We start from the raw sequence: 115,343 nt of genomic DNA on the forward strand, positions 1-115,343 counted from the left end.
GGGCCAATCATTAATGAGCCTATAATTCCTGCCACCACACTACCATAACCTATCATCGCAATGTTACCCTCACCAAGATAACCTGCCATGGTTCGGTCTATAAACTGGTTGATAATAGCTATACTACCTCCAATGTATAGGGGTAGTGTACCTACAAAGATATCCTTGACAAGTGCTTTACGTGAAGGTGCCCCCTTATGCGTGAAATGTCTTTTCATATAAGAAAATGCTTTGTAGGTAAGGTATAGAACCAATATGAAGTATGCCAATGCACCAAATATACGTCCCCAGACAATATATAGAGCCTCGGGTGAAACAGCGACTATTGTGGTCCACAGCGTATTTATTAGCGGATCTTTGATGCCTAGATGTGTATATATGTGTATGGCAACCAGTATCTGCTCGAATATTGTAATAAGTACATATAGAGCCGACATGAGACCAATAAGCACAAACATAGCGGAAGCAACAGATAGCTTAGCGGGATCATGATATACGTATGGTAAAAACCAGTGTATGATCTGCTTTGGAAATAGCATAAGTAAACCGGCTAATACAAGCCCAATGCTACCAGCTAGCAGCAATATCACCTGAGTATTGTGCTTGATGTGCCCGAAGTCTTCTTCTTCATAAGCTTGAGTGATATTAGGTGAAGAGTATCGGAGTATAGGGGTAATTACAGCCCCACGAAGTAATCCAAATATTGCTATACCAAGCTTAAACACATCAATAACATACGATGTGCCAAAGTATACAGCAAATAGTCTTTCTCTAAATACCCCTATGATCTTGCTGAGTATACGCCCAATTGTGATGTATGTTGCTCCTCTTATTGTGCTTTGTCTTTTCATGATTTATATTATAAGGTAAAATAAAAAAAACACATAAGGGTGATGTCTGTGGATGTTAGTGTAATAACACTTACTTGGAATAGTGAAAAATATGTAGAGAAATTTCTTGAGACATTGTTTGAGGATTTAAAGGCTAGCAGGTTATCTTATGAACTATTTGTTATAGACAATGGTTCAGTAGATTCAACATTAGATATACTTAGATCATGGCGAAAAGAAGAGAATGGTCTATATATTATTCCCCTTACGAAAAATACAGGAACAACATTTTCAAGAAATATAGGTTTGAGAGCATCTCAAGGACGGTATATTGCTATTTTAGATAGTGATATGGAAATACCAAGAGTTACTTTTGCTAAATGGATAAAGGCATTCGATAATATTCCATCTGATAGAGTTGGTATTGTTGCTCCTAAACTCGTGTATCCCGATGGTACCTTGCAAATATCTGCAAGAAGATTTCCCACAATGGCTTCTAAAATTGCACGTTTGTTTGATATAAAATTGTTACAGAAAAAGGTAGATATATGGCCAGGAGTTGCTGAAGGGAAAATTGTTCCTGTACCATATGCTATATCCGCTGCATGGTTGATAAAGAGGGAAGCTTTCGAGGAAGTAGGTTATCTCGATGAGAATATATTTTACGCACCTGAAGATGCAGAATATTGTACACGCATGTGGTCTAAAGGTTGGGAAGTGTGGTATTATCCTGATCCTTACATTATTCATCATACCCAGCGTATTACCAAGAAAAAACCCTTTAGTAAAATGGGATGGAGGCATATTGAGGGGCTTTTATACTATTGGTTAAAATATGGATATTGTTGTATTAGGGGTGGTGTCGATGTTTAATAAGATTAAAAGATTAACGCTTGATATTGCTAACTTATATATTTCGCCCTTATGGTTACTATTGAGAGAGAGAAACTATATAGTTTATTACTTGCACGGTGGGGGATTTACTGATAATACAAAATATATACTTGCATATCATATTAAGCACTATGGCAAAACTCTACCATTTAGGGTGGTATCTCCTACATGTTCAAAAGATATTTTGAAGTTTAAGCAAATGGTATCTGATCTTAATGGAAAGGTTTTTTGTTTGAAAGAAATGGGATACTGGAAGTCTTTTTTAAAATCCGCAGTGATTGTAACAGATCATGCAGAATGGGTTCATAATGGTACATATTGGGTATCTCTTGGTAGTGAGATTTTTCAACTTTGGCATGGGGTAGGATTTAAGAAAGTTGGATTTTTGTCTTTTAGAGATGTAAGAGGTAAGACTTATAGGCGACTTATTACTAAGATATTTAGAATATTAGAACAAAGATATACAGTAACTTGGCTATTGTCTACATCAGAGTTTTATAAAAAATCTTTATTCTCTACTTCGTTTTTTACTGTTAGGGGAATTTTGAATATAGGTAATTATCCGAGAAACGATATTTTGTTTTTAAATGAGCATATGATAGAGGATTATTTTGATAATAGAATATTGGCATTAGGTGTTGATACTTTTACATTGAGTGAGCTAGAGAAAAGAAGAGAGGGAGGAAGAAAGATAGTCTTGTTAGCTTTTACATATAGAAATGATAGGTATAGTATTTATGAGAATGGCACTTTAGACCTGCAGCAGTTGGATAAAATTGCTGATGATTTGCAAGTAGTTTTTGTTGTTAAACTTCACCCATTAGAGGAATTTTATTTTCGCAAACACGTTGTTGGAGATAGAAAATTTAGAAATATATATGTTTATTCAACTGGCTCATCATCTGATCCACAACCTCTTTTGAAGTTATCGGATGCCTTGGTTACTGATTATTCTTCTATTTATTCAGATTTTTCTCTGATGCCTCATAAGCCGATTGTGTTTTTCCCATATGATTATGATAAATACCTGTCTTCTGATTTAGGTTTTCAATTCCCTTATGATGTGATGACTCCAGGACCCAAGGTTTATTCTCAACAGGATTTGATACAGATGTTGAATATGATGATGAATGGGAATGATGAATACTATGAGAGTAGACGTAAATTCTCTAAAATGGCTTTTTCTAAACATAGTCCCGTTTCAGAAAGTATTTTTGACTTTATCAAGGCTCGTTGGGAGGCGTTAGCGATATGAAAACCTACGGTATCATTCTTGCTGGTGGGATAGGCTCTCGCCTAGGTTACGATATTCCTAAGCAGTTTATAAAAATAGCTGGTAAGACAGTACTTGAACACACCTTGGATGTCTTTGAAAATTATCCCTATATAGACGAGGTTATTATTGTGTCTAATCCTGTATATAGGGATAAGGTAGAAGACATTGTTATTAGCGATAAGTATGAGAAGATTGTAAAGATACTAAATGGTGGAAAAACGAGGCAAGAGAGTTCATACATCGGTTTGTCAGCTATAGATGAAGAAGATGCTTTTGTAGTAATTCATGATGCGGTAAGACCGTTTTTGTCTTATAGGATATTGGATGATTGTATAGAAGCGCTAAAAAGGTATAACGCAGTAGATGTGGCTATTCCTTCTGCTGATACAATTATTGCTATCACCGATGACAGAACTATAGACTATATTCCTCCAAGAAAGTATATGTGGAGAGGACAGACCCCCCAATGTTTTAGATTATCTGTTATAAAGAAAGCCCATGAAATGGCAATAAAAGATGGTTTTGTGGGGACGGATGATTGTGGACTTGTTGTGAGATATAGGTTGGGAGATGTTTATGTTGTGCAAGGAGATAGGAGGAATATAAAGATTACCTATCCAGAAGATGTGTTCTTGGCAGATAAAATGTTTATTATTAAAGGTGACGATACTTCGCACAATATACTTCTATCTATGGAAGAACTTTCTGAAAAATTAAGTGGAAAGGTTCTTGTTGTATTTGGAGCAAGTAAAGGAATAGGTAAATCTGTAGTAGAGATGGCGAAGGAGATAGGTATAAAGGTATATGGATATTCTCGAAGTTTGACAGGAACAGATGTAACGAAAGAGGATAGTGTAGAAGAAGCACTAAGGGATGTGTGGAAAAAAGAAAACAAGGTAGATTATGTAGTTGATACGGCAGGTATTCTTCGCATGGGTCTTATCGAGAAAATGGACTATGAACAAATACTCAAACAGATAGAAATAAACTATTTGGGTGTAGTTAACGTGGTAAGAAGGGCCATCCCTTATCTCCGAAAAAGTGGTGGAGGAGGAATTATCACATTTGCCAGTAGTTCGTATACAAGGGGTAGACCGCTATATTCTATCTACTCATCTACAAAGGCTGCGGTTGTTAATCTGGTGCAGGCTGTATCTGAAGAAGTGATAGGTGATAATATACGCATCAATGTTATAAGTCCTGAAAGGACTAAGACACCAATGCGTATAGAAAACTTTGGCTATGAGCCCGAAGATACACTGTTGAAGCCAGAGCAGGTAGCACATTATACTTTAGGGGTTCTCACAACGAACTATACTGGGCTTGTGTTTGAGGTTAGAAGAGATATGTTTAATCGTTAAAACCTTGCCGTCTTCTCCCACTGTATAGCCTCTTTGCCCTGTCGCAGAGAGGCTTTTATTTTGATCTGGGCGTTTATGAGTATAAGTAGCCATAGCTGGGCATAGGTAAAGTACATGAGCATGGCGGCAAGTACATTAGAGGCAGATACCTCTTTTTCTAAAAATGCCCCGGCTATAAGCTGAGTGACATATATCCAAAATGACTCATACCACAAGGTGATAAGTGGTACTCCGGCACCTACTGAAAAGATACTCAGGAGCCCTAATACAAACCATATATCTGATAGCACAACAAGTGCGATAAAGGCATAGTAAATGGACAGTAACTGTATGGCATTGATAAGGTTTTTACCTGTGCGATAGTGTTTATTCTGTAGTGTTTTATCAATGAGGTAGAGGTTGCCCATCATCCACCGCGTGCGTTGTTTCCACCATACCTTTAGTGTTTCTGGTTCTTGTTCCCATGTGGTGCTGCGTGGTTCTACAGGTATAAGATAGCCCTTTGCTGTGATATTTAGTGTTATCTCCGCGTCTTCGGCAAGGGCGTGGTCATCCCAACCTCCTATTTCCTCAAGCACAGAGCGTCTGATAAGCATATTAGTGCCTGTAAAAGAGCCTAGTTTAAAGAGCTTCCACCGGCCCAGTTGCATTATGAGTTGGAAGAGCAGTATTTCAAGTCCTATCATGCGGGTGAGCAGGTTTTTGTGCATGTTTATAGACCTGTAGTAGCCTACGGCACCGGCATGTTTGTCGTTTTCAAGCGTTTTCATGACAAGGTATTTCACGGCATCTTTGTCAGGCATGTTGTCGGCATCGTATACGACAACCATGTCACCAGAGGATATAGATAGGCCGTAGTTGAGCACACGGGCTTTACCTTTGGGTTTCCCTTCTGGGACATGTATATGGTGAATGTATGGAAAGAGCCTTGCATAGTAGTCTGCTATTTCACCAGTTTTATCTGTGCTGTTGTCATTGAGTACGTATATGTTGATATTGCCAGGATATTCCATGGTTGCCATGGCATTTAGTGTTTGAAATAGTACTTTTTCTTCATTGTAGGCGGGTATGAATATATCTACAGAAGGCCATCTTTCAGGTTCTCTGGGCTTTTTTATTAAGGTATCTATTCTGTAGAGAATACCGGCAATGGCAAGTATTGAGTAATAAAGTAGAAATGCCCAGAATAGTATTACGATAATGAGAAATATGGTGTTTGCTATGTTCATATGTTTTCACTCTGTTTAAGGAGTAGGTTTTTATTGGTTTCAAAGTCATGTGTTAGTGGTATGGTTTCAAATGTTATTTGCTCTAAAAGCTCTTTGCCGTTAATGTGTTTTTCCGTTTGAATTCTTTCTTTTATTCTCTCTATGACGAGGTTTGCCCTCTTGGTATCTGTTCCTTGGAGTACGATAAAGAAGGTATTACCCTCTCTGCCTACAAGATCGTACCCTACTCTGATAGACTCTAAGAGTATGTTACCTATATGCTTGAGAACCTTTTGAGGCACATTACCACTATACCCTTTAATTGTCAATTTTATCAGGGTTGCTGGTTCTCCTCGCCTTGATAGTGTGCGTGTAATATAAAAAAGTTCATCTATTAGTTCACTGATAGTAAGCACGCCGGAAACGGGATCTATTTTTTCCAAAGACTCAAGCAGTGTTTGGAACTTTTCTTTTTCCCTATGTTCTCTGTAGGTATACACTATAAGTAGCCACCAGGAAAGCACCATGGCCATGCCCAGTGTCTGTTCTGTGAGTATGTGCATCTGATATGCCGATGAAGGATTTGTAAAAGCCATATACATTCTGATAAATGCCGAGGCAAATATCACGGTGATAAGGGTGAAGAAGCTGTATAGTTCTCCCCATTTTACAAGCACAAGCGATGTTATGGCTATTATGCCTATGTAGATGCTGAATTCTATAGTAGAGAAGTTTATGGCATATAAATATGTCAGCACTATAGATAGTAAGAATAATGCTGGAAATCTTATATTTGTTTGTCTCACTTAACTCTCCCCTTTCTTGATATCTCTATTATACACTCACAAGGTGATAAAACTTGATAAAATGGTGTGGGAGGGATTGCTATGAGAAAAAGAGAGATGGCACCATGGTTTGAATATGCTGGATATGCAGTGCTTGCGTATGCACTGCTTTGGGGTATATGGGCATTTATCAATCCCGATGATTTTGAGGTGTTTAGAGGGGTTGCCCGTCAGATGGCTGGAGGGGGAAGCATGTTCTTTCGAAATCCCACAATGGCTATGTACCCCCTTGGGTATTTGATTGTATTGTATATTTTTGGGTTTTTCCTTGTTGGATGGGTTACTGTGTATATGGGGCATATGCTTCGTAAAAGAGAAAATCCTGGCAGCCTTGTGGGTATGATGCTTATTGTCTCTGTGGTATTTGTATGGAAGTTCTTGTCTGTAATGTCTGATACCCCGTTTCTTGCTGCTATGGGTGTTGTAGCCTTTGGATTTGAAACGGTAGTGCTTATTATGTACTATTTTGCCAAAGAGTAATATGTGAATTGTGTTTATACCCCACTTTTTCTGTGCCTGACCTTTCCCTGTAGGGGTAGAATACCTATAGGGGAGGTGACTTTTTATGATTAGAGAGGGTTATCTTTCAGAAGATGTTATTCCACAGCTTGTAGATGTTTTGTCTCCATATGCTGGTAAACGTGATCCCTATTGGGTTTCACAAAAACTGGCTCTTGTGGTGATGAATCCCATAAATTTCTTCTACGATAAAGCTATGCAGGGATATGTACCTTCTACGACATATCTTGTAGATGTTCTTCCCATGCTTATTCAGAAGGCAAATGAAGCTGGTATGCCTGTTTTCTATGTTAGACATGGTGTAGAGCGTGGTAGAGAAGGAAGCATAGGCAGATGGTGGAGATATCCTGTATATGAGGATTCTAAAGATAGCATGCTTTATCCCCTGTTTGCCGAGTTGCCAGGGGTTGAATTTATAAAGCATAGATACAGTGCCTTTTCTTCCGAGGCATTTTCTTCAGCCCTCAAGATGTACGATGTTGGGGGACTTATCCTTACCGGTGTTCTGCTTGATTTATCTGTTCTATCCACAGCACTTGATGCCTTTGATAGGGACTACAGTGTTGTTGTACCCATTGATGGCGTGGCAACACTAACGTATGATCTCCATGTTTCTACCATGAAGATTATAGCTCATGGCGTTGGTTTTATTCCCACTGTGGAAGAGGTGATTTCTGCTATTTAATATCTGTATACGAGGGAGGGGATATATATGTATGTGGTACAGATGGAAGATATACATGCAGGTTATGGCAAAAAAGAGGTCTTGAAAGGGGCAACACTAGAGGTTCCAGAAGGCCAGATAATAGTACTTATGGGACCTAATGGAGCAGGAAAGACTACACTCACAAAGGTTATGCTGGGTTTTCTAAAACCATGGAGTGGTACTGTAAAGTTATTTGAAAAGCCACTGGGAAAAGATGTGTTTAAGCATATTGGTGTGGTATTTGAAGAACCTGCTATATATGAAGAGCTATCTGCTATAGATAATGTCAAGATGTTTTCTGATTCTTATGGGGGAGACCCGAGGTGGGCATTAAAGGTTGTGGGTCTTCCCGAACATGTATGGAAAAAACCCGTATCTACTTTCTCCCGTGGTATGAAGAGAAAAGTAGAGCTTGCCAGGGCGCTTGTGCACAAGCCAGGATTGATGGTTCTCGATGAGGCAACCAATGGCCTTGATCCCGCATCTCGTAATGAGATACATAAGGTTCTTTTATCTATGAAGGAGGAGGGCACATCTATCTTTTTCACCTCTCACTATCTTGAGGAGGCTGGCAAGCTTGCCGATAAGGTATATTTTCTCAAGAATGGTAGGCTCATAACAGGAGAAGAACTCGATATCAGTTATCACGAGCTGTTTTTCAGAGTTTTACATCGCAGTGGAGATGTAGAGCGTCTTCCTGCTACTACAGAAAACTTTGAAAGAATTATGTCAGGACTTAAGGATGGTGAAATTCTCTCAGCCTCTTTAGAAGGTGCCTCTCTTGAAGATGTGTTTGATGTGTTGAGAGGTGAAATGCAGTGAAGAAGGTGCTCCTGTTTAATCTCAAGCTTATGAGAAAAAACTACCTTGTAATATTGGTGACGGTTGTTTCATTCGCCATGGTACTTGGTATGCTTTTTGCTGTGAAAACCACAGATACACATCCTCCTGATATTATTCAGGGTACTATAGGTCTGTATACAGGTTTTCCTATCCCTATTAGCTTTGGAGGAATAAAGGTTTATACATCCACTGCTAAGATGGTTGAAGATATAAAAAATATGATTCTTCCTCTCGGGGTAGATGTGAAACATAAGGTGCTTTATACATCTCCTATATATGCGTCTATATCTACAGAAGCCCTTTCTTATATGGCTTCAGCTGCTGAAAGGCTGCTAAAGGGTGAGGGCTTGTATCCCTACCATGATGATGTGTGGTGGGATCCATATACTCTTAGTGTTGGTAAGTTTGCCCGTGCTTTTCTTTTGTTTTTCCTATTTCTTATGGATTTCCTCATTATGTATCTATCCCTTGCGGTAAAGGTCAGGTTGTATCGCACGGAAAAGCTTTGGCATTTGCTGGGAATTTCTAAGGTAACTCTGCATTTATCCTTTGTGTTTATAGCATTTATGTCTGCCTTTGTTATCACTTTGCCTGTGTTTTTCTTCCAGCCAGATGTGTATAAGGTATACTTGGCAATTGTGTATATAACCCTTGTGAGTGCGGGTATATCTGCCTATTTCCTCAGGTATGCCAGCAATATGCTTATGGCATACTTGGCTATACTGCCCCCTATTGCCCTGCTCTTTGGAGCGGGAACCTATGTTCTTTTGCCCGATAAGTTAGGACTCTTTAAGTATGTGCCATGGACATACACATTTATAGATATATTGAAATATGCCGGTGCAGAGGGTATGATAGGTGGTATTACCCCGGCTCTTAAATGGGGTGTGTTGGTTGTTTGGGGGGCTATTGCCATATTGGGCTGGTATAAAGGGGTGATTGAAAATGCGTAATTATATTGCATATCTCAAGATGCAGGCAAAGTTCTTTGTAAGAGCTGGCCTTTACATACTTGTTTTGTTTATTCTCTTCCTTATTTCTCTTGATTTGTACGGACATCAGATGATATATGTTGAAAGGCTTGATGTTTATGCCCCACAGCAGTATCAAAGAGATATCCCCCTTGTGCACTGGGTTTCTGATAAAGATAAGGCAGATGCCTATGTTGATAGTAGTGGAGTGCTTCACATTACCACCTACAACCAGTTAAAGCGGAATCTTCTTATATATCTCTTTTCAGGAGAGAAATCTGATTGGAAAGTGGTGATTGTAAAGAACTTGCTTAGCATGGATATGATCCGGTTTTATGACACCCTTTATGGCATCATCTATCTTGTTATTGTCATATCGTTCACTACAGGCTACAACTTTATGATGCATAAGGTTCGAAGAACGGGGGCTATGTGGAAAATAGCAGGTCTTTCCAAGTGGGAGATTGTAGCATTGGAAATATTGTTTGCATTTATGATTTCGCTTGTGGCTCTTATTTTTAAAGTTCCGTGGTATGTGTTTATTACAACTTTTATGTTTCTTGTTGGTTTTGGAATTATGGTTGGTTCCCTTTCTAAAGATATTGAATCTTATACAGTGCTTCTCAAGATACTCTCCATTCTCTTTATCTTACCCATACTTTACTTTTTTATAGGAGATAAGGTGCCAAAGATTTTCTGGTACATCATTCCAACCTTTCATCCGGTTATGGTGATAGCCTCTCCTATTGTCAAAACACCATTGTCTGTTAGCACGCATGTGTGGCTAACCATTATTTTTTCTTTGATGATGATAGTTATTCCCGTATACTTTACCGATTTTGAATAGAAAAAGGGGAGGCATTGCCTCCCCTACCACTCTTTTCCTTCCATTGTGGGTTTGATAGGTGGTTTTGCTGTGGCGCGATATTTCTTTATGTATCTGCACCTATCAAGACATGGTTTACTAGTATCTATTATTTTAACTTTGTAGAAATCTGTCTTCAGGTATGCCCTATGTGGATAGTCTCTATACATGCGTTTAAGCATAGCAGATAGTACACGGGTATTGATGAATATATTGTCTCTGTGTAGTCTTTCGTAGTTTCTCATCATCAGTGTGATACCCAGAGGAGAGGAGATGCCCAGTTCCTTTATCAGTAATAAATACTGGTCTTTGTCTTTTAGCTTTGTAGCCCATCTGTAAAGTTCTTTAGCACGATTTATAAGTGTTTCTGAGTCTTTGTTTATGCATTCTCTCAACATGTCTCTTGTTGCAAAGACTACAACAATAGGAACATATCGGTGTTGCTGTGCCAGCTGGCATAGTCTGTGTCTTCCTCTATAGGTGAGATTCGTTGTATCTGATACTAAGGGCACACCTCTTTTCATATTCCACTCTAAGGCATGCCACCATAGTTTTTCTATCTCGTCTTCCATATGCTCATCTACTATTGTTTCATAAAATTTACCTATGCCAAGTGAAACTGGGCGTGATATGGCTTTTCTAATATCATCTCTGCTAACAGAAGCAATAGTTTTAGGCAGTGCTTTTTTTATCCATGTGGTTTTACCCATAAGAGGGGTTCCAACAGGAATAAATAATGTTCTGGGTGGGGTATACAAAACTTTATATCTCTGACGCATGTTTTACCAGCACCTCTATAGTATGTGGAAGTATCTGTCTGAAGAAATTAACAGTGTGATAGGCATCTGGGTAAATATCATATACGACATTGTCTCCCAACGATTGTTTTATGGTATTTGCATCAGATTGAGAGCGCACGACAAGATATGTAAATCGGGAATAGATGACATTGATTTCATGCTTTCCGGGTGTCCACAGTGGAAGAATGGCGCCAGCCATATCAAATAAACCGGCATATCTACTCATATATATGGCTACCTGACCACCTGCAGAAAAACCGATGTTTATATATGGTCTTTTGACTTTGTATTGTTTTTCAACTATTGGTAGAACAGTACCAGATAAAAATGTTTGGCAAGTGTGATGGTCCCAAGGATTGAGCTCGTTTAGCCTATCTGCAGTAGATTCAATTCCTACGATGGTAATGGGTGGAAGTTTTCCCTGCTTGATAGCCATATCTGCATATAGATTAATGCCTAATGGATGCTTGGTGGGATACAGGTCAAATACAAATTGTCCATCATAAATGACAACCAGTAAAGATGCATCTTCTACATCTGGTGTGTATACATATATATCCCTAGCATCACCATTTGGAAATGGTAAATCTTTTATAATCTCCATATGTCCCATAGTAATATTGTAATAGGAAAATGGTATATGTTTTCATGGGTGATGTATTATGGCCAGTGAAATAGAAAAGTATATATCCATTGTTGATAATTGGCGCAAGAAAAAGATAGAAAAAATTACCTTGGAAGATTTAGAACAGATACGCTCTTTGCTGTTCTGGGCTATTGATTTGGGAACAGGAGGGAAAGATGCGAAATATCTATTTGTTACGCGTAAGCTTTTGACCTTTGTTAGTGTTTACCTGAAGGCTGCTATATATGGGTTTGTATATCGTATGGTGCATTTGTACAAGCTTCTTGCTCGGGATATGCTATCGTGGGATGAATTTCTCTCAAGTGCATCGAAATATACACCATATAGACATGTGTTTGAAGATATATACAGTGCTATTCATGTGCTTGCCGATGTGGTTCAGTATCAGATACCACCTGACTTGACAGATTATATGAATGTATTTATTTCTGTGTACACGGCCGTGGTTCATGCTTCGGGTAAAGAGGAGTTTTTGTCTATGTTCCGTTACGCTATCGAGAATACAGAGTTTCAATCACTTATTGATGTGGATGATTTGCCATATCAGGCTGTGAAAAAACCGGAGCAGCAGAAGAAGACTGATTCGTCTGGTGACATCTATACGCTTCCGTTTCCTTATGTTGTAGATATGAGGTTTGTGCTTTATATGCCTATTGTTTATATTGGTTATAAGTTGTTAGATATACATGCCTTTATATATTTCATACAAGGAGTATTGGTTGAATCTATTCCTGCAGTTGCTGTTAGTGGCATTCATCTATTCCTTCTGCGGTTGTCGAGGGTTATTTTTCGTGAAAAAAGACAGTGGTGGATTATTACCTCTTTGGCTTTGATATCTACACTTTTGCTTGGTTTGTGGAATGTTCTATATCTGTACATGATTGCCGGTTATCTTGCTTTTTGGCTTGGTGAGCTTCTTTACTATAAATTATGCGGCTCTTTGCCATGGCATGACGTGTATAAAAGGCTTGTTGTATCCTTGTCTTTGTTGGCGGTTGTCGTTATCATTTTCCACCTTCCAGAGATATATCGTGTTCTGAAGAATATTGTTTTTATTGTGTTTGGTCTACAATAAAAGTAGGGGGTGGGAAGTATGAAGTGGACAACCCGTGGTCTAAGATTGTTTCTTGATGTTGTGAACCGTATGCAGGAGGACGATGTTATTCATGTTCTTCCTGTTCTCATGCAATCTCTTGAGTGTTCTGGTTTTGTGAAAAAACTGCAATCTGCAGTACCTGAGGAGGCTCTTTTTTTGCTTTCTCGTATTGAAGGGCTTTTTCCTGAACACCGTGCTTATGTGCTAACAGATGCCAGAGGTGGGGAGTATCTTGCTATCAGGCGTTATGGAGGATATGATTTTTATGAAATTGATTTGGAAGAGGAGGGATAGAAATGAAAAAGCTTACTGTGGGAGTGGTTCTATTGATGGCGATAGTATTTGCAGCTAGTATTTTACCAACTGTTGTTGCATCAACTGTTTGTTCTCATCCTATATATCCTGATGTACAGGTAAAAAAAGAAGGACATTGGGTATATCTTGACTTTTATGCAAAGACGAGAAGTCTACAAATACCCAAGCTTTATACAAAATTTGTTTATCTTGAAGTTGATAAGAAAGATCTTGATAAAGTCGGTTTGAGATATCATGAAGGCAAACCACAGAAAAATAATTATTTTATGTATACATTGTATCAAGTACCAGACGATGGGAAGTTATATCTTGAAGATAGAAAGTTGTGGTTACCCGATGGTAATTTTCATCTAAAAATATCTTACTATACTTGCGGTATTCAAATCTTTAATGCCATCTTGTCAATAGATGGGACCACAGCTACTGTATCTATTGAGAATACCAAGTAAAGTATGGTATAATTTCTCGGCGCACAATAAAGTTAAGGGAGGTGAACATTGTGGCTGTAGATTACGATGTTCTTATCGTTGGAGCAGGTCCAGGAGGTTTGACAGCTGGATTATATGCTGCAAGATATGGATTAAAGACAGCTATTGTTGATAAGGGTATGCCAGGTGGTGCCCTTTTAGAGCTTGATGAGATAGAAAACTATCCCGGTTTTGAATCTATAAAAGGTCCAGAGTTGGCAGAGCGTATGAAGTCTCAGGTGGAGAAGGCCGGTGTAGAAATTTTATGGGATGAGGTATCCAGTGTTGTGCCTCATAATGATGAAGGATATGTAGAGGTGCAGGCTGGGTATTCTTATACCGCTCATGTGCTGATATGGGCAACTGGTGCAGAGCATAGACATCTTGGTGTACCCGGTGAAAAGGAATTTGCCGGTCGCGGTGTATCTTACTGTGCCACATGTGATGGTCCTTTCTTTAGAGGAAAGACCATTGCCGTTGTTGGTGGTGGTAACTCTGCATTTGCCGAGGCTTTGGTGCTTGCTGGTCTTGCAGATAAGCTATATCTCATTCATCGTAGGCAGGGCTTTAGGGCAGAAAAGGCTCTTGTTGATAAACTAAAAGCCCATGACAATGTTGAGTTTATACTGGATACAGTAGTTGAGGAGGTCAAGGGTGACCAGAAAGTAAATGCCCTGAAAATCAAAAATGTTGTAGATGGTAAGACAGAAGAATTGCCTGTAGATGCAGTATTTATTGCTATAGGTCTTGTGCCTAGAAGCGATATCCTTAAGGGTATTGTTGAGGTGGATCATAGTGGTGCTATTATTACCGATGAGCGTATGAGAACCTCTAATCCTCTTATACTTGCTGTTGGTGATGTGAGAAATACACCTCTGAGACAGATTATTACTGCTGCTGCCGATGGTGCTATTGCCGCCGAGACAGCGCATGAAATTGTTGGTAATATCAAGAAGTAATATTGCAAATATAACTATATATGCTTAGGGGATGACATGTGTCATCCCCTATGTTATTTTTGCTCCCTCCAGTAATTTAGATATTTTGTTTAATATGTTTGTTACACCGATTATTGTATATTTATGTGAATTATGTATATAAGAATGCATATCATATGTTAAAATTTTGGTAGGAGGTGATTGTTTATGAAAAAATTGATGACAGTGTTAGCTCTCATTCTGGCGGTGAGTATGGTATTTGTTGCATGTGGTGGTCAGGCACAGCAAACTTACAACTTCTCTATGGCAACCGGTGGTACAACTGGTACTTATTATCCTCTGGGAACAGCTATCGCACAGGTTATATCCGATTATGTTGACAATGTAAAGGTAGAGGCTCGTTCTACTGGTGCATCTGTTGCCAATATTAACTTGCTGAAAGATGGTCAGGCTGATATGGCTTTTGTTCAGAATGATATTGCCTATTATGCCTACAATGGTGTTGTCCTTGATGCTTTCAAAGATAAGAAGGTAGATAATATTGCCGGAATGATGGCTCTCTATCCAGAGCATATTCAAATTATTACTCTGGCAGATTCCGGTATTAACTCCGTTGCTGATCTAAAAGGGAAAAAAGTGGCTGTGGGTAATGCTGGTTCTGGTGTAGAAGCCAATGCAAAGCAGATTCTTGAGGCCTATGGTCTTTCCTTTGATGACCTTGCTCTTGCTGATAGAGTATCTTTTAAGGATGCTGTCCAGAAGCTTAAGAACAATCAGCTTGATGCAGCATTCCTAACGGCAGGTTATCCAACAGCTGCTGTTAATGAACTTGCAGCTTCCAAGGCAATTAAACTTATTCCTATCGATGATGAGCATGCCAAAGCTCTCAAGGAGAAATATCCGTTCTATGTACAGGATATTATTCCGGCAGGCACTTATAAGGGTGTAGACGAGGATGTAAAGACTGTAGCCGTTAAGGCTATTCTTATCGTTAGAAAGGATATTCCTGAAGACATCGTATACAAGATGCTCGATGCAATATTTGCTCATACTGATGAGATTGCCAAAGCTCATGCCAAAGGTGCAATGATTAATCTCGACAATGCTGTTAAGGGAATGTCTATTCCTTGGCATCCCGGTGCAAAGAAATTCTTTGAGGAGAAAGGCAAACTTTCTAAGTAACTATGCGGAAAAGTATTATCTTCCTTATAGTGGTGGCGGTGGTTGCCGCCACCACATTTTACATATCATGTCTTGGTAGTCGCCATCTTGTCTTTCATGTAACACTTAATGAGCCTGATGGAAGCGTGAAAACATATACGGTTGATGTTCCGGTAGGTAAGACAGCTACACTAACGGTGGTATACAAGCATTCGGTTATTAGGCTGGATGTCAAGGATATTATTCGTGTTGATGATAGAGATTTTCATGCCCTGTGGTCGGAGCTGCCAGATTTTGGGGCAGGTCTGCCAGCCGAGGGTGCTGTAGAGGTGGCTACTATATCTGATACGGCCTCTGACTATAGGGTAACGGTGACCGGTGAGAGGGATTTTAAGCATCTTACATATCTTATGATTCCTCTTAATCGGTATAGGTTTTATGTTGATGGGAAGCTTGTGCTTATGCCCGAAGTGAAGAAAACGGGTAGAGTTGATATAGAGTGGAAAAGGGGGTGCCTGCTGTGGCAGAGGTAAAAGAAATCATTGAAGAAATCGATGAATCTGCAGATAATGGAGCTGTAGATGTACAGAAGATCTTAGAAGAGTATGAAGGTGGTGCCGCCACACGAAGTACAGGTAGTGCGTTTTGGGATCGCATTATCAATGCTATAGCTATTGGTATGTCGTTGTTTCATTTGTATACAGCTTTCTTTGGGGAGTTAGCTACCCTTATTCAGAGAGCTATCCATTTGGGTTTTGCTATGTTTCTTCTGTATATCTTTGTAGCACCTAAAAAAGGCATGGAGAAAATTGGCTGGTATGATTATGTGTTTGCTATACTTGGTGCCGCATCGTCATTTTATATAGTACTGTTTTATGAAGATTTTATAGCAAGAGCGGGCAGCCCTAATATGTGGGATATCATTATGGGCGTAATTCTCATTGCCCTTGTTCTTGAGGGTGCCCGTCGTGTTGGTGGTATATGGTTTTTCCTTATCATTGCATTTTTCCTTGCCTATACATTCATACCCGGTATGCCTGGCATTTTAGGGCACAGGGCCTATCAGTTTAAGACAGTTATTTCCCATATGTATAGTGTTGAAGGTGTCCTAACAACTCCTATTGGTGTTTCGGCAACATTTGTCTTCATGTTTATTCTGTTTGGTGCTTTTCTTGAGTTTACCGGTGTTGGCAACCTCTTTATTGAGCTTGCATTGGCCCTTGCAGGATGGTCTGTAGGTGGTCCTGCAAAGGTTGCCGTTATTGCTTCAGGTCTTATGGGAACAATATCTGGTTCTTCGGTGGCTAATGTTGTAGGTACAGGCTCATTTACCATTCCTCTTATGAAATCTATTGGTTATCCTCCATACTTTGCCGGTGCTGTCGAGGCTGCGGCATCGACAGGTGGTCAGATTATGCCACCTGTAATGGGTGCGGCAGCATTTATTATGGCTGAATTCCTTGAGTTACCTTATAGAGATATTATGATTGCCGCTATTTTGCCGGCTGTCTTGTATTATCTCGCTGTTGGTATTATGGTTCACTATGAGGCAAAGAGGTTGGGGCTTAAGGGTATATCCCGTGAAAATTTGCCATCTGCTGTGAAGATACTTAAAGAAAAGTGGATACTATTCTTGCCTATTATTGGTATAGTCTACATGCTTTTGAAAAACTATACACCAACATTTACGGCCGCATGGGGTATTGTTATAGGTGTTGTGGCTATATACCTTGTGAAAGAGGAAAGAAAGTATATGAAGGCTATATTTGGGATTCTTATGGTGCTTGTTCTTGCCTCAATTTATATTTATGGTTTTCCTCAAGTTGAGGGTAAGGTGCACCTCTTTGGTATGGTGATACAGCGTACGACTTTAACAAAGTGGCTCAATATCTTTGGTTTCTTTACCATATTTATTGCCCCTCTGCTATCGTCTGCACCTACTAAAGAATTTAAGAGACTTCTTGATACGCTGGCTGGTGGTGCCAAGAGTGCTGTTGGTGTTGCCATGGCATGTGCCGGTGCAGGTATTGTTATAGGTTCTGTTACACTAACAGGTCTTGGTGGTAAGCTGACGACTTCTCTTATAAATATTGCATCTTCTTGGGCTGCAGGTCTTCATAGTATAATGCCATTTATTTCGCAGGATGGTATGAAACTATTCCTAACGATGTTCTTCACCATGATTGCATCTATTATTCTTGGTATGGGACTACCTACTACAGCTAAATATGTTGTGCTTGCAACAATGGCTGTGCCCGCTATGGTTAATCTGGGTGTTTTTCCATTGGCAGCTCATCTCTTTGTTCTGTACTTTGGCGTTATTGCAGACCTTACCCCACCTGTGGCACTTGCCGCATATGCCGGTGCAGGTATAGCAGGAGCTGATCCAAACAAGACAGGGTGGACGGCTGTGAAGCTGGCTCTTGCCGGTTTTATCTTGCCATTTATGTTTGCATATAATCCGTATCTGCTCTTTATTGACCCTGACAAGACGACTATGAGTGTAGGTGGCAAGCTTATTCCATATTCTCAGTATCTCCAGCAACTGCGAGGAGGGACTAAGTTCTTTGCTGTGAAGATAGGAGAGATTACATTCCTTGCCGATCCTATTAAGATACTCCAAGTGTTTATCACAGGTCTTCTTGGTGCTTATGCACTGGGTCTTGCTGCTGAGGGATACGAGTCTGACTATCTGAAATGGTGGGAAAGAACACTGTTTGTTATTGCGGCATTTCTTATGATAGATCCAACATTTATTACTGATATTGTTGGTATTACACTCCTTGCCGTGACCCTGTTTATACACAAAGCACGTGTTAAGAGGTTGAAAGCAGCATAAAATGATAAAGGGGGCTTACTAAGCCCCCTTTGCTTATATGGAAATGATAAACGCTGTTTACAAGGGGGAGATGAATATGGTTATTAAGGACCTTATGAGGCAAAAGGATTTTCGCACTAAGATGCTTTTCTGGTTCGGATTGTGGGGTAGTGTGCCTATGCTGGCTTCTTCCATAGAAAGTGCAATTAAAGAAGAGAGAAGACCCTCTGTTTTTATGAGACTAATTGGCCTAAAGCTCATGTTTTTAGGAGTTTTACTCAATGCCATTAGTGGTAAGACACTAAAAAAGTATGGACATTTTGATGTTTCTGAGGGAATCAGTGCTCCGGATAGAGTGGTAGATAAAGGTATATATTCGTGTATGAGACATCCAGCCCAGTTTGGTTCAGGATTGATGGGATTGGGTATTGGTATGCTTACAGGAAAGCTTGCGGGGCTAATTTCAGGTATGCTTGCCTTTATGATGTCTCTAATCTTTATGCTTAATGTTGAAGAGCCTGAGACGATGAAAAGATTTCCAGACTATTGTGAGAAAATGGCAGGCAAGCCAGCCTTTACACTGAGACCTAGCTGTTTACTCAAAGGCATCATTGCATTGTTTGGTAAAAATCACTAGATAAGGGGCGGGGTGCACCGCCCCTTAGCGATTAGGATATATCTGCTCCGGCAAGTACTGCCCATATCCACACGATAAAGAATGGAACTCTGAGAAAGTCCCAGAAAAACCAACCGATAAAGAATATATATGCTATGAGGGTTAGTGCTATATGGAGATATGGTGGTTTTCCTCCCTCTGTGTATCTCATCCACCCGGTTGGTAGTGGAAGCCAGTCGAAAAAGGCGCCAATCAATGCAATCCATGGATTATTAAGGTAAAAGCCTATGACAAACAAAGTTCCTGCCACAGCCACACATAGCAGCGTCAATCTTTTCTTTGTTATATTCATACTCAATCCCTCCTTTGTAAACATTGTTTACAATATAATGATAGCACACAAGGTATGGATAGGATGACTTATAAGTCTGATAGTTTCTCAATGAGAGTATCAGTTTCTACAGGCATTAGCGGATTATAGTTTCCTGTGCGAGAATCTATGTAATCTGACACAAACAATATTTGTTCCAGTATACTTTCAGGTTCTCTTTTGGCTCCCCAAGACTTTAGGCCATGGTGTGTTTCTATGAATCCTTTTAAGGTTTGAATAATGACATCGAGCTTATCTGAGTCTTGGTATTGAGAAGATAAGAAATCGTGTATTTTATCCATGATATCTAAGCCTATGTCGATATGCTCCTTTATTTTTATTGTTGTTGGTCTTATTGTCAATATATGACCTTTTTTGATGGGAGTGAAGGCCATAAGCTTGCCTATATCGTGGATTAAGCCACCAGCAACGAGCATTTCTAATGGAAGTCCGGAGATACCTTTATGTTTGCCAAGGGTGTGTGCGGTAGATGCTACTCCTATGCTATGTATAAAATTGCCTCCAATATAGGCATGGTGGTATGTGCGAGCCGATGGCACTGTATGGTAGCGGACTCTTAAGTGTCTTGCCTCATCCCATACAGGACAGTCTATGGAAATTTCTTTATACAGCACCTGTTTCAGTATGCACAGTAATGTATCATCAGTTATAAGGCCAAGTATGTTGTCTATAGAAGAATGATGTTGGCGAAAGGCACTAAGCGTTGTTTTCATATCTGTAATGAGGGAAAAATCTTTGCTTGTAATAAATGTCTTACCTGCCATCTCTTCGATGCCATCGATATGTTGTAATGAGACAGATATATAGTCATCAACCTGAATTTCGGGGATATGACCTATGAGTTTTGCCGATAGGTTCCACTTAATGACGATAGTGTATATATTCTTTTCTATAGAGAGGACCCTACCTGATATCAGGTAGGGTCCGTCATGTTTTATATCTTCTATAGACTGGATAATTCTCATGGTATAAAGAATATGCCTATTCCTCTGGTTCGTGGGTCCCAAGTAACTTTGGCACCAAGTATTTCAGAGAGAAATCTTACAGGTACGAATGTGCGGCTATCAACAATAACAGGTTCTCCCATATCTTGACCGTTATAGTTATGAAGGTTGATAAGCTTGGTTTCACCATTTTCTGTTATAGACACCGTTGCAGAACCGATATACAATGTTTTCTTTTTACCCTCTACATCTACGGTGACCTTATCCCTGACTTTCATGTTCATGACTATTTGTAGGTTGTCCTTTGTTAATATGACATCTCTTGTGTCAGGATTCCAGCCTATTTTATAACCCAGCGCGTTGCCTACGAATCGGATAGGAACAATGGTACGGTTAAAGCGTGGATCAATAAATGGAGAAACATCCATATTGCTCATTTTGCCATTGGCAAAATATAGTGTTTTTCCTACCCATAGTTTTACTATTGCACCTCTACGCACAATAAGTGTTTCAGATTTGGGTGAACAGGATACACCGTCGCACAGCCTTGCATAGATTTCATATTTCTTTATCTCGTCTGTGAAGAACATATATGTGTATCTGCCCGGTTTAGGAGCAGGTTGTTTCTTGGTAAGAAGGCCGTCTTGATACCAGTATATCGTGCCCGTTGCACTGACTTCTACAGTAACTTGTATAGAATCCTGGAATATCTTAATGTCTGTATGTGGGTCTGGAGATACTATGTGAGGAGCTGGTATTTTACCGGGTACTATGAAAGTTATTGTTGAGGTTAGACCCGATGCGTCGTGTGCTTCTATTGTTAGAGTAGATCCAATGGTAATGTATGACTGTGGTATATCGACGGTAAACACCTGAGTAATATCTTCCATGTGTATAGGATAGTAGAGACCTATAGGATAGATCGTTAACATATCGGTGTCTTTGTCATAGTCGGTAACTTCAATATCTAGTGCTAATTTTCCATCGTGCCAGTATGCATCCTTTATATTAAGAATTGGTGCCCATACAAACGTTACAGTAGCTGTTTTCCATACGCTGAAGTTGTTACCACCAATGGCATTGACAGCAATGGTGTATGTGCCATCTTGACTTGGTGTGAAGGTTTGCGGTGCTGTACCAAGAAATTTATTTCCCACATATATATATACGACAGATGCAGTATCTACACTTGGGGCTATATCTATACTAGGATCTTCGGTCTTTGTAGGGGTACCTATGTCATATATGTGTGGCATTGCTCCAGTGGCTGTAAATGTGGCGGAGTATGTATCTCCACTGGGAATTTTTATGGATATAGTATGTATGATTTTATCTGTTATAAGCTGTGTTTGTATAGAAAGTACTGTACTTCCTTTGGGTAAAGGCGCTATGTCTTGTATATGTATATTGTCTGTTAGTAATGTGGCCGATGGGATCTCCATGTTACTTGTAATCGTTAATGTTGCTCGACCGCTAGTTATGAGTTTGGGGAATACAAGTGATATTTGCGGTTTTTCTGCCACATAAACGGTAATGCTATCGCTGGCTGTATAACTTCCGGTTGTGGCGAGAAGAGATATCGTATGATAGCCGGTGGCTGTGAAGGATGTTGTGGCAGATATAGTGCCTCCGGTAGTTGTTCCTGTTTTTATGAGCTTATTATCAACCATTAATACGTATGATGCAACTGATGAGGTGAAGATTTCAGCTTGTATGGGTACTGTGCCAAGGGTCAGGGTTTGCCCATCTTGGGGATATGTAATGTGTGCTATAACAAGTTTTCTGTAGATAACTATAGATGTGGATGTTTCACTATATCCATCAGATACATATGCTGAAATAAGATTTTTACCTACATATAAGGGTATAGGGATATTTGCAACATTAGTAGTATTGATGGTGCCACTATATGCAATATTTCCGTTGTTGGTGATTTTTAGTGAAAGGGTTGAAGTATCTTTATCACTAGCTGTTAAGGATAAAGTAATAGCTGTGGCTGTTGTGGCTGTATTGTTTGCAGGATATAGTATTTTGACAACAGGTGGATTGTTCACTATGTTTACCGTGATTTGTGCTACATCGTAATTGCTGTCTTCGTCAAGCACAGTAAGGGCAATAATGTGGGAACCGGGGGTATTAATTTTTATGTATTTGGTAAAAGTGCCTGTGCTTGTTTTTCCAGACTCCAAAAGCTTTTTATCTATTGATAAAAAGTATGTAAGAGTGCTACTGTCTGCATCAGTAATATTTGCTGTAAGGGTTATTGTACTGTTTATGGCAAACGTTTCCCCTTCCTGTGGAGATGTGATTTCTATATGAGGTTTAGATGAAGCGTATATTGGGGCCAGAATGATTGATGAAAGCAACATAGCAATAACAACTATGGCATACAGCCATCTATAATTTTTCATTTTTACCCCTCCTATTTAAGCGGTATAATCATAAATTTGCTGAGTTGTATATCTCTTATACCACCGAGTTTTATGGCAAAATCGCGTATTTCCTTAGCTTTACCCCTGAGGACAATGATTTCGACACATTGCGTCTCCGTTGCATGTATGTGTGTGGAGAATAGAGTAAGACATGTTTTTTCGTGCCCTATCTTGTTGAGTCTTTCTACAACAAGATCATTATCGTGATCGTAGGCTATAGTTAGAACTCCTATAGCGTCTTCACTGTCACCTACCTCAAGCTCAGCCTTTTTCTCTCTGGCAAGGTCTCTAATAAGCTCAGAGCGAGATGCGTAGCCGTACTCTTTTACAAGGCTGTCTATGAATGCTCCAATTTCATCGTCTACAGATACTGTAAATCTCACCATACCTCTATTCTACACCTACCTTTTTATAGCCTCCTTCTTCTGGTGGCCTAAAGGCATATTCTATATTTGTTATAACACGAGCAGTTGTATCAAGTAAAAATGCCACAGTGAAAAGCTTGATTATTAAGCCTGTTGTTATAAGGAAAAATGGACTGACAGATACCATGATACTGGTAGCCTTTGGATCGTATACGGATATTATCAGAAGTACAAACAGCATTACAATACTGCTGTGATCTACATAAACATTGAACATGATGACACTGGTATATCTTCTGACAAAATATTCGTATATAGGACCGACTTGGGCTAGGATGCTAATACCTGTTAGGATGCCAATAATGGCAAGGAATGTATTGCCTGTGATATGCTTTACGACAAGGGATATGATAAGTATGGCAATAGAGAGGATGGTGGATATTCCCAGTGCTTTATGAACTTTTAGTAGGTCTATACCCATCCATACCCAAGTTAGCAGGTATAGAATGCTAAGGACAATGTATCCATAAAACTTTATCTGTATTAGTATGGGATGGTGTGTAAATGATGCCACACCGTCTATAAGAATCACAGCAATAAAGCTCCACAATATAAGCTTTTGGATATTCAGGATATTAAGTAGACGACCTAAAAACCATATAGCGCCTTCTTCTGTCATCTGTTCCTCTATACCTATAAGCATTGCATATGCCAGCTCTGAGGCTCCTTGAACGGCAAGATAGACTCCCTCAAATGCTATGGCGAGAAAAATGGTAAATAGCCAAACGGTGATATCGTCTGTGAAAAGCACTCCTGCCAATGAAAGGGGCATAAATATCTGGATGTGGCCCAGTAGGCGACCGACATCTTTATTTCTTGCCACTATCCACCATATAAATAGTATGAGATATATGCCCAATACGATTTTTTTATAGCTATGCATAGAGGGATAGAGATAATATACACCAGATAAGATCCATATAAGGCCGGCAGGTAGATAGTCTTGACTCTTTTCTAAGAACCATAGGGCAATAAGGATAATGCCAAACACTATAAGTGCAATGCTGCTTTGTTTTAATAGATGGGGACATTGTAGACAATCAATACCGGATAAGTTGTCTCCCATGCCTTGTCTGTAATAATAGCCTAATGTTGAAAATATCTTGCTGGCCCAGTAGGCCATTACCAGACCTATTAGATATCTTGTTATAGCTAGTATTGTGAAGAGAGTTTTGCCTCTTTTGCTGATAGTCTTTTCATCAACATCATACATAACTTTCGCCCCTTTCTATGGTTTGGCTTTCCATGAATTTTTCTCACATATTGTAATCTATTTTCCCCTCGTGTTTGAATCGGTATTGGATGTTTTCGATGAATTTAGAAGCACTTTGAACCAGTATGGCTATCACTAACATCTTTACAAGTAGGGGAATGGCGACAAAGAACATGTGTTCAAAGGTAAAGAGATAGGAAAAGATCAGTTGCCATGGGAGAATGCCACCGATGACAATATATAGAAGTATAAAACTCATGGTGGTATCGAAATATTTGTCAAATTCCATTACGCCAATATAACTGCGGAATATGTTTTCTACAATAGCCGAGATGTACGATACAAGACCAAATGTTGTTATGGCTCCTATGAGGCCGATATATGACTCGTGGTAAATACCTGCTACTACAAGGAAAGTTGTTGTTATGAGAGTGGCAATGATAAGCATATGTCCGCTGCTGCGATGAATGTGTCTTAGTACTATACCCATTGCTATCCATGTAATACCGTATATGATAAACAGCATGATGCGTAGGCTATTCCATATATGGGATAATTGTGGTAGGAAGGGTTCTGCCAGTGTGATAAAGAGGTATCCCCATAGCATATATATTTGTAGACCAACGATCCTCTTCATGGTTGGGAGCACATTCAATACATCTTGTTCTGATGGTGACGTTTTATCATTGCCTGTAACTAACCATGCTATTTCTGATGTGCCCTGAATCATGAGGAATACACCTTCTAAGAAGATGGCGAAGAATATAGAAAATAGCCATACAAGTTTGTTATCTGTTAGCGCAGGGCCGAAAAGGGCAACAGGCATAAATATCTGTAGTGTACCCAGTTGCCTGCCTACTTGTCTTTGGCGTTCTACTACCCACCATACAAATAACACTATAAATACAAAGGCTAACTTACCCCTTGATAGATGTATATGTCCTCCCATTTGTAGACCCGCAGTGGCCCATATGATACCAGCAGGGATATAATCACTTGTCTTATCTATGAGATATAGAAGTATTAATAAAACTCCCATGATAGCCAGCGCTGTGCTACTGTAAAATAACACTTTATGACACCATAGGCAGTTTTCCCAGATAAATTCGATATCTCCTTTAATACTTATGAGATAACTCATTGTTTTAAAGAGGACACTTGCCATAATAATCATTGATAATCCTAAGAGATATTTCAGGGACGATGTAATTAAGAATAGTATCGGTTTGTTTTTATTGTCCATTGCTTATTCCCCCTTAATTTTCATTATCAGAATATTATAAACTATGAACCATTTCCATACTTCATACTTCATACGATGATCCCTTGACAAACCAACTGGTTGGTAGTATGATATGTATTAGGTATAAATACCAACTGGTCGGTAAGGAGGTGTAAAGAATGGATGCATTTGCCGATTGGGTGTATAAGCGAAGGTACTGGATAGTAATCACAGTTTTAGTTTTGGCTGCAATATCTGGCTATATTGTCTCTACCCATCTTAAGCTTAGCTACGATATTATGAAAACTATTCCTAAAGACGAACCGGCTGTAAAGGCCATGAATATTCTCAAGCAAGATAAAGATATGGCAGATATTCTTACGGCAATTACTCCTAGTGTTTCTGATCCTGTAGATGTCAAAGGCTATATTGAGCGTACGAAGGCATTGCCTGATGTTAAAGATGTCAACTGGATAGGTGACTTTTATGATGTATATCAGCCAACAGAGGTGTGGTCTGGAGACGAAAAAGATATGTTTTGGAAAGATAGTTACCTTCAAACCCAAATTACGCTCTCTGCCAGTGTGCCATATGGTGATACTGTAAAGATGTCTAAGATTATAGATAAGATCAAGAAGTCTATGCCCCCCGGGACGGGGTTCAGTTCTACCTATGTTATGGCCATAGAGATGCAGGAGCGATATCAGGGAGATATTATTAAGTATGTCCTATGGGGAGTGTTGTTTGTTCTGGTATTTCTACTCGTAACTTTCCCGTCTATGCTTATACCATTTGTCATAATACTGTCGATGCTTCTTGGGGTGCTTATAAATGTCTCTCTGTTGTCTCTCATTAAAGATCAAGTTTACTATTTAACGGTAACAATTATTGTTGTATTGCAAATAGCAGTAACCCTTGACTATAGTTTGTTCCTATACGGTGTTTATAGGGAACAGAGATTGAAAAAGGGTAAAGACATAGAGCACTCTGTTATTACAGCTATTAAAAATTCATTTCAATCTATTCTTGTTAGCATGCTTACGACATTCTTTGGTTTCTTTGCGCTGACATTTGGAACCCTCACTATGTTTAAAGATATGGGTTGGTTCCTTATGAGTGGTGTTATGATTTCTTTCATTTTGACCCTGACATTTCTACCTGCAACACTGGCTATTCTTGATAGACTTATTCTCTTCCTAAGACATCCGGCTATTGAAATAGATCCTCCTATGGGATTGGGACGCTGGCTTGTTAAGAGTGCTACCGTGCTGGTTCTTGTGTTTGTCATTATTGCCGGTAGTGCTTTTTACTTCTACCATGAAACAAAGATGAATTTTGATGTTGCCACATTCATGCCCAATGATTTACCATCTGTGCAGGCTCAGAGGCTAGCAGATGATGTGTTTGGTATTTCCTCTAAGGGTATTCTGCTACTACCTAAAGATAAGGCAACGAGAGAGGTATTTAAAGAATTTGAGGAGATACCCGGTGTAAAGAAGGTAGATCACTACCTAACGGCGTTGCCTGAGGGGACACCTAAAGAACTGGTTCCAGATAAGCTAAAGAAGCAGTTTGACGGTAAAAAGTATACGGTAGCGTATGTAGAATTTCAAGAAGACCTCTTGAAAAACTCTGCACCGGTGTATGCCGTAATGGATAAGGCCAAGCAGTATGGGGGCTACCTAACGGGTGAGCAGGTGCTTAATGTGGTGCTTATGGAAAAGGCACTGTCGGACTATAAGAAGATTAGCCTTATAGCTATGGGACTGATATTCCTTACTGTAGTGTTTGGATTTAGAAGTTTACTTATTGGTGCAGCGCTTGTTATTCTCATAGAATCTGCTATATGGTTGAATATAGCCCTGTTTGGTGGAAAGGTGGCATTTTCAACTCCTATTATTCTCGGTGCAGTACAGCTTGGTGCGACTATTGACTATGCTGCTTATATTACTTCAAGGTATCTGCACTACCTGAGAGAGACTGGAGATCATGAGGAGGCCGGTGCCAACACATTACATTATGGCTTCCACTCTATCTTTACATCTGCAGGTACCATGTTTCTTATGAACTTGCCTCTTGCCATTATGTCTGATGTGCCTATTACCAAGGAGACGGCATATGCCCTGTCTCAGGGTGCTATTGTCTCCATGATTATGGTTGGCCTGTTTGCCATACCACTACTGAAATTTATTACCAAGGTTAAGAAGGGAGGGGTATATCATGAGGCGTAAGGTGTATATAGCCTTTGCGGTTGTTGTTTCTCTGTTTATAGGTAGCATTGCGGGTCTTGTATGGGCCCAAAGTAATACGGTATCTACTACAAGTATCCATGAAAGGTGGCAGACGGTATATGTTATAGGCAACAAAAGAGGTGAGGCCGATAAAGTCATCGTCGTCGATATGTTGAAAACAAAGGGGAATGGAGGACTTCAGCTATCTATACCTGTAAATGTACCCATTGATAGGGTCAAGCCATATACAGATGATATTAATGTGTCGTATAACGATGGGAAAATTCTACTCACAGCTGATAGTGCCACAGGTACCATTTATTATCGTGCCGATGTACCCTATACCACCGGTGTATTACCATTTGACTATTCGTTGAAGTGGTACTTTGATGGCAAAGAGGTAGATCCCAATACCATTATTGGTAAGACAGGAACAGTAAAGCTTGTTGTGTCAATGAAGAGCAACTATAAGATAGATGATACATATGTGCCTTTTCTTGGTATGGTTAATGTCCAAATAGATACATCTCATGCCAGCAATGTAGAGACAGATAGCATGCCTCCGATGGTTGTTGGTTCTTACTATCAAGTTAGTGGTATAGTTATGGCCCTAGATGAGGAAAAATCTACATATGTCCAGTGGCATGCTACAGATTTTCAATATCCCGATATAAAGATTGTTGTGATGCCTCACTTTATGGAAGTATCTCTTCCTGATATGGCTGGACCATTACAGGAGCTTGTAGATAACATAGATAAATTGGCAAAACTGCCAGATGCACATGAGAAGATAGTTAAGGAGCTTTACAGTGGCATAGATCCGGAAAAGGTTGGAGAGCTTGCATCCGGACTCAAACAAATGGACGAGGGGCTTGCCCAGATTGTGGCAAAACTAGACGCCTCTCTATCTCAGCCTGAAAGTATGGATACATCGAAATTGCAGCAAATGGAAGATAATCTTCGTCTAATGGCTAAAGCCCTTGATGGCTATTATCAGGTGCTGTCTGGTCTTGCTGATGGTCACCAGAAGCTCATGGCTGGAGCTTCTCAGCTTGAAGGAGGGTTGTCTCAGCTTCAGACCGGTGTTGAAAAGACCCACGATGGACTGGGACAACTTTATCAGGCATCTCAACAGCTGGTAGAGGGTTCACATCAGCTAAAGGGTAGCCTTAGTCAGGTATCCGGTGGTGTCGATAAGCTGGCTGAAGGGTTAGTTCCCATTGTGGGAGGTCTTGAGAAGGAAACAGAGGGTCTGAAGTTTATGGCTACCGGCACTCAGGGAGTACCTTCTCTTTCCCAGCTTGCGCAGAAAGTTGCACCATCTGATCCCCAGATGGCACAAGTACTTATGGCATATCAGAGGGTAGCATCAGATACACTGAAAGGACATATTCAGCTGGTGCAGGGTATGAAGACATGGCAGACATCATTTACCTCCATGGTGGGTGGTATTAAGCAGATTTCTGACGGTATGGATAAACTTGATACCAGTATAGTGCAGTTGTCCGCCGGTCTGGGTCAGGTATATATGGGAACAGCTTCATTGTCTCAAGGTGTTGCTGCTCTGCACGGAGGTGCCTCCCAGCTAAATCAGGGACTTCAGCAAGAGTATAAGGTTATCGTCGCGCTACGTGATGGGGGAGAGATTAAACCCGGTGTGTCTTTACCGTCTTTGAAGAAACTTGCAAGCGGACTTAATCAAATGGCTGATGGTGTACATATGCTGAGACAGGCACTGCAGGAGAAATCTGTAGAGGCCCAGCAAATGGTAGAAAATATGAAGAAACTTAGAGATGGACTTGCTCAGATACAGGTAGGGCTTGATAAGGCTTATAAGGGTACGCTGCAACTGCAGAAGGGTATGGAGCAGATGAAAGATGTCTTAAAGGTACTTGCATATGGTGGTACATTGCAGGGTAAAGATGTACCATCGATTGCCAAGACAAGTGAGTATCTACGGGAAATGGCATCGAAGTTACAGGAGAAGGTTAACGATATAAAGAAGAGTCAGGAAGAGATAGATAAGTATAAAGAGGTGGCAAAGAAATATACATCGTTTATGGGGCGAATGGAAAATGTTCCATCTCATGTAGTGTTTGTCATAGTTCCTAAGTGATAGCCAACGAATACTCCCATACTCCACACCCAAGGGCCGGCTCATGCCGGCCCTTCTTTAATTGCTGTCTTCTTCTTTATCCTCTGTTATGACCTTATATACTTCATCGGCTATTTCTAAAAACATACTACCTATATATTTGTCAAACTGGGTGCCGAGGTTTCGCTCTATCTCTTCTTTAGCCTCTTCAAGTGTTAGTGCTTTTCTATATACCCTTCGGTTTACCATTGCGTCAAAAGCATCTGCTACCGCTATGATTTTAGAAAGCATAGGGATTTCGTCACATGTTAGCCCATTGGGATATCCTTTACCATCGCATCGTTCATGATGGTAAAGGATAATTTCGGCGATTTCTTCCATACCCTCAATAGGTTTGAGAAGCTTGTAGCCCATGACAGGATGAGTTTTTATAATTTCATATTCTTCTTTGGTCAGTCGGCCGGGTTTGGTTAGTATATTGTCGGGAATAGATATTTTCCCTATATCGTGAAGAATAGATGCCATATACAGTTTAGACAGTGTGTTTTCATCGAGTTCTAATTTCTTTCCAAGCATTTGTGCTGCTTTAGCCACATGCAAAGAGTGTCCTTTAGTATATGGATCCTTTAGGTCCAATGCTCCAACAAGGGCCATCAGTATATGGGTGTGCATTTTTTCTGTTTTTTCACGGAGCATTTCCATATGCATGAAGGTTTCAAGTAGTGAGGCAAAAGCATCCATGACATCGGTAATCGTTTCTGCGTACTGTGTTTTTTTGCTGAGTGATATACCGAATACTTGTCCTGTAGAAAGTTTGGTAACGATGAAGGTTCCTTCTGGTGTTTCTACTATCGAGGAGCGTTTATCTTCAGGTACTTTTCTTAGTACTTCTTTGACATTGACAGCCACTTCGCTCTGAATAAGAGAGCCTGATTTATCGTATATGAAATATCCTTGTATTTCTTCAGAGCTACCTTGTAGCATTTCTCCGATATCCATAAGGAATCTTATAGGGTTGCCTGTGGTGTGACCTTCAACAATACTTTTTATAAGAAGCATGAGCAACTCATGTTCTTTCTGTAGGTATGAATAAGCCTCTTTAAGGCTATTTTCCATGGCAAGTATTTCAGATGTTTTAGCTTCAATCTCTTCCCATAGAAGTACATTGATACGTCTGGATGACAGGTAGAAAATGAGAAGTACAGTAATAAAAATTAATATAAGTGGATAATACCCGAAGAGTGTTGTACGAATGAAGTTAGAGGTAATAAATGAGGCAATATGTTGGTCGTATACAATACCCACAACTGTTAGCTGTGATAGAACACTGTTTAGAGGTCTAACGATTGTACTGACATTTTCATCTGGAATAGATTGGCCTATAATGAGGTTCCCTTTAACATCATATAGAGAGAAATCATAAAATTGTAGATTGGTTTGCAAGAAAGGTGCCAGTTTCTGTGCTGGAACTGTGGCAGTATTCTTTGTACCTTTGATGATGATCAGCCCTGTTTGTGGGTTATACGATATTTTTTTCAGTTGCTGGTTTCCTAGTATCATGGATACTATAGATCCCATCTGTTTGTCTATATTGCTTTCTTTCAGTACTGTATGAAATGTATTATCGTCGATGGCAGATGAGATATCGTATATGTTTTTCCAGTATAAAAAGCCGGGGATGACAGAAATTACCACAATAATAAGCATAGCTGTCCCGATGCCTATTCGCAAAGAGGTTATCTTAAACAATGTTTCGTCAGAGTTTCTTCTCTTTTCTGAAATAATCATTCCCATTAGTACCAACAAAGAAGATATGGTGACTATAATATATGCCGGTGTAAGCTTTGTTGTATAAGTAGTGTAGAACGATAGTGGCATAAGAGACATTGTGAATGTGGCAAACAAGAATGCGAAGTTATGTTTGCTTATAGATAGAGATAATATTAACGGTATGGCAAGCAGTGTGAACATATATGTGTATATGCGTGATGGTATGTACAAACCGGTAAAGTCGTTTGCCAGATAAAGGTAATACCCTACAACAATGCTTTCTATTGTTAAAGGGACAATGCTCCATATAACCATTTTGTTGAGTTTTAAGAGTAGGTATGATGTGTATCCGATGATGACAGATAAGATGATAAGGCCTAAGGAGTAAACGAGGGGATATCTTTGAGTGACCAAGAGTATAGATATTGCTACCGGTATAGATGCCCATATAACAGTTGTGCAGTATTCCTGATAGGCGTCTATAAGTATGAGATAACTACTATATGCAAGCAGCAGCAGTAAAAGTGATACAGATGCTATGAGTATGATATGAGGTTTATAGAAAATAGCCTCAGTATTGGCAATATGATATGCAATTTTGTTGTTGATGGTGTTTACAATTGTGTGGAGCGGTTTATTGTCAAGGTCATGTAGCCCGTTCTCTATAGTGAATCTCACTTTGTACATTGCCGGTGAAACGGCTCCCTTACTTGCGATAGTTCTACCGCTGCCTGCAAATACTTCAAGTATGGTCTTGGTATCCTTGTCGGCGTCTTTGTATATATCTTTCCATGCTTCGCTGTTAGCTGGTAGATATCCTGTGTATGTTGCTATAGCTTTTTGAGCTTTGTACGATGTGAGATATTTTAGAAATTCTCTTATAGCATTGATCTTTTCTTGAGAATAGGATTTTTTGACTATATAGAGTGCAGCTCCACCAATAATGGATGTATTGCTATTGTAGTTTATGCCTATCATAGGGTGAACAGATACTTGATAACCTCTAGCTTGCATTTGCTCTTCTATATATTTTTTATCTGAAGAAGATGTGATAAGCATAATAGCTTTGCCATCAAAGAAGTTTTGATTGGCCTCTTCCCATGATTTAGGGCTTGTTAGGAGTAAGCATTGTTTGGCTTTTAGTGAAGATAAGTATGAAAATGTCTCGGTGAGGGCTGTAAATGCTTCTTTACTGAGTTTGGTGCCCGGTTTGGTGCGACCGTTATCGTGATTGAGAAGGGGAATTCCCTCTACGGCGATAAGTTGCTCTATAATCCATGAGTGTAGTGGAAATGTCAGCACTGCTCTATTTGTTACCTGATTTGATGTGCATATATTGCTGATCTCTTTCAGTGTTTTAGGAACTTTATCGATGCCGTACTCCTTAGCGAGGGTTTCATTGATGTATAGAACAGGAATGGATGTGTTAAACGGTAGTCCGTATGTGATACCCCAAACAGTGTAATAATCAATGGCAGATGGTACGAAATTACTTTTATTGATAGTCATGAATTTGGATGCTGGGATGATGTCATTGTTCATTATCATACCGCCGAGTCCTATATCGTATATAAGTACAACATCAGGCCATCTATCTTTGGGTATCTTTCTGAGGTTCATTGTCTTGATGTATGTTGAATCATAACCACCTGTATTAATGAGATTAATATGGATATGGGGATTTTCCTTTTCAAAGTCTTTGATAATATCATTGATGGGACCTGAAACATAGGGATATGCGAGACTTTGCCAAAATGTGATGATAATATCATCTGTTTTGGTGGGGGGAGTCGCTCCATATGTGGGAGTGGCAAAAGCAACAGACAGCAATATAATAAACACTATAATTAGGTTTATATATCGACCTGTCTTTTGCTTACTCATACTAATATTTTACTTGTTACATTGCCTATTTATACTCTTCAGGGCGTGGTAGAGGGGCGAGCAGGAGTAAACCGTTAACAATGGCAGATACTAAAAATAGCATATAAGGATTATAGTCGTATAACATACCGCCAAGTGAAAGTCCTATGCTACTTCCGATAGATAGCAGTGCACCAGTGCTTCCCAATGCTTTTCCCATGTCTTCTGGTTTAATACGGGCACTCATTACCGTTTGACTGATAGTTAGTAATATGAATCCTCCACCTCTCAGTATGTAATATAGAGCTGCTGAGATAGGGGATGTAATAAACAGAATAATACTTGAGAGGGAAAAACCTGCTATAGCTGTTTTGAATACATAGGGTGGAGGAGCATGTAACCTTGTAACTGCCATGGAGAGTAAAAGGGAAGCCACGGGGGTTAAACTACTAAGTGTACCTATGGTACGTTCCTTCATGCCTATGCCATCTTTAAACCATAATGGTGCATTAGCCCGAAGAAGTGAGGAAAATAGCCCGGCTAAAAAGATAATGGTAAGTAGGTATCGATACTTTATAAATACTCTCCACATAGATACAAAGGGATTTTCTTTAACATCATCGGGTAGTGGATCAACTTCCGGTAATGTTATCTGAAGCATGATGGCACCGAGGAGTATAAGCCCAGAGAAAGTTAGGAATACTGATTTCCAACCTAGATACTCTACCATGTATCCTCCAATAGGTGGACCTAAGATAAAGCCGATACTGAATGAGGCACTAATGGTGTACATAGCATTGTTGAATTCTCTTAGGTTAGGGGCAAGTGATAGGAGCATAGAAGATCGGGCAGTAGGCGAAAGGTTGGATAGTCCCATCAAAATGGCGGCTGTTGCCACACCTATTGTCGTAGGAATGAATGCATAAGCGAGGCCAGCGGCAATGGCAAATAGCCAGCCAATAAGGAAAAGTTTCTTTCTTGGCATTTTATGGGTAAGGTAGCCTGCAAGTAGTGTAACAAATGCCCTAGTAATACTATTGAGACTGAATACTGTTCCTACAACAGTGGCATCAGCTCCAATGCTTTTTATATATAGGGGCAATATATTCATGTAAAGCCCCATACCAAGTGTAAACATAAATGATGCTATAGATATCCATAGCTTTATGCTGTAGAACTTCTTTGCCTCCACTGTTACCCCTCCCTCCTTAATGTAGTTTATATCCTATGTGTAATTTTTGATACCTCCGTTCTTTATAAATACTTAATATGCATTTCTTCGCTTCCCTATTTAAATGCTTAGGTTCTTTAGTGTTGTGTGAGTTGCTTATTTATTACATAAGATATTGAGATTAGATAAATATATATAATTAGGATTTTAACGATTGTTGGAGGTTTTGGGAAAGTATAAATCGATTATTTGTAAATATTTGATATCTGATAATTGCCAATATGTGGTCTGTTATTCGAGAAAAAACTCTTTTTTCTTGAAGTTGTAGATACATGGAAAAACACCTGTCAAATAAATACAAAAATACAGTGTCAGCTGTGATGGAGTTTGAATATCGTGAAAAATACATGGTTACTTTTTATTTTGTGATTTTTTGGTTTTATTTGAGGCTATACTCATGATGTAAGTAAAAGCAAGGGGGGATAGAAATGAAAAAACACTTGGTGGATTTTAGAAGGCTTATTGACGACTATGTGTATCAAAAGGACTGGAGAGTTAGAGAGAATGCCAATACCTCTTACTCTCTTCAGGGACTTAATCATCACCTCGCTTCATCGCTAGTTGCCCGCTATTGGCTTGAGGTAATATATCCTCCCTATATTGGAGATGCACATAAAAGGGGACTTATGCATATTCACGACCTTGGTATGCTCTCTGCTTATTGTGCCGGATGGGACCTCGAAGATCTCCTGAGGGTAGGTTTTACCGGTGTACCATCTAAAACTCAAAGTAGACCACCAAAGCATTTTTCTACCGCTTTGGGGCAGATGGTGAACTTTTTATATACTCTTCAGGGGGAAGTAGCTGGTGCTGTAGCGTTTTCCAATGTAGACACATTTCTTGCACCGTTTATTGCCCATGACGGTTTAACCTATAAAGAGGTGAAACAGGCGCTTCAGGAGCATATATATAACCTAAACATACCTACAAGGGTAGGTTTTCAAACACCATTTGTCAATTATTCTATGGACTTAACTCCTCCACCATCACTGAGGGACAAGCATATCATTATCGGTGGAGAGGAGATGCCTGAGACATATGGACAGTTTCAGCGTGAGATGGATATGTTCAACAAGGCATTTGCAGAAGTGATGATGGAGGGTGATGCCTCAGGTAGACCGTTTACATTCCCTATTCCTACATATTCTATTACCAGAGACTTTGACTGGGATAACCCCGATTATGAACCTATTTGGCTCATGACCGGCAAATACGGTATTCCATACTTTGCCCTGTATATCAATTCTGATATGGACCCTGATGATGTCAGGAGTATGTGCTGCCGTCTTCGTCTTGATAATGAGGAAATTAGAAAGAGGGCAGAGCAGGCACTTATGTTTGCCGTAGAGACTGGTAAGAAAAGTGAAAAAGAACTGGAAGAGCTGAAGAGAAGGGGAGGAGGTCTGTTTGGTGCCAATCCTTTGACAGGCTCTATTGGTGTTGTGACTATTAATTTGCCAAGAATAGGATATGAGGCAAATGGTAATGTGGAAAAATTCTTTGAAATACTTGCAAAGCGTATGGATATAGCTAAGGAGTCTCTTGAGATAAAAAGAAAAGTGATAGAAGAGTTTACACAGATAGGTATGTATCCATATGCTAAGTTCTACCTCAGAAGCGTATATGATCTGTACGGTCAGTATTGGGCTAACCACTTTAACACCATAGGCATTATCGGTATGCACGAGGCTATTCTCAATATGACAGGTGGCAAGTATGGTATAGAGCATCCCAATGGCAGGGAGTTTGCCGTAAAGGTTATGAAGTGGATGCGTGAGCGTCTTGTAGAATATCAGAAGGAAACAGGAAATATCTATAATCTTGAGGCATCACCGGCAGAGGGAGCCTCATATAGACTTGCCCGCATAGATAAGAAAGAATATCCTGATATTATCACCAGCGGAGAATCTGAACCTTACTACACCAACTCTACATTCCTACCAGTAGATTACACAGAGGATATGTTTGAGGCTCTTGATCATCAAGATGAGCTTCAGAGCCTGTACACAGGGGGTACGGTGTTTCACGGTTTTCTTGGAGAGAATATTACCGACCCCGGTGTTGTGAAAGAGCTTGTTAGGGTGATAGCAGAAAATTATACCTTGCCATATATAACCATTACACCTACATATTCCATATGTCCCGACCATGGTTATATACCGGGAGAGCATGAAAGATGTCCCATATGTGGTAAGGAAACAGAGGTATATTCCCGTGTCGTGGGATATCTTAGGCCTATCAAGTCTTGGAATGATGGAAAGCAGGAAGAGTTTAAACAGAGGCTAGAATTTAGTGTGAAAGTGCCTTCATCTAAGGAGGCAAGACAGCTTAAGAACCGGTAATGCTCCCAACCCGCTCACCTTTGTATAAAGGGCCCCGTATGGGGCCCTATTTTTATTCTCTTAATCTACCATCAGGCAGTATAAGTAGTTTTCCCGTCTTTAATATGTCGCCGTATGGTGTGTATATGGTATAGTTCAGTGTTGTATCGCCATCATCTGTATAGACAATAGCCTGTACATCTGTGTTGTTGTATACAACCTTATCCCATAGTACTCTTCCACCGTCTACTGCTGCGATATGGGCCTTGTTATCTTTGCCGGCATATGCAAATATCAATGTGTTTTTCACAACAGTATATGGTGTACCACCACCGCTGTATATTAGAACCTTGGATAGGTTTGAAAGCTGTGTTTCTGTCCATATATCCTGTAAAGTGTTTCTGTCTATTATCCGGTAATGTAAACTACCTGTGTTGTAGGCAGATATAAAATATTTGCCTGTGTCTGTAAGCATTTCTATATTGGAGAGTTTTACTGTTTTATCTATCTTACCTGTCTTATTGACATTGGCTAGTATGTAGCCATCGGGGGCTTTCCATATAACGATGGCATGGTTATTATTGATGATAGATTTCAGCCCATCACTTCTTTCATTGGCAAGTTGATAGCTATAGACATCAGATGCCTTCCATATGGGATTGAATGTTTGAGAGAATAGTATGATATCTTCATCTCCTATAGATGCGAAAAATGGACCTTTGATAATATGAGAAGTTGATATGTCGTATACGCCGTCTCCTCTATTGAGGAGGACCGTTGCTGTCCTTTCTTCTGTGGTGGTATTGATAGTCATCAAATATGTCTTTTCAAAGTTTGTGTCCTCATAGAATATTCCTAATAAGTGGGCAGATGGACTGTATAGATCATAGTTGATGTATCCTTTCCCCAGCTTTATTATTGCTCTTTCCGGTAAGTAAGCATACATGTTGTTTCTTTTATCTGTATATGCAGCGGCTACAAGCTGTGAGGATTTAGGATCTATGTTATTGCCAATGGCTATTGTTCCCAATGCTATTTCACTACCTGTAGAACCTACAAAGAGCTTCCAACTGACTTCTGATTGACTGCTGGTTAGGATAACATGTGTTTCCTGCGGCTTTACCGATGGATTGATGTCAATAAGTTTATTATGCCAAATCTCTTTACCAGAGCTATTAACAATAATGCCATGAGGGTTGCCTTTGCCGTCTACGTATATGGCAAATATCTTGTCATTAATACCAATGAAGTTAGAAGATACTTTACATGTATCTGCTACAGTACTACCGGGTATATAGGTGTTTTCTCCAATATCCTTTGATGTCCACAATGTCTGTCCTTGTGTGTTTATGTACGCTATCTGCTTGTCTGTTTTATATATGAGAATACCTTCTGGGACTTTTTTCATATCTGTGAATGTAATGCTGACCTTTGCCATACCATTGCCATCTGGGGATATATACGCGAGCGTATCGGCCGTGTTGTTATCTCCTAATGCTATCCATGCATTGTTTTCGTTAACAGAGATGCCACTACCGACACAAGTGAGATTGATGACATGTTTGCTGGGCCATGTCTTTCTACTATCAAATGCTATGTTGCCATGTTTGTCAATAAAAATAACAAAATACTCGTTGCCTGTATCTACTGTACTCCATATACCTTTTTCTACTGGATGAAATGTTACTGTTCCCCTGAAAACACCACCTTCAGCTTCCAATAGTGTTGATGTTTGGGCTACTGTGGCGTCAGATATATCTATTTGAGTATCGTAAATATATGTATGGCTGATGTGACTAACCCCATACACAACATGGGCTATGTTACCGTCTTTTATTACTGCAACATCTGATATGTTATCTCTTACAGGTGGCACAATAGTAATGTAATGAGTTTTGTCTGGGTTTTCTATGCTGACAATAAGGAAGTTTCTATCTGAAATAATGATGGGGCTGATATTGGTATTATCTGATGCTTTATGGGGCACAATAAACCATATACCTATAATGGCAACGGCCAGTGCCAAGAAACCTATAATGATATTTTTCTTCATGATGCTCCCCTCCCCCTAAATATATTCATGTGTTTATGCACACAAGCCTATTATATGAAAAAAGTCGTGCATACAAGAGGTCTATAAAAAAAGCGGAGGAATTTCCTCCGCTTTCTATCTTTTACTTTTCTACTGGTCTGGGCGGTATGCCGTGCACTTTGCGTGCTATATATGTTCCCAAGTAGACAAATGGGGTATCAAAGACTGCTACAACGAATTTGAAGATATAAGTTGTCCAAAATATCTGCCACCAAATATTCATGGGAAACTCGCCCAAGAAGGCAATAGTACAGAAAATAGTAGTATCTATAAGCTGGGAAACCATTGTTGATAGGTTGTTTCTTAGCCAAAGATGTTTTCCACCTGTTATTCTGCGCCAGAAACCAAATGCCCATACATCGTGATGCTGAGCTACGAGGTATGCTGTTAAACTACCTAGTGCTATACGAGGCATGATTGAAAATATGGCTTCAAGGTGAGGCTGGGCAAAGTCATCAGGAGATGGCTTGAACTGCAACGCAATTTGCATGAGAATGGTCATAGTGATAAGTGAAGCGAAGCCAAACCATACGGCCTTACGAGCCTCTTTCTTTCCGTATAGTTCCTCAAGCAGGTCTGTTGATAGGAAGATAGAACCATAGACTACATTTCCTAGTGTTGCTGTAAATCCAAACAAGATAATGGTTTTGACGACCTGTAAGTTGGCAATTATAGTGCCAATAATAACATTGAGAAATAGTCCCTCTTTTTCCCATATGTAGAAGAAGAGAATTTGAAGTGACAGTCCAACAAAAAGGAGAATAAGCCACCAAATTTCATTGGAAAGTCCCAGGCCAGCCGTTGCCATTGCTGTAGCTGTGTCCACCCTTTACACCTCCCTCTGTATTATTCGGGGCATATTTTACCAAACTAAAAGGAATCTTTCCAGTAAAATAAAGATACAGGATGTGTAGGAGGTGATACTCGTGAGCCAGATATTGGTTAGTTTATTGGAAGGCGTGGCCATGAGGTTAGAGGAAAAGCCATCCCTTGCATTATTTATAGATCATATGGAAAAGTGCGAAGATGTTTTACTTTCGTCTATGGTGGATACACTTGTTTATAGATTTGGGGTATCTATAGATGATATTAGCCTGAAAGATGGTGTAGCCACCGTGTCCATAGAAGGTAAAACTTATCTTGTAGATACCAAGACGGTACCTGTGAAAAGCGGTAAGGGGCATATTGCTGCCCGCAGCATACAGGGTGTTCTGAAGAAGCATGAAGAGGAAAACTATGTGTTGTTATCGTTTGTATATCCTCTACCATATGGTGAGTCCGCGAGTGATGAAGATAGTATATTGGAAAGCCTGAAGAAAAAAGGGGCTGTGTATAGAAGACCGGTATTTATCATGGGAAGAAGGGGCGTACTGTACACCATAGTGCCTTCTGAGAAGAGACAGGTCATGACTGTTAAGGAGACAGATGCTTATATACCAGAAGAGATTGTAGAAACAGAAAAAACTGAGGAAGAGATTCCTCTGGCATCAACTCCTGGTCTCTTATATTTCCGTAAAAGCAATGCTACTCCCGATGAGCTTATGGATGCTCTTCAACATGAGGGGGCTATTCTGTCGGACCTTATAAAGAAGAGGACAGAGGCGGTAAGAATTCTTGGTGAAAGGGGACTATCTGTTGTATCTAGTTCTGATATAGCCACACATAGATTGTACATAGCGGACCTCAGCGGTGGTTTTGGTGACTTTATAGCAGAGGTTGCCCGTTTGAAGAGTGAAGGGATATGGGATAACTCTGTCAAGGAGGTTGTAAAAGCTTTTATAAAGGAGTATGAGAGATTGGGAGTTAGTTCTGATACCATAAAGGATGCACTGCAAAAACACAAGATAGATATAGCCGTATGAAAGAGGTGAACATATGGTTGTCTTAGGTATAGAAACTTCATGCGATGAAACAGCCATGGCTTTAATCAAAGATGAAGAGATTCTGGCTCACAGGGTATCATCTCAAATAGACCTTCACAAGATATTTGGTGGTGTTCTTCCAGAGGCATCGTCTCGTAGGCACCTTGAGGTGCTCTACACAATGTACAGAGACATTGTGGGAGAAACCGACGGGATTAAACCTGATGTTGTTGCCATTACGATGTCCCCCGGTCTCCAACCGGCTTTGTTGATGGGGGCATCGTTTGGAAGAGCTCTTGGTACCGCTCTTGGTGTACCCGCTGTAGGGGTAGACCATGTCATAGCCCATGGATATGTGGCAAGACTTGCCTATCCAGAACTGGCCTTTCCATATAGAGCTCTAATAGTGTCAGGAGGTCATACGGTTGTTGTGGAATATCATGATGTTGATCGGGTATCTCTTGTTGCCGATACACGCGATGATGCCATGGGAGAGGTTCTTGACAAAGTTGGTAGGGTAATGGGAATAGATTATCCTGCAGGACCACACATAGATAAGATGGCACTGGAGTATCAAGGGCAGTATCCCCGATTTACTATACCCCGTTTCAAAGATAAGACATATGACTTTTCATTTAGTGGTATGAAAACGGCAGCACGCCTTGCATACGAAAAAGATGGAGTGTCTCCTGAGGCAGTGGCCCGTGGCCTGATGGAGGCTGCGGTGAAGCAGATTGTCGTGAGGTTAAAAGATATAGAAAATGATAGGGGATATATGCCACTAGTGGTCGGTGGAGGAGTGGCTGCCAGTAAATTTCTCAGGAAAAAGCTATCAGAGCAATTTAAGGATGTCTACTTTGTGCCACGGGAGTGGTGCACAGATAACGGCGTTATGATTGCATATACAGGTATGCACCTATATGAGAAAGGTTATACATTATCCGTGGATGCAGAGGTTGACCCTGTGGGAGTGTTGTGGCATGAATAGAATCTTGATATTTACATCAGTTTCTCCTTCTCTTGTTGCCATCTGGGAGGATAAAACAATATATGAGATTTCTGTATCAGGTGGTAAAGGTTCTAAGTTTTTATCGCGGATACTGTCTGCTTATCCTCTGAAATACGATGAGGTGTGGGTTGGAATTGGGCCCGGTGCGTTTACCGGAACCCGTGTTGGGGTGGCGTATGCACTAGGTCTTGTAGCCGGATTGAATCTTGAAAGAGTGCATGTGTTTGATACATTCGACTTTCTATATGCCCCATTTTATGGAAAAGATTTGCAGATTGTCATACCGGCCCGTAGAGGTGAGGTGTACTCTGCTATTTTTAGGAATAGTAATAAAGTAGAAGAGGGAGTTTATAAAATAGATGAAATAAATCCCGATGTACCTGTGCTTTCATATACAAAATATGTTTCTGGTAGTGTAGATATGATAAAGCCGTCTATGCTTCATGTAGATGCGATGATGAAACATAACTTGTATACTTCTGTTGCCCCAGAGGATGTAAAGGTGAGGTATCTTAAACCATTGACGGAGGAGTATAGGGTCTATGGTAAAGATTAGAGAGGCTACTCTTGCAGATTTGCCTGTACTCATGGAGCTTGATAGGCATCTTGGCGGTGCTGTATGGGGTGAAGATGAGTGGAAGAATATCTTGTCTTCACAGTTTTACAAGACATTTATTGCCGAGTATGATGGCGAGATAGCCGGTTTTATGACAGTATATGTTGGGGTAGCGGAAACTCACCTCATGAAGATATTTGTAAGGAGGCTGTTCCGAGGTAGAGGTATAGGACATAGATTTATGGATAAGCTTCTCGAGGTGGCTAAAGATTCTGGAAAATTTATGGTATTCTTAGAAGTTGCTACTTCTAATAAAGAAGCTGTAGATATATATAAAGAGTATGGTTTTAGAATACTTAAGGTGCTTTCTGATTTCTATGGAGAGGGAAGAGATGCATACCTTATGTTAAAGGAACTGAGGAGGGATGATGAAATGGACACTATAAGAGTTGCCTTGGGTAGTGAAGATGGTAAGGAAATGGTGAATGACCATCTTGGTGAGGCACCTTATTTTTACATCTATGATCTCACAAAAGATGGTTACACCTTTGTTGAAAAGAGAGTTAACGATGCTCCAGAGGAGAAAACCCATGGTGATCCGAGAAAGAGACAGCGTGTGCAGGAGATCCTGAAGGATTGCGATGTTATGCTTGCTCCACAAGTAAGTACATCGTTTGTGAAGATGAAAGACCAGGGGAAGTGGCAGCCTGTTGTTACTAAAGATTTAACAGATATTGATGCTGCGATGAAACTTCTCCAGAACCACTTTGATGTTATTTTAGATCTTGTGAAAATGAGAAGAGAAGGAAAGCCTACTGGCAAAATAGTCTTCTTTAAAGACGGCCAGTTGAGCTTTATCTAATACAAAGGAGGGGGATGTATTATGCCATTTGTAGGAATTGTTATCGATGATAAGGTGACGAGTCATCAGGCCAATGAACTCAGAGATAAACTTGTGGGGCTTCTTGCAGAGCTGACAGGTAAATCTTCTAAGTGGTTTATGACATCTACTATCCTTGCTGATGTTAAACTTGATGGTGAGCCTGCAGCTTTTGTGGACTTTCGCTATCTTGGTGAGATCTCCAAGGAGACAAGGGAGAAGATTGCGGAGATGGTTGCATCTTTGTTTGAGGAAGAGGTCGATATTCCATCTGGTCAGGTCTACATGACATTCTGTGAAACGGATAGAGATAAGTGGGCCTGGAATGGCTCATTGTTTGGATAATGCCATGTTTATAGAATACGACAAAGGCAAAGAACATCCAACAAAGCAAGGCTGGGTGCTACTGGGGGCATATAGTGTGCCTGAAATTCATATTGTAGCAGGACTGCTTGAGGCAAACGGTATAGAGCATTTTATTGAAGGAGAAGCGATGGGTGATGCACTGGGACTGACTGTCGGACCAATGGGGGAAAAACTGCTATTTGTAAAAGCAGGAGATTACGATGATGCCATAAGATTGGTGGAGGGTGATGAAGGTGATAACAGTTAAGATAAACGGAGAAGAAAGACAGATGCCGGCAAAGGGAACTATCCGCACACTGGCAGTGGATTTGGGACTAAACCCAGAGACAGTACTCTTTGTCGTTAATGGTATGCTTCAGACTGAGGACTATAGACTTCAAGATGGTGATGAGGTAGAGGTTGTATCGGTGGTGTCGGGCGGATGAAGTGTCGCATATGTGGTAAGCCTGCCGTTATCAAACTCAGGGCACACAATATAGCCCTATGCCCTGAACATTTTGTAGAGTTTGTGCAGAAGCAGACGGCTAAAGCTATAAAGCACTATAAGATGTTTGAAAAAGAAGACCATATAGCCGTTGCCGTTTCTGGTGGTAAAGACTCTTTAGCACTTCTTGATATTCTTACAGAGCTTGGTTATAAGGTCTCTGCATTTTATATTGACCTTGGCATTAAGCACATGGACTACTCTAAGACATCGAAGGAAAAGGCACAGGCCTTCTGTGAAAAGAAAGGTGTCAAATGTCTTGTATACTCCCTACCCGAGATGTTTGGTATGGGTATAGACGAGGCGGCTCGGAAGAGTAGACGGACACCATGTTCCCTGTGTGGTATGACAAAGCGTTATCTCATGAATGTTGCAGCCAGAGACTTAGAGGCCGATGTGATTGCCACAGGTCATAACCTTGATGACCAAGCAGCAGCTTTATTTGCCAATCTTATGAGATGGGATGTTTCGTACTTGGCTAAAGGTTATCCTGTACTTCCAGCAGAGCATGGTTTTCCTAAGAAGGTAAAGCCCCTTGTGTTTCTTACAGAGAGGGAAATTGCCGCCTATGCCATTGTCAGAGGCATAGACTATGTTAGATACGAATGTCCCCACTCTGAAGGTGCACGATTTCTTGTATACAAGGAGCATCTTAACGCTATAGAGAATATGTCTCCGGGAACCAAGAGGCGATTTTATCAGGGGTATACAGAAAATATTTGGAGATTTCAGATAGAATCTCCAGACCAGTGTGAGAAGAAAGACGAAGAAGAGTCTCCCATGAAACCGTGTAAGATATGCGGTATGCCCACAGCGGCTGAAGATGGTATATGTTCCTTCTGTAGGTTCTGGCGACCTGACGAGGTAAAGAAGATAAAGGGGCAGGAATGATTCCTGTCCCTTTTTATTTAGTGGCAGTATAAGCCTCTTTAATAATTTTTTCTATAAACTCATCTGATGTGTAGCCCACAGCCCATAGGGCTATACCTCTAAGGTGATATTTACGGGCAAGTGCTATTTTCTCAGATATGGTTTTTATGTCATTCCATGTTATGGTGCCTGTTTCTCCTCTGGTTTTGGCTTCTCCTTCTTTTGAATAGCTGACGGTGGCATCTTCGATATTTTTTATCTGTACAGCTTGGGTTCCCTTGTCTGTTTTTAGATATCCGTATAGCGGAATACCCAAAAGAAGTTTGTCAGAAAGTGATTCATAAAACCTAATACTACTTTCTACCTTAGATATTGGGGCTAGCACCCCGCTTTTGAAGTCATAATCATATGCCATGAGTATGAATCTATCGGCGAGATGATAAATATTGGCTGTAGTTGGAAGGCCCCATGATGGCAGTGTGATCATGATAAGCTTGCCGGGGTATCGCCTATGAAATGCTATGGCAATATCATCGAGTCTCAGATATTTCGTCCAATCTTCGAGGTTGATAACAATTCCATCGGCTTGGTTCATATAAACAGCTAACTTTTCTATCATATCTGCTATGCCCTCTGGAGTGTCCATCCACGTTGTATGGTCACCACCATGAATTTTCAGTGTCCATAGCACCTTGGTGCCTTCTGGAATACGGGGCATTGTTTGGAATTGATTGTGCCATCCATCGTCGGTTGGTTCCAGAGCAAAGAGTGCTATGTAGTCAATAGGCGGAGCATTTTTAGGTACTGCCCAATAGGGAATAAAACCCAGGATTTCTAATGCGTTGGAGCTCTTCGTTATAGCGGAATATTGGTTTGGATTACTGTTGTGGAGATGTAATGTTTTGCCAGAGTAGAGATAAATACCTATTCCTACAATTGCTCCAATTAATAGTGCAGAGACCCACCGTTTTATCTTCATAAATAATATTTTATCTGGTTGTGCGATATCTCTCCAAATATTCTAACTTCTGTCTCAGATGGTTAACATATATACTGAATGATACGGGTTTTGTTGATTGTTTGTAGAGCGTCCTGTATGTCTTTAGCATGCCGGGCATGTAAGCATGTATGGTTTTGAGAAAGTGCTTTTTCACAGAATGCTCCAGTTTCAGGGCATCTATAAAGAAATATGAAGCACCATGGTATCTGGCAGTGTTCCATATGTGTCTCAATGTCTTGATGTTGTCATTGATACCGGGCATAATAGGGGCTATAGATACACCCACGGTAATGCCAGCTTCAGATAGCATCTTCATGGCCTTAAGTCTTAGCCACGGGTTGGGGGCATGTGGTTCTATGTTTATGTAATGCTTTTTATCTAGTGTGGTAATGGTAAATGTTACTCTAACAGATGACATGGTCGATAATTCACGGAGTATGTCTATGTCTCTAATAATGAGTGTTCCCTTTGTCAGTATATGTATCTCACGGGGTGGCAGATATAAGAGACTTTCAAGTACAGATCTGGTAATTTTCCTAATGCCCTCACATGGCTGGTAAGGGTCTGTTATGGTACCTATATGTATGCTATGTGGCCTTTTTGACATGAGTTCTTTCCGTAGAATCGTGGCGATATTTGTTTTTACAAGTATATTGCCGAAATGGTCAGATGTTGTACTAAAGTATTCTGGCATATGGGATCGCCAAAATGTACCCGATGCATAACAATATGCGCATCCATGACTACAGCCTCTGTATGGATTTAGGCTATATCCAGTGTCTGTAAATACGTTAAGAACCGATTTAACCGTGATATCGGTGCATTTCATATTCATGATTTTATTATAGCATACAAAATTATATGCCAATAAAAGGGTGGATAAATAACCATACTTTTGGTATTTTGTTGATATAGAAAAGTTGTATACATACATTGGCGGAGGTGGCATGTGTGAAGATCATAGGACATAGGGGCAGTATGCTTTACGGCTATGAAAACACACTGAAGGCTTTTAAACAGGCTAAAGAATTGGGTGCTGAATGGGTAGAGATAGATATAGAAATTACCAAAGATGGTGTGCCAGTGCTCATGCACGATGAGACAATCGATAGAACAACAACGGGCACTGGTAAGGTTGTAGATATGACCTTTAAGCAACTGAGGCGCTACACTGTTGATGGAGAAGAGAAGATTCCATCGCTGGCAGAAGTCCTTGATTTTCTCTATGAGGAGGGGATGGGGGTTGATATAGAGGTCAAGTCTAAAATGGCATTTGCCCCAGTATTTGATGTGCTAAAGAAGATGGGTGATAGACTACCCGAGGTTATTATATCTTCCTTTTGGAATAACTATATTAAAGAGGCAAAAAAAGAGCATCCAGAGTATTTGATGGGATACCTATACGATTCCAGACCGGCTGATTTGGAGTCTATGCTGAAAGAGGTTGATTTCCTTATGCCATTTTACACATATGTTGATGAAGAGTATGAAAAGTATGCCGATCGCATTATTCCATGGCCTGTTGATGATCCCCGTGCTATTGCCCGTTTTGTGAAGATGGGGGTTTTTGCCATTATCACAGATATTCCCGATGTGGCAGCAGATGTTAGGGCAGGTAATATTCCCGATATGTCTAAGGCTATCATGAGGGCTATTCACCTTATTATTGACCTTTCCAGCGTTAAGAGAAAGGAAAAGGATGGTAAGGATACAGTATCTTTTTATATGCATAATCGACTTATACCATTCCTTATCCGTTCTGCCTGCGGTCAGGATGTAGTTGTGAAGACAAAACCTAAACTGCCCACAAAACTTCGTTATGGTGATCGTATGAAGGTGTCTCTTGAAATCGTGGGGCCCAATCCTGCTATATACCTTGATACAACATCGCTGGGGCTTATAAAACTTGATGTGAATGAAATTCTAAAGCGTGCAGAAGAGAGAAAGAAGAGAAGGAAAAAAGTATAAGGGTATAAAAGGGGAGCGCGTGCTCCCCTTTGTTCTTAATCTTTCCAGTCAAGTAGTCGTTTTTCGCCTTCCAGTTTCTTAATGTCTGTAATATCCTGGACAACCTCTACAGTGCCAAGGTACTCTCCATTTTCACCTCTGACAGGGAAATATCTTATGTGAATAAATCTACCGGCAAAGGGTATCCAAAACTCGGCAACATCTTTTTTGCCCTCTTTGAAGGCCTTTAGTATCTTCTTTACTATATGCACGCTCTTGGGAGGGTGACATAGTTCCACTTTTCTACCCAAGATGGTCTTGTTTCTTGCAAATATACGGTGCCCACCAGAGAAGAATCTCACTCTGTCATCGGCATCGATAAATGTGATATCAAATGGTAGTGTCCTGAATAGTGCGTCAATTTCTTTGGGAAGCATATATCCTTCATGAAGCTCTATATCACCATCACGTTTGATTTCACTTGTGTCAGGTGTAAGGTCACCTGTTGCCAGTCCTTTAACTGTTTGAAGTATGTGCTGTGGGAGATTCATGATATCGTCAAGGGAGATACCTTTTTTTACCTCATGGGGATAAATGGGTTTGACCCCTTCTGGTTTCCAGTCTTTGGGTTTGACTTTGTAATGACCTATAGAATCTTCTTCCAGCTTAATGGCGTACCATTCACCGGGTTCAAGAAGTACCTTTACAGTGGGGTAGAGTATGTTTTCTTCTCTAAAGACAATATCTATGACATCGGATGCTGTTTTCTGGGCATGCTTAACGACTTTATCTATGTTTTCATCTGTTAGCTCTCTTTCTGCTTCTGAAACAAATCCGGCAAGGGCTCTAATTTCAAATCTCACATCATCATGTTTGGTCCACAAGACTGTGGGAACAGCGGTGAGTCCTCTTCTTTCAAGATATGGAAACAGTAACATTTCTTCCTTGTTGTAATGGGTATATCCAATCATACGCATGCCATTGACAAGATTTTTGATGACCTCAAGTACCCTTCTTTTACCCTCTTCAGATTCTGTGTCTTTGAGACTGCGGGCGTATAGGTTTAGCATCTCTGCATCTTTGACAATCTCTTTGTTTTCCAAATAGTATGTGTGAAGTGGATGTCCTTCTGGTATGTCGTCTATATCCAAACTACCTGCCACCGATTCTCTAAATAAATCTACATGTATATCGCACATACGTGCTATGTCGTGAGGAGATATTCCTTCCTTAACGAGTTCTTGTTCTATCACAGGAATTTCAAGGGGTGAAGTGCTTCTTAGCACATCTAAAAATTCCTGTTTCAGCTTTTCCATGTCTTCGCCTTCATGAATTCTCTTTAATAGTTCTTTTAGTATCCTCTTCTTTTCTTCTCTACTTTCTTTGCTTCCAATAAGCTCACTCATGGAGCAACCCTCCTTTGAAAGTTTTTTATGCTTAACTTACAAGTACAGTATAACATAAATAGTGAATATAGGTAAACATTGCGATATGTGCGATATTTGATACCATTTTATTGGTATAGGGGGTGACGAAGTTGAAAAACAAAGAAGTTGTAGAGATGCTAAGGGAGATAGCTGAGTACTTGACGATAAAAGGCGAAAGTCGCTTTAAGATATCCGCCTATGAAAAAGCAGCCCATGTCATAGAAAATCTTACACAGCCTATTGAGGAGCTTGATGCTTTAGGCAAATTGACACAGCTACCTGGTGTAGGTAAATCTATTGCCGAGAAGATACACGAATATTTGACCACAGGTAAGTCCTCTTATCTTGAAGAACTGAAGCGTGAAATCCCCCGCGAGGTTTTTGAGCTTATGGAGGTGCCGGGTATTGGTCCCAAGCTTGCTATGAGGCTATACACAGAGCTGGGTATCCGCTCTATTGATGAGCTTGAAGAGGCCGCTAAGCAGGGGCGCATTAGAAAGATGAAGCGTATGGGGGTAAAGGCTGAGCAGAAGATACTGAAGGGTATACAGATATACCGTATGGATGCCGGTAGGGTACCCCTATTTACCATTAGACCTCTTGTTATGGAGATGGTGAGTTATCTCAAAGATAAAACAGGCATAGAGAGAATATCACCTGCGGGTAGTTTTAGACGTTGGAGAGAAGATGTGGGAGATGTAGATATCCTTGTTGCCACAGATAGTGAGGGGCAAAAAGTCATAGAACTGTTTGCCTCTGCAGAGTGGACTAAGGAGGTCTTGTGGCGGGGTGATACCAAATGTAGTATTGTAACCCCGACAGGTGTACAGGTAGATCTTAGGGTTGTGCCAGAGGACAGCTGGGGAGCTGCTCTGCAGTATTTTACCGGTTCAAAGGCACACAATATTAGACTCAGAGAGATAGCCATATCTAAGGGGCTAAAGCTCAATGAATATGGGCTTTATCGTGAGGACACAGGGCAGAAGATAGCGGGACTTACAGAAGAGGAGATATATGAAGCACTTGGCATGCCGTGGATACCACCGGAGCTAAGAGAGGATATGGGTGAGGTGCAGGCAGCATTGCAAGGTAAACTGCCCAATCTCATTACAGAGGATGATATTAGAGGCGATATACACATGCATACTAACTACAGCGATGGTGCTGATTCTATAAAAGCCATGGCACTCAAGGCTAAGGAACTAGGTTATGAGTGGATTGTTATTACCGACCATGCTATTGGATTAGGTGTCGTAGGTGGTATAGACTACGATACATGGAAAAAAGAGTATGAAGAGGCTAAGCAGGTGGAAAAAGAGGTTGGTATACGCATATTTGTAGGTATAGAGGCAAATATTATGGTAGATGGTGAGGTTATGATATCGTCACCAGATATGGACTTTGTCATAGGTAGTATCCACTCAGGACTTGATGGTAGCAGAGAGAAGATTATGGCACGATATAAAAAGGCCATATATTCCGGTCTCATTGATAGTATAGGGCACCCTACAGGAAGGTTGCTGGGAGGTATTAGACCACCTATGGACGTGGATATAGACCAGCTTCTTAGTATGGCAAAAGACAAAGGATTGTTTATGGAAATTAATGCATATCCTAATAGACTTGATCTTAATGGCCCCAATGTCTTTAAGGCAAAGAATATGGGTATAAAACTCTATATAGGTACAGATTCTCATGCCACTATGCAAATGGAAAATATGATTTATGGTGTTCACACGGCACGGAGAGGTTGGGCAGAGAAAAAAGATATCCTCAACACCCTCAGTTCCGATGAGATGGAAGAGCTGACAGAAAAGCTAAAGGCGAGAAGGAGATAGGAATTAGTCATTGCTTTTAACGATTATAAATAAAATTGGTATTCCTTCTTTGCCTTCTGCTTCTATAAATATTTTATCGTAATTGTCGAAGTCATTAAAGTAATTGATGAATTCTTGTAAATAAGAGCCTCTTTTTCCTTTACTACCAAAGGTTGATTTGCCAGTTTCTGATATTAAATCAAGTATTATTCGTGACCACCCAGAAGTTGTAGCTGCTTTATTTTGGTGATTGAATGACAGACCATAGATACCCATAAGAGTATTAAACATTAGGTTTTCATATGTACAAAGTAGTTTGGATGACTTGCATTTACATTTGTAATAATTGCAGCAGTTGTTATAATAGATGTAATTTCTATTATAAGGAATGAAATGAAAGGTTACATAATTCTGTAATAATACTAAGTAATTTAATCCAAGTATTCTTGTTGGGTATGAGGGAATATATCTTTTTTGCCCCCGTAAATTTTTAAATCTGTAGTAAAAGAAATAGCGTGCTTTATCGTACAGTAGAGTTTGACACGGGTTTTTTCTGATATCGTTTACGGTCTTTTTAGCTTGGGATATAAAAGCTCTGTTGAATAAGATTTGCTTTTTTTTATCTAATACAATATATAATGTAAGAAGATCTCCTAATTCGCATCTATAGTTTCCATAGAACTCGACAATGGGTTTTTGATGTGTGAAAACTCCTGCGAATTTAGCAGTAAAATTTGCTTTATTGAGGATTCCTTGGGCGATGTCTTTGTTTAGGAGTGAGATTCCATTTTTTAGGAAGTTAAATATAATATTGGGTTCGCTATTATTCATGTTTATTTGGTTCCATGCATTATGGAAGGATGTTAATATTTTGTCGTAATGTTTAATTAATATGTTTTGAAGGGCTTTCATTGATATGTTTCACCTCTTTATATCTATATATTTAAAGCATTGGCTTAAAGTTAGAATATTGTTTTATTGTATTATAACATATAAAACAAAAATTACTTTTCTTCCTTTGGAGGTAATACCGGATCTGTAATGCACTTTTTTCCCGGTCCACAGTCATCTTTTGGAACAGAATCTCCTTTGATTCTTTCTTTTACAGTTTCACTGGCTGTTGTTGCTGTTGTAGAGGTAGATGCTGTGGAAGGTGTAATGAGCGTTCGAACAGTATTGGATTTGACACCGTTTTCATCTGCCCCATATGTTTCTGTTTTTTCCATGTTTATCCCACCTTTTTGTAGGGTTGCATGGTTTCCACTTGGAAACCATAAAAATAGTGCAAGGGTCATAATGATAATGATAGATATAGTAGCATATGCCAATTTATATACAGGTTTTGACTGTCTTCTTCTTACAGGTTCTTTATCACCTTTAAGCATACGGGCTATGGGATCTACTTCTTCTACAACATCGGGAAATAGCCATTTTATCCATAGCGGTATCTTTTTTCCTTGTAGTCGTTTTTCGATAATAATATCTGCAATCTTATCTTTTATCTTCATTATCTATCATCTCCCTGAGCCTTCTAATGGCACGGTACTGTAGACTCTTGATGCCTGCTACAGACCTATTCATAGCATTTGCCACTTCTTTTATGCTCATTCCCTCTTTGAACCTCAGTGTGATTACTGTTTTTTCGTCTTCTGGTAACTTATCTACATACTTCCAGATGTCAAATATTTCTTCTTCATCTACTGACTCTTCTGACGCCAGTGTGAGCTTGTCTATTGGTACTTTAGGATATTTGTTTTTTCTCATAAAGTCGATAATCTTGTTGCGAAGTGTTCTATATATTAGACCTCTTAGTGTTGATAATGTTGTTATCTTGTCTGTATACTCCCATATTTTGAAAAGAGTATCTTGTACAAGGTCTTCGGCATCTGCTCGTATGCCAACATATTTCATAGCAAATCCAATAAGCTCATCATAAAGACCGCCAATTATCTGTTCAACCTTGGCCTTTTCTACCATGCCTCACTCCTGTATACGAAAGATGCTGTGAAAGGTATCACTTTTTCATACATGCTAGCCTCAGATATGGAACATTCAGTGGATACCATTCTTTGTATTTAGTGAAACCTATCTCTCTTGCCATTTCTTTCAGGTCAAGTTTGATGAAGTTGTATGCATGTGGACACTCTACTGCTCTAAATATCTTTTCTACTACTGGATGAGCTGTTTCGAGGTCAAATGTGCCGTAGTCAAAGATACAGAAACGGCCATTATCTTTGACGTGGTTGTATGCATTTTCCATAATGATCCTTTGCTTATCGTGGGGAAAGCCGTGGAAGGCAAAAGAGATAAATACAATATCAAATTTCTCATGTAAATCAAATGGTTCTGTGATGGAAGTCTCAACGAATCTAACATTATCACGATCACCGCATCGTTTCATAAAGCGTTTTTTCATACCCTGGCTGATATCTATGCCAACATATGGTGATTTACCTATAAGCCTGAGAAACCTGCGGCAGTTGGCACCAGGTCCTGTGGCAAACTCCAAGACTGAGGTACCGTGATGTGCTCCACTGTGAGCTATGGCTGTCATAAGTATCTCGCCATATCCTCCTAGAGTAGCCGTGTTTAGCAATTCTTCATAGAAGTATGCAAATATGCCATCTATAAATGGTCCATTCTCCATTGGCATAACTCTCTCCCCCTTTCCTTTAATAATACCATGTAGTTTATAATAAAATCAGACCTACAGTTTAGGGAGGTGGTGCGTGTGATTGTAAAAGTTGGTGACAAACAGCCCAGTATTCATGAGACAGCTTATGTCTCTGAGATGGCGTTTCTATCTGGAGATGTCAGGGTAGATGCCGGTGCTTCCGTGTTTCCGTTTGTATCTGCCCGTGGAGACCTTAATTACATTCACATAGGTGAGGGTTCTAATGTACAGGATGGCAGTGTTCTCCATGTGACAGATGAATATCCTGTAGAGATTGGTAAGAATGTCACGGTGGGCCACGGGGCTATTCTTCATGGTTGCACGGTGAAAGATGGAGCCCTTATAGGTATGGGGGCTATTGTCCTTGATGGTGCCATTGTGGAAGAGGGTGCCATTGTAGCTGCCGGTGCATTAGTGCCTCCGGGTAAGGTTGTACCTGCCGGCGCATTGGCCATAGGGTCTCCGTTTAAGGTTGTTAGAGACCTCAGTGATGAGGAAAAGGAGGCCATACTGAAAAATGCAGAGGAATATCAGAGACTAAGAGATATTTATAAGGAGGCCGAAAAGGGTGAGTAAAGGGGTAAATCCCTTTGATTCTGAAGAGGTTGCTGCCTCTTATGACAATTGGTTTGAGACACCTGTTGGTAGGCAAGTAGCTAAGGAAGAGCTCGAAGTGTTTTGGCAGAAAATGGCTCCACTAGGCGATGGAGTGCCACTAAAGACTGTTGGTGGGGGCTGTGGAAGTGGTGTATCTGGAAGTCGCTTTAAAAATGCTCCTCCTTTAAATGTGTTAGAGGTTGGTAGTGGTACTGGTTGGCTACTTGATAAGATGTACCGCAGTCCTTTCAACATTCGCGGGGTTGTTGGCGTTGAGCCATCAGAGCATATGAGAAAGTATGCGGCGAAAAAGTTCGATAAGGTTGTCTCTGATGTCGATGAGATTGCGAGGCTTATCCGCCTAAATCAACGTTTTGTTGGAATTGTGCCTGGTGATGCCATGGCCTTACCGTTTGGTGAAGAGTTATTTGATAGGGTTGTATTTTTCACATCACTTGAATTTGTGCCCGATCCAGATAAGGCTATATGGGAAGCCCTCAGAGTGTTAAAGCCTGGTGGAAGAGTTGTTATTGTTGTACTTAATGGAGAAAGTCCGTGGATGAAGAAGAGAATAGGTAAAGGAGTATTTGCGTCGGGACATTTTCCTACGGTTTCAGAGTTTAAAGAATTTCTTGCCCGTTATGGTGGAAACTATGTATCGGGTGCGGTATATTGGATGCCATCTGAAGAGGATAGGCTTCCTTCATTACTTCCTTTGAGAGCGTGGTGGAATAAGTTATGGGGACTGAAGAACGCGACAGCATTAGTGGGGTACATACCGAAAACATAAAAGAAGTTTCTGCTGGAGGTATAGTCTTTAGAAAAGACGGCTCTACATGGCAGGTGCTTATGGTGAAGAACCGTCGTGGATCTTGGACATTCCCTAAGGGTCGTGTCGAAGATGGAGAGACCCTAGAGCAGACGGCGATTAGGGAAGTTGAAGAGGAAACAGGTATTAAGGCTAAGATTGTTCGCTATGCAGGTTCCGTCTCATATGTTTATCACAAAGATGATGGCATGACAGTTGACAAAAAAGTTCACTTTTTCATCATGAAATACATTTCTGGAATTCCTACACCTGATGGTGTAGAAAATATTGCTGTACGATGGGTAGATCTTCATCGCGTAAAGGATTATATGGCATATGAAAATCTCTGGAAAGTCTATTTAGATGCCATGTTTTCTGTTGTTGGTGGGGATGATGATTTATAAATAAAACTTTGGTATATGCAGTGCATATAAGCCTACATATCCAACTTTTGTTATAATCACAATGTTGAAATATGTGCGGTCAGTGTCTTGTTCAGTGGTCGTACATCATATATGAAAAGAGGTGATGGCCTTGAAGCTACTCAAAGCACTTGGACTGGGTGTTGTGTTTTGGGGAATCTATCTTGTCCTTGTTGGAACGACAAATTCCCAAGAACTACTAGTTGGTGCCATTGTAGCCTTTCTTATTGCCTATGGAACTGTTGAGATGGTGACCTCGTGGGAGGGAGGTCGTACGACGATTGGAGGTATTCTTCTCTTTATCTTTATTTATCTTCCATACTTTATATATGCAATGATTAAGGCAAACCTTGATGTTGCTTACAGAGTACTTCATCCTTCTATGCCAATTAATCCGGCAGTTGTATCGTTTAAGACCAATCTCAAATCTGATCTTGGTAAGCTTATTCTTGCCAATTCTATTACGCTGACACCAGGTACGATTACACTGGAGGTCAAAGATGATGAGTTCTTTATTCACTGGATAGATGCTCCAACATCTGATCCAGAAGAAGCCAAAGAGGCCATTTGTGGCACCTTTGAGAGACTTCTAATGAAGATTACGGGGTGATGCGACATGGGTGTATGGTCTAACATATTGTTTGCCATTTTGCTGTCGGCTATTATACTGGGACTTTATAGACTCATAAAGGGTCCAACTAATGCCGATAGAATGGTGGCGCTGGATATTCTCACCACTTCTACAGTGGTGCTTATTGCATTTTTGGCATGGTATTTCGGAAGGATTATCTATCTCGATATCGCCCTGGTATACGCCGCCTTATCATTTATCGCCGTAATTGTTCTTGGTAGGTATCTGGAAGGGGGTGTATGATATGTGCGATAGAAGAGAAATTTTCTGGGGACTTGTTGTTACTCTGCTTATTATCTTCTTTGCCGCTTCTCCATTTTTGCCTAAGCCATACAACATCTTTTCTAAAAATGTTGTAGGATGGACTTTTATGAGTATAGGTGTATTCTTTGTTTTCCTTGGTTCTCTAGGTCTTGTCAGAATGCCTGACCTGTATTGCAGAATGCAAACTGCAACCAAAGTTACTACACTTGGTGCTCTTTCTATGCTTCTTGGAGTTTCCATTCTTGATAGTAGTGGTGTGTTTGTGCTTAAGGCTATCGTGATTGGTGTATTTCTTCTGCTTACTGCTCCTATTTCTGCCTCTGTTCTTATCAGAGCAGCACACGATGAAGGTGTACCACTGACCGAGGAAACGCAGTTTGATAGGTACGAAGAGTCTAAGGCAGGTGAAGAGGTATGACAGTAGTTAATTTTCTTATATATGTATTGATGGGGCTTATGGTTGTCATGGCTATCATTGCTGCCGAGACAAAGAATCTGCTGTCCGCAGCGATATTCTCAGGATTCATTAGCCTGGTTGTGTCTATGCTTTTTGTGTATTTGCAGGCCCCTGATGTTGCCATGGCTGAGGCGGCTATTGGTGCAGCCCTCTCCCTGGCCATTATCCTGTTTGCTATTAAGCGTACGGGGGAGGTGGAAGAGAAATGAGGCTAAAACATATTCTTGCATGGGTCTTTGTCATACTCTTTGTTGGAGTAGTGGCTTATTCTTTACAGACAGAAGTTCCGTTTGGTCATGACCTTACAAAACTTGCCAAATATTATGTAGATAATACCGCTAAAGAAACTGGTATTCCCAACTTTGTTACAGCTATTGTTGTCTCTTACAGAGGCTTTGATACACTCGGTGAGGTAACTGTTCTTTTGCTTGCCACACTGGGTGTTATTGGTATCTTGCCATGGGAAAAACACGAAAAGGTGAAAAAGGCCCATCCCGTGCTTTTATGGGGTATAAGAATAGTATTTCCTATAATTCTCTTGGTTGGTGTGTATATTGTCATCCACGGACACCTGACACCGGGTGGAGGTTTCCAGGCTGGTGCAGTTATAGCCTCTGCTTTCATGCTATATATGGTGTCCCTGTCTACTCATCTTGACCTTGAGGCATTTGCCTTTACAGAGTCTATTGCGGGAACAGGTTTTGCCCTTATTGGTGTTGCCGGTATCTTCGCCGGTGGAGCATTCCTTTATAACTTCTTGCCTAAGGGTAATCTCTTTGACCTGTTCTCTGGTGGTATTATCCCCATTGTCTACATTCTTATAGGCCTCAAAGTTAGTAGTGAGCTTACCGAGGTAGTCTCCCATATGATGAAGGGAGGGGCTGAGCAATGATGTTTTATATAGCAGCTTTATCACTGATTGGTATAGGTCTATATGTTGTTCTAACAAAGAAAAACCTTGTTAAAGTCCTCATAGGCATTTCCATTGCCGACAGTGGTGTTAACCTACTGCTTATATCTGTTGGATATCTCAAAGGTGGAACTGCGCCAATATTGGAAAAGGGACTAAATAAGCCTATGGTTGACCCTGTGCCTCAGGCACTGGTGCTTACAGCCATTGTCATTGGTGTTGCAACACTTGCTCTTGCTATGGCAGTAGTTATTGATGTGAAAAGACACTTTGGCACTGTTGAGCTGGATAAGGTCATCAAGATGATGCGTGGAGGTGATGGCAGTGACGCTTAAACTATTTGATCCAATGCTAATGATAGGTATATCTCTTGCCATAGTCTTCTTGATGCCCATTTGGAAGGCACTGGGTGGTAAGAAGTTGGCATGGGCTGTTTCTGTGCTTTTGTATGCCTTTAATACTCTTTTTATGATAGGAGTTGCCTATAGGGCTACTTTGTATCCAGAGGGCCTTATCATTAAGATAGGTGGTTTTAAGCCTCCATTTGGCATTGTGCTACATGTAACATTTTGGGGTGCTGTACTTAGCACATTTGTGTGGTTTGTGGCATTCCTGTCTATTATGTATGCATCTACACGTTACGATGCCGAACCAGCAGATGTGTATTATGCCCTTTTGACTCTTTTAGCACTGGGTTCTTCTGGAATGTTCCTAACAGGTGATATCTTTAACCTGTTTGTATTTACCGAAATTACAGCTTTGGCGGCATTTGGCTTGTCAGCCTTTATGAAGAAGAAGGGGACAGCTTATGCCACTATTAAATACATTATTATGGCAGAAGTTGCCTCTGCGTTCCTTCTCGTTGCCATAGCACTTCTTTACGGTAAGCTGGGGACTCTCAATATGCTTGATGCCCAGCAGACATTAAAGACTGTTGGCATGACAGGGGCTATGGTGCTTAGTGTTCTATTCTTCCTTGTAGGTTATGGGGTTGAGGCAGAGATTTTCCCTCTGAACCTCTGGGCACCAGATGTATATAAATATGTGCCTGAAGAGGTTATAGCCCTGTTTATATCTGGTTCTTCTAAGGCAGCAGCCTTTGCATGGTTGAGAATGTGGGTTATGGTGTTTGGTGTTCCTCAGAAGATGCTTCAGACTATGCTGTGGATTGGTATTGTCACCTTTGCCTTTGCAGAAGTCATGGCATATTCTCAGAAGAGTTTCCGTAGGACTTTAGGTTATGCTTCTTTGGGACAGGCAGGTCTTGTGTTTGTGGCTATAAGCTTGGGTTGTGAACTGGCTCTTAAGGCTGCATTCCTTCTTATGATTAATCATATTCTGTCTGAGGCTATTCTCTTCTACATTGCCGGTAATATTGGTGAAGATGGTGCTCCTGCCAATGTGAGAATTCCATTGGTATTTGGTTTTCTTGGAGCTGTATCTATGCCACCATTTATCGGTTTCTGGGGAAAGATATTCCTCTTTATGGCACTGGCTAAGGCAGGGTATTGGGTAATGTTTGTGCTCATTGCCCTTTTCTCCATAGTGGAAATAGCCTATATGTATAAGTGGTTTATCTCCCTTTATAAGGGTACAGGCAAGATGGATCTTGTTCGCAGCTTCTCTCCTATCATGTTGACCCTTGTGTCTTTTGCCATGTGGTTCATGCCATTTGTGCCCAAGATTATGGACCTTCTTGACCTTGCCATTAAACCCTTCCTTCAGAAAGGGGTGATGTAGTGTGGGTATGCTAACGCACTGGTCTGTGCTTACTGTGCCAATGGTGCTTGTGCTGGGATCAATACTGGCGGCGCTATTTGGCCTTATAAAGAATGAGAAAGCAAAACGCGTTCTTCAAATGATATCTACAACTGCTGCAGCAGCCTTTGCACTGTATGTCAATATTGCCCTTGTGGCAGGATGGAAAGGTGTGCCTAAGATGGCTGATCTCAAGCCATTTACTGTAAAACTTACAGAAACACTAACCTTGAGCTGGCAGTATTACTGGATAACAGGCACATTTGCCATTTTGGTGATGGGTGTACTTATGTTTGTTCTTGCATATGCCCTTGAGACATTCAAAGATGATGAGAATACAACACCGTTTTATGTTCTGACACCACTTCTTACTGCTGCTATCTATATGACTTTGGCTTCTGTAAATCTTATTGCCCTTTTCTTCTCTTGGGAGCTTATGTCTTTCGTGGCATTCTTGATGCTCCTTTACTACGATCGCACTAAAGAGGGTGGCCCATGGCTATATGCCTTCTGGTCTGGTGTGGGTGCTATGTCTATGATTGCCGGCATCTTTCTGTTCTATCTGGCATCTGATGGTAAGACAGGTTTTGGTCTGTTTGAGCTCATGCAAACTGTTCCTGTGCTTACCATTAAACACCCATATATGACTCTGGCAGCTGTATTGCTTTTAGGTGTTCCATTTATGATTAAGGCTTCTATTCCACCTTTCCATACATGGGCACCACGCACATATGGAAGCACTCATCCTTCCGTTGCGGCATTCTTCTCTGCCGCATATTCCAAGGTTGGTATCTTTGCCATGCTCATGTGGGTATATATGTTTGTAGGTACTGTTATGAGTGGTAAGTGGGTGACAACACTTGGTGCCAACTTTAGAAACATGCCCACTGCATTCTTCATATTGGCAATACTTCTGGCATTTGGAGCTGTATTTACTTCACTCCTTGCCTTTGCCCAGAAAGATGCCATGTATCTTCTTGCCTATTCTTCTATGGGTCAACTCATGTATATGGTTATGGCCCTTGTGCTTGGTATAGGTATTACAGTAGGGTATCAGAAGGACATGAATGTTACTATGACCGTGTATACATTGGGTTTCTTTGGTGCCATTTATCATGCTTATGCTCATGGTGTATTTGAAATGGCGGCATATATGGCATTGGGTGCTGCATATAAGCGTTCTGGTGGTGAGACTGAGTTTAATAAGCTTGGCGCTTATGCTCACCGTATGCCTGTGACATTCTTTATGGGCTTCCTTGCCATGCTCTCCACTGTTTCCATCCCACTTATGTGGGGATTTGCATCTAAGTATCTCATCTATCAGGCAGCGTTGTATGGTAGGTTCTTCGTTTTGTCTGCTATGGCTCTAATTGCCGGTACCGCTTCTTTCTTGTATGCGTTCCGCTACATTCACGGTATTTGGTGGGGACAGCCTACAAAGGGATATGACTTCATGCACTCTGTAAAAGAGGTATCTGCATGGGGCATAATTATAGCATTGGTGGTAATGGGCCTTACTGTGCTTGGTGGTGCTATTCCCGGTCAGGTACTCAACTTTATTACTGGTAATGCTGTCAATCAGATGGTTATGCAAAGTGCTATGGCTGGTGGTCCTCTTCTGATAGATAAGGCCGTTTACATGGTTAATGGTTTCTCTATACTCCACTTTGGGTACTTGGCTATTCTCTTTACTGTAGGTATTCTTGTTGCCCTCTTGGTTTACACAACATCTGGTGGTTCTCGCAAGGTCAATCTTGATGATTTCTATAACTCTGCAGAACCATATAGACCTGAGTGGCAGGTTCAGCTTATCGGTGCTTTCTACGGTCCTATTGAGAGGGTTATTGAGCCATACTTCAAGGTATCTATTGAGAGGGTATACAACTGGCTTGGCGGTATATTTGGTTGGTTTGCCTCATATATTGAAAGTTGGAATACTGGAGATACCCGTGACTATACATGGGCACTGGCAGGGCTTATTGTCCTGCTTATGGTGCTCTGGGTATTTTAAGGGGGTGTGAGATGTGAATACAGCAACTGTAGTAGGGACTGCTTCTATGGGTGCTAAGTTTTTAGGTGCCCTAGTGCTGACACTAAAAGTGCTAATATATCTGTTCCTAATGGTCATGATAGGTCTATTCCTAATGGGTATCTACAGGAAATTTACAGCCCGAGTTCAGTACAGAGTTGGTCCGCCTATATGGCAGCCATATATTGATGTTATAAAGCTCTTGTCTAAAAAAGATGCCGCAACGAAAAATTGGGTCTTTGACCTTGGTGTGATAATGGGACTGGGTGGCCCACTGGCACTGCTTCTATTCTTGCCGTTGGACACTATTGTTGGTTTGAACTTCCATACCAAAGGTGACCTTATACTGATTCTTTATCTTGCCGTTGTCGGTCCTCTGGGCTTTGCACTAGCTGCATCAGTAGGTGCTTCTCCATGGGGTGCCATAGGTGTTGGTCGTGCCCTGTCTATGATGCTTGGCTATGAGTTGCCATTTATTCTTGGTTTGCTTGCTGTTGTGGCCAAGGATGGTACACTATTGCTTCAGAAAGTTTCTGCAGCCCAGAGCATGTGGAATCCTACGGGGTGGCATTATTTCCAGTGGCCACTGATACTTGCCGCCATTGGTGCACATATAGCCTTACAGGGTGTTATGTCTGAGAAGCCATTTGACCAGGCTATTGCACCGCATGAAATAGCTTCTGGTATTATGGTTGAGTTTGGTGGTAAATATCTTGGTATGATGCTCCTCATGAAGGCTGCATCTTTGATGGCAGAGCTTGGTTTATTTGCCGTGTTCTTCTTAGGTGGTACAACAGCATGGGATACTATAGTGAAGATATTTGCGCTATTTATCATAGCAATATCCTTTGATGCCGTACTTGGTAGATTTCGTCCTGATCAGGCATTTACCGTTCTTTGGAAGTGGCCAACCATCATTGCTTTGCTTGGCCTACTTCTAACAGTCTTTGCGTGAGGTGATGTGAGATGGTAGAGTGGTTGAAACTTGTTGATAAAGCAAGATCACGCAGTATATGGATGCTTATGTATTGTACAGGTTGTGGTGCTATGGAGCTTCCTCCAGCTATGACCTCAAGGTTTGATATGGAGCGTTTTGGTATCATGCCTATGGCAACACCAAGACAGGCAGATGTTATACTCGTAACAGGTTATGTGACCAAGAAAACACTGAAGAGAATTATCTATGCCTATGAGCAGATGCCAGCTCCTAAGTGGGTTGTTTCCCATGGTTCTTGTCCTATCAATGGTGGTGTTTACTGGGATAGTCATGCTACGGTTAATAGGTTAGATCTATTCCTTCCTGTTGATCTGTATGTTGCCGGTTGCATGCCAAGAGCCGAGGCTAACATGAAGATGTTTACCGAACTAATGGATATGATTGCCAAGGGCGAGGCCCGTGGTTGGGAAGAGTATGTGAAAAACAGAGATTATTATAAGGAGAATCAGCGTAAGCTCTTTGGATATGACCTTGTCTTTACAGATGGGAGGTCTGCCCTATGAGAGTGGAAGAGGTTATCAAGGCAATACAAGATAAATTTGGACTAGAGGTAGAAAGCCCATATCCTAGAAGACTCAGGGTAAGGATTCCTGCCGAAGGTAAATCGGAAGAAGAGAGAAGGCAGATGCTCAGAGACTTGCTTCAGTATGCGAAAGAGATAGGGTTTCAGCATATGTCTTTCATTACATGTGTTGACTTTATCAAAGATGGTAGGTTTGAGCTGAACTATGGGCTATGGTCATATACGATACCTACCATGCTTGTGGTAAAGTATGATCTCGACAGGGAAAACCCCAAGCATATAACAGTGGTAGATATTTGGAAACCTGCCAAAACTTGGGAGCAGGAAGTCCACGAGATGTTTGGTGTTGAATTTGATGGTAATCCCAGGTCTTTTGAGCCTTATGTGCTTGAAGATTGGGATAGCATTCCACCACTGAGAAAAGATTTTGATCCCGTTCAGTACCTTAAGGAACATCCAATGCAGGGAGCAGGATATGATCCGCTACCTTATGTAAACTTGGTAGAAAAGAATCTTGAGCAGCCAACAGTAGAGGAGACAGGGGGTGACGAGGGTGCCGATTCGTGAGCTTGTTGTTACATATGATTTTCCAACAGATTTACACTTGGGTCCGCAGCACCCCGGTATTCATGGAAACTTTGCCTATATATTAAAAGTCGACGGTGAAAAGATTATCGAAGCAAAGATTGTCCCAGGTTATCTACATCGTGCCTTTGAGAAGCTTATGGAACGTAGAACATGGATAAATAATATTGCCCTTATACCCCGTGTATGTGTTCCTGAGCCTGATGTTAATGAATATGCCTTTAACGCAGCCATAGAGCGTATAGCCGGTTGGGAGATTCCACCAAGGGCTAAATATATAAGAACCGTTGTGTTGGAAATGGCTCGTATTTCCGCTTATCTTATGTATCTTGCATCTATGGGTGGTGGTGTTGGTGTCTACCCACTAACACAATGGGCATTTGGTGATAGAGATTACATTCTTGATCTCTTTGAAGCACTTACAGGTGCCCGTGTCTATCATATCTATATGATTGCAGGTGGTGTTAGAAGAGATATACCGGAAGGTTGGCTTGATAAATTAGAGGAAACATTGAAATATCTTGAGGGTAGGCTAAAGGAATACGACAAACTTGTTATGAATAGTGCTGTTGTTCAGCGAAGACTTGTTGGTTTGGCACCCATCACCCCTGAGTATGCTATGGAACATGGTGTTACAGGTCCGAACCTCAGGGCTACAGGTGTACCATATGACCTGAGAAAGCTTGACCCATATGCAGCCTATGATGAGCTTGACTTTGAGGTTGTCACGGAAAAAGATGGTGATGCTTGGGCAAGATTCATGGTAAGAAGAAGAGAAATAGACCAGTCTATTGACCTTCTCAGGCAACTTATTGACAAGCTGAGGAAGGACGATACACCACATATTCACCAGCCATATAGCGGTTTGGCATTTAAGGTGCCTCAGGGTGAGGCTTATGTGCATATAGAATCCACCAAGGGTGAGTTTGGTTATTATGTGTGGTCTGATGGTGGATTTAATCCATACAGGGTATTTGTTAGAGGACCAACAACCTCTCATGCCGGTGTGCTGATGGAAGATATCGTAGTGGGACAGGAACTTGCAGACTTTTCTCTAATCGATGGTTCCTTTGATATATGCCCACCGGACTTGGATAAGTGAGGTGATGAAGGGTGATAGGATATTTAGCACCACTAAGAGCTCTAAAGTTTCTGTTTATAAAACCACATACCGTAAGGGTGCCAGATAAAGTATGGCCCCGTTGGCCAGACTTTGCCGACCCAAGAGAGGGTAAATCTGTTTATCGTGGTACCCATGATAACGACTGGACAAAGTGTATTGGCTGTGGTAACTGCTCCCGTATTTGTCCTGCCATGGCCATTGAAATGAAGGAAGTTCCTAAAGAGGTCCTCGATGAGATAGGTGCCAAAGGTGTCAATAAGCGTCCACAGATTGACTATGGTAGATGTACATTCTGTGCCCTGTGTGTAGATGTGTGCCCCAGTGGTTCTCTGACAATGACAGATAACTATACATGGGTTACTACCGATGCCAGAGATCATAGGTACTTTTTCCCAGGCGCTGAGAAGTGGAAATATGCATCTGGTGATGTTCACACGTGGCATAAAAATCCACAGTCTGACCTACTCAGACCTAAACCATGGGTGAAGAAACCACCTCAGCCTGCCGGTGAAGGTAAATAATCAAATATGATGTAAAGCGGTAGAGGGGCCATATAGGCCCCTCTTTTTTATTGATAATGTTAGTATAGAGATAGGAAGGAGATGATTATTATGAAAAAGTTGCTTTCTATACTTACCCTGCTTTCTGTTCTTATACTATTTTCTGCATGTTCTGTAAGCGTTGGATATTCTTCCAATCTTGATGCACTAAAAAAGTGGACGGATAAGTATATTTCTACCTACTATGACCTCTTTAAACAATATGAGGGCAAGACTAATGCCGACCTTATGAAAGATGAAGCCGGTTATAAGGCCATGGTGGAAACTCAAAAGAAACTGGCCTCAGAGTCTTATCCGTATGATTCTTCTAAGAAAATGGCCGATGTGGCATATGTAAAATCACATGTTAGTGGTGATACTGCATATTTCTTTGTGTATACCCCCATTCCCGATGATGATAAGGATATAGCTGAGACAATGGCAGAGATTAAGGGAGACCATTATTATGTCATAGGAGTTGTCGTTATAAAAGCTGGCTCTGATATACAGAATACCCCAGATGACAAACTTGTTATTAAGAGCGTAGAGAAAAAGGTGTATGTGTCATCTAAACTACCCGTAGAGGATTAATTTTAGAAAAAACTATATTTCTTGCTCCTTTTGGGATGTCATTAGCATGAATTGACGTTAACTATAATTGGGTTGTTTTTATAAAGTTGAGGGTATAGTTTTTACCCTTACCATATTGCTCTATAACTCTGAATCCATGTTTTTCAGCAAGTTTTTTTACTCTTGGCATAGGCAAGAAATCGGGATCTCCCGGTTGTTCGGTAATGGACAGTATACCATGAGGTTTCAATACCCTATGTATTTCAGAAATACACAAAGAAGGTTTGGGTATTTCTCCCAATACCGCCACTAAAAACACTACATCGAATGTGCTATCGTTGTAGGGTAAATTGGTGGCATCTCCTTGCGTAAAGGTAACATTGGTTAGCCCTAATTTGACTATTTTTCTTTTAGCCTTTTCAAGCATTTCTTTCTGTATATCTAGTAAGTCTAAGTGTCCTTGACTGAGTCTTTTGGCAACCTCAACACTGAAATAACCAGGTCCAGGACCTATTTCCAGTACATGGTAATCTTTCTTAAGATGAAGTCTGTTAGCTAGTTGCTTTGGAGAAAGAATAAGTTTTCGAAATGGCAATTCTAAGAAAAAAGATGTGTAGTGTGGAAAAACTCCCTTGCCGAAGAAGTCTTTTATAATATTTCCCCAACTTCTAAAGAGCATTTTATTACCCCCTGCTGTTAGTGTTTGTTAATAGTATAGCTATGGATGAATAAATAGTTCTCTGTATGTCTGAACTTTATATGCGCTTGGTGTTATGAGGCAACATAATAGGCTAATGGCAGGAGGTGGCATTAATCTATATAATAGTATCCTTTCTCTATTCCCCTATGGGTAGGCTAAAAACAAATAACATAAGGAGGTGTATGCCATATGGCAACTTAGTTTCCACCCCCTATGGGTAGGCTAAAAACCGGGTAAACCTGCCCGTATGCCTACCATACACAAGCGTTTCCACCCCCTATGGGTAGGCTAAAAACTCACTCAAAGGGCGGTGGATATACCCGCTAAACCGAGTTTCCACCCCCTATGGGTAGGCTAAAAACGAGCATACTGCGCAGAGAGTCAATGGCTGTTTCTTCGGTTTCCACCCCCTATGGGTAGGCTAAAAACCGTAAAATTAGGCTCTGTAACTTATTTTATCATTTTTATTTTTTCACGAGGTGGGGTATATGCACGTTGACATACGAAATAATTTATACTGTAATGTTTCCTATCTAATATTCGAGGTGTACTTAACCCATTTTAAATAATGTAGAAAGTCGGAGACGATAGATAAAAGTGTATTATCGGCTATTGTTAACGATATAGTTTCGATATAACAAAAGTTAGTTATAATAAATGCGTCAATGTTTTAGTCTTAAATTGGAGGTGATTGTGTTGGTAGCCGCTACAATAGCAATATCTATGGTGTGTTTCATCGTTGTTGCTTATCTACTTTATAAAAATGGAAAAGCCAACAGAATCGATGCGATTTTACCGTTTATCTTGGTATTGCCGGGAGTGTATTTGCATCCTGAACTTTCCATTTATATAGCCATTATGGTCGTTTTTTATACTGTTCTTATTGTTCTTGTTTTTACTGTTTATAAAGATGCTCAAAAAGGTTTCTTGGATAAGTGAAGGTTTCTAAATATATCTATTTAATAGATAACTTTCTGTTTGTCTGTTATATGTTTCATTTATAAACATTGTTAATATTGTATACTTAAATTAGTAAATATTTCGAAAGGGGGAATTTTTATGGCGGATGTTGTGCAGACGCAAGAGTTTCCATGCAAAAAATCCAGATTTGTTGTTTTTCTTTTATGGTTTTTCTTTGGTGGCTTTGGTGGACATGATTTTTATGTTGGTAGAACCTGGGCAGGTGTTCTTAAGATTATTTTGGCAATTATTGGTATTATTACCAGTGGTATCTTAATTGGTTTTATTTTTATAGCTATTGATATTATTTGGGTTCTGATTGATTTATTTGTAGTTGTTTTGGCCGGAGACTTATGTAAGTGGCAAAAGGAGAAACAAACGGTTATTGTGGTTCAGCAAAACCAGAATGATAGTTCTAACAGTCAGTAACTAACTTAATAAGTATTGGGGAAAAAGGCAAAGAGGGCTATGTTAGCCCTCTTTGTTTTTAGTTTCTAATACCTTTTTAGATGAGATATTTTCCCTATCCAAGTTAAATAGTTTGTCTGCAGAGTGCCTTATATCCTTAATCAATGGATGAACATCTTTGATAGGAATGGTGACAATTATGTCTTTATGTTCTTGCCACAGCTTTTCTACTACTTTTGCAAACTCTATATTCAACAGTTCCATCTTGCCTATTTCATCTATAACTACTGTGGTATTTGGGGAGACATTGAGTAGTTTTTCTATTACAGGTTTGAGGTTCTCAGGAAATACGACGTACTTACCTACTTTAAAAGGGGAGTGGCTACCTACTCGTGCTAGAGGTAGCCTTTCTCCCCATGTTGTTACGATGTCAAAGCCATATCGTCTGCCTGCCCGTCTAATTTCCTCTGTGTAAAAGCCTACGGCATCTATGTGCTTGAGTATTCCTTTTACCAGTGTCGTTTTTCCGCTTCTGGGTGATCCTGTTATGGCTATTTTCAAGGTTTAATCCCTCCAAAATTTACGAGGTATCGGAAAAGATCACTATCAGGAGATATGACGATAATGGTATCTTTTAGGTATGTACTATAAAAGTCCATGGTCTGTAGGAATGTATAAAATACTGGATCAAGTTTGGCAACTTCTGAGATGATGCGTTGTGCTTCGGCATCTCCTTCGCCTTTCAATATTTCTGCTTTCTTATAGGCATCTGCCAGTATCTCTTTGGCTGTTCTGTCTGCTTCTGAGCGAATGCGTATTGCCTCACTTTGACCTTCTGCCCTGAGTTTAGCAGCCTCTCTCTGCCTTTCGGCTATCATAGATTGGTATATAGCTTTTTCATTTTCTGCTGGTATGAAGACTCTTTTAAACCTTATGACCTCTACACTCACGCCATATCCCTTCGTGGTGAGACGGGCGTTATCTATAATCTCTTTTTGAATGACATCTCTCTTTCTGTAAAGGATATCGTCATAGTTGTTTTTCCCTATAACGACCCTAACGGCAGAGTATATGGCATCGTCAAGTCTTTCTTGAACACCGGGTATAGTTCTTACCCTCTGGTAAAAGGTTAGAGGGTCGGTGATACGAAACAGGGCTATAGTATCTATGACAATATTTTTCTTGTCTTGGGTGACTACAGTAACAGGTTCGGCATCGTATTCAAGAAGTTTCTTTGTATATATATGTACTGTGTCCATGAAAGGAACGCGAACATACAGACCCGGAGACTGTATGACCTTGATAACTTTTCCAAATCTCAAAACGACAGCTTGTTGGTCTGTACGGACAATAAAGAGAGCTGATGTGCTGATAAGTAGTATGACGATAACAATAATGATACCTATGGCTTTCCAGATTTTCCCTTTCATTTGCTATCACCACCCTGTGAAGAAGACTGCTTGTTTAAGGATTGGAGAAGATTGTCAAGATTGATAATCTTCACTCCGTCTCCTACGACAATAAATTTCACGCCATTTTCCGACATCTTTTTCAGTGCCTCATAGAAAAGTTCTGTTTCCACAACTTTAGGGGCTTCTGAATGCCTTTGTATAAGGAGTCTTAATCTACCGGCACGCCCCTCAGCCTCCTTAATACGCTGGTATTTATATGCTTCAGCTTCATTGATGGTTTTCGAGGCAGTACCTTTTACTTCCGCAAGCACTTTATTGGCATAGCTTTGAGCTTCTAGTATGGTCTTTTCCTTTTCAGCTCTTGCTGAGATAACATCGTTAAATGCCCCTTGTACCTCGTCGGGAGGCATGACATCTTGTATCTGTACGGCTGTGATATTAAGACCATATCCTAAGTCTCTCATGATTTCCTGTATGCGCTGCTTTGTCTCTGTTTGTACAAGCTCTTTGCCTGTTGTCAGTATTTCGTCGAATGAATGTGATGCTACAACCTGTCTGAATACACTTTCTGCAGTGTCTCTAATGATTTTTTCCAGTTTTTTCTTATCTGATGGTAGATTGATGACATACTTGGCTGGATCGGATACCTTGTATTGCATGGCCCAATATACATGGACAATTTTATTGTCTGATGTTAGCATTTTGCTTTCACCTGGAACATCTTTGTACTTTGCCGGTGGTCCGGGGTCTATGGTACGGTATCCAAATTCGTATCTTCTTATCTCCTCTACAGAGACAACCTGGACGCTGTCGATGAACGGTATTTTGAAGTGGATGCCGGCATCTTTTATGTCCATGAGTTTACCAAATCTAAACACAACTGCTTGCGAGCCTGTGGGTACGATGTAGAAAGAGCTGTATACAAGGTAGACGAGGAATAGTGCTATAAGAATACCCCATATGGATATTTTGCGGTTTCTTATATGGATATGCTCTCTGGTGGGAATTTTAAACTCTGATTGCATAGACTTCACCTCCATCGCCATTGTATCATGGGGTTTAGTGATGGTATAGGAGGATGTTTTTTTGTATGTATATAGCTATAGTGTGCTAATTGGAGTATTGTGGTAAAGTCTATATAGCGGAGGTGATAATGTTGAGTGCATTATACGATAAAAAATTTGTTCAAATATCAGGTGGTCTTCATGGTTTTGCTATAGAAATGCCTACAAATGATTGGAAAAAGACATATGCTTTGTCTTCTCAAAATATCAGGGTGCTTTCTGCTCCTGGGGTTTTTCGGGCTGTTGTTATTGGAGAAACAGAAGGGGAAGTAGAAGATTTATTTCGTATGATTAGAGATAAACTGAACAATGTAAGTGACGATACCGCACCAGCAGAAGACATTTCTCTTATTCACAATATTCTTTATGAGTATCTTGATGAGAAGGTTGTTGGTGATATTGCACCTTATATTGTGTCCTCGGTTACTACTCTGGGGTTTGATGATGTTGAATCTAATCTGGTGGTTATTCCCACGCCAGAAACAATATATGAGACTACTGTATCGGGCATTCCAGGTGTGCTAATAATGAAGGTATGGTTTGTTCCTATTGGTAAAACGGAGGATATTCTCTATTTGATGGGGGTATTACCGGCATTTAATCCTGCTACCATAGTGGACAGCATGGAAATACCTGGTTCTATAAAAATGCCAACGATTATTTCCTCTGGGGTTTCTTCAGATCGTTTAGGCAATACGTTTATCATTGCACCGTGGATTCTTGTTCCCGTCGATGAGGAGAAAAAGGGTAGAACATTTATAGATAGTATCTTTTCTATTACTTCCATGGACTTTTTGCCACAGGAACTTGTTAAGAGAAATACTTTAGATGCATTTAGAGGAAGATTGAAGACTTCGCTTTCTATATTGTTTAATCGTCCTTCTGCTAGATTGCTTACTATCATGGATATTACATCTCCTCTGCGTTCGAGACTTTTACCAGAAGATATTGTGTCTCTGGTGCCGCGTATGGATCTCATTGGTTTTAAGAGAATCTTTAGAGTTATTAGAACATCTCCAGTGAAAGATATTGTTGCTTACCCGGAGGTGAAAGTATGAATATTATTGTAGATAGAAAATACTCCGTCTTAAATAGTGATCCCTCCTTAAGCTTCTTTTCATTGTCTGTTTCTGCTAAAGATGTGCACACAAGGGCTCTGGCAGTTTACTTTAGTGCAATGATGGGTTCTTTGCTAGATATAGATATTCCACTAAAGGAAGATGGCTTATATGCGGTATCTAATGGTATTTATGTGTTTGGTAAACAGATGACAGGTGAGTATCTATTATATCTTGTAGGTGATTACGAGGGGATAGACAAGGTAATGGGAGATATCTTTAACTTTATATCGGGAAAGAATGGAAATTTAGAGGGTATGGGAAAGGTATTTGATAAAATGTCTGCACTTGTTCCACATATTGCTGCGTATCCTGCTCCTGTAGCTGCATTGTATAAGTTTGTGTGGGAGAAAATGCTTCACATCGAACCTGTTGATGATGTCGATGTTATGTATCTCAATAAGATTAGTCTTATACTGAAAAGGCCAGATACGGCTCTTGCCTTTACCAGTCTTGAAAAGTACAACACAGATGTCAAAGATAGACCGGTTCTTGTTATAGGGGATTTGCCTGCTGAGTATGAATATATCGATAAGCTGGTTAGTGGGGTTAGCTATAAAGGAAAGCTATACTTGCATCCGTTACGTAGTGTAAAAGATGTTTTTTATGGTTATCTGGTAAAGTGGTGGTATCAAGATAAAGGGTATGGTGTAATTTTCGAGAGAATTAGAGATTACCTGCTACTTTATGTTTATGGTAAAAAGAACATACCCGATTTACCAAGTATAGAGTATGTTGAACATTATAGCCTCCTGTGGAAAGAGGCTGTTGCTGACCCTATAGAGCGTGTTCTTGCTCTCGGTATTGTTGGCCATATTTTTACAGAAGGTGATTTAGAGGTTCCGGTTTGTGAAGCTTGGGATGATGTGATGGTTACGAATTTCCGTGTGAGGGGGAGAGCATAGTGGACGAAGCTTCTAAACTACCTATACCGGTTGCTGTTAGAATCAAATATATTTCATGGGATGTATGGGTGTTTTTTGTGTTATTTATATGGATAGGAGTGTTTCACGTTCTTTTCTCTCCTATGGCTGTGAAAAAGCAACTTTTACTTGACTGGTTACCTGAGATGGTAAAACACTCATCACAAACTATTGCTATAGGTAAAGACATGGAATCTGCTATAAACATGGCATCTACATTAACTTTTACCTTGCTGGATATATCTCTTAGAAGTATGGCATGGTGGGTGTCAACATATGCTGTACTCAGATATGCTGTATCTGGAAAAGGGGTCAAGGCTTTTCTTGTGCCTATTGGGAAGAAATATATGCTTGTTGCGGATAAATTAAAGACTTATAGGGCTATGATATTGATTGCTACTATGTTGGCTGCCGGTCTTTATGCTGTTAAAGATTATGTGCTTTATGTTCTACTTATATCTAAGGGTATAGATCCTGTATCTGCTGGTTGGTTGTTTATTGTCAATCTTGGAGGCATTATTTCCATGATTGTTGTTACCATTATATGGGTACTTTTGCCGGACAAATGGCTTGCCAAGATGTGGCTTGTTAGAGCGGCATTGAATGAGGAAAAAGATACTATCTTATCTATTGATATAGCTCCCCGTAATTTTATAGGTTATTTTGTTGCCTTTTCTATGGTGTCTGCCGTGGTAGTGCTTATTACATATCCCAGTGTAGCCTATCTTTTACCACTTGTTTTTGTCCCGCTCTTGATAGAATGGTGGATGGGAGGCGTTGTTGTCTCTTTGTTTACAAAAATGTTGACTGGCATGGTTAAGCCAGCTGTGCATATAGAAAGTGAGGGTGTATGGGTATAAGACAGCTTTATGTTGTAATGCCAAAATGGGAAAGATGTGCTGGTAGGGAGTGGCTTTATTTTCTCATTTCTGAGTTTATACGAAGAAAATATCGTGTTACTGTTATTGCCCCTGTTTCTTTGTATCCACCCGATATTGATGCTGATGTGTTTTATATTCCCAAAGAGGTGCTTACACCATATACCTCGGCCCCATTTAGTATGCCTTCACATATTAAAGAATTAGTTTTGTCAGGTGAGAAGGTGCTTATCTCTTTGCCATATAATTCACTGGCACTGTCTCTGTCTTCTATACTCAAAGATATAAAAGGTCAGTACTATGTTATATGGCACCATATGTGCAAACCTACCTTTCTTGGGGTTGAAAAGAAATCCCATGCCAGGTTGCTGAAATATGCTAAAAAGGTGTTTGTTCCTTATCCAGGTCTTCCTCTTCCTACAGAAGATGTTAATGTGGTGAGGGCTCCTCTTCCCCGTATAGATGTGCCGTTTACTACATATTATCTCAGGGTGTTTTTGCCTGAGCTAAAACTATATGAGCCGTTTCCTTATAGGGCCATGCTTAGGGTAAAAGCGGGAGCTACACCCGCCTCTTTGCCGGGAGAGTGGAGAGATATTTGGAGAGAGGTGCTGGATAACCAGCTTCCTACACTAAGAGAAACATTTGTATGGTATAGCCATGAAATATGGGAAGGGATTTAGAACTTCCTTTTTTACAGTAATACTTGTTATCGGTTTAGGCTTTGTGTTTTCTTTGCTTTCTCGTAGTCCTTCTCCATCTTCTGATGCTTCTTTGCCACCGTATTCTGCAAAGCAAATATCAATATTACAGAGGTACCTTGATTGTGTTCCTTATATAGGCTATGAGCGATTATATGATGCGTGGCGAATGGAGGCGAAAACGGCCCTTGATATGGATATTGTAATTGCACCTGTTTATAGGGCTAAAAACTTGGCTTCTTCTTTGGCTCCCGGCTTGGGATTAGGTCCTGAAGATAGGGAGCTAATAAACTTTGCCATGATACTTGTAATGCGGGAGGATCTTATAAAGTGGTATAAAGAGCACTTAGATAAGGAGAGTTTTTTTTCGTTTCAGAAAACCCATGTGGGATATCTGCACTGGAATGAGAATGGTAGCTGTATAGACTACTCGTTTATTCCTATTTCTGCACTTCCATATCGTTTAAGAGATATAGATATAAAGGCTACATGGGATACTGCACGCCTTATGGGAATAGATGTTGCTGGTTATGTTGATGGTGTTTATATAGAGAAAGTTTTGTATAAACGGTGATTGTTAAGAGCATTAAGAACTTATAGGTTACTACACGGAGAATAAGTTTTATAATTTTTATGCCCAGAAAAAAAAGGAGGAAACTATGACACCAGATGATGCACTGATGAATGAAATTATGGCAGAAATGGGATTCGACCCATATAAGGGAAAATATGGTGAAGGATGGTTTCGCTATATTCGGGCTATAAAAGGTGGGCTTTTGGGAGAGGTTGGATCATATTATCTTCATGATTATATCCTTGTAAAGTATCCTTCTAAAGAGGATATTATATCTATGCTTGCTCCAGTAGATGGTGTTATGACACAGAGAATTGCCCTTGTTTCAGACCACTGGGATAAAAAGCATTTTTCTAAGAGTTTCTGGTTAGGATTTAAGGGATTTGCGGAAGTTGCTTACATCTCACCTCATGAAGAGGGGAAATACGCTCCGAGAAAGTTTCGTGACCTTAGTTATATCTGGTATGTGGCAAAAACCGCCTATGCTAAGCATAGGGGTTTAGACAATATATAACTAGGAGGTGAGATTCATGCTTTTGACACTGCTGTTTATTATTGCAGCGGCTTGGTTTATCTTTGGTTACTATTGGTATGGTGGTTATCTTGCCAATGTGTTTGAGCTTGATGACAACAATCCAACACCTGCTCATTCTAAATTTGATGGTGTAGACTATGTTCCTGCCCATCCAATGGTCCTTCTTGGTCACCACTTTGCATCTATTGCCGGTGCAGGACCAATTGTCGGTCCTATCAAGGCTGCTGCCCTTTGGGGTTGGCTTCCTGCATTTTTATGGGTTACCATAGGTTCTGTGTTCTTTGGCGGTGTGCACGACATGGGTGCTGTAGTCGCATCTATGCGTCATGGTGGCCTTTCTATGGGTGAGGTTATCAAGCAGTGGGTTGGCCCCCGTGCTAAGAAATTATTCCTCATATTCACATGGCTTGCCCTTGTTCTCGTTATTGCTGTCTTCCTTGAGCTGGCAGCTGCCACCCTTGCAGCTAATGCCGCTGTAGCATTTGCAGCCACCATGTACATCTTGTTTGCTCTTATATTTGGTTACATGGTTTACAGATGGAATATTTCTCTCGGTATTGCCACACTAATTATGGTTCCTCTTGTGTTCCTTGCCGTTATTGTTGGTGTATATATGCCCAGTGTGGCAAATCTTTTCCAGTTTAATGTAATGACTTGGAAATGGATTCTTATTGCTTACATTTTCCTCGCATCTGTACTGCCAGTATGGATTCTGCTGCAGCCAAGAGACTATCTATCTTCTTGGCTTCTCTATGTTTCCGTCTTTATAGGCGGTGTGGGTATGATATTTGGTCCTAAATTTATGGCAGATGTTAAGGAGACATTACCTGCATTCAAAGGTTTTACACCTGCAGATGGTAAATATCTGTGGCCACTTCTGTTTATTACCATTGCCTGTGGTGCTATATCTGGTTTCCACTCACTCGTTGGTTCTGGTACTACATCTAAGCAGATCGACAAAGAGAGCCATGCCCGTATGATTGGTTATGGTGGTATGCTCCTTGAGGGTATTGTTGCAACCATTGCTATAGGTACTGTTATTATGACTGGTGGTAAGTTTACAAACCCACTGGCGACATTTGGTGATGGTATAGGTAAATTTGCAACACTCTTTGGTATTCCTCATAGTGTAGGTATGGCAATAGGTCTGCTTGCTCTGAACTCCTTTATCTTGACTTCTCTTGATACTGCTACCAGACTTGCCAGATATCAGTTCCAGGAGTTCTTTGACGGCAAGGTAGATAGATACACTGCATCCATCATTGGTATTGTATTTGCCACCATCCTGGTCTTCTCCAAGGCTACTGATGCAGCTGGTAATCCTATTCCTATGTGGAAGGTTATTTGGCCAGTGTTTGGTTCTGCTAACCAGCTTGTTGCCGGTCTTGCACTTCTTGGTCTTGGTGTTTGGGTTATTCGTGGCCTTAAGAAAAATGCTGCATTCGCCATGTATCCTATGGTATTCATGATGATTACAACTATTACAGCACTTGGTATTCTTGTTGTTGATACTTGGAAGACTTCCAAAGTTCTCTCTATCACTGCTACATTACTGATTATTTTGGCATTGTGGCTTGCGTATGAGGCATATCTGGTGCTTCATGGAAAGGAAGCTGCCTAAAAAGTATGATTGTAGAGGGGGAGCCTTGCTCCCCCTTTATTTATTAGGGGTGATACAGATGTTTGGAAAGAAGAAAGATAAAGAGAAGAAAATTGTTGTAAAACTGTATATGGAAAAGGCTCAGGTATATTCTGGGTGTTTTGATATTGACTACGGTGAAACCGAGGACTTTAATACCTTTCATCTGAAAACGGAGACGGAAACGGTTAAAGAGTATATGCCTAGGCTCAGAGAAGAATTTGGTACAGAGTATGTCGATTATCAGAGCCTTGATCCCCGCAACATTCTTCTTCTACCCGATGTTTTTAAGTATAAAATCAAAGGAAAAGAACCGTTATGGGTAATACAAAGGCCTAATGGAGAAGTATATAAAATATTTCGTGGTATGCCTCCTTATGAGGAGTTAAGGGATGCGATAAGACAACTCCTTATTGAAGAAGGTTTTTTGAATGAAGAACAGGATTCGGACAAAAGATAGCGTGTTACTTCGCGTATTTGTAGAAAAGCCTATTGTATATAGCGGTTGTGGTAGAGTTCCCTATAGAAAGACAGATGATTACCAATTCTTTCCTTCAAAGCAAGCCCTTGAGACTCTGAAAACTTACCTTCCAGCTCTTAAAGAAGAGTTCGGAGATCGCCTTCGCATAGAGGTTGTTGACCCGAGAAATATATTGTTTTTCTTTGATGTGCTCAAGTACGGAGTGAAAGGTACAAATTCTTTGTGGGTTATAAAAGATAAAGATGGTAAGGTTGTGGAGGTGTATAAGGATACTCCACCTATACGAGACATTAAGAATATACTAGTAAGGCTTTTAGAAGAAAATAATGGGCATGCCGGATTATCTGCCCACCAGCATGCCCACAATATTTGAGGCACTAATGTTGGCCTGAGATAAAAAGGCCAGCGCGGTATTCTGAAGTATATCATCACGTGTTTTTATCATATATTCCTTAGCCATGTCCGCATCTCTGATACGACTAAGTGAGGCTGTCACATTGACCTTAGATATTATAATAGCCTCTTCTTTCGTCTGAAGTCGTGAGATCATGCTTCCCACATGTGTTATCCACTCGGAAGTTGCTGTTAGCAGGGCATCAACCTTTTGTATAAGCTCGTTAACCGATGCGTTAATGTTATGAGTATCACTTGCGCCAGAAATACCAACTTTTTCTGCTATTCCTAACGATTCGTATACTTCTTTGACATTGAGTTCTGCAGAGGCATTGGTGTATCCTGTTCTTGAGTCGTATACCCTTTCTGTAATTGCAACAGATGGGTTTTCTACATTGCCTAACCTTACCGTTAGTATATTGGCATTATCTTTCCAATTGGACCATAAATCGTCATTTTGTATATTTGCCGTATCAAATAGATAGCTTCTTTGAAATGTCACATCATCTCCGGGACCACTACCTGTATGAAAGTGGAATGTTCTACTGGCTGATGATGTGGCTTCTGGTGGAGGGCTGCTATCTAAGAGTCCCAAGTCGTTCCACCGAGTTTCATGGGCTATTCTTACGATTTCATGCATAAAAGAGCGTATTTCTGCGGCGATGGATAATCCCTCTTCCAGCCCCATAGATTCATTAGCTGCTTGTGTAAGTTTATCTCTAATCTCAAGAAGCACATCTTTGATTTTCGTGAGACCACCTTCTGCGACGGTTAGCATGTTCTTAGCATCCCATATGTTGTCAATAGCTACCCCCAATCCTCGCTTGCGTGCTTCCATATTAATAGAAATACGGGTTCCTGCAGGGTCTTCTGCTGCATTTACAAGACGTAAGCCAAAGGCTAGTTTTTTGCCCCGTATGGCGAGATCGTTGTTAACGAGTTTTAAGTGATACAGTGCTGATAATGCAGCGGAACTACTTCGTATATGTGTGATGTCAGACGCCACCCTTTGCACCTCCTTTTTTAGGTCTGCCACAATATTTATCGGAACATTGAAATAAAACTCCAATAAATAAATGTAAAGTGATAGAATATCCCCAGTTTCTACAGTCATGGGAGGTGGTTATTATGCATCGTGTGGTTAGTGTTAGTATAGGCTCCTCAAAGAGGAATCACAAGGCAAGAGCCACATTTTTAGGTAAGGAATTTGAACTTGAGCGTATTGGTACAGATGGAGATATAAAAAAGGCTGCCCAGATGATGCGTGAGCTTGATGGAAGGGTTGATGCCATTGGTGTTGGTGGTACAGATTTGTATCTATGGCTCGGGAAAAAGCGCTACACTATACGCGATAGCAAGGTCTTTTTAAAGGCTGTAAAAAAGAGTTTTCTTACCGATGGTAGCGGGCTTAAACACACACTGGAGAGAAAGGCTGTAGAGTATCTTGTGAAAGAAGGTGTTTTTAAACCTTATTATAAATATCTTGTAGTTAGCGCTGTAGATAGATGGGGTATGGCCGAATCTATATATCGTATAGGTGGAGAGGTTATATATGGTGATGTCATTTTCGCTCTGGGTATAAACTTCCCTGTAAGAACATTAAGGGCACTCTTTACTATAGGTTCTCTTGCTTTACCTATTGCTGTTCAGCTACCATTCTCCATGCTTTATCCTATAGGTAAAAAGCAAGAGGAGTATGGTAGTGGGGCAAATAATATGACAAAGAGATATTTTGATTGGGCTGATGTTATTGCGGGAGATTTCCTGTATATCAAAAAATATATGCCTGAGCGTTTAGATGGTAAAATAATCTTCACCAATACGACGACACCTGAAGATGCACAGGAGGTTGCAAGGCGAGGGGCAAAAATGCTTATTACTACAACACCTGTGCTTGAAGGTCGCTCATTTGGCACCAATGTTATGGAAGGGGTATTTGCTACACTACTTGGTTATAAACCTGAAGGACCGGATTTTTCACCCTATGAGGAGTTGATAGATAAAATGGGTATAAAGCCAACAGTAAGAATACTCAATGAGTAGGTGATGGGAGTGCACGGCAAGTTTGTTTTTCTGCTTCACCCTCTTGACATGGAGCATGTTTATAGAGAGAAACCTTGGGCCAAGTGGTTGCCCAGGCGTGTTGTTGAGTTTTATATGACAAAGAAGAAACCATTTATTGCGTCTCACATTACCGGCATTAAATCAAAAACTGGTGATACCGCAGAGGGATGGTTTATTATTATTCCTATGACACCTGACCTCATGTTGAAACATGATGACATAGCCACCCAGCGTATTATAGAGGCTGGCCATATTGGTGAAAAGCTTGGGGCTACCATTATGGGACTAGGGGCCTTTACTGCTATTGTAGGAGGAGCTGGGGTTAAGGCTGCAGAGGCTCTTGATGGTATAGGAGTAACTACAGGTAACTCCTACACGGCTTATACGGCCCATGAGGCCCTTCTTATGGGGGCAAGGGAGATTGGCCTTAATCCGGAAGATCCCAATCTTACACTAGCTGTTGTAGGAGGAACAGGTTCTATAGGCAGAATTGTTGCTAAACTACTTGCTCCCAAAGTGAATGGAAAGATGGTTATTGTTGGTAGAAATAAAGAAAAGGCAGAGAAGGTGGCGTCAGAGCTTAGGCCACTAACAAACGCAGAGGTCTTGTCATCTGACGATGTAAAGGGTATAATGCGACAAGCGGATATGGCGGTGACAGTATCATCGGCTGTAGATGCTATAATAGGGGCTGATGATGTGAAAAGTGGTGCGGTTATAGTGGATGTGTCCCGTCCAAGAGATGTGGCAGAGGCTGTGAAAGACAGGGATGATGTCCTTGTTATTGATGGTGGTGTAGTTAAAATACCGGGAGATGTGGAATTTAACTTTGATTTTGGCTTTCCACCCGGTACAGCCTTTGCATGTATGGCAGAAACAATGATGTTAGCCCTAGAGGGCTGGTCAGGTGACTTTTCTCTGACAAAGGAGCTTAAGGAGGATCAGGTTCTTCAGACAGGTCAGTGGGCAAAAAAGCATGGGTTTGAGCTTATATGGATGCGTTCGTTTGATTTGCCGGTAAGTGAGGAAAAGATAAAACATATGAGAGAAATTATCTCAAGGAGGGTGAACAGTTATGGTTAACGACAAGGTTCTTCTAACCGAAGAAGGTTACAAAAAACTGGTGGAGGAACTGAAATATCTTAAAGAGGTCAAGAAAAAGGAAGTTGCAGAGCGTATTGCAGAGGCAAGGAGTATGGGCGACCTTAGTGAAAATTCCGAATATCATGCAGCTAAAGAAGAAATGGCACATGTGGAGGATCGTATTCGTACTCTTGAGAATTTACTTGACAATGCAGAAATTATAGATACAAGCAGCCTTGACCTTGATAAGGTCGTTGTAGGTGTTACGGTTACATTAAAGGATCTTAACAGGGGTAAGGTAAAGAAATACACTCTTGTTGGCAATCACGAAGAGGTAGATATATATTCTGGTAAAATTTCTACAGATAGCTCATTGGGTAAGGCTATTCTAGGTAAATCTGTGGGTGATATTGTTGAGTTTGTGTCTCCTTCAGGTAAACTCATGAGGTATGAGATTATGGAAATATCTCTTGGGTAGAGGGTGAGAGATGTGAAGGAAAGAGATGTCAGATATGAAAAGCTTGAAAGACTTGAAAGAGATAGAGGAATAGATGTTTTTGGTCACAGGCTTGATAAGGTTGTGCCTATCGCCGAGATAAGGGAGCTGGAGGATGGCACAGAGGTTGAAGCTGTAGGTAGACTTCACGCCAAGCGCGCCCATGGAAAGCTGACTTTTGGTGATATTAGAGATTGGTCTGGCCGTATACAGATAGCACTTGAGAAGCCTGTGCTTGGTAGCGAATCTTATAATCTGTTTAGAAAGTATGCTGATATTGGTGATACCATTTGGGTGAAAGGTGAGCTGTTCCATACACAGAGGGGAGAGCTCACTATTGCTGTTAAAGAGTGGAAATGGATGACAAAGAGCCTTCGTCCTCTACCAGAAAAGTGGCATGGTCTGAGAGATGTTGAGCTGCGTAGTCGCCACAGGTATCTTGACCTGATTATGAATCCAGATTCTATGAAAACTTTTATGCTTCGCTCTAAGATTATTACGGCTATTCGCAAGTTCCTTTATGATAGAGGATTCATTGAGGTTGAAACACCTGTGCTTCAGCCCATTTATGGTGGTGCATCGGCGAGACCATTTATTACCCATCACAATGCCCTTGATATTGATCTGTATCTGAGGATTGCTCCAGAGCTATACCTCAAGAGGCTTATTGTTGGAGGTTTTCCCAAGGTATTTGAGATGGGTAAAAACTTCCGCAACGAGGGTATTGATTCTATGCACAATCCAGAGTTTTCTATGATGGAGCTGTATCAAGCATATGCCGATTATACGGATATTATGAACTTGGTGGAGGATTTATTTGTGTATCTTGTGGAAACCCTCAATATTCCCCAGCCCATAAACTGGCTTGGCAAAGAGGTATATGTGAAGAAACCATTCCCACGGATACCATATAAGGAGGCTTTTGCCCACTTTACCGATGGCAAAATTACATGGGATATGATTGATACAGAGGAGAAGGCAAAGAAGGTGTTTGAAGACCTTGGTCTTGAGATGAAGAAACCACCTGTCTGGATTAACTATGTCCAGGAAATATTCGATTCTGTTGTGCAACCCAAGATAGTTAATCCGACGTTTATCATAGATTATCCCCTTGAGATAAGTCCTCTTGCCAAGAAGAAAAAAGATGATCCAAACTTTGTTGAGCGTTTTGAACTTTTTGTTGCTGGAGTTGAGCTTGCCAATGCCTTTTCTGAGCTGCAGGATCCAAGGGATCAGCTTGAGAGGTTTAAGAAACAGGTGGAGGCCAGGAGACAAGGTGACGATGAGGCCATGGCAGAGATTGACGAAGACTATATTATTGCGCTTGAGTATGGACTACCACCTACAGGTGGGTTGGGTATAGGTATTGACAGGCTTGTTATGTTCCTAACAGGCAAAGATTCTATCAGAGATGTTATTCTTTTCCCACTGCTGAGACCTAAGAAGATATCTGATACTGATTTGGGAGAAGAAGAGGAAGGGTAGAATACATTTAATATTATTCGTGGTGATAAGTTGAGGGGCTCATTGGCCCCTCTTTTTTATTTGTATTTATAATCTGGTATTATTAACTTGTAGCCCCAAATACAGTGTAGGAGGTGGTTTCATTGAAAGATGGCAAAAAGGTTGTTATTACCTATGGAACATTTGACCTTTTCCATATTGGTCACCTTAGACTTCTTCAGAGGGCTAAGCAATATGGTGATTTTCTTATAGTAGCCGTATCTACAGATGAATTTAATGCCATTAAAGGTAAGCATGCCATTATTCCATTTGAGCATCGTGCTGAGATTGTGAAAAATATTAAAGGCGTTGACATGGTTATTCCCGAAACCTCTTGGGACCAAAAAGTAGAAGATGTGAAAAAGTATGGGGTAGATGTGCTTGTCATGGGAGAAGATTGGAAGGGTAAGTTTGACTATCTCAAAGAATATGGTGTGGAGGTTGTATATTTGCCTCGTACGAAAGGCATATCTACAACAAAGATTAAGAAGGTGCTTGGAGCTGCATCGTCTATACCTCTGAAGAAACTTGATGAGGCATTGGCTGTACTTTCTGAAATAGACTTTGAGACTCTGAAAAAGGCATTTGATATTTTGGCTGAGCTGAAGAAAGAATTTGGAGAGTGATGCCTATGTCTTATAAGGTATCACTGATATATCACAATGTCAGTGGTTCTAATACTGTTGCATTATATAAGCAGATGCCTGCTGAGTTTCGTGATATTTTTGATGTTTTTATACGCTTTTTTCCTCTAAAATACGGTTGGGGACATAGAAGGTGGGATTTTTGGCTACTTAAAGAAGGTCCTGATGATATATTCCGTATATATGAGTCCGATTTTTTACTCGGTACACATGGTACATGGCGTGCTAGAGAAGGACAAGTTTCCATCGAAATGTGGCATGGTTTTCCTCTAAAGGGTATGGTTGCCATGGATTATGGTGAAAAGAAGGAAGATAGAAAACTTCTTCTATCACGGTGGGCAGACGAGGTTGATATTCTGCTTTCCTATTCTCGTACCTATTCTTCTCTTATGGCCGCGTGTATGCATAAAGAAGCCGAAAGCTTTATTATTACGGGAATGCCCCGGAATGATTTTCTATTTGATGATGCCTCTCTCTCCAAACTTCAACTTATATTTCCTGAGATTCCTGTAGAAAAACCTATACTCTTCTATATGCCAACATTTAGACTCGGACGAGAAGATAAGATAGAGGGTGATGTTGATAGGGGACTGGACTTTGATAGGCTGGAAGACTTCCTTGAAAGAAATGATCTGATACTTGTTGTTAAGTTTCACCCGTTTGAGGAGGAAATTGTCTCTAAAATGTACGACTTCTCATCTTATGAGCATATCTTTGTGCTGAGAGATGAACATCTTATAGGTAGTGATATGGACTTTTACGGGATTTTAGGTGCTGCATCCCTACTTATTACCGACTATTCTTCTGTCTATTTTGACTACCTTCTTCTTGATAGACCTATTGTTTTTTATCCTCCTGATATTAATATTTACATGAAACGTAGAGGATTTTTGCTTGATCCTTATGATGTGTGGGCACCTGGTCCTAAGGCTTATACCCAAGACGAGTTGGAGAGCACTATTGTAAGAATCCTTGAAGATCCTAACTGGTATCGCAGGGAGAGGCAGTTTATCAGAGATATTGTTCATCACTATAAGGATGGAATGTCATCACAAAGAGTATGGAAACTTCTTCAGCTTATAGGAGAAAAAGGCTTTCATTATGTAATAGAAAAGGCTGTGCAACATGCTTCAGTATTATTTGATGAGGAAGGTAGACTTCTGATATAATCCCTCTTGAGTGGTGCACCTGTAGCTCAACAGGTTAGAGCGCAGGCCTCCGGAGCCTGAGGTTGGGGGTTCGACTCCCCCCAGGTGCACCAAATGTTAAATTCTATAAGCGTAAATATGCAGTGTTTTTTGCATAAAATGATGCATGTCTCCCTTTTACTGTCTCCCTATTTTAACCTCTGGACTTATATTAAATAGTGGGAGGTTATTAATCCTCCAATAAATCCCTTAGGGAGGTGTGCGGGTTATGAAGAAGTTCACTGTGATGGTGCTGGTTCTTTCATTGGTCATGTCGGTATTGGTATTCGTATCAGCACCGTCGAGTACTTATGCAGCAGACAAAAAGATGATCGAACTGTTTATTGGTAAGAAAAATGTTCTTATCAATGGAAAGTCTGGTACACAGATGGATGTGGCTCCAGTTATTACCAACAATAGAACGTTTGTTCCTTTGAGATTTGTATCGGAAGTTCTTGGTGCCAAGGTTGACTGGGATGCCAAGGAGCAGAAAGTCATTATTACAATGCCCGGTAAAACAATAGAACTATGGCCTGTTACTGCCAAGAGCAAAGGAAAAAATACTATTCGTATTAATGGTAAAGACAAAAAGATGGATGTCAAACCATATGTCGATAAGAAGGCCGGTAGAACACTTGTGCCTGTAAGGTTTGTATCGGAGGCATTGGGATTTGCTGTCAGATGGGATCCTCAGGCTTATCGTGTTATCATCGCAAATTTTGACTTGTCTATAAAGGCTAATACAGATGTATCAGGTGAAATTGTTATATGGCATGGATGGGGTACTGATTCTACCGAAGCTGAAATTCTTGACGAGATTATAGATAGGTTCCAAGAGATGTATCCATATGTTACTGTTGATCAGGTGTCTGTTCCATTCAATGATTTAAAGAATAAACTGACTATGGCTATTCCTCAGGGGCAAGGTCCAGATCTATTTATTGGACCTCATGACTGGGTTGGTGAACTGGCCGATTACTACAAGGTTATTGAGCCTATTGATAAGTATATAGATCCTTTGAAGCTCAGGGCTTATTTTGTTCCTGTTACTTTGCAGGCAGATACATATAAAGGGCATCTTTGGGCTCTTCCTGAATCTTTCGAATCTGTAGCACTTATCGTTAATAAAGACCTTATAAACAAGGTGCCTACAACAAGAGAGGAACTGCTGAATGCTAAGTCTCTTGTCAAGGATGGGGTGCAACCACTGGTATTTCCTGTAACAACATTCTACTTCTATGCTCCTTTCCACTTCGGATTTGGTGGCGGTATATTTGCGTATAAAAATGGAAAGCTAACTGTTGATCCTATTAAAAATGAAGGAGCTATTCAGGCTATGAATTATTTACTACAGCTGAAGAAAAATGGAGTATTACCGCAGGATCCACCAGATTATAGTATGATGATGGATAGCTTTACCAAGGGTAAGGCTGCTATGATTATCAATGGACCATGGGCATGGGGTGATATCAAGAAGAAGGTGCCGTCTGCTTCTATTGAGCTGATTCCCGGTGGAAAGCCGTTTGTAGGTGTAAAGAATATTTATATGTCTTCAGAGAGTCAGAACAAAGAGGCCGCTCTTGAGTTTATGAAATTCTTTACAGGTCTTGTGACAGATGAAGATGGCTATAATGCTCCATACCGCCTTGCCAAAGAGGTAGGACATATTCCCGCTCTGGTTGATCTTTATATGAAATCTGATATTAGAAATGATGAGGTTATCAAAGGTTTCTCTGCACAAGCAGCGCTCGGTATACCAATGCCCAATATTCCGGAGATGGGTTCTGTATGGGGTGAGATGGATAGTGCACTTCAACTGGTGTATACGGGACAGCAGACACCTAAGCAAGCTCTTGAATCTGCCTATGAGAAGATTATGGCAAAGATTAATAAGTAAGGCAGAAAGGGGTGGCATGTGCCACCCCTTTATTTTTGAGGGGGAATAGTGATGGCGAAAAAAGATTATAAAACAGCGTACTTTTTCGTGTCACCAGGAATGCTTCTTATATTCTTTTTGAGTTTCCTTCCGCTGGTCTTTTCTCTTGTCATAGCTTTTACCAATCTTGAAAAACAGGTAATAGGTGATTTCGTTAGAGAAGGTTTTAAGGTGATAAGGTTTGTTGGTTTTGACAATTTTCGTTGGATTATAAAGAACGACGGAGTTATTCTCTTTAAAACTCTTCAGTGGAATATCGTGTGGACTTTTATCAATGTTTTTTTCCATGTTTCATTGGGTATTACTCTCGCTATTATGCTTAATAACAAATGGATGTCGACGGTAGAAAAAACCATATGGCGGTTTATTCTCATTTTGCCGTGGGCTATTCCCGCATTTGTTACTATCTTGGTATGGAGAGCTATGTTTTATGAAAATGGCTTCATTAATGCCATGCTTACCTACATTGGTATTCATCCTATCCCGTGGATGACTAGTCCCTTCTGGGCTCGTATTGCCGTTCTTATTATTAATATATGGCTTGGTGTACCTTTTATGATGATTATTGCACTTGGGGCTCTGCAATCTATTCCTGCAGAACTTTACGAAGCTGCCTCCGTTGATGGTGCTACTCCATGGCAAAAGATAAGGTATATTACCGTTCCCCTTGTGCTTAGGGTTATGATGCCTTCTATTTTATTAGGTATCATATGGACTTTTAATAAGTTTGATGTCATATGGCTCTTTAACAAGGGAGGACCTGTTGTAAGTGTAACTGTTGGAGGTAAAGTATACAGTTATGGTGCTACCAACTTGCTTATCACATACATGTACAACTACTTCTACAACCAACATGCATGGAATATCGCAGCAGCTTTGGGATATGTTGTATTCTTTGTGCTTCTGGCACTATCCCTTATTAATATGAAGCTTCAGAAATGGGCAGAGGAGTGATAGCTATGGAAAAAACAAGCTTTATGAAAAGACTTATTACTAGACTTGTTTTACTACTCTTCGTCTTGGCTATACTGCTGCCTGTTTCATGGGTAGTGCTGATGTCTTTTCAGCCCACCAATGATGTAGTGGTTCCTTCACTGAAGAATCTTACGCTGAAAAACTATGATGAGATTATATTGGGTAAACCTTTGAAGAGACCTCGTGAGATAAAAAAGACAGTTACTATAACCCTGTCAGATGGAACGGTAACAACAACAAGAAAGGTTGTTAAAGTCATTACCCGAAAACCCAGTACATTTATGAGGGCTTTTTGGACATCTGTGAAAATAGCCACACTAACGGTTATTATTACACTTTTTGTGGCGTCTATGACAGCATATGGCTTTTCGCGATATGAGTTTCCCGGTAAATTTCTTTTTTACTTCTACTATATGGTCTCTCAGATGTTTCCCGCTATGGTGGGCATGATAGCCCTGTATGTGGTATTTGTAAAATTAGGACTGACATCAGCCAAGCCTTTCCTTGGTATGCCTAAGGTTCATTGGGCTCTTGTTATAGCTTATACAGGTTTTAACCTGCCATTTGCTGTCTGGAATCTTAGGGCATTCATGGATGCTATTCCTAGGGAACTTGATGAGGCCGCTATGGTAGATGGTGCCAGTCCATGGACCATTTACTGGAAAATCATTGTTCCCCTGTCATTACCGGGTCTTGCCGTTACAGGACTGTTTGCGTTTATGGGGGCATGGCTTGAATATGTTATGGCTCTTATTCTTATATCCAGTAACACACTGGCTACATTGCCACTGTGGATGTATAACCTTCTGTATGTAGGGTCTTACGGACTTAACATTACGAAGTTTGCAGCGGCCTCTGTGCTTGTAGCAGTTCCTGTAACGGTAGTGTTTCTTGCATTCCAGAAGTATTTACTTTCGGGTCTCCTGAAGGGATCCGTTAAAGGATAAAAGGAGGTGTACCCCTTTATGAGGAAATTTACCGTATGGGTGGTATCTCTGGCACTGATTTTTAGTGCGTTGATTTTACCCCCACTAACATTTGCTGCCTCTGATGCACTGGTTGTTGGTGATAAAGCATATCCAGTGTATCAAAGAGGTGTGTACTATTCTGCATGGGCAGAGGTAGAAGGTTCTGTGCATGTAAAGATATCTGCCGGTGGTGTTTCTGAAGAAAAAGACATTACGGCAGATGGAAAGAAACTCCTTGTTGTTTATCGTAAGGTAGATGAGGGAAATTGGCAGTATAAACTCTTGCCTGCCGGTCCTGATAAGAATATTCCAAGAGATACGACATTTATCGTCAAAAGGGATCCTGCTGGGGCAATTGTGCCTGGCACAAAGGTAACTTTTTATGTATATACAACAAGACGAGAGATTGCCACACTTCAGATGAAGATGGTGAAGTATGGCTGGAAAGCTGAAGACGCTCCAGCTTCTCCATCTGAAAAAGAAGAAAAAACCTATACGCTTAATAAAGTTGGGCAAACAGATGATGGCCTTCTTGATGTGTGGACACTACAGATACCATTTGCTGATGTAGGTCTTTATGAATATTACTTCTACGGATACGATGGCACTTTCAAACGCATGTTTAAAGGTGATTACAGGGTTACTGTTTATAAACCTGATTTTTCTGTTCCACAGTGGATTAAGGGAGCTGTTGTGTATCAGATATTCCCAGATAGATTTAGAAATGGCGATACATCTAACGATCCTGCTGAGGGTAAAACATTTACTTTCCACGACTATTATTTGAATGTTGATGAAAAGGAGCCGGGTGATTTCTTGGGCGTTCCTAAGTATACGGTACCTTGGGATGCCCCTGTTATGGCTTGGGATACTATTGGGGGACAGTGTCGCTATGTGGATACAACAAGATATTATGGTGGTGACCTTAAGGGTATTATAGAGAGTCTTGATTATCTGAAGTCTCTTGGTGTAGATGTGCTTTATATTAACCCTATCTTCCCTGCACCATCTACCCATAGATATGACCCAACATCCTATCATGCTGTAGATCCTATACTTGGTGATTTGGATACATTCAAGACTTTAGTTTCAGAAGCCAAGAAGAGGGGTATGAAGATTATCCTTGATGTGACACCAGATCATTCTTCTGACAGGTCTCTTTACTTTGATTCTCAGGGTGAGTTTTCTACTGTTGGTGCCCATGAATCTCAGGATTCTCCATACTACAGTTGGTATAAGTTTATAGAGTGGCCCGATAAGTATCAGGGATGGGCAGGGCTTGGCTGGATGCCCACAATCAATGTGCTTGATAAAGGTTTCCAGAAATTCTTCCTTACAGATGATAATTCTGTTGTAAAGTTCTGGAACGGTGCTGGAGCAATGGGATGGCGTGTTGATGTGGCTATGATTATACCCACAGGTTTCTTGAAGGAGTATAGAGAGGCTATAAAAGCTATTAATCCTGATGCCGTTTTGGTTGCAGAGGTGTGGAACAAGCCTAAGGAGGTTATTCCTATGCTTCTTGGCGATCAGATGGATACGGTTATGAATTACCGTTTTGCCGCAGCCACTGTTGTGGACTGGGACAACGACCATGAGGGTACAAAGCCATCGGCCCAGGGCTTTTTCCTTAATAAGAATATGTCTTCTACAGAGTTTTGGCAGAAGATAGATGCCATTTACAATGATTATCCATCTGCAGTACATGATGCACTGTGGAATCTTGTTGATAGCCATGATATGGCAAGACCTCTGTACTTCCTTAAAGATAAAAACGCACTTAAAGCACTGTCTGCGCTTCAGATTATGTTTAAGGGAGCTCCGACGATCTTTTATGGTGATGAGGCAGGAGCTACCAACGCCGGTGAGAAAGGTTGTAAGGATGATAGGCCTCTTGCCAATGATCCATTTATGAGAGTGCCTTATCCATGGGGACATGAGGATAAAGATCTTATCGCATGGTATAGCTCTCTGAATGCGCTTAGACATCAGTATGATGCCGTCAAAGAGGGTAAGATGGTGCACTTTAGCGCAAATAATGACCGTATTCTTGCCTTTGCAAGAATAGGCGATGGCAAAGAGGTGTTTGTGTTTATCAATCCAGATGGTGAAGAGAGAGCAGATGTTGTTGCTGATGCCTTAGGCTATGTAAAAGATGGCACATATGCTCCAGCTATTGGATCAGGTGACATGACAGTAGAAAATGGCAAGATATCTCTTGGCACAATGAAGCCTTATGAGGTTCGTGTATACACCATGGACTATGCACCATCTTATAATGATGTTTCATACAATGTATCATTTGCAGATGGTAAGATTGCTATCACACCAGATGACACGCCTATTGTCAAGGTTACCGACAATACCATAGGTCAGACATATACACTGGTAACTGATAAGACATTCTATCCTCGCGGTGGTCATACATACACGGTAACTGTTTACAAGCAGGATAAAGGTCTCATTACCGGTAAGTATCAGGTGACATTGCAAGGTGAGGGAGAAGATGCTGTGGATCCTATATACAAGAGTAAAACGGGATCTACATCTGAAGGACCTGTTCTTAACATGTCCATATCTGATCCAGAAGGAGACGACTATGGGCCAGGAACGTACACCTATCCGACGAATGCGGTATTCAAGCCCGGAGACTTCGACTTACTGAAGTTTGAGGCAAGAAGTGAAGGAGACACATACATATTCAGATGGCAGCTAAGGAATGTAGACAATCCATGGAATGGAGCATGGGGAATAAGCAAGCAAACACTAATGGTATTCATAGACAACAAAGATGGAGGAACAGATGAAGGACTGGAAGGCATGAATGCGATGTTCACAAATGACTTCAAATGGGATAAAGGAATAAGATTAGAAGGCTGGGAAAGCAAGCTATACACAGTAGATGGAGGAGAGATAGCAGGGACAGACCTGAAAGAGGTAGGAGCGACGAGCACAGTAACATATGGAGAAGATGGGTGGGTAGAGCTGAGGATACCGAAGGAAGCGATAGGAGAGATAGGGAAAGGGTCGAAGATAGTAGCGATGGTACTTGGACAAGATGGATACGGGCCGGGACGGATAAGGCAGGTCAAGGCGAAGGCAGAGGAATGGGCCTTTGGAGGCGGCAGTGATGGAAATGAAGATCCGAACATAATAGACCTGATAGTACCGGAAGGATACAAGCAGGAAGAGGTGCTAGACTGGACGAAGCAAAGTCCTGTGAGGGTACCTGGAATACTGGTTGATCCATATATCCAGATGCCACAGAAAGAGACCATTAATATGGTTATCAATGATCCAGAAGGAGACGACTATGGACCAGGCACATACACATATCCACTTGCATCTGTTTTCAAGCCGGGTGATTTTGATCTTCTTCAGTTTGCACTGACAAGCACAACCGATGGTTACGAAATGAAGTGGGTACTGAAGAATCTTGACAACTGTTGGGGTTCTCCTAATGGTCTTAGCAAGCAAACCCTCATTGTGTTTATTGACAACCAGGAAGGTGGCACGGATGAGGGGCTTGAAGGTCTGAACGCCATGACAGCCGGTGACTTTAAGTGGGATTATGCCCTTCAGATAGAAGGTTGGGTTTCTAAGCTCTATAAAGTTGATGGAGGAGAGATTGTTGGCGAAGATATAAATGACTATGGCATAACTGTAAAAGCTATAGAAGGTGCCCCTGGTACTGTGTATGTTTATGTCCCTGAAGAGGCTATTGGTAAACTTGGTAAGGATTCCAAGATTATTGCCATGGTTGTTGGACAAGATGGATATGGACCAGGTCGTATAAGACAGGTTAATGCCAAAGCAGAGGAATGGCGTTTCGGAGGCGGTAGCGACGGCAATGAAGATCCTAATATCATAGATATGATAGTGCCAGAAGGTTATAAGCAAGAGGAAGTACTCGACTGGCATAAGCAGAGCCCCGTGAGACTACCCGGTATACTCCTTGATCCGTATATCCAGATACCTGCTCAGGCAGTTCTTAACATGTCCATATCTGATCCAGAAGGAGACGACTATGGGCCAGGAACGTACACCTATCCGACGAATGCGGTATTCAAGCCCGGAGACTTCGACTTACTGAAGTTTGAGGCAAGAAGTGAAGGAGACACATACATATTCAGATGGCAGCTAAGGAATGTAGACAATCCATGGAATGGAGCATGGGGAATAAGCAAGCAAACACTAATGGTATTCATAGACAACAAAGATGGAGGAACAGATGAAGGACTGGAAGGCATGAATGCGATGTTCACAAATGACTTCAAATGGGATAAAGGAATAAGATTAGAAGGCTGGGAAAGCAAGCTATACACAGTAGATGGAGGAGAGATAGCAGGGACAGATCTGAAAGAGGTAGGAGCGACGAGCACAGTAACATATGGAGAAGATGGGTGGGTAGAGCTGAGGATACCGAAGGAAGCGATAGGAGAGATAGGGAAAGGGTCGAAGATAGTAGCGATGGTACTTGGACAAGATGGATACGGGCCGGGACGGATAAGGCAGGTCAAGGCGAAGGCAGAGGAATGGGCCTTTGGAGGCGGCAGTGATGGAAATGAAGATCCGAACATAATAGACCTGATAGTACCGGAAGGATACAAGCAGGAAGAGGTGCTAGACTGGACGAAGCAAAGTCCTGTGAGGGTACCTGGAATACTGGTTGATCCGTATATCCAGATACCTGCTCAGGCAGTTCTTAACGTGTCCATATCTGATCCAGAAGGAGACGACTATGGGCCAGGAACGTACACCTATCCGACGAATGCGGTATTCAAGCCCGGAGACTTCGACTTACTGAAGTTTGAGGCAAGAAGTGAAGGAGACACATACATATTCAGATGGCAGCTAAGGAATGTAGACAATCCATGGAATGGAGCATGGGGAATAAGCAAGCAAACACTAATGGTATTCATAGACAACAAAGATGGAGGAACAGATGAAGGACTGGAAGGCATGAATGCGATGTTCACAAATGACTTCAAATGGGATAAAGGAATAAGATTAGAAGGCTGGGAAAGCAAGCTATACACAGTAGATGGAGGAGAGATAGCAGGGACAGATCTGAAAGAGGTAGGAGCGACGAGCACAGTAACATATGGAGAAGATGGGTGGGTAGAGCTGAGGATACCGAAGGAAGCGATAGGAGAGATAGGGAAAGGGTCGAAGATAGTAGCGATGGTACTTGGACAAGATGGATACGGGCCGGGACGGATAAGGCAGGTCAAGGCGAAGGCAGAGGAATGGGCCTTTGGAGGCGGCAGTGATGGAAATGAAGATCCGAACATAATAGACCTGATAGTACCGGAAGGATACAAGCAGGAAGAGGTGCTAGACTGGACGAAGCAAAGTCCTGTGAGGGTACCTGGAATACTGGTTGATCCATATATCCAGGGTGGTACAGAAGAGATTTCTATGACGATCGTAAAACCATCCGATGGTGCTGTTATTGGTAGTAAACAGATAGATCTTGTAGCTATGGTTAAGGGGACAGACAAAGCTTATGTTTACCTCGGTGGTGAACAGATAGCTACTGTAGATGTTACTGATGGAAAGATTGAATACCAGATTACCGTCCCAGGTGAGGGTACTTATGAAATAGGTGTGGGAACAAAGGATAAAATACTATCTTCTGTAAAGGTTACTATTGATCTGCATGTTTCTGGTCTTGAAATTACATCTCCAACATCCAAGATTGTTCCCAGTAGAAAGGTTTATATTGAAGGTATTACGGAACCTGACTCTGTTGTGATTATTAAGCAGATGAAAGGCATTAAAGAGGGAACAACCTCTCAGGTTAAGGCTGATAAAGATGGGCACTTTAAGTCTGCTCTCTTTAGGATGTTCCACGGTGTGAATGTGTTTAAGATACAGGTTATCGACCCTGCAGGTAACAAACTTGTAAAGCACTATGTATATGTGTATCCAAGTGCACTAAAGATTGTCATGAAGATAGATGATCCTGTTGCCATTGTAGGTAGAGTGAAAGTAAAGCTTGATGTACCTCCTACTATCATCAATGATAGGACAATGGTTCCTGTTAGGTTTATTGCAGAATCACTTTCTGCTATTGTAGATTATGATGAAGCAACACAGCATATTACCATTCAGCTGGGCGATGATACCATTCAGATGTTTGTTGGACAGAAGACATATTATGTCAATGGCAAAGTTTATGAGATGGATGTTGCACCTGTTATCAGAAATGAACGTACTCTTGTTCCTATAAGATTTGTTTCTGAGGCTTTAGGAGCCACTGTTGCTTGGGATGGTACTACTCGCACTGTAACGGTTGTGTATCCCGGAGAGTAGAAGTTGCAAAGTTAATATTAGTACCGGTAAGGGGGAAGCTATGCTTCCCCCTTTTTCTTTTGCAAAATTATTTGGTATAACAAAATAGGAGGTGATGATATGAATAGCTTCAACCTCTATAATAACCAGCAGATGATGGCACAGCAGGTGGTTCTTCAGGTAAAAGTCTATTTGCATAGTCTTGGTAATGTGTTGCAAAATTATGTGTCAGAGGAGAGTGGAGCTAAGATACTTGCTGATATCATCAGTTACGGAGATGAACATGGCTGGTTTGATGTTAGAAAAATAGCGAAAAAGATGCTTGAAATGCATTTTGAAGAGAGTGTTGTCAATGAGATTCTGAAGGAAACCGAAAAGGAGTTTAAAAAGGCATGGGCTCCTATGAGAAAAGGTGCACTTATAGGTCTTCTCTTTATATTTGGTGGTCTTTTTCTGGGCGGTTTCTTTATTCTCACCGATACATTGGGAGGCTTAGGTGTTTGGGTGATACTAATAGGTATGATATTGGGCATGTATTTTATTGTGAAGGGTCGTGCAGAGATTCGTGAGAAGTTTGGTGATTTATAATAATATTAGGTAGCATTTGCTATCTATATAAGGAGGTGATCCCTATGGGATTTTGGGACAAAGTTAAGCAGGTTGTAGAGAAAGGTGGAGAAGCGGCATCTATTGCTGCTAAAAAGGCATCTATCCTTGCAGAGATCAAGAAGATAGAGTTTGATATCGGTAGCCTTAAGAAGGAGATTGCTAAACTTGAAAAAGAGAAAGAAAATGCCATTAAACTAATTCAGAAAGCCATTAGAGATCTTAAGGCAGAACTCGGTGAGAAGATATACGATCTATATCTTGAGGGGAAAACAGAATTTACAGAGATTTTAGAGGAGTATAAGGCGAAAATCGAGGAGAAAGAGCAAGAGATTGTTAAAACAGAAGAGGAATACAAGCAAAAGGTTGCTGAGGTTGAAGAGAAGATAGCACAGAAGCAGAAGGAAATAGAATTGAAAAAAGAGGAAATAGCTGCACTTGATGCTGGCAAAGAGGGAGAAATCTCGACATCTACTGAACCTGTTCAGGAAGTTACAGAAATTTCTTCTGAAGCTGTGTCTGATATACAAGAACAGCCATCTGTAGCAGAGGAACCTATGGTAGAGGAAGTAAAAGAGTCTGCAGAAAAAACAGAAGCTGAAGAAAAGAAAGAAGAAGGTAGTGATTTGTTCTAATAAATCATTTTTGGGAGGGGAAAGAACCCTCCCACTTTCCACCAACTACTTTATCTTTTTCCTTCTTGGCGATATACATAAGAGCGTCTGCCAGCTTGATAATTTTTTCTAGCTTGGCTTTCACTCCCCTGCGTTTAAATACTGCTCCTATGCTTGCGGAGATAAGATTGTTTCTAACAGATAGTCTTATACGTTCGGCCACCCGCAGACCATTTTCCATTGTTGTATCAGATGCTATGACAACAAATTCGTCTCCTCCATATCTGATGAGAATATCATTGCCTCTGAGACTGTTTTGTATTTTCTGGACGGTGTTTTTGAGAATTTCGTCTCCTTTTTCGTGGCCCATTGAGTCGTTGACCTTTTTAAACCCATCAAGATCTATCATTAATAAGGTATATTGTGAGTTTTCATCTTCTATGTAGTCTCTTATAAGTTCCAAAAATTGTCTGTTGTATGCTCCCGTTAATGGATCTGTTATTGAACCTTTTAAATCTTCCCATTTTTTCAATGCAAGACTAAAAAGTTCGAGTATGTCTTCTATCTCATGGCTATATACATAGCCTGGAATATATCCTATATGAACATAAAATATGTTGTCTCTACCTGGAATTTCCAATTTTATTTGGGGTGGAGAGGTATCTCCTTTTCTTATTAGAGGAGCAGGAGAGAGAGCCTGTTTTCCCCGAATAAGTATTGAGAATCCTTTAACCCCTTGAAAGTGTCTGTGTAAAAATTCTTCGAGTATATGAATAATATCTTCAGGTGTTGTAGTGTTGCCTAGTTCTTTGACAAATTCTTTGAATATACTGTGCCTTTTTTCATAGAGTTGTTTTGATTGGGCTACATGTTTGAGAACATCAAGTTCGTTATTTAATATGGATATCTGCGATCTCATGCTATCGATTGTGGCATTTTTTTCATCTATTAAGGTAAGCAAATATTCTATCGATTTATAAAGTAGTGTGAGTATGGCCATAATAGGTAGGTATACAAAAATGATGCTAAGAATAGCAGAGCCTGTTTGGTATGCTACAAATGCTATAGGGATAACAGCAAGTAGAGCTGATAAAATAGCGGCTTTAGCAACTTGGGATGGTAATTCTTTTAGAGAATGCTTACTATTGATTTTCACTGTTCAACTCCTCTTGTATCTGTTCTAAAAAATATTCTACAACCTTTAACCTTTCTATTGCCAGTTTGTAACCCGCTTCTGTATACATCAAGTGGGGTAGTTTGACGATTTTTTCATAAAAGTGTTTAATGTCATCTTCTATGGCTCTGCCACAGTCATGTTTAAATACCCTTGCGATACCTATAGCACCAAGGGCGTCTAGTTTATCGGCATCGCTGAGAATTTTTCCCTCGATAGTTTGGGGAGTTCTGCCTTTAGAGAATCTATGATTGTATATAGCATCATAGACTATTTTTATAATCTTGTCTGGAATATTCCATAGGTAGAGCAGCCTCTTTGCTATATTGGCAGATACCTCAGCATGATCTTGTTCTGTGATTTCTTCTATCGGACGTCCTATATCGTGTAGGATTGCTGATAGTTTAATGGCAAAGAGATTGCCACCTTCTTTTGTCCATATCAATGTGGCGTTGCGAAGCACTCTTTTAACATGACCTATATCGTGATTTCCACTATCTAAGAAGGCATGAGCTACTTTCCATGCCTCGTTTATTATTTCTTCTTCTGTCACAACCCATCACTCCCGTGCGTATATGTATGTGAAAAATTATAACAAGGAGGTAGGAATTATGAAGAAGCGATTCAACATGCGTGCATTCACAACATTCATGATGGCCTGGTCGTTTGTATTTCTATTTATATCAGGTATTGTTCTATTTATTGCACCTTCAGGTAGGGTAGCCAATTGGTCACAGTGGACATTTTTAGGACTTGATAAAGATGCTTGGGAAGCTGTTCATGTTATATGGGCTATTGTATTTACAATTGCTACTGTGTTTCACTTAAAGTATAACTGGGCTATTTTTAAGTCGTATTTTGTGAACTGGGCTAGAGAAGTAAGGGGGGTAAGGTTACGCGAGGTTGGTGTAGCTACTATTCTATCCGTTGCCATATTTATCGGAGCTGCTGTGTCATTTGCCCCGTTTGCCTATATTATGAATACCTCTGAATATTTTAAGGATGTATGGGAGGAAAAGAGCCCTATTCTCCAACTGGAACCTGATAAAATGACCCTTTCTGAGCTTGCAGAGCATTTTGGTGTGTCGGAAACTGCTATCAATAATTACTTGAAGGGACAGCTGGGACTTGAGCCGATGAATGCAACAGAAACACTTGAGGATTATAAGCACAGAATGGAAGAAGAAGGTTATATTACAGATGAGGAAAAGATGGGAACATGGGATATTTACTATGCGTTAAGAGACCACTTTCAGAGTGTGGAGTCGGAAGGTAGTGAAGGAACATCGGTCATAAAAGGACAAGGATATGGTAGGTATACAGTATCAGAGCTTGCTGAAAAAGAGGGTATTGATGTGGATAAGGCTGTAGAGAACCTTCAAAATTATGTTGGTGGCACTATAGACATAGATAAGGATACACGTATAAGGGATATTATGGATGCTACTGGGCTTGATGCAGAGTCTATTATATCCATCATGAAGACAGGTAAGACAGAGTAGAAGTGATAAGTTCTTAATGGAAAAGGCCGACCTGTGGGGGCAGGTCGGCCTTTGTTTTATTCAGGTATCTGGCTTTCATTAGCGAAAAAGTGCCAATACACTCTGTGGGGCTGTATTGGCCTGTGCGAGCATGGCAGTTGCTGTCTGCTGTAGTATTTGGTCTCTTGTAGCATACAGCTGCTCTTTGGCCATATCAGCGTTGTAGATTCTGTTCCAAGATGCCTCAACATTGACCTGGGCAATCATGAGAGTTTCTTCCTTGGCCTGAAGTCTGGAGCTAAGTGCACCGATACCAGCTAGCCACTCGGATGTGTTTCTGATAGCAGCATCGACTCTCTGCAGTAGCTCATTGGCAGATGCATTAACGTTAGTAGAGTTGGCATAGCTTGTTGTAACTCCTGCTGCATCTTTCACGCCAAGGTAGGCATATACCATTCCTACGGTAATGGCAGAAGAGGCATTGATAAGGCCACTGTCTGAGCTATATACGCTTGCAGTTGCAGCCTTGCTGGTGTCATCGGCTTTGGTGAATACAACACCTAAGTTATCGGCTTTTGTGGTCCAATTTGCCCAGTTTTCTTCTGTATTGTTGATGGCTACACTGGTTCCGCCGCCAATGTCAACTGTGTTAGTGTCTGTGTTGAATAAAACCTTGTAGCTTCTCTGCCATGTTGTTGTTTCACCAGAGTCAGCTCCACTCTGGAAGTGGAAAGTAGTAGATGCTAAATTGTCTGCTGCTGGAGGAGTAGAGTTGTCAAGAAGTCCTAAATCGTTCCAACGGGTTTCATGAGCGATACGCACAATCTCATGGAGATACTCTTTTACCTGCTGTGCAATAGCAAGACGTTCCTCAGTTCCCATGGTGTCATTTGCTGCCTGTGAAATTTTGTCACGAATGTCAAGTAATAGATCTTTAATCTTGGTAATACCACCTTCTGCAACGGAGAGCATGTTCTTAGCATCGGCGATGTTGTCAAGTGCTACACCAAGTCCTCTACTGCGGGCCTTGAGCTTGATGGCAATACGATAACCTGCGGGATCATCTGCTGCCTTAGTGATACGCACACCAGTTGCCAAACGCAACTGTCTCAATGCTAGGTCATTATTGACCAGCTTTAGGCTGTTGAGGGCATTCATTGCCCCAATGTTGGTTCTGATCCTTGTCAGATCAGCCAGTGCCATGCGCGACACCTCCTTCCATGGTTTTCGTTTTCGAGGGGCATCCATTCCCCTCAATCGTTATATCGGAAGAAGTCACGAAAAATTTACCCCTTTTCTAAATGACTTAGATATATATGCCGATGATAATATATGAATAGGATGTTAGGAGGTGCGTGTGGGTGGGATGGTTTGAATATATTTATGAAATTGATTGGCAAGAAGACGGGGTTCCATATATTGCCCCTTTTGATATAGATACATTAAAGGCATATGGTATAGAAGCTGATTTAGATAAACAGGCATGGAAAGAATGGTTGTCCAAATGGAGGAGCCATGCAGCACAGAGTAGAAAAGATATTTTTACCAAGCGTAATCAGCGATTTTTATATTTTATAGATGGGCGAAAGAAGATTTATAGCAAAGTGCTTTTAAAAGGCGGTGTTGTGGGAGTTTTTGTAGAGGTATTGGCTGGTACTGTGGAATGGTCCTTACAAAGAGGGATACAGGTGATGTTTGATACTGGGTCTCCGCCACGTGGTCGCAGATACTTTATTGTTGTTGATGATATAAAAGAAAATGTAGATGAGGAACTTCCAGATAAGATAGTATTACTTCCCGGTGAAATGGAGTTTCAGGTTGTTTATATTGATGGTGAGGAGCATATAGATGATACGATATTGCAGCTTATGGTTGAATTAGAGAAGGAAGAAATAAAAGATATAGCAAATAAGGTAGCAGGTGATGATGTGGCGATTATTTGGGATGGTAGTCTTATGGCCCTTGGTGAAGAATATATATATAGCAATGTGCCCCTTGTAGGATTTAACCGGTATATGGCCATGAGATATATGCCCAGAGATGTAGAGAGTATCTATGATATTCTTTATGATTTAGATGTTGCCGAAAGAACTCCCTTGTTTGGTATAACGGGCTTTCACGAACACCTATCCCTGGTTTCTTCTTATATTCGTTTGATAAAACCTGAAGAAGAGCAACCTGCTACCATTAGAGGCATCGCACTATTTGAAACTCTTCACAATAGTGACAACATTCCCGCTACGCTAACGGAGCTCTATGATTTCTTAGCTCTTATGCTTCCCCGCCTTTCGACATCAGCCCCGTTTGGTCAGGGAACGGAAACCCTGTTTCCTCTACTTGCAGCACAGGGTAATCTGGTTCACTATTTTATACCGCGTGAATATGTGGCGTATCTTATTACCAAGGAAGTTATGAATACCCGACAGAAAAAAGATTAGTTATAATATCATCCTATAAACAAATGGCAAAAAGGTGGTGAGGACATTGGCTATCCTCAAGGTTGTTGATGTAGATAAATGTATTGGATGTATGTCGTGTATGCAGGCGTGTGCTCGTTTTCGGTATCAAAGCTTTTCGCTCTATAGGGCTGCCCTTCAGGTAAAGACAAGGGGAGGTATTTCCAGTGGTTTTCAGGTAAACACATGCCTTGGATGTACTGAACCTATGTGTGCTGAGGCATGTCCTACAGAGGCACTGATTCCCCGTAAAGGAGGAGGAGTGGTATTTAGACAGAATCTCTGTATCGGATGTGGGGAATGTGAAAAGGCATGTCCTGTTGATGCTATTCGCATGGATCCACAGTGGCATATTCCTATAGTATGTGTACAGTGTGGTATATGTACACAGTATTGTCCTCATGAAGTGATACAAATGGTAGAAGAGGTGGTCCCACATGTGGATAAATGATGTACGAGTACTTCATATAGATTTGACAAATCGTAAGGTAAGACTGGAACATAGACCAGATCTCAAGGATTGGATTGGAGGCACTGGTGCTGCCAGCAAGTTATTTGAAGAATTGCAAGGACATGAAATACCTGCAGGGGATGATAAGTCTCCTATTATATTTGCAACAGGTCCACTTAATGGGGTACTTCCACTTATGACAAAGGTAGTATCTATTTATCGTTCACCATATACAGGTGACTGGGGAGAATCTCATGCTGGTGGTCGCCTTGGCATGGTAATGGCGTATGCGGGTATAGACCTTTTGGTTATAACTGGTAAATCAGAAAGACCGGTATATCTTGTGATAGGTCCGCACTCTGTTGAATTTAAAGATGCAAGACATTTATGGGGGCTTGATGTATTCACAACAGGAAGACTTATTAGACTTCATGAAAAACGTGCTAGTGGAAGAAGAAGTATTCTTAGGATAGGACCTGCTGCCGAAAGAGGTGTGAAATTTGCCGGTGTTAATGTTGATACCTTTAGACACTTTGGTAGATTAGGCCTTGGCACCCTTATGGGTATGAAAAATCTTAAGGCCATTGTCGTTGTTGGCGATGATTCTACCCATTTTGGTGTTAATCCTGAGTATACAAAGTTTTATAAGGAAATATATGATCTTGTAGTAGGTTCTGACCTACTGCACAAATATCATGATCTGGGGACTCCCCAGAATGTGTTGCCACTAAATAGTATTAAGTCTCTACCCACCAAGAATATGCAGAAAACCCAGTTTGAGTACGCTGAAAATATTAGTGGAGAATACTTTGCCGATAATCTTCTTGTGAGAAAGATTGCATGTTCTGGTTGTCAGGTTGGTTGTATACATGTGGGACTTTTAAGGGAACAATTTGGTCCTGAGCATGAATATAAGTACACTCAAGTTTCTTATGATCACGAACTTATATTTGCACTTGGTAGTATGCTTGAAACAAAGACGGCGGAAGAGGTTTTGAAACTCATTGACCAAGTGGAGAGATTGGGCCTTGATGCTATATCCTCTGGTGTAGCCCTTGCATGGACAACAGAGGCCCTTGAGAGGGGTATTATTTCCGAAAAGGATACAGGTATAAAACTTCAGTGGGGTGATACCGAGCGCTATCTGGAGGCCCTTCAGATGCTTGCCTATAGGGTTAATGACTTCTGGCATCTTCTTGGCGAGGGAACAATGGCAGCTGCTCGTGAGTATGGTGGAGAGGACTTTGCAGCGGTACTGGGTCAAGAGATGGCTGGTTATGCTACAGGTCCTGTTTATTATGTATCTCAGGCTATGGGGGTAAGGCATTCCCATCTTGATACAGCAGGCTATTCGTTTGATCAAAAGGCTACCGAGTATACACCAGAAGCTGCACTGGAATATATCATTAGCGAAGATAGAAGAAGAGTGGTGCTAACTTCCCTTGTATCTTGTCTCTTTGCCAGAGGGCTTTACACATGGGATAGGGTGAAAAAGGGACTTTCTATTATTGGTTATGAAAAGCAAGCTGAAGAGGCAGAGGAGATTGGTGATGAAATAAGGAGACTCAGGTGGAAACTAAAGGTGGCTATGGGATATGATCCTGATAATGTCAAGATTCCCAAACGGTACTTTGAAACAGAGACATTTAGAGGTAAACCTGATCCTGAGTTTACAAATAAGCTTATAAAGATGTATGCATCACATATCAAAGAGCTTATAAAATAAGGGGGCTTTATGCCCCCTTACTTTATTCTTCTACTTCCTCGGTAAGTTCTATTTCTGCCAGTGTTGTTGCAAGCATGTTTAGAGAGTTTGCTATTTCACTGACTACCGTGACATAGTCTTCAAGGTCTCTAAGACCCCTTATGCTACCAGATTCACCGGCAATTTTATAGGTCATCTCGGTAAACTCACTCATGCTGAGCAAGATACGAGATAATGCTCCGATACTTTCTTTAATATTCTCTCTTGTTTTGTCCATATAGACACCTCCTTATGCTTTCATATCTAAAATATATCCCATAAGCTCGTCTGCTGTCTTAATGAGTTTGATGCCCATCTTGGTATATGTTGTGTTTTGCAGAAGATTAGGCATATCGCCGGTCAATGATGGATGCTCAGATATTTTGTATGTAAAGGCCCTTACGCCGTATGGTGTTTCTTTGTAGGTAGTCTCAAGTGCTTTGGCATCTTTGGTGCTCGCGTTGGCAATGTTGTGTGCTGTGTTTCTCAGTGCTACCAGACCACTTTGGATATTTGATAGGCCAATGCGCTCTATCATATCTACCACCCCCTTTATATTCATTATATATATCGGCAGATGGTAAGGTTATAATTTAAGTAAACGACAGCAGGAGGTGCGAGCGGTGTATTTTCAAGAGTTAATACTAAAACTGGAAAGTTATTGGGTGGGCAAAGGATGTCACCTATGGCAACCATATGATATCGAGGTCGGGGCAGGCACAATGAACCCTGCTACATTTCTCTGGGTGCTCGGACCAGAACCGTGGAATGTGGTATATGTAGAGCCATCACGTAGACCAGCAGATGGCAGATATGGTGAGAATCCTAATAGGCTATTTATGCACCATCAGCTTCAGGTTATTATGAAGCCTTCTCCCGATAATATACAAGAGCTATATCTCGGTTCTCTAAAGGAATTAGGACTTGACCTGAAAAAGCATGATATTCGTTTTGTAGAAGATAACTGGGAATCTCCAACACTGGGTGCTTGGGGTATAGGATGGGAAGTGTGGCTTGATGGTATGGAAATCACACAGTTTACATACTTCCAACAGAGTGGTGGTAAGACACTGGACCTTATACCTGTTGAGATTACTTACGGCCTTGAGCGTATTGCCATGTATCTTCAGGGAGTAGAGAATGTGTTTGATCTTGAGTGGGCTCCCGGTATTACATATGGTGATCTCAGAAAGCGTGAGGAATATGAACAGTCTGTATATGCCTTTGAGAAGGCGGATGTCCCCAAACTCCGTAAGTGGTTTGAGGAATTTGAAGAGGAGGCCCACAGGCTTATTGATGAAGGACTGGTATATCCTGCATATGACTATATTCTTAAATGCTCCCATGTGTTTAATCTCCTTGATGCCCGAGGAGCGCTGGGATATAATGAGCGTTTTAATCTTATCCTTCGCATGAGGTCTATGGCAAGGAGTATATCTGACAGGTGGCTCGAGATGAGAGAAGAACTGGGATATCCACTGCTGAAAAAAGAGGTGAAGAGCGGTGCGTGATGTGATATTTGAACTGGGCACGGAGGAGATGCCCCATACTTACATACTTGGTGCAATAAAGCAGATTGAAGACAAACTACCTTCTTTGCTTGAGGAAAATGGCATTGTGTATGAGGGTTTTCGCATATACGCAACACCAAGAAGGTTGGCTATATATCTAAAGGGTGTAGATGAGAGACAGGCTATAGTTGAAGAGGAAGTGAAAGGTCCACCTGTAGCTGTGGCATATAAAGATGGACAGCCTACAAAGGCGCTGGAGGGTTTTCTGAAGAAAAATGATGCCACTTTAGATGATGTTTTTACGAAAAAAGAGGGTAAGAAGGAATACATATATATCAGGGTTAGAAAAGGTGGTGCCGAGACCAAAGATATATTACCTTCCATATTTGTAGAACTGGTATCTTCACTGAGATTTCCCAAGATGATGAAGTGGGGAGAAGGTAAATATGAGTTCGGTCGTCCTGTTAGGTGGATTGTTGCCCTGTATGGCGATGAGGTGCTGCCTATTTCCATGTTCGGTCTTCAGGCTGATAGGTATTCCCGCGGTCTAAGAGTATTTTCTGGTGATGTAAAAATAGACAGGGCCGAGGATTATGCCCTCCTGCTTGAAGAAGAGGGTATTGTCATACCCAATCCAGATATTAGAAAAGATATTATTAGACAAAGTGTTGTAGACAAGGCAAGTAGTGTCGGTGGGGTGCCGGAGATAGATGAGGACCTTCTTGATGAGGTTAACTATCTTGTTGAGTATCCATCTCCATTTGTGGGCAAAATAGAGGAAGAGTTTCTAAAGTTGCCTGAGGTTGTTGTTATCACCGTTATGAAGCATCATCAGAGGTATTTCCCTGTCAGGGATAAAGAGAGTAGGCTTTTGCCTTATTTCATAGGTGTGCGTAATGGTCCTTCTGAAGACATGGATAATGTTGTAAAGGGCAATGAACGTGTTATAAGGGCTCGTCTGTACGATGCTGTATTCTTTTTTGAAGAAGATAAGAAAAGACCTCTCCAGTCTTGGCGTGATGACACAGCCACAATACCGTTCTTTGAGGATATGGGCTCGTACCTTGATAAGTCAGAGCGTGTCAAAGCCCTTGTTGATACCGATGTGAGGAAGCAGATAGCACATCTCATGTATGCAGACCTACCTACCAATATGGTGAGGGAGTTTACAGAACTTCATGGCTATATGGGTAAAGAATATTATAAAGACAAGGATAGCCATGTTGCCCAAGGTATTTTAGATACCATATTCCCACTGTATGGAGAAATGCCGCAGACTGAAGATGGAGCATATGTAGGTCTTATGGATAGATTGGATACACTGGCTGTTGCCGCTATAAAAGGTATTAAGGTTAGAGGTGGTGGCGATATCTTTGGTATTAGAAGGGCCGGTATGGGTATTATTACACTTCTTGACAGATACTTTCCATATCTTGTCTGGCGAGATGTGGCTATGAAAGCTGCCCGTCAGGCTGTGGAGTTTTTTGGTAAAGGAGACATAGAAAAGATTTATAAGTACATGACAGATATTGTTTCCGGTAGATTTAGAGGTTACTTTGATGATGTATCTTATGAAGCATTGGCTGCAGCAAGAGATGGGTGGGAGACAAGACCATTTGGGTCTATTCATACTATAGCCCGTGTGCTTGATAGTATTCTTAAAGAAGATAAGGCTAAGCTGGAAAAGGTTGCATTTGGGCACAAGCGTATTAGAAACATTCTTAAAGGTATTAAAAATCTTTCTACGGATATTACCCCTGAAGGCGAATGGGAAGAAAAATTGTACGCCAAGGCTGTGGACATATCTGATGCTTTAGGTGCCTTGGATTTTTATAAAGAAGATGATGTACGAAAGGCTATAGATATGCTAATAGAGCTTGCAGATGTTTTAGATAGATTCTTTGAGGAGGTTCTTGTCAATCACGAAGATGAAGAGATTAGAAAGAGAAGACAGGCTCTTTTGAAGTTGACAGGTGATGTATTTGAGAGGGTGGCGCGGTTTGATAAACTGGGACTCTAAAATTTATAGCTGTGCGGCATTATGAAAAGATTTTATACCTAGTAATAGGGGTTTTAGCTTTTTCGATTTTGTTTTGGTATGGTATTACTGGACTGGTGGTTCCTCCAGATGGAGCCACAGTTATTTACAACTGGACGGTAGAAGATACGACAGGTCATGTATATACCCGGAGGGAGGAGCGCTCTATACCTAAGGTTATCGATGAAAAAATCCCTCCGGGTATTTTCGTTTATACGGCAACTGTAGAGTTACCTTTGATTGGTAATAGCTCACATGGCTATGCTCTTGTCATAGCTCATCCTGCGTTTCAAGCTTTTCAGGTGTACATCGATGGTGTACTTATTGGTAGTGTTGGTGATATGGAAAGAGGGCAAAGTAACATCTGGAATGGTATTTTTTATTTTCCTATCGATAAAAAATTTCTTCGTGGAGATGCTCTTTCGCTAAAGATTAAGGGATATGCCTTGTACATCCATGGGTTTGATATAGAGCCCTTTATTGCACCAATAGATATAGCTAGAAAGTATGTATTCATTAATCGGCTTATTACCGATAGAATATATAATTGGGCTATAGGTGCCAGTTTGACAGTGGGGCTTAGTTTGATAGGCCTTATATTGCTCAGCAGAGGTGTTTCTAATAAGAAATATCCTTATTTTGCTCTTGCTTCAATGTTTGCAGCGATTTTTTACATGGATTATACAGTTATAGAGTCATTACCTGTATCGTATCTTACATACAAAAAGATTATTATGATATCTGCTATGATGGCAACATATTTTATTCATAATGGTGTTTTGGCCGTTGTATATGGTAAAGAAGAGAAGCCCAAAAGTTCTTATTTCATATCGTATCTTATTGTGGGGGCAGCGATTATAGATATCTTTCTCGGCTCTAATATGGTGACATTTAGAAAGATATATACTCATGTAGATTTGCTAATACCAGTAGTGTTCATATACGATGCGTTGGTATTATTTAATAAGTATTCTCAAAAAGAGGATAGCGTCAGGGAAATGGGTATTCTCCTTACAGGTATGATTGCCAATAGTTTCTTTGTTATCATCGATATATATCAGCTTATGAAAGAGCTTTATATGTCTTCTTACACTGTACTTATTAGCACTTATGGTCTTATGATTTTTATTCTTGCCATGAATTTTGCCCTCATATACGATTACATCAGTGTATACAAAAGGGCACAGAGTCAAGAGAAAACTGTTAAAGAGCTAAAGGACATATCCCGGAGGGATACATTAACAGGAGCGTATAATCGAGGTTATATATCGGAAATCTTATCTGCAGTACATGGAGATGTGTGCTTTCTTATGCTTGATATAGACCATTTTAAAAGAATTAACGATACATATGGTCATGTTACAGGTGATAAGGTGCTTAAGCATGTTGTTAGTATTATTACTATGCAAATTCGGTCTGGGGATGTTGTTATCAGATACGGAGGAGAGGAATTCCTTATTATATTATTTGATGCTGAGATGGGGATAGGTAGAGCCGTGGCTGAGCGTATTCGTAAGGCAGTTGAGAAGAGTATTATTATTGCATCTGGCCAACAGATAAAGGTAACAATTTCTGTTGGTGTATGCTGTGGCTATATTAAAGAGGATATATCTGAGGAACAGGTATGGGGATATATTCATAAAGCCGATGAGTACTTGTATATTGCCAAGGAATCTGGAAGAAACAAAGTAGTGGCGGGAGAGTGTCCCGCCACATGATTATGGATATATAATTTTTACCATCTTGGTTTCGGGTATCCATTGAACCCTTGCTCCAAATGTTTCTGCTATAAATCTTGCTGGTACAAGACTTCGTCCTTGTATAACAGGAAGCTTTCTACCAAGGTTGACCCCCTTTCCATTAATAATGGCATATGGTTTGTCTAGATATAAGGTAAGGGTTGTTTCTCCCAGTGAAAGCACAATTTTCCTCTCCATGCCATACCATCCCAGTTCCATGCCCATAGCCTCTGCGAGAAATCTTACGGGTATATATGTGGTGTTTCCTACTATCGTAGCTGGTACTTCCAACAGGTATTTTTTTCCATTGACATATCCTTCTTTTTTCCCTACGCGGAAAGATATAACGGTGGATGATGGATAAGATACGACACTGCATTTCTTGTATGTATTACCTGCTAAGTCTTGAGCGGAAAGACATACTTCATTAACACCCTTAAATAGGAACATATTGAAATGAAATTTTCCCTCTTTGTCTATATCAGGCTGATAATATGCCTCTCTAAGATTTCCAGCCTTCACCCTTATAATAAGTGATGCTCCGGGTTCTGTCATGCCTGTGACATTGACAGGATTTTTACTGAACACTCCTTTTTGGGGGATATTCCATATGGTAAATGGCGGGGTAGTGTCTATGGAGACAGGGATTTCTGCAGGTTTAGAGTTATTGCCGAATGTATCTTCAGCGTAAAACTTCATAACAAAGTTTCCATCACTGGGGAGTGTAATGTCTTTGAGATACGATGTGCCGGGACTAGCCTTAAATCTGAATATCTCTCTTCCATCGATTTCTGTCCATATTGTATTTACATCTTTGTCGGCAGGTGAGACAATAAGAACTTTTACCCTTCTGCCTTCTACGCCAATTTTTTCCACTATAGGAGAGGCTGGTGCCCCTTTATCTTCAAAATATCCTGTCCATGTGGCACTATTATTGTCGGGGTTAATATCTTTGGTTTTTGTGCGTGCTTTGACACGAGTTTCTACACTTACGGGACCTTCCTTGGTGTTAATGAGGTCTATGTACAGAGAGGCGGAGCTACCAGGATACAATTTTTTGATGTTCCATGTGTTTCCGATAACCTCTCCGTCTGTGACATCTATGACTTGATATGAACCACCATTTATAGAGAATGTCACGACGATATTCTCTGCTGGTGTTGTGCCCTTATTGAGTACAACAATGGGTAATGGATAAGACTTAGCCGTGTCAAGACCATCTTTGTCATCAGGTAATATAAGGGCTATATCTGATATGTTTTGGGGAGACATAGACACAACTCGTTTGATATTGCTAACAGGAGATTTCAGGTTTGCCTCGATGAGTATAGGTTTACTGTCATTATCGGGTTTAGCCCTGAACACAGCAAAATATATACCGGGAACAATGTCTCCCAGGGTCCATGTATCATCTTTAAATGTCCCTTTACTGAGAAGGACTTTGGCTACACTTCCTCCTGTGGGTTTTAAAATTACATTTAGGTCTTTTTCTGGTGAGGGACCCTTTATTGTGACAACAGCGGCTATATAGATGTTGTCTCCGGGTAAGAAGAAAGGATTGATGGTATACATTTGAAATTCAGTATTGGGCCTTCTGATGACATTGAAAGTAATCATTGTCTCATCGTTATTATCGTTGCTATCGCTAAGCGGAGATTCTACCTTTAATATACCGTTGTATTTACCTTCTGCAAGGGCAGTAATCTGTATGAGACATTTGACTGTTTGTCCTTTGATCATGGTGCCTATATTCCATGAATTGCCTGCCATAGTTCCTTGTGAACACATAGCTTTGCCGGTTTGTCTTATCATGCTATCTGTTTGGAAAGAGACTTTTACACCACTTGCTTGCCCTCCACGGTTTAGAACAGCCAGTTCTACATATGGGGTTTCCCCGAGGGCAAAATTGATGCTTTTCTTGGGTATGACGGTAACATCTATATCAGGTTCTTCTTCAACACCAATATAGATATTTTTCTCCATGACATATGAATCATTTTCATATACTTTGATAGTAATACCGTGTGCACCTATCTTTTTCCCTTTAATTATGAGAGTTAGCATGGCAGATTGACCTTTGTCGAGGTTGCCTATATACCATATATAGCTGTTTATATCAAAAGCTCCCCAAGTACTGTCAGTTTTAACAACTTCTAGAGCTGTAGTATCGGTAACAATGTATACTTTCACATTCCCTGTGGTGCTATCTGTCTCATTTTTAAGAGTGATTTGCATTGTTGTTGTTTCACCTACAGCTATAACATTGTCGGTAGTTGTTATTGATAGTGAAAATGACGGTGTATCAGCTGCATTTATGTATGGGGATAGGTAAATTGAGGATATTAATAATACAAATATGGTAATCCACGCTGCCCTCTTCATATTCTCACCTCCACTGTATACTCACTATGTATAATCGGAAATTACAGGTAGCTATGTAGTTTTTGCATGCCTAAAGCTATTAAGTGGGGAATATATGTTCCACGGGGGAGTATAGGTTGAAGTTTCAAGTATGCTCCGCCAGTATATACAATTGGAAGATTACCAGCGAGATTGTTATATCTGTCTATCCATAGAGATTGCATGTAATATATGCCACTATAGATAGCTTCTTCTGAGGTTTTGCCTATGATAAATCCCTGTTTGGGTGCAAATTTTTTGAGTCCTGGTGCTTTCAGTGTAAGTCCCTCATGCATAGCCTCTACTCCAGGTGCTATAGCACCTCCTATGAATGTTTTATCAATAACCACATTTATGACAGTAGCTGTACCCAGCATGACTACAAGTGCAGATGGGATAGATATCCCATTGATGGCAAGAAGTCTATCTATACCTACTGTGGAAAGATTGACATCAGGTGCTATGCGAAAAGACCATGGCATATCACGGGTGATAACTATGGCATGGGGATACGTAGTAAGCCACTTGTCAAGAGCTGGTTTATTAACACTGGAAATAAGAATATGCTTGGACTCAATGTTATCTATGGTTTTTCCTGTTGGTACTGTATGAAGGGGTGTGGGTGGGTGTGTGGTGAGGTCATACACTTTGGTTAGGGTGTTGCCAATATCTATGCCTATCATGATGCATCTACCACCTGAAAGAGCCTTATAAAGTCAGATTTTGAGCGGATAAAAACGAGCTCAATATTAGGGTTGGACATCTCTCCCAATATAATAGACTTAATGGATTCTTTGCCAGATGGATTATCTAGTGATGGGTTGATTACTACGGTTAGAGATGAGATATCTTCTCCCCATAATACAGTTCCATATTGTGATAACAATTGGCTTATCTGTATCTTTATATTTGCAGGTAGACTAGGAAGTACATTGATAATGAATTTGGTCTCCTTTTTATTTCCTATAACCTTGATATTGGCAAGATAGTGAGAGATATTTTTTTCATCGAGTAAGTTTATAAGAGTCTTGTTAACTATTGCCGTTAGGGATGTTTTCGTACCGTCTTTGTCTGACATCCACAGATGCCTCAGCATGCAACCTTCCCTTTCAGGATGTACGCCTATATGAAAATCTGTAATGCCGTAAATATTTTTTAGTATTTTCATTTCTTCCTCTTTAGTAAAGTCTTTTAGCGGGGCTAAAAACGGAGGATTAAAGTAAGTTCCTCCTCTGCCCCAAGAATCACTTTGGTTGGCACCGGTGATAATGATGGCATTAGGATAATGTCGTTTAATAGTACCAAGTTTTATATGTCGAGTACATGTGTTACATGATATGCCTCTGTGTGCTAATTGTTTTAGCGCTTCATCGCCATATATGATATGAAGTGGTACAGAGAATTGTTTAGCTATAAGCTTGACTTTTCTTCTAATGCTGGGGTATGTAAAATCTCCCCAATCTATATGCACTGCTGTAATGTTTGGGATAACCTCTCTTGTCAGGAGTAGGGCAAGGGTACTATCCATACCACCAGAGAAAGCAACAACTGCCTGTTTACCATCTGTGTATTTGCTAATAACAGACAGCGCCTTTTCTATAGGGTTATTACTTTGTCCAATTTTTAAGGTAATCAATGAGCTTTTCGGCTGTTTCTTCATCATCTATATTGATAATAAGCTTATATCCATTTTTTACCCTTCTGACTGTAGATTTCATAGGAATGTATTTCTTTGCCAGTTTTCTCAGTCTGTCTACTGTTTCATCTTTTTTTACACTTTTTTCTCGTTTTTCGCTTCCTTCTGGTAGCTTGCCATCTTGTATGTACTTTAGGGTATTAACTTCTTCTTCCAGTTGTCGTGTAGACATATCTTCTGCCACAACTTTTTCTGCAAGCGTGATTTGCCACTGGGGTTGCTTGATTTCCAGAAGCAGTTTAATATGGCTAAGGGTTAGCTTATGGGGATATTTCTTGACAAGTTGTAGCACAGTGTCAGGCAATTGAAATATTCTCAGTATATTAGAAATATGAGATTTGCTTTTCCCTAATATACCGGATATCTCATCAAGTGTGAGACCCATATCTTCTTTCAATTTTTTTATGGAGATCGCCAGTTCCCACAGTGTTAGATCTTTTCTATCAATATTTTCTATGATTGCAAGGGCCATGGCCTCTTTGTCGGATACGTTGATAACAATAACTGGGATTGTTTTTTTACCTAGAAGTTTTAGGGCCCTGTACCGTCTTTCTCCCGCTATAATCTCAAACTTATCGCCTTTCCTTCGCACAACAATAGGTTGCAGAAGGCCATGTTTTTTAATCGATTCTGATAGAGCTTGTATCTCTTCTTCAGAAAATATCTGTCTGGGTTGGTATGGGGAGGGGTGTATATCATTAATAGGTATATTTCGGACATCTGTGTTTTTCATGTCCATCATATTTTCAAGGGATAAACCAAGTCCCCTGCGTTTCTTCACCTTATTTCACCTCCTGGAACATGGCTTTGCACCTACTATCAACTTCGTTGGCAAGTTCGAGAAATGCCTGTGTTGCTTTTGATTCTGGAGCGTATTCAAGGAGAGTTAGTGCATGTGATGGAGCCTCGGCAACCCTGACTGTGCGAGGTATTACTATGTCAAATGCCTTGTTCCCCAATACTCTCTTGACTTCTTCTAGAACTTGTCTTGCCAAGATGGTTCTTGGATCCCACATATTTATGACAACGCCTATAAGCTCCAAAAATGGATTCATGCCATTTCTTATGGTTTCCATAAGTTTCCACATTTGTGAAAGACCTTCAAGAGCCAAAAACTCTGCCTGTAATGGCACAATAACCCCATCGGATGCAATAAGAGAGGCCAGCATGAGAGAACTAACAGATGGAGGGGTATCGATAAGGATGTAGTCAAATTGATGTTTAAGTTGCTCAAGAATTTCTTTCATGTAGGAAAGATTTCCCGTTCCCTCTATTTCAATGTTAGCCAATGCTAGCTCAGGTGGGGCAGGAAGTAGATACATATTGCCAAAAGATTTCTCTATAGTGATGACGGCTTCTTCAGGTGGTATATTATCCATTACTATTTCAAGTAATGTTGTTTCTAAGTCTTCGAGTCCTATAAGAGAGGTAGTAGCATTACCCTGTGGATCGGTGTCTACCACAAGCACTTTCTTATTCTGCTGTGTGAGTGCTGCAGCTAAGTTGACTGTTAGGGTTGTTTTTCCAACGCCACCTTTTTGATTTGCTATAGATATAACAGCCACTATAATACCTCCCCTATATGTATGCTTTTAATATTTTACTTGCCAAAGCGCCTTTGACGACGATTATATTCGTCTAATACTTGAAGTAGCAAAGTGTCATTCATTTCCGGCCAGTAGTTAGGTAGAAATATAAATTCTGCATATGCACTTTGCCAGAGTAGGAAATTAGATATTCGCATTTCACCGCTTGTTCTTACGATGAGATCCACATCAGCAAATCCAGGATTATACAGGAAATGTTCTATGAGTTCCATGTTTATGGGAACATCATTGGGTATTTCTCCGCTTCTAACACGGTCAACGATTTTATTGACAGCATCCAATATTTCCTGTCTGCCACCATAGTTTATGGCAAGGCCAACAGTTAGTTTTGTATTGTTTTTACTATTTTCTACCAGTTCATCTAAAACATCAAGAAC

At 40.7% G+C, this 115,343-nt stretch carries 113 protein-coding genes, 1 tRNA gene and 1 pseudogene (2 of these 115 only partly in view); 77 read left to right on the forward strand and 38 right to left on the reverse strand.

Annotated features, from left to right (window positions below; genetic code table 11):
- Window positions 1–851 carry the 5' portion of a lipid II flippase MurJ gene (locus tag GM182_RS00935; protein ID WP_449186727.1) on the reverse strand. 694 nt of this gene lie to the left of the window's left edge, so 851 of the gene's 1,545 nt are visible here — the first part of the coding sequence; the start codon lies at window positions 849–851; its stop codon lies off the left edge, out of view.
- Between the two features lie 42 nt (window positions 852–893).
- On the opposite strand from GM182_RS00935, the gene GM182_RS00940 reads away from it, so the two are divergent.
- Genes GM182_RS00940 through ispD form a run of 3 tightly spaced genes read left to right on the forward strand, consistent with a single transcriptional unit; the run spans window position 894 to window position 4,361 of the window.
- Entirely contained in the window at window positions 894–1,703 is an 810-nt protein-coding gene (locus tag GM182_RS00940; protein WP_449186728.1) for a glycosyltransferase family 2 protein, read from the forward strand.
- Window positions 1,696–2,979: a CDP-glycerol glycerophosphotransferase family protein gene (locus tag GM182_RS00945; RefSeq protein ID WP_449186729.1), complete on the forward strand. Its 1,284-nt coding sequence runs from the start codon at window positions 1,696–1,698 to the stop codon at window positions 2,977–2,979. The genes GM182_RS00940 and GM182_RS00945 overlap by 8 nt, the downstream gene beginning before the upstream one ends.
- The gene (ispD, locus tag GM182_RS00950; protein ID WP_449186730.1) at window positions 2,976–4,361 is read left to right on the forward strand and encodes a 2-C-methyl-D-erythritol 4-phosphate cytidylyltransferase; all 1,386 of its coding nucleotides are present in this window, start codon (window positions 2,976–2,978) and stop codon (window positions 4,359–4,361) included. The genes GM182_RS00945 and ispD overlap by 4 nt, the downstream gene beginning before the upstream one ends.
- Here ispD and GM182_RS00955 read toward each other — a convergent pair.
- Both GM182_RS00955 and GM182_RS00960 read right to left on the reverse strand, forming a co-directional pair.
- Window positions 4,358–5,590 (reverse strand): glycosyltransferase family 2 protein, encoded by a 1,233-nt coding sequence (locus tag GM182_RS00955; RefSeq protein ID WP_449186731.1) that lies wholly within the window; start codon window positions 5,588–5,590, stop codon window positions 4,358–4,360. The two genes, ispD and GM182_RS00955, sit on opposite strands and share 4 nt — an antisense overlap.
- Window positions 5,587–6,375: a GGDEF domain-containing protein gene (locus GM182_RS00960; RefSeq protein ID WP_449186732.1), complete on the reverse strand. Its 789-nt coding sequence runs from the start codon at window positions 6,373–6,375 to the stop codon at window positions 5,587–5,589. Before GM182_RS00960 ends, GM182_RS00955 begins: the two co-directional genes overlap by 4 nt.
- Before the next feature lie 81 nt (window positions 6,376–6,456).
- Here GM182_RS00960 and GM182_RS00965 point away from each other — a divergent pair, with 81 nt between their 5' ends.
- The 5 genes from GM182_RS00965 (at window position 6,457) to GM182_RS00985 (ending at window position 10,300) form a co-directional block, all read left to right on the forward strand.
- Window positions 6,457–6,894, forward strand: coding sequence for a hypothetical protein (locus GM182_RS00965; RefSeq protein ID WP_449186733.1), 438 nt, complete (start codon window positions 6,457–6,459; stop codon window positions 6,892–6,894).
- An 85-nt stretch (window positions 6,895–6,979) separates the two neighbouring features.
- Complete coding sequence (locus GM182_RS00970) at window positions 6,980–7,618, forward strand: cysteine hydrolase family protein (RefSeq protein ID WP_449186734.1); 639 nt, start codon at window positions 6,980–6,982, stop codon at window positions 7,616–7,618.
- Window positions 7,619–7,645: 27 nt separating this feature from the next.
- Entirely contained in the window at window positions 7,646–8,461 is an 816-nt protein-coding gene (locus tag GM182_RS00975) for an ABC transporter ATP-binding protein (RefSeq protein WP_449186735.1), read from the forward strand.
- Window positions 8,458–9,435, forward strand: coding sequence for a hypothetical protein (locus GM182_RS00980; RefSeq protein ID WP_449186736.1), 978 nt, complete (start codon window positions 8,458–8,460; stop codon window positions 9,433–9,435). The genes GM182_RS00975 and GM182_RS00980 overlap by 4 nt, the downstream gene beginning before the upstream one ends.
- Window positions 9,428–10,300 (forward strand): ABC transporter permease, encoded by an 873-nt coding sequence (locus GM182_RS00985; RefSeq protein ID WP_449186737.1) that lies wholly within the window; start codon window positions 9,428–9,430, stop codon window positions 10,298–10,300. The genes GM182_RS00980 and GM182_RS00985 overlap by 8 nt, the downstream gene beginning before the upstream one ends.
- A gap of 23 nt (window positions 10,301–10,323) precedes the next feature.
- On the opposite strand, the gene GM182_RS00990 is transcribed toward GM182_RS00985, so the two are convergent.
- Both GM182_RS00990 and GM182_RS00995 read right to left on the reverse strand, forming a co-directional pair.
- Complete coding sequence (locus tag GM182_RS00990; RefSeq protein ID WP_449186738.1) at window positions 10,324–11,097, reverse strand: AAA family ATPase; 774 nt, start codon at window positions 11,095–11,097, stop codon at window positions 10,324–10,326.
- Window positions 11,081–11,722, reverse strand: coding sequence for an alpha/beta hydrolase-fold protein (locus GM182_RS00995; RefSeq protein ID WP_449186739.1), 642 nt, complete (start codon window positions 11,720–11,722; stop codon window positions 11,081–11,083). The genes GM182_RS00990 and GM182_RS00995 overlap by 17 nt, the downstream gene beginning before the upstream one ends.
- Window positions 11,723–11,780: 58 nt before the next feature.
- On the opposite strand from GM182_RS00995, the gene GM182_RS01000 reads away from it, so the two are divergent.
- From GM182_RS01000 to GM182_RS01035, 8 genes are all read left to right on the forward strand, one after another.
- The gene (locus GM182_RS01000) at window positions 11,781–12,839 is read left to right on the forward strand and encodes a hypothetical protein (protein WP_449186740.1); all 1,059 of its coding nucleotides are present in this window, start codon (window positions 11,781–11,783) and stop codon (window positions 12,837–12,839) included.
- An 18-nt stretch (window positions 12,840–12,857) separates the two neighbouring features.
- Window positions 12,858–13,154 carry a hypothetical protein gene (locus tag GM182_RS01005; RefSeq protein ID WP_449186741.1) on the forward strand — a complete coding sequence of 99 codons (297 nt, stop codon included), beginning with the start codon at window positions 12,858–12,860 and terminating at the stop codon, window positions 13,152–13,154.
- 2 nt (window positions 13,155–13,156) lie between these two features.
- Window positions 13,157–13,624, forward strand: coding sequence for a hypothetical protein (locus GM182_RS01010; RefSeq protein WP_449186742.1), 468 nt, complete (start codon window positions 13,157–13,159; stop codon window positions 13,622–13,624).
- 50 nt (window positions 13,625–13,674) lie between these two features.
- Window positions 13,675–14,601, forward strand: a complete 927-nt coding sequence (trxB, locus tag GM182_RS01015) for a thioredoxin-disulfide reductase (RefSeq protein ID WP_449186743.1) — start codon at window positions 13,675–13,677, stop codon at window positions 14,599–14,601.
- Between the two features lie 186 nt (window positions 14,602–14,787).
- Window positions 14,788–15,762: a TAXI family TRAP transporter solute-binding subunit gene (locus GM182_RS01020; protein WP_449186744.1), complete on the forward strand. Its 975-nt coding sequence runs from the start codon at window positions 14,788–14,790 to the stop codon at window positions 15,760–15,762.
- Window positions 15,763–15,800: 38 nt separating this feature from the next.
- Entirely contained in the window at window positions 15,801–16,274 is a 474-nt protein-coding gene (locus GM182_RS01025) for a DUF1850 domain-containing protein (RefSeq protein WP_449186745.1), read from the forward strand.
- Window positions 16,262–18,580, forward strand: a complete 2,319-nt coding sequence (locus GM182_RS01030; protein ID WP_449186746.1) for a TRAP transporter permease — start codon at window positions 16,262–16,264, stop codon at window positions 18,578–18,580. The genes GM182_RS01025 and GM182_RS01030 overlap by 13 nt, the downstream gene beginning before the upstream one ends.
- 76 nt (window positions 18,581–18,656) lie before the next feature.
- Window positions 18,657–19,196, forward strand: a complete 540-nt coding sequence (locus GM182_RS01035; protein ID WP_449186747.1) for a PEMT/PEM2 family methyltransferase — start codon at window positions 18,657–18,659, stop codon at window positions 19,194–19,196.
- Between the two features lie 31 nt (window positions 19,197–19,227).
- On the opposite strand, the gene GM182_RS01040 is transcribed toward GM182_RS01035, so the two are convergent.
- From GM182_RS01040 to GM182_RS01065, 6 genes are all read right to left on the reverse strand, one after another.
- Window positions 19,228–19,527 (reverse strand): hypothetical protein, encoded by a 300-nt coding sequence (locus GM182_RS01040; RefSeq protein ID WP_449186748.1) that lies wholly within the window; start codon window positions 19,525–19,527, stop codon window positions 19,228–19,230.
- A 68-nt stretch (window positions 19,528–19,595) separates the two neighbouring features.
- Window positions 19,596–20,573: an HD domain-containing protein gene (locus GM182_RS01045; RefSeq protein WP_449186749.1), complete on the reverse strand. Its 978-nt coding sequence runs from the start codon at window positions 20,571–20,573 to the stop codon at window positions 19,596–19,598.
- Window positions 20,528–22,921 carry a copper amine oxidase N-terminal domain-containing protein gene (locus tag GM182_RS01050; protein ID WP_449186750.1) on the reverse strand — a complete coding sequence of 798 codons (2,394 nt, stop codon included), beginning with the start codon at window positions 22,919–22,921 and terminating at the stop codon, window positions 20,528–20,530. The genes GM182_RS01045 and GM182_RS01050 overlap by 46 nt, the downstream gene beginning before the upstream one ends.
- A gap of 11 nt (window positions 22,922–22,932) precedes the next feature.
- Window positions 22,933–23,328 (reverse strand): nickel-responsive transcriptional regulator NikR, encoded by a 396-nt coding sequence (gene nikR / locus GM182_RS01055; protein ID WP_449186751.1) that lies wholly within the window; start codon window positions 23,326–23,328, stop codon window positions 22,933–22,935.
- Window positions 23,329–23,332: 4 nt separating this feature from the next.
- The gene (locus GM182_RS01060; RefSeq protein ID WP_449186752.1) at window positions 23,333–24,580 is read right to left on the reverse strand and encodes a hypothetical protein; all 1,248 of its coding nucleotides are present in this window, start codon (window positions 24,578–24,580) and stop codon (window positions 23,333–23,335) included.
- Window positions 24,581–24,623: 43 nt separating this feature from the next.
- Window positions 24,624–25,823, reverse strand: coding sequence for a hypothetical protein (locus GM182_RS01065; protein WP_449186753.1), 1,200 nt, complete (start codon window positions 25,821–25,823; stop codon window positions 24,624–24,626).
- Between the two features lie 158 nt (window positions 25,824–25,981).
- Here GM182_RS01065 and GM182_RS01070 point away from each other — a divergent pair, with 158 nt between their 5' ends.
- Window positions 25,982–28,033, forward strand: coding sequence for an efflux RND transporter permease subunit (locus GM182_RS01070; protein WP_449186754.1), 2,052 nt, complete (start codon window positions 25,982–25,984; stop codon window positions 28,031–28,033).
- A complete protein-coding gene (locus GM182_RS01075) occupies window positions 28,023–30,149 on the forward strand; it encodes a hypothetical protein (RefSeq protein WP_449186755.1) in 2,127 nt (708 codons plus the stop codon). The genes GM182_RS01070 and GM182_RS01075 overlap by 11 nt, the downstream gene beginning before the upstream one ends.
- 57 nt (window positions 30,150–30,206) lie before the next feature.
- Here GM182_RS01075 and GM182_RS01080 read toward each other — a convergent pair whose 3' ends face one another.
- Both GM182_RS01080 and GM182_RS01085 read right to left on the reverse strand, forming a co-directional pair.
- The gene (locus tag GM182_RS01080) at window positions 30,207–33,728 is read right to left on the reverse strand and encodes an extracellular solute-binding protein (protein ID WP_449186756.1); all 3,522 of its coding nucleotides are present in this window, start codon (window positions 33,726–33,728) and stop codon (window positions 30,207–30,209) included.
- A 79-nt stretch (window positions 33,729–33,807) separates the two neighbouring features.
- Window positions 33,808–34,953, reverse strand: coding sequence for an MFS transporter (locus tag GM182_RS01085; protein WP_449186757.1), 1,146 nt, complete (start codon window positions 34,951–34,953; stop codon window positions 33,808–33,810).
- Between the two features lie 464 nt (window positions 34,954–35,417).
- Between GM182_RS01085 and GM182_RS01090 the strand changes: the two are divergent.
- A pseudogene (locus GM182_RS01090) lies at window positions 35,418–37,334 on the forward strand (ribonucleoside triphosphate reductase); the annotation flags it as partial.
- Window positions 37,335–37,386: 52 nt separating this feature from the next.
- Here GM182_RS01090 and GM182_RS01095 read toward each other — a convergent pair.
- Together GM182_RS01095 and GM182_RS01100 are read right to left on the reverse strand one after the other, a co-directional pair.
- The gene (locus GM182_RS01095; protein ID WP_449186758.1) at window positions 37,387–39,366 is read right to left on the reverse strand and encodes a hypothetical protein; all 1,980 of its coding nucleotides are present in this window, start codon (window positions 39,364–39,366) and stop codon (window positions 37,387–37,389) included.
- A 121-nt stretch (window positions 39,367–39,487) separates the two neighbouring features.
- Window positions 39,488–40,231: a queuosine precursor transporter gene (locus GM182_RS01100; RefSeq protein WP_449186759.1), complete on the reverse strand. Its 744-nt coding sequence runs from the start codon at window positions 40,229–40,231 to the stop codon at window positions 39,488–39,490.
- 100 nt (window positions 40,232–40,331) lie between these two features.
- Here GM182_RS01100 and GM182_RS01105 point away from each other — a divergent pair, with 100 nt between their 5' ends.
- From GM182_RS01105 to GM182_RS01140, 8 genes are read left to right on the forward strand one after another with little or no spacing between them, the layout of a single operon-like run.
- Window positions 40,332–41,267, forward strand: coding sequence for a hypothetical protein (locus tag GM182_RS01105; protein ID WP_449186760.1), 936 nt, complete (start codon window positions 40,332–40,334; stop codon window positions 41,265–41,267).
- A 13-nt stretch (window positions 41,268–41,280) separates the two neighbouring features.
- A complete protein-coding gene (gene tsaD, locus GM182_RS01110) occupies window positions 41,281–42,255 on the forward strand; it encodes a tRNA (adenosine(37)-N6)-threonylcarbamoyltransferase complex transferase subunit TsaD (protein WP_449186761.1) in 975 nt (324 codons plus the stop codon).
- On the forward strand, window positions 42,248–42,832 hold the full coding sequence (locus GM182_RS01115) for a hypothetical protein (protein WP_449186762.1): 585 nt from the start codon (window positions 42,248–42,250) through the stop codon (window positions 42,830–42,832). The genes tsaD and GM182_RS01115 overlap by 8 nt, the downstream gene beginning before the upstream one ends.
- Window positions 42,819–43,694: a GNAT family N-acetyltransferase gene (locus tag GM182_RS01120; protein ID WP_449186763.1), complete on the forward strand. Its 876-nt coding sequence runs from the start codon at window positions 42,819–42,821 to the stop codon at window positions 43,692–43,694. Before GM182_RS01115 ends, GM182_RS01120 begins: the two co-directional genes overlap by 14 nt.
- A 21-nt stretch (window positions 43,695–43,715) precedes the next feature.
- Window positions 43,716–44,057 (forward strand): phenylpyruvate tautomerase MIF-related protein, encoded by a 342-nt coding sequence (locus GM182_RS01125; protein WP_449186764.1) that lies wholly within the window; start codon window positions 43,716–43,718, stop codon window positions 44,055–44,057.
- Window positions 44,038–44,325 carry a putative signal transducing protein gene (locus GM182_RS01130; protein WP_449186765.1) on the forward strand — a complete coding sequence of 96 codons (288 nt, stop codon included), beginning with the start codon at window positions 44,038–44,040 and terminating at the stop codon, window positions 44,323–44,325. The genes GM182_RS01125 and GM182_RS01130 overlap by 20 nt, the downstream gene beginning before the upstream one ends.
- Window positions 44,312–44,503, forward strand: coding sequence for a MoaD/ThiS family protein (locus GM182_RS01135; RefSeq protein WP_449186766.1), 192 nt, complete (start codon window positions 44,312–44,314; stop codon window positions 44,501–44,503). The genes GM182_RS01130 and GM182_RS01135 overlap by 14 nt, the downstream gene beginning before the upstream one ends.
- Complete coding sequence (locus GM182_RS01140) at window positions 44,500–45,453, forward strand: PP-loop family protein (RefSeq protein WP_449186767.1); 954 nt, start codon at window positions 44,500–44,502, stop codon at window positions 45,451–45,453. The genes GM182_RS01135 and GM182_RS01140 overlap by 4 nt, the downstream gene beginning before the upstream one ends.
- A gap of 13 nt (window positions 45,454–45,466) precedes the next feature.
- On the opposite strand, the gene GM182_RS01145 is transcribed toward GM182_RS01140, so the two are convergent.
- Both GM182_RS01145 and GM182_RS01150 read right to left on the reverse strand, forming a co-directional pair.
- On the reverse strand, window positions 45,467–46,411 hold the full coding sequence (locus GM182_RS01145; RefSeq protein WP_449186768.1) for a glycosyl hydrolase family 18 protein: 945 nt from the start codon (window positions 46,409–46,411) through the stop codon (window positions 45,467–45,469).
- A 10-nt stretch (window positions 46,412–46,421) separates the two neighbouring features.
- A complete protein-coding gene (locus tag GM182_RS01150) occupies window positions 46,422–47,381 on the reverse strand; it encodes an SPL family radical SAM protein (protein ID WP_449186769.1) in 960 nt (319 codons plus the stop codon).
- A gap of 2 nt (window positions 47,382–47,383) precedes the next feature.
- Here GM182_RS01150 and GM182_RS01155 point away from each other — a divergent pair, with 2 nt between their 5' ends.
- Window positions 47,384–48,400 (forward strand): glycerophosphodiester phosphodiesterase, encoded by a 1,017-nt coding sequence (locus tag GM182_RS01155; protein WP_449186770.1) that lies wholly within the window; start codon window positions 47,384–47,386, stop codon window positions 48,398–48,400.
- Window positions 48,401–48,435: 35 nt separating this feature from the next.
- Here GM182_RS01155 and GM182_RS01160 read toward each other — a convergent pair whose 3' ends face one another.
- Window positions 48,436–49,785: a DUF438 domain-containing protein gene (locus GM182_RS01160; RefSeq protein ID WP_449186771.1), complete on the reverse strand. Its 1,350-nt coding sequence runs from the start codon at window positions 49,783–49,785 to the stop codon at window positions 48,436–48,438.
- A 131-nt stretch (window positions 49,786–49,916) separates the two neighbouring features.
- Between GM182_RS01160 and polX the strand changes: the two genes are divergently transcribed.
- Window positions 49,917–51,644: a DNA polymerase/3'-5' exonuclease PolX gene (polX, locus tag GM182_RS01165; RefSeq protein ID WP_449186772.1), complete on the forward strand. Its 1,728-nt coding sequence runs from the start codon at window positions 49,917–49,919 to the stop codon at window positions 51,642–51,644.
- A gap of 3 nt (window positions 51,645–51,647) precedes the next feature.
- Here the strand turns inward: polX and GM182_RS01170 are convergent, their stop codons facing one another.
- The 4 genes from GM182_RS01170 to GM182_RS01185 form a co-directional block, all read right to left on the reverse strand.
- Window positions 51,648–52,535 (reverse strand): hypothetical protein, encoded by an 888-nt coding sequence (locus GM182_RS01170; protein ID WP_449186773.1) that lies wholly within the window; start codon window positions 52,533–52,535, stop codon window positions 51,648–51,650.
- A 92-nt stretch (window positions 52,536–52,627) separates the two neighbouring features.
- Window positions 52,628–53,131 (reverse strand): hypothetical protein, encoded by a 504-nt coding sequence (locus tag GM182_RS01175; RefSeq protein WP_449186774.1) that lies wholly within the window; start codon window positions 53,129–53,131, stop codon window positions 52,628–52,630.
- Window positions 53,115–53,600, reverse strand: coding sequence for an RNA polymerase sigma factor (locus GM182_RS01180; RefSeq protein WP_449186775.1), 486 nt, complete (start codon window positions 53,598–53,600; stop codon window positions 53,115–53,117). Before GM182_RS01180 ends, GM182_RS01175 begins: the two co-directional genes overlap by 17 nt.
- Before the next feature lie 37 nt (window positions 53,601–53,637).
- Window positions 53,638–54,276, reverse strand: coding sequence for a class I SAM-dependent methyltransferase (locus GM182_RS01185; RefSeq protein WP_449186776.1), 639 nt, complete (start codon window positions 54,274–54,276; stop codon window positions 53,638–53,640).
- A 78-nt stretch (window positions 54,277–54,354) separates the two neighbouring features.
- On the opposite strand from GM182_RS01185, the gene GM182_RS01190 reads away from it, so the two are divergent.
- The 17 genes from GM182_RS01190 to GM182_RS01270 all read left to right on the forward strand — a co-directional run bounded on the left by GM182_RS01190 (window position 54,355) and on the right by GM182_RS01270 (window position 66,531).
- Window positions 54,355–54,873: a gamma carbonic anhydrase family protein gene (locus GM182_RS01190; protein ID WP_449186777.1), complete on the forward strand. Its 519-nt coding sequence runs from the start codon at window positions 54,355–54,357 to the stop codon at window positions 54,871–54,873.
- Entirely contained in the window at window positions 54,866–55,684 is an 819-nt protein-coding gene (locus tag GM182_RS01195; protein ID WP_449186778.1) for a class I SAM-dependent methyltransferase, read from the forward strand. Before GM182_RS01190 ends, GM182_RS01195 begins: the two co-directional genes overlap by 8 nt.
- The gene (locus tag GM182_RS01200; protein ID WP_449186779.1) at window positions 55,633–56,106 is read left to right on the forward strand and encodes an NUDIX hydrolase; all 474 of its coding nucleotides are present in this window, start codon (window positions 55,633–55,635) and stop codon (window positions 56,104–56,106) included. Before GM182_RS01195 ends, GM182_RS01200 begins: the two co-directional genes overlap by 52 nt.
- A 130-nt stretch (window positions 56,107–56,236) precedes the next feature.
- Window positions 56,237–56,734, forward strand: coding sequence for a Na+/H+ antiporter subunit E (locus GM182_RS01205; RefSeq protein WP_449186780.1), 498 nt, complete (start codon window positions 56,237–56,239; stop codon window positions 56,732–56,734).
- A gap of 6 nt (window positions 56,735–56,740) precedes the next feature.
- A complete protein-coding gene (locus GM182_RS01210; protein ID WP_449186781.1) occupies window positions 56,741–56,998 on the forward strand; it encodes a monovalent cation/H+ antiporter complex subunit F in 258 nt (85 codons plus the stop codon).
- Between the two features lies 1 nt (window position 56,999).
- Window positions 57,000–57,437, forward strand: coding sequence for a monovalent cation/H(+) antiporter subunit G (gene mnhG / locus GM182_RS01215; RefSeq protein ID WP_449186782.1), 438 nt, complete (start codon window positions 57,000–57,002; stop codon window positions 57,435–57,437).
- On the forward strand, window positions 57,434–57,685 hold the full coding sequence (locus GM182_RS01220) for a hydrogenase subunit MbhD domain-containing protein (RefSeq protein WP_449186783.1): 252 nt from the start codon (window positions 57,434–57,436) through the stop codon (window positions 57,683–57,685). Before mnhG ends, GM182_RS01220 begins: the two co-directional genes overlap by 4 nt.
- Complete coding sequence (mbhE, locus tag GM182_RS01225; RefSeq protein ID WP_449186784.1) at window positions 57,682–58,368, forward strand: Na(+)/H(+) antiporter subunit B; 687 nt, start codon at window positions 57,682–57,684, stop codon at window positions 58,366–58,368. Before GM182_RS01220 ends, mbhE begins: the two co-directional genes overlap by 4 nt.
- Window positions 58,365–58,721 carry a sodium:proton antiporter gene (locus GM182_RS01230; RefSeq protein ID WP_449186785.1) on the forward strand — a complete coding sequence of 119 codons (357 nt, stop codon included), beginning with the start codon at window positions 58,365–58,367 and terminating at the stop codon, window positions 58,719–58,721. The genes mbhE and GM182_RS01230 overlap by 4 nt, the downstream gene beginning before the upstream one ends.
- Window positions 58,711–60,126, forward strand: a complete 1,416-nt coding sequence (locus GM182_RS01235; RefSeq protein ID WP_449186786.1) for a proton-conducting transporter transmembrane domain-containing protein — start codon at window positions 58,711–58,713, stop codon at window positions 60,124–60,126. The genes GM182_RS01230 and GM182_RS01235 overlap by 11 nt, the downstream gene beginning before the upstream one ends.
- Before the next feature lie 7 nt (window positions 60,127–60,133).
- Window positions 60,134–62,155 (forward strand): proton-conducting transporter transmembrane domain-containing protein, encoded by a 2,022-nt coding sequence (locus GM182_RS01240; protein ID WP_449187264.1) that lies wholly within the window; start codon window positions 60,134–60,136, stop codon window positions 62,153–62,155.
- 13 nt (window positions 62,156–62,168) lie between these two features.
- Window positions 62,169–63,128 (forward strand): respiratory chain complex I subunit 1 family protein, encoded by a 960-nt coding sequence (locus GM182_RS01245; protein WP_449186787.1) that lies wholly within the window; start codon window positions 62,169–62,171, stop codon window positions 63,126–63,128.
- Between the two features lie 11 nt (window positions 63,129–63,139).
- Window positions 63,140–63,673 (forward strand): NADH-quinone oxidoreductase subunit NuoB, encoded by a 534-nt coding sequence (locus GM182_RS01250; protein ID WP_449186788.1) that lies wholly within the window; start codon window positions 63,140–63,142, stop codon window positions 63,671–63,673.
- On the forward strand, window positions 63,670–64,260 hold the full coding sequence (locus tag GM182_RS01255; RefSeq protein ID WP_449186789.1) for an NADH-quinone oxidoreductase subunit C: 591 nt from the start codon (window positions 63,670–63,672) through the stop codon (window positions 64,258–64,260). The genes GM182_RS01250 and GM182_RS01255 overlap by 4 nt, the downstream gene beginning before the upstream one ends.
- Window positions 64,247–65,380, forward strand: a complete 1,134-nt coding sequence (locus tag GM182_RS01260; RefSeq protein ID WP_449186790.1) for an NADH-quinone oxidoreductase subunit D — start codon at window positions 64,247–64,249, stop codon at window positions 65,378–65,380. Before GM182_RS01255 ends, GM182_RS01260 begins: the two co-directional genes overlap by 14 nt.
- 11 nt (window positions 65,381–65,391) lie before the next feature.
- Window positions 65,392–65,922 carry a 4Fe-4S binding protein gene (locus GM182_RS01265; RefSeq protein ID WP_449186791.1) on the forward strand — a complete coding sequence of 177 codons (531 nt, stop codon included), beginning with the start codon at window positions 65,392–65,394 and terminating at the stop codon, window positions 65,920–65,922.
- A gap of 90 nt (window positions 65,923–66,012) precedes the next feature.
- Window positions 66,013–66,531 carry a hypothetical protein gene (locus tag GM182_RS01270; RefSeq protein WP_449186792.1) on the forward strand — a complete coding sequence of 173 codons (519 nt, stop codon included), beginning with the start codon at window positions 66,013–66,015 and terminating at the stop codon, window positions 66,529–66,531.
- Between the two features lie 61 nt (window positions 66,532–66,592).
- Here the strand turns inward: GM182_RS01270 and GM182_RS01275 are convergent, their stop codons facing one another.
- Complete coding sequence (locus GM182_RS01275) at window positions 66,593–67,189, reverse strand: class I SAM-dependent methyltransferase (RefSeq protein ID WP_449186793.1); 597 nt, start codon at window positions 67,187–67,189, stop codon at window positions 66,593–66,595.
- A 717-nt stretch (window positions 67,190–67,906) separates the two neighbouring features.
- On the opposite strand from GM182_RS01275, the gene GM182_RS01280 reads away from it, so the two are divergent.
- Together GM182_RS01280 and GM182_RS01285 are read left to right on the forward strand one after the other, a co-directional pair.
- Window positions 67,907–68,149 (forward strand): hypothetical protein, encoded by a 243-nt coding sequence (locus GM182_RS01280; protein ID WP_449186794.1) that lies wholly within the window; start codon window positions 67,907–67,909, stop codon window positions 68,147–68,149.
- 120 nt (window positions 68,150–68,269) lie between these two features.
- Window positions 68,270–68,599, forward strand: a complete 330-nt coding sequence (locus tag GM182_RS01285; RefSeq protein ID WP_449186795.1) for an NINE protein — start codon at window positions 68,270–68,272, stop codon at window positions 68,597–68,599.
- A gap of 42 nt (window positions 68,600–68,641) precedes the next feature.
- Here GM182_RS01285 and GM182_RS01290 read toward each other — a convergent pair whose 3' ends face one another.
- The 3 genes from GM182_RS01290 to hflK are packed head-to-tail and all read right to left on the reverse strand — an operon-like array spanning window position 68,642 to window position 71,015.
- Entirely contained in the window at window positions 68,642–69,139 is a 498-nt protein-coding gene (locus tag GM182_RS01290; protein WP_449186796.1) for a nucleoside-triphosphatase, read from the reverse strand.
- Complete coding sequence (hflC, locus tag GM182_RS01295) at window positions 69,136–70,008, reverse strand: protease modulator HflC (protein ID WP_449186797.1); 873 nt, start codon at window positions 70,006–70,008, stop codon at window positions 69,136–69,138. The genes GM182_RS01290 and hflC overlap by 4 nt, the downstream gene beginning before the upstream one ends.
- The gene (gene hflK, locus GM182_RS01300; RefSeq protein WP_449186798.1) at window positions 70,005–71,015 is read right to left on the reverse strand and encodes an FtsH protease activity modulator HflK; all 1,011 of its coding nucleotides are present in this window, start codon (window positions 71,013–71,015) and stop codon (window positions 70,005–70,007) included. Before hflK ends, hflC begins: the two co-directional genes overlap by 4 nt.
- Before the next feature lie 131 nt (window positions 71,016–71,146).
- On the opposite strand from hflK, the gene GM182_RS01305 reads away from it, so the two are divergent.
- The 9 genes from GM182_RS01305 to GM182_RS01345 all read left to right on the forward strand — a co-directional run bounded on the left by GM182_RS01305 (window position 71,147) and on the right by GM182_RS01345 (window position 78,276).
- Window positions 71,147–72,112: a hypothetical protein gene (locus tag GM182_RS01305; RefSeq protein ID WP_449186799.1), complete on the forward strand. Its 966-nt coding sequence runs from the start codon at window positions 71,147–71,149 to the stop codon at window positions 72,110–72,112.
- Complete coding sequence (locus tag GM182_RS01310) at window positions 72,109–73,077, forward strand: hypothetical protein (RefSeq protein ID WP_449186800.1); 969 nt, start codon at window positions 72,109–72,111, stop codon at window positions 73,075–73,077. Before GM182_RS01305 ends, GM182_RS01310 begins: the two co-directional genes overlap by 4 nt.
- A complete protein-coding gene (locus GM182_RS01315) occupies window positions 73,077–73,955 on the forward strand; it encodes a hypothetical protein (protein ID WP_449186801.1) in 879 nt (292 codons plus the stop codon). The genes GM182_RS01310 and GM182_RS01315 overlap by 1 nt, the downstream gene beginning before the upstream one ends.
- The gene (locus GM182_RS01320; protein WP_449186802.1) at window positions 73,946–74,656 is read left to right on the forward strand and encodes a hypothetical protein; all 711 of its coding nucleotides are present in this window, start codon (window positions 73,946–73,948) and stop codon (window positions 74,654–74,656) included. The genes GM182_RS01315 and GM182_RS01320 overlap by 10 nt, the downstream gene beginning before the upstream one ends.
- Window positions 74,634–75,248, forward strand: a complete 615-nt coding sequence (locus GM182_RS01325; protein WP_449186803.1) for a hypothetical protein — start codon at window positions 74,634–74,636, stop codon at window positions 75,246–75,248. Before GM182_RS01320 ends, GM182_RS01325 begins: the two co-directional genes overlap by 23 nt.
- An 85-nt stretch (window positions 75,249–75,333) precedes the next feature.
- Window positions 75,334–75,762, forward strand: a complete 429-nt coding sequence (locus GM182_RS01330; RefSeq protein WP_449186804.1) for a hypothetical protein — start codon at window positions 75,334–75,336, stop codon at window positions 75,760–75,762.
- Window positions 75,763–75,778: 16 nt separating this feature from the next.
- Window positions 75,779–77,404, forward strand: a complete 1,626-nt coding sequence (locus GM182_RS01335; protein WP_449186805.1) for a carbon starvation CstA family protein — start codon at window positions 75,779–75,781, stop codon at window positions 77,402–77,404.
- A gap of 58 nt (window positions 77,405–77,462) precedes the next feature.
- Window positions 77,463–77,882, forward strand: coding sequence for a hypothetical protein (locus tag GM182_RS01340; RefSeq protein ID WP_449186806.1), 420 nt, complete (start codon window positions 77,463–77,465; stop codon window positions 77,880–77,882).
- Complete coding sequence (locus GM182_RS01345; RefSeq protein WP_449186807.1) at window positions 77,854–78,276, forward strand: hypothetical protein; 423 nt, start codon at window positions 77,854–77,856, stop codon at window positions 78,274–78,276. Before GM182_RS01340 ends, GM182_RS01345 begins: the two co-directional genes overlap by 29 nt.
- Here the strand turns inward: GM182_RS01345 and GM182_RS01350 are convergent.
- A complete protein-coding gene (locus GM182_RS01350) occupies window positions 78,244–79,302 on the reverse strand; it encodes a flagellin (RefSeq protein WP_449186808.1) in 1,059 nt (352 codons plus the stop codon). The two genes, GM182_RS01345 and GM182_RS01350, sit on opposite strands and share 33 nt — an antisense overlap.
- A 122-nt stretch (window positions 79,303–79,424) precedes the next feature.
- Here GM182_RS01350 and GM182_RS01355 point away from each other — a divergent pair, with 122 nt between their 5' ends.
- From GM182_RS01355 to GM182_RS01415, 13 genes are all read left to right on the forward strand, one after another.
- Entirely contained in the window at window positions 79,425–80,339 is a 915-nt protein-coding gene (locus GM182_RS01355; RefSeq protein WP_449186809.1) for a DUF8754 domain-containing protein, read from the forward strand.
- Window positions 80,340–80,348: 9 nt separating this feature from the next.
- Window positions 80,349–81,443, forward strand: a complete 1,095-nt coding sequence (locus tag GM182_RS01360) for a shikimate dehydrogenase (RefSeq protein WP_449186810.1) — start codon at window positions 80,349–80,351, stop codon at window positions 81,441–81,443.
- Window positions 81,436–81,921 carry a transcription elongation factor GreA gene (greA, locus tag GM182_RS01365; RefSeq protein ID WP_449186811.1) on the forward strand — a complete coding sequence of 162 codons (486 nt, stop codon included), beginning with the start codon at window positions 81,436–81,438 and terminating at the stop codon, window positions 81,919–81,921. Before GM182_RS01360 ends, greA begins: the two co-directional genes overlap by 8 nt.
- Before the next feature lie 12 nt (window positions 81,922–81,933).
- Window positions 81,934–83,424, forward strand: coding sequence for a lysine--tRNA ligase (lysS, locus tag GM182_RS01370; RefSeq protein ID WP_449186812.1), 1,491 nt, complete (start codon window positions 81,934–81,936; stop codon window positions 83,422–83,424).
- A gap of 122 nt (window positions 83,425–83,546) precedes the next feature.
- Window positions 83,547–84,068 carry a glycerol-3-phosphate cytidylyltransferase gene (tagD, locus tag GM182_RS01375; protein WP_449186813.1) on the forward strand — a complete coding sequence of 174 codons (522 nt, stop codon included), beginning with the start codon at window positions 83,547–83,549 and terminating at the stop codon, window positions 84,066–84,068.
- 5 nt (window positions 84,069–84,073) lie between these two features.
- On the forward strand, window positions 84,074–85,255 hold the full coding sequence (locus tag GM182_RS01380) for a CDP-glycerol glycerophosphotransferase family protein (protein ID WP_449186814.1): 1,182 nt from the start codon (window positions 84,074–84,076) through the stop codon (window positions 85,253–85,255).
- Between the two features lie 15 nt (window positions 85,256–85,270).
- Window positions 85,271–85,347 (forward strand) — tRNA-Arg (locus GM182_RS01385).
- A gap of 155 nt (window positions 85,348–85,502) precedes the next feature.
- Complete coding sequence (locus tag GM182_RS01390; protein ID WP_449186815.1) at window positions 85,503–87,170, forward strand: extracellular solute-binding protein; 1,668 nt, start codon at window positions 85,503–85,505, stop codon at window positions 87,168–87,170.
- Between the two features lie 51 nt (window positions 87,171–87,221).
- On the forward strand, window positions 87,222–88,163 hold the full coding sequence (locus GM182_RS01395) for a carbohydrate ABC transporter permease (RefSeq protein ID WP_449186816.1): 942 nt from the start codon (window positions 87,222–87,224) through the stop codon (window positions 88,161–88,163).
- A 5-nt stretch (window positions 88,164–88,168) separates the two neighbouring features.
- Window positions 88,169–89,131, forward strand: a complete 963-nt coding sequence (locus tag GM182_RS01400; protein ID WP_449186817.1) for an ABC transporter permease subunit — start codon at window positions 88,169–88,171, stop codon at window positions 89,129–89,131.
- Between the two features lie 18 nt (window positions 89,132–89,149).
- Window positions 89,150–95,470, forward strand: a complete 6,321-nt coding sequence (locus GM182_RS01405) for a glucodextranase DOMON-like domain-containing protein (RefSeq protein WP_449186818.1) — start codon at window positions 89,150–89,152, stop codon at window positions 95,468–95,470.
- A 99-nt stretch (window positions 95,471–95,569) separates the two neighbouring features.
- Window positions 95,570–96,037, forward strand: a complete 468-nt coding sequence (locus GM182_RS01410) for a hypothetical protein (protein ID WP_449186819.1) — start codon at window positions 95,570–95,572, stop codon at window positions 96,035–96,037.
- Window positions 96,038–96,081: 44 nt separating this feature from the next.
- On the forward strand, window positions 96,082–96,690 hold the full coding sequence (locus GM182_RS01415) for a hypothetical protein (RefSeq protein WP_449186820.1): 609 nt from the start codon (window positions 96,082–96,084) through the stop codon (window positions 96,688–96,690).
- Between the two features lie 4 nt (window positions 96,691–96,694).
- Here GM182_RS01415 and GM182_RS01420 read toward each other — a convergent pair whose 3' ends face one another.
- Both GM182_RS01420 and GM182_RS01425 read right to left on the reverse strand, forming a co-directional pair.
- The gene (locus GM182_RS01420) at window positions 96,695–97,825 is read right to left on the reverse strand and encodes a GGDEF domain-containing protein (protein ID WP_449186821.1); all 1,131 of its coding nucleotides are present in this window, start codon (window positions 97,823–97,825) and stop codon (window positions 96,695–96,697) included.
- The gene (locus GM182_RS01425; RefSeq protein WP_449186822.1) at window positions 97,812–98,396 is read right to left on the reverse strand and encodes an HD domain-containing protein; all 585 of its coding nucleotides are present in this window, start codon (window positions 98,394–98,396) and stop codon (window positions 97,812–97,814) included. Before GM182_RS01425 ends, GM182_RS01420 begins: the two co-directional genes overlap by 14 nt.
- Before the next feature lie 58 nt (window positions 98,397–98,454).
- On the opposite strand from GM182_RS01425, the gene GM182_RS01430 reads away from it, so the two are divergent.
- Window positions 98,455–99,345: a DUF4405 domain-containing protein gene (locus tag GM182_RS01430; protein WP_449186823.1), complete on the forward strand. Its 891-nt coding sequence runs from the start codon at window positions 98,455–98,457 to the stop codon at window positions 99,343–99,345.
- Window positions 99,346–99,423: 78 nt separating this feature from the next.
- On the opposite strand, the gene GM182_RS01435 is transcribed toward GM182_RS01430, so the two are convergent.
- Window positions 99,424–100,527 carry a flagellin N-terminal helical domain-containing protein gene (locus GM182_RS01435; protein WP_449186824.1) on the reverse strand — a complete coding sequence of 368 codons (1,104 nt, stop codon included), beginning with the start codon at window positions 100,525–100,527 and terminating at the stop codon, window positions 99,424–99,426.
- 158 nt (window positions 100,528–100,685) lie between these two features.
- Between GM182_RS01435 and GM182_RS01440 the strand changes: the two genes are divergently transcribed.
- Genes GM182_RS01440 through GM182_RS01450 form a run of 3 tightly spaced genes read left to right on the forward strand, consistent with a single transcriptional unit; the run spans window position 100,686 to window position 103,957 of the window.
- Entirely contained in the window at window positions 100,686–101,762 is a 1,077-nt protein-coding gene (locus GM182_RS01440; RefSeq protein WP_449186825.1) for a hypothetical protein, read from the forward strand.
- 46 nt (window positions 101,763–101,808) lie between these two features.
- The gene (locus GM182_RS01445; protein ID WP_449186826.1) at window positions 101,809–102,231 is read left to right on the forward strand and encodes a 4Fe-4S binding protein; all 423 of its coding nucleotides are present in this window, start codon (window positions 101,809–101,811) and stop codon (window positions 102,229–102,231) included.
- Complete coding sequence (locus GM182_RS01450) at window positions 102,218–103,957, forward strand: aldehyde ferredoxin oxidoreductase N-terminal domain-containing protein (RefSeq protein ID WP_449186827.1); 1,740 nt, start codon at window positions 102,218–102,220, stop codon at window positions 103,955–103,957. The genes GM182_RS01445 and GM182_RS01450 overlap by 14 nt, the downstream gene beginning before the upstream one ends.
- 22 nt (window positions 103,958–103,979) lie before the next feature.
- Here GM182_RS01450 and GM182_RS01455 read toward each other — a convergent pair whose 3' ends face one another.
- Window positions 103,980–104,213 (reverse strand): hypothetical protein, encoded by a 234-nt coding sequence (locus GM182_RS01455; protein ID WP_449186828.1) that lies wholly within the window; start codon window positions 104,211–104,213, stop codon window positions 103,980–103,982.
- A 12-nt stretch (window positions 104,214–104,225) separates the two neighbouring features.
- Window positions 104,226–104,513, reverse strand: a complete 288-nt coding sequence (locus GM182_RS01460) for a hypothetical protein (protein ID WP_449186829.1) — start codon at window positions 104,511–104,513, stop codon at window positions 104,226–104,228.
- A gap of 85 nt (window positions 104,514–104,598) precedes the next feature.
- Between GM182_RS01460 and glyQ the strand changes: the two genes are divergently transcribed.
- From glyQ to GM182_RS01475, 3 genes are all read left to right on the forward strand, one after another.
- A complete protein-coding gene (gene glyQ / locus GM182_RS01465) occupies window positions 104,599–105,486 on the forward strand; it encodes a glycine--tRNA ligase subunit alpha (protein ID WP_449186830.1) in 888 nt (295 codons plus the stop codon).
- The gene (gene glyS, locus GM182_RS01470) at window positions 105,479–107,506 is read left to right on the forward strand and encodes a glycine--tRNA ligase subunit beta (RefSeq protein WP_449186831.1); all 2,028 of its coding nucleotides are present in this window, start codon (window positions 105,479–105,481) and stop codon (window positions 107,504–107,506) included. The genes glyQ and glyS overlap by 8 nt, the downstream gene beginning before the upstream one ends.
- Window positions 107,507–107,574: 68 nt before the next feature.
- Complete coding sequence (locus GM182_RS01475; RefSeq protein ID WP_449186832.1) at window positions 107,575–109,242, forward strand: GGDEF domain-containing protein; 1,668 nt, start codon at window positions 107,575–107,577, stop codon at window positions 109,240–109,242.
- On the opposite strand, the gene GM182_RS01480 is transcribed toward GM182_RS01475, so the two are convergent.
- The 6 genes in view from GM182_RS01480 to uppS are tightly spaced (at most 41 nt apart) and all read right to left on the reverse strand, a layout consistent with a single transcriptional unit that may run on beyond the window.
- Complete coding sequence (locus GM182_RS01480) at window positions 109,243–111,645, reverse strand: stalk domain-containing protein (protein ID WP_449186833.1); 2,403 nt, start codon at window positions 111,643–111,645, stop codon at window positions 109,243–109,245.
- Between the two features lie 41 nt (window positions 111,646–111,686).
- On the reverse strand, window positions 111,687–112,346 hold the full coding sequence (locus tag GM182_RS01485; RefSeq protein ID WP_449186834.1) for a type III pantothenate kinase: 660 nt from the start codon (window positions 112,344–112,346) through the stop codon (window positions 111,687–111,689).
- A complete protein-coding gene (locus GM182_RS01490; protein WP_449186835.1) occupies window positions 112,343–113,323 on the reverse strand; it encodes a phosphoadenosine phosphosulfate reductase domain-containing protein in 981 nt (326 codons plus the stop codon). The genes GM182_RS01485 and GM182_RS01490 overlap by 4 nt, the downstream gene beginning before the upstream one ends.
- Window positions 113,271–114,140 (reverse strand): ParB/RepB/Spo0J family partition protein, encoded by an 870-nt coding sequence (locus GM182_RS01495; protein ID WP_449186836.1) that lies wholly within the window; start codon window positions 114,138–114,140, stop codon window positions 113,271–113,273. The genes GM182_RS01490 and GM182_RS01495 overlap by 53 nt, the downstream gene beginning before the upstream one ends.
- 1 nt (window position 114,141) lies before the next feature.
- Window positions 114,142–114,924: a ParA family protein gene (locus tag GM182_RS01500; protein WP_449186837.1), complete on the reverse strand. Its 783-nt coding sequence runs from the start codon at window positions 114,922–114,924 to the stop codon at window positions 114,142–114,144.
- 35 nt (window positions 114,925–114,959) lie between these two features.
- A protein-coding gene (gene uppS / locus GM182_RS01505; protein WP_449186838.1) for a polyprenyl diphosphate synthase crosses the window boundary here: on the reverse strand, window positions 114,960–115,343 show its 3' portion. It continues 318 nt past the right edge of the window; the window shows 384 of its 702 coding nt (coding positions 319–702); its start codon lies beyond the right edge, outside the window; the stop codon is at window positions 114,960–114,962.

The organism is Zhurongbacter thermophilus (genome assembly GCF_026184435.1).
Lineage (GTDB): Bacteria > Coprothermobacterota > Coprothermobacteria > Coprothermobacterales > JAADFF01 > JAADFF01.

Excerpts from the sequence above, each read along its gene's own strand:
- GM182_RS00940 (WP_449186728.1), top strand. The coding sequence starts at position 894 with ATGTCTGTGGATGTTAGTGTAATAACACTTACTTGGAATAGTGAAAAA.
- GM182_RS00945 (WP_449186729.1), top strand. The coding sequence starts at position 1,696 with ATGTTTAATAAGATTAAAAGATTAACGCTTGATATTGCTAACTTATAT.
- ispD (WP_449186730.1), top strand. The coding sequence starts at position 2,976 with ATGAAAACCTACGGTATCATTCTTGCTGGTGGGATAGGCTCTCGCCTA.
- GM182_RS00955 (WP_449186731.1), bottom strand. The coding sequence starts at position 5,590 with ATGAACATAGCAAACACCATATTTCTCATTATCGTAATACTATTCTGG.
- GM182_RS00965 (WP_449186733.1), top strand. The coding sequence starts at position 6,457 with ATGAGAAAAAGAGAGATGGCACCATGGTTTGAATATGCTGGATATGCA.
- GM182_RS00970 (WP_449186734.1), top strand. The coding sequence starts at position 6,980 with ATGATTAGAGAGGGTTATCTTTCAGAAGATGTTATTCCACAGCTTGTA.
- GM182_RS00975 (WP_449186735.1), top strand. The coding sequence starts at position 7,646 with ATGTATGTGGTACAGATGGAAGATATACATGCAGGTTATGGCAAAAAA.
- GM182_RS00985 (WP_449186737.1), top strand. The coding sequence starts at position 9,428 with ATGCGTAATTATATTGCATATCTCAAGATGCAGGCAAAGTTCTTTGTA.
- GM182_RS00990 (WP_449186738.1), bottom strand. The coding sequence starts at position 11,097 with ATGCGTCAGAGATATAAAGTTTTGTATACCCCACCCAGAACATTATTT.
- GM182_RS00995 (WP_449186739.1), bottom strand. The coding sequence starts at position 11,722 with ATGGAGATTATAAAAGATTTACCATTTCCAAATGGTGATGCTAGGGAT.
- GM182_RS01000 (WP_449186740.1), top strand. The coding sequence starts at position 11,781 with ATGGCCAGTGAAATAGAAAAGTATATATCCATTGTTGATAATTGGCGC.
- GM182_RS01005 (WP_449186741.1), top strand. The coding sequence starts at position 12,858 with ATGAAGTGGACAACCCGTGGTCTAAGATTGTTTCTTGATGTTGTGAAC.
- GM182_RS01010 (WP_449186742.1), top strand. The coding sequence starts at position 13,157 with ATGAAAAAGCTTACTGTGGGAGTGGTTCTATTGATGGCGATAGTATTT.
- GM182_RS01020 (WP_449186744.1), top strand. The coding sequence starts at position 14,788 with ATGAAAAAATTGATGACAGTGTTAGCTCTCATTCTGGCGGTGAGTATG.
- GM182_RS01035 (WP_449186747.1), top strand. The coding sequence starts at position 18,657 with ATGGTTATTAAGGACCTTATGAGGCAAAAGGATTTTCGCACTAAGATG.
- GM182_RS01040 (WP_449186748.1), bottom strand. The coding sequence starts at position 19,527 with ATGAATATAACAAAGAAAAGATTGACGCTGCTATGTGTGGCTGTGGCA.
- GM182_RS01050 (WP_449186750.1), bottom strand. The coding sequence starts at position 22,921 with ATGAAAAATTATAGATGGCTGTATGCCATAGTTGTTATTGCTATGTTG.
- nikR (WP_449186751.1), bottom strand. The coding sequence starts at position 23,328 with ATGGTGAGATTTACAGTATCTGTAGACGATGAAATTGGAGCATTCATA.
- GM182_RS01060 (WP_449186752.1), bottom strand. The coding sequence starts at position 24,580 with ATGTATGATGTTGATGAAAAGACTATCAGCAAAAGAGGCAAAACTCTC.
- GM182_RS01065 (WP_449186753.1), bottom strand. The coding sequence starts at position 25,823 with ATGGACAATAAAAACAAACCGATACTATTCTTAATTACATCGTCCCTG.
- GM182_RS01070 (WP_449186754.1), top strand. The coding sequence starts at position 25,982 with ATGGATGCATTTGCCGATTGGGTGTATAAGCGAAGGTACTGGATAGTA.
- GM182_RS01075 (WP_449186755.1), top strand. The coding sequence starts at position 28,023 with ATGAGGCGTAAGGTGTATATAGCCTTTGCGGTTGTTGTTTCTCTGTTT.
- GM182_RS01095 (WP_449186758.1), bottom strand. The coding sequence starts at position 39,366 with ATGAAGAAAAATATCATTATAGGTTTCTTGGCACTGGCCGTTGCCATT.
- tsaD (WP_449186761.1), top strand. The coding sequence starts at position 41,281 with ATGGTTGTCTTAGGTATAGAAACTTCATGCGATGAAACAGCCATGGCT.
- GM182_RS01115 (WP_449186762.1), top strand. The coding sequence starts at position 42,248 with ATGAATAGAATCTTGATATTTACATCAGTTTCTCCTTCTCTTGTTGCC.
- GM182_RS01120 (WP_449186763.1), top strand. The coding sequence starts at position 42,819 with ATGGTAAAGATTAGAGAGGCTACTCTTGCAGATTTGCCTGTACTCATG.
- GM182_RS01125 (WP_449186764.1), top strand. The coding sequence starts at position 43,716 with ATGCCATTTGTAGGAATTGTTATCGATGATAAGGTGACGAGTCATCAG.
- GM182_RS01130 (WP_449186765.1), top strand. The coding sequence starts at position 44,038 with ATGGCTCATTGTTTGGATAATGCCATGTTTATAGAATACGACAAAGGC.
- GM182_RS01140 (WP_449186767.1), top strand. The coding sequence starts at position 44,500 with ATGAAGTGTCGCATATGTGGTAAGCCTGCCGTTATCAAACTCAGGGCA.
- GM182_RS01145 (WP_449186768.1), bottom strand. The coding sequence starts at position 46,411 with ATGAAGATAAAACGGTGGGTCTCTGCACTATTAATTGGAGCAATTGTA.
- GM182_RS01150 (WP_449186769.1), bottom strand. The coding sequence starts at position 47,381 with ATGCCACCTCCGCCAATGTATGTATACAACTTTTCTATATCAACAAAA.
- GM182_RS01160 (WP_449186771.1), bottom strand. The coding sequence starts at position 49,785 with ATGAGTGAGCTTATTGGAAGCAAAGAAAGTAGAGAAGAAAAGAAGAGG.
- GM182_RS01170 (WP_449186773.1), bottom strand. The coding sequence starts at position 52,535 with ATGAAAGCCCTTCAAAACATATTAATTAAACATTACGACAAAATATTA.
- GM182_RS01175 (WP_449186774.1), bottom strand. The coding sequence starts at position 53,131 with ATGAAGATAAAAGATAAGATTGCAGATATTATTATCGAAAAACGACTA.
- GM182_RS01180 (WP_449186775.1), bottom strand. The coding sequence starts at position 53,600 with ATGGTAGAAAAGGCCAAGGTTGAACAGATAATTGGCGGTCTTTATGAT.
- GM182_RS01185 (WP_449186776.1), bottom strand. The coding sequence starts at position 54,276 with ATGCCAATGGAGAATGGACCATTTATAGATGGCATATTTGCATACTTC.
- GM182_RS01200 (WP_449186779.1), top strand. The coding sequence starts at position 55,633 with ATGGGGACTGAAGAACGCGACAGCATTAGTGGGGTACATACCGAAAAC.
- GM182_RS01210 (WP_449186781.1), top strand. The coding sequence starts at position 56,741 with ATGGGTGTATGGTCTAACATATTGTTTGCCATTTTGCTGTCGGCTATT.
- mnhG (WP_449186782.1), top strand. The coding sequence starts at position 57,000 with ATGTGCGATAGAAGAGAAATTTTCTGGGGACTTGTTGTTACTCTGCTT.
- GM182_RS01220 (WP_449186783.1), top strand. The coding sequence starts at position 57,434 with ATGACAGTAGTTAATTTTCTTATATATGTATTGATGGGGCTTATGGTT.
- mbhE (WP_449186784.1), top strand. The coding sequence starts at position 57,682 with ATGAGGCTAAAACATATTCTTGCATGGGTCTTTGTCATACTCTTTGTT.
- GM182_RS01230 (WP_449186785.1), top strand. The coding sequence starts at position 58,365 with ATGATGTTTTATATAGCAGCTTTATCACTGATTGGTATAGGTCTATAT.
- GM182_RS01240 (WP_449187264.1), top strand. The coding sequence starts at position 60,134 with ATGCTAACGCACTGGTCTGTGCTTACTGTGCCAATGGTGCTTGTGCTG.
- GM182_RS01250 (WP_449186788.1), top strand. The coding sequence starts at position 63,140 with ATGGTAGAGTGGTTGAAACTTGTTGATAAAGCAAGATCACGCAGTATA.
- GM182_RS01255 (WP_449186789.1), top strand. The coding sequence starts at position 63,670 with ATGAGAGTGGAAGAGGTTATCAAGGCAATACAAGATAAATTTGGACTA.
- GM182_RS01270 (WP_449186792.1), top strand. The coding sequence starts at position 66,013 with ATGAAAAAGTTGCTTTCTATACTTACCCTGCTTTCTGTTCTTATACTA.
- GM182_RS01275 (WP_449186793.1), bottom strand. The coding sequence starts at position 67,189 with ATGCTCTTTAGAAGTTGGGGAAATATTATAAAAGACTTCTTCGGCAAG.
- GM182_RS01285 (WP_449186795.1), top strand. The coding sequence starts at position 68,270 with ATGGCGGATGTTGTGCAGACGCAAGAGTTTCCATGCAAAAAATCCAGA.
- hflC (WP_449186797.1), bottom strand. The coding sequence starts at position 70,008 with ATGAAAGGGAAAATCTGGAAAGCCATAGGTATCATTATTGTTATCGTC.
- hflK (WP_449186798.1), bottom strand. The coding sequence starts at position 71,015 with ATGCAATCAGAGTTTAAAATTCCCACCAGAGAGCATATCCATATAAGA.
- GM182_RS01310 (WP_449186800.1), top strand. The coding sequence starts at position 72,109 with ATGAATATTATTGTAGATAGAAAATACTCCGTCTTAAATAGTGATCCC.
- GM182_RS01320 (WP_449186802.1), top strand. The coding sequence starts at position 73,946 with ATGGGTATAAGACAGCTTTATGTTGTAATGCCAAAATGGGAAAGATGT.
- GM182_RS01325 (WP_449186803.1), top strand. The coding sequence starts at position 74,634 with ATGAAATATGGGAAGGGATTTAGAACTTCCTTTTTTACAGTAATACTT.
- GM182_RS01330 (WP_449186804.1), top strand. The coding sequence starts at position 75,334 with ATGACACCAGATGATGCACTGATGAATGAAATTATGGCAGAAATGGGA.
- GM182_RS01335 (WP_449186805.1), top strand. The coding sequence starts at position 75,779 with ATGCTTTTGACACTGCTGTTTATTATTGCAGCGGCTTGGTTTATCTTT.
- GM182_RS01340 (WP_449186806.1), top strand. The coding sequence starts at position 77,463 with ATGTTTGGAAAGAAGAAAGATAAAGAGAAGAAAATTGTTGTAAAACTG.
- GM182_RS01345 (WP_449186807.1), top strand. The coding sequence starts at position 77,854 with ATGAAGAACAGGATTCGGACAAAAGATAGCGTGTTACTTCGCGTATTT.
- GM182_RS01355 (WP_449186809.1), top strand. The coding sequence starts at position 79,425 with ATGCATCGTGTGGTTAGTGTTAGTATAGGCTCCTCAAAGAGGAATCAC.
- greA (WP_449186811.1), top strand. The coding sequence starts at position 81,436 with ATGGTTAACGACAAGGTTCTTCTAACCGAAGAAGGTTACAAAAAACTG.
- GM182_RS01380 (WP_449186814.1), top strand. The coding sequence starts at position 84,074 with ATGTCTTATAAGGTATCACTGATATATCACAATGTCAGTGGTTCTAAT.
- GM182_RS01390 (WP_449186815.1), top strand. The coding sequence starts at position 85,503 with ATGAAGAAGTTCACTGTGATGGTGCTGGTTCTTTCATTGGTCATGTCG.
- GM182_RS01395 (WP_449186816.1), top strand. The coding sequence starts at position 87,222 with ATGGCGAAAAAAGATTATAAAACAGCGTACTTTTTCGTGTCACCAGGA.
- GM182_RS01400 (WP_449186817.1), top strand. The coding sequence starts at position 88,169 with ATGGAAAAAACAAGCTTTATGAAAAGACTTATTACTAGACTTGTTTTA.
- GM182_RS01405 (WP_449186818.1), top strand. The coding sequence starts at position 89,150 with ATGAGGAAATTTACCGTATGGGTGGTATCTCTGGCACTGATTTTTAGT.
- GM182_RS01410 (WP_449186819.1), top strand. The coding sequence starts at position 95,570 with ATGAATAGCTTCAACCTCTATAATAACCAGCAGATGATGGCACAGCAG.
- GM182_RS01415 (WP_449186820.1), top strand. The coding sequence starts at position 96,082 with ATGGGATTTTGGGACAAAGTTAAGCAGGTTGTAGAGAAAGGTGGAGAA.
- GM182_RS01430 (WP_449186823.1), top strand. The coding sequence starts at position 98,455 with ATGAAGAAGCGATTCAACATGCGTGCATTCACAACATTCATGATGGCC.
- GM182_RS01435 (WP_449186824.1), bottom strand. The coding sequence starts at position 100,527 with ATGGCACTGGCTGATCTGACAAGGATCAGAACCAACATTGGGGCAATG.
- GM182_RS01450 (WP_449186827.1), top strand. The coding sequence starts at position 102,218 with ATGTGGATAAATGATGTACGAGTACTTCATATAGATTTGACAAATCGT.
- GM182_RS01455 (WP_449186828.1), bottom strand. The coding sequence starts at position 104,213 with ATGGACAAAACAAGAGAGAATATTAAAGAAAGTATCGGAGCATTATCT.
- GM182_RS01460 (WP_449186829.1), bottom strand. The coding sequence starts at position 104,513 with ATGATAGAGCGCATTGGCCTATCAAATATCCAAAGTGGTCTGGTAGCA.
- GM182_RS01480 (WP_449186833.1), bottom strand. The coding sequence starts at position 111,645 with ATGAAGAGGGCAGCGTGGATTACCATATTTGTATTATTAATATCCTCA.
- GM182_RS01485 (WP_449186834.1), bottom strand. The coding sequence starts at position 112,346 with ATGATAGGCATAGATATTGGCAACACCCTAACCAAAGTGTATGACCTC.
- GM182_RS01490 (WP_449186835.1), bottom strand. The coding sequence starts at position 113,323 with ATGAAGAAACAGCCGAAAAGCTCATTGATTACCTTAAAAATTGGACAA.